Consider the following 115,343-nt stretch of genomic DNA (forward strand, 5'->3'; position numbering starts at 1 on the left):
CGCGCAAAACAGATCGCGATGGGCGTAGAGGGCACTGCGGAAGTCTTCAACGAAGTCCGTCAGGGGCAGCCAATCAGCCTTGGTACCGCCTCCAATGACACGTGGATCACCACGAAAGTCCGTTCCCAACTGCTGGGTTCAGACCAGGTGAAATCATCCAACGTGAAAGTGACGACCGAAAACGGCGAAGTGTTCCTGCTGGGCCTGGTTACCGATCGTGAAGGGAAAGCGGCGGCCGATATCGCCAGCCGGGTGAGCGGCGTGAAACACGTCACCACCGCATTTACTTACATTAAGTAATTCCCACCTGACTGTAAGCCCGGTGCGTGCTCGCGCCACCGGGCTTTTTTCACAGAAGCGCAATCCCCCCCACAATCACCCCACTCAACGCCACCAGTCCTGCAGTGAGCCACAGCGCTTTAGCGGGGAATGACTTACGCAGCATGATAAGCGACGGCAGGCTGATGGCAGGCAAGGTAATGAGCAACGCCAGTGCCGGTGCGGTGCCCATGCCGGCCAACATCATGGTCTGCACAATCGGAATTTCAGCCGCCGTTGGGATCACAAACAGACAACCGGCAACGGCCATCGCAATGACCCACATCAGGGTATTGTCGATGGCGCCGTCGGCATGCGGGAATAGCCAGACGCGTGCGGCCCCGAGCACCAACACCGCCAGGATATACACAGGAATGGTGCTCCAGAAAAGCTGCCACAGAGCATTCCCCCAGCGCGCAAAGAAGCTTCCCTGCGGCTCGCTGACATCAAGCTCAATGGCGGCCGGTTCAACGGCGTTATCTTTCACCCATTTCTGCACCAGCGTTGCCACCACCAGCACCGTCATCAGACCGGCCACCAGGCGGATAAAGGCGAAATGCCAGCCCAGCACAAAGCCCATAAACACCAGCGTTGCCGGGTTTAACAGCGGGTTGCCCATCCAGAACGCCAGCGCACCGCCCATAGAGACTCGCTGACGGCGCATACCGGCAGCAACAGGCGCGGCACAGCACGAACACATCATGCCCGGCAAGGAGAAAATGGTCCCCAGCAGGGTGCCCTGAAAACGTGGCTGCCCCAGGGTTTTCACCAGCCAGTGACGCGGGATAAGCACCTGGATCAACGAGCCCAGAATGACGCCTAATACGGCGGCTTTCCAGACGGCAAGGAAATAGACCATGGCATAATCCCACGCCGCGCGAAGCGGGCTGGAATCAGCGTGAGCGAGAATAGATTTACCGATGCTGTGCGTTTCAGCGGCAGTGAAGGCTTTACCGTAGTACGGCTGCCATTTCACATACCAGAGGCCGATAATGACCACGAGAAAGAAGAGCGCGGGCTTCCACCATTGGACAGGTGTTGCCGCCTGAGATGAAGACTGACCAGTCATAGCATTCCCCGGAGAGTGTTATTTAATTAGCCGGGGGAGTTTACGCCTCGCCCTGCGCGATTTCACGCAGTTTCGCCGAAGGGATGATATTCACTCCCTCCTGCGATGGTGACAGCCCCTCTTTTAACATCGCACGCGCCACATCGCGCGCCTCGATGGATTTCCAGTTACCGGGGAGAATGCGGAACAACGGGGCAAACATCGACTCGTTAAAACGACGCTCGTCGCGATGCCCCAGCAGCATGGAGGGACGGACTATTGTCAACCGCTCCCACTTCTGGGCAATCAGGGCCTCTTCCATCTCGCCCTTCACCTTGCTGTAAAAGAACGGCGAACGGGCGCTGGCGCCCAGCGAGCTGACCACCACAAAATGGGTGGCACCCAGCTTTTTCGCCGTTAGCGCCGTATCAACCACCAGCGTATAGTCAGCATGAACAAACGCCTCTTTACTGCCCGCCTCACGCCGCGTTGTCCCGAGGCAGCAAAAGGCGATATCGATGGGATCCTGCACCTGCGCCAGTGCGTCGGTCAGCTGTGGATCGTGAGGATTAAAAACGCCAGAAATGTCCGCCAGCGGTCGACGTGTCGGGGCCGCAATGTAGTTCACCCTACGATCCTGGATCAGCAGCCGCAGCAGATGATCGCCCACCAGCCCGGTTGCCCCCGTAATCAGTACCTGACTCATTTCATCCCCTTTACAGAATAGTCCGTTTGCGAACTCAGCATGGTCAACCACACTTAGAAGTCTGTTACCGGTAAGTATTTACCACAAACGGGAAAAAAACAGTCTGAAGCGAAAACAACGGAGGAAGCATGGGTAAAAAAATCGCAGTCCTGATTACCGACGAGTTTGAAGATTCAGAATTCACCTCACCTGCTGAGGCGTTCCGCAAGGCGGGACATGAGGTCATCACCATTGAGAAAGAGGCGGGAAAAACGGTGAAAGGCCATAAGGGCGAGGCCAGCGTGACCATCGATGAGACCATCGATAACGTCAGCCCGTCTGATTTTGATGCCCTGCTGTTACCCGGCGGTCATTCACCGGACTCCCTGCGCGGCGACGAGCGCTTCGTAACGTTCACCCGCGATTTTGTCTCCACCGGAAAACCGGTCTTTGCTATCTGCCATGGTCCGCAACTGCTTATCAGCGCGGATGTGGTGCGCGGGCGTAAACTCACTGCCGTGAAACCGATCGTTGTCGATCTGAAAAACGCGGGGGCCGAGTTTTACGATCAGGAGGTGGTCAACGACAAAGACCAGCTGATCACCAGCCGAACCCCGGACGATCTGCCGGCGTTCAACCGCGAAGCGCTACGCCTGCTCGGCGCGTAGCCAGTGCAGCTTTTTGCCAAAGCCCAGCGTGTTGTCGGTAAATTTCAGCTCATCAAGGCGGATTTCCCACACCGGGGCTTTTAAGGCGGCGGCTACCGGAAAGCGGCGCGTGTAGTGCTTACGGCGCGCGTCGCTCTCTTCACCATCCAGACGACGGATCTCCCCTTTAAACTGCACCCCACGGATCAGTGCCACCGTTTTAGGCTGACCGTTAACTGTCCCTGCCACCTTCGCCTGCTGACCGGTCATCTGCGCATGGCGCGTTTTATCTTCGCTCATCACATAAAACGCAACGCGCTCAGGGTCATAATAGTAAAACGCATTCGCGCACCACATTTCACCGTCGTCATACACGCACCAGGTGACAACATGCTGTTTCGCCAGCCAGCGGTTAATGGCAGCCAGAGTTTCCATTTTCGTTCTCTCTCATGCTATGGTGCGTTCACCTTAACATACTGAATCTGTTTACCGTGTGCTGGTTTCTCTATCTTGTCCGTACTGCCGATAACGCTCTCTACACCGGGATCACGACCGATGTGGCGCGGCGTTTTCTTCAGCATCAAACGGGAAAAGGGGCAAAATCGCTGCGGGGGAAAGGAGAATTGACGCTCGCCTTTTCTGCCCCCGTGGGTGACAGATCGCTGGCGTTAAGAGTGGAATACCGCATTAAGCAGTTAACGAAGCGCCAGAAAGAGCGCCTCGTCACCGGAGACGGATCGTTTGAGGCGCTGTGTGAAAGCCTGATTAGAAGCGATTAAAATGGTCGTGATACTCCACGAGGCCATTTACGCCGTTGAGCGCGTCATCCGCCAGACGGTGCACCTGGAAGGCAGTTTCGGTGCCCGGCCAGTGACAGCGGAGATCGTACTGCGCCGCCGGCTCGAAACCCAGGCGACCATAGAAAGCAGGATCGCCCAGCGTCACCACCGCGGCATAGCCAAACTCATTGAGCGAGTCCAGCCCTTCATACACCAGCTGACGTGCCAGCCCTTGTCCACGATAGTGTTCATCTACCGCCAGCGGCGCCATTCCTACCCACTGTAATTCTTCACCCTGAACGGTTACCGGGCTGAAGGCAACATAGCCCACCACCTGACCTTCGTCATCGGTGGCAACCAGCCCCAGCGTGATCAGGCCGTCTTCGCGGAGATCGTGGACCAGTTGGGCTTCTGCGTCGCTCGCAAAAGAGCGGCGTAACAACGCATCGATACCCGGTGCATCAATCCCAATTTCGACTCGAATCAGCATGGCTCACCTACTGAAGTGTGTTTACTGTCAGGCGGGGTTTTCAGCCCGGCCTCAACGAAATCTGCCATTTGCATTAACATCACGCGCAGCGCTTTTGGCATCTGCTCCAGCTCAATGGCATCCATTAAATTTTTGACGTACAGACCCAGTTCCGTATCGCCTTCAATGACCAGACGGCGCTGGAAAAAGAGGGTATCCGGATCCTGCTTACGCGCGGCGATCATCAGCAGATCGCAGGCGTCGGCGCTAAAGCTCACATCCGCGTCGGCGGACTGGCGCACAATCAGCTGGTCATTCTCGACGGAGGTAAACCAGCGCAGACCGATATCACGCACTTCAATGCTTAACCAGCGGCCTTCCAGGAACGCCAGTTCGCCTTCCTGCAGCGCCTGGCGGAACTGCCAGCTCAGGAGCTGCTCCAGCACCTGACGTTTAAGCGCGAACGGCGCCAGTTTTACCGGCACGCTCAGCATTGATGGACCAAATTGTACGAGACGTGAACGCAGTTTATCCAGCACGAGCTTTACTCCCTGATAGCGATAGTCCGGGTATTTTGCCATATCCGGAGGAGAACATAGCGGCGTAAATCAACAAACCGTCGTCCGGTGTACCTCATTATTGGTGCCATCAATACGCCATTAGCTGCCTTAAATCAAAAATTGTCGCGTATGGGTTAATTAAAATCCCAGCTCGTTAACATTTTTGCTCTCGACGACATCAGGATAAATTATGGAGCTGCTCTGCCCTGCCGGAAACCTTCCGGCGCTTAAGGCGGCCATCGAAAATGGGGCCGATGCGGTCTATATCGGGCTGAAAGATGATACTAACGCCCGCCATTTTGCGGGCCTCAACTTTACGGAGAAAAAGCTTCAGGAAGCCGTTAACTTCGTACATCAGCACCGCCGCAAATTGCATATTGCCATCAATACCTTTGCCCATCCTGATGGCTATGCCCGCTGGCAGCGCGCGGTGGATATGGCAGCACAGCTGGGTGCCGATGCGCTGATTCTGGCCGACCTCGCCATGCTAGAGTATGCGGCAGAACGCTATCCTCATATTGAGCGCCATGTCTCTGTTCAGGCCTCTGCCACCAACGAAGAGGCGATACGTTTTTATCATCAAAACTTTGACGTGGCCCGGGTGGTTTTACCGCGCGTGCTCTCTATTCATCAGGTTAAGCAACTCGCGCGCGTCACGCCAGTGCCGCTGGAAGTTTTTGCCTTTGGTAGCCTGTGCATCATGGCTGAAGGCCGCTGCTATCTCTCCTCGTATTTAACCGGTGAATCCCCTAATACCGTTGGTGCGTGCTCGCCTGCCCGCTTTGTTCGCTGGCAGCAAACGCCACAGGGGCTGGAATCTCGCCTGAATGAGGTACTGATTGACCGCTATCAGGAGGGTGAAAACGCTGGCTACCCGACGCTGTGCAAAGGCCGCTATCTGGTTGACGGCGAGCGTTATCACGCGCTGGAAGAACCCACCAGCCTCAACACACTGGAACTGCTGCCGGAACTGCTGGCCGCTAATATTGCCTCGGTGAAGATTGAAGGTCGCCAGCGCAGCCCGGCCTACGTCAGTCAGGTGGCGAAAGTCTGGCGTCAGGCCATTGACCGCTGCATGGCAGACCCGCAGAACTACGCCCCGCAATCGGCCTGGATGGAGACGCTCGGCGCAATGTCTGAAGGCACCCAAACCACGCTTGGCGCGTATCACCGTAAATGGCAGTGAGATAACCATGAAATATTCATTAGGACCGGTGCTTTACTACTGGCCAAAAGAGACGCTGGAAGATTTTTATCAACAGGCCGCGACCTGCAGCGCCGATGTGATTTACCTTGGCGAAGCGGTATGCAGCAAGCGCCGTGCCACCAAAGCAGGCGACTGGCTGGAGATGGCGAAAAGCCTGGCCGGGAGCGGCAAACAGGTGGTGCTCTCTACGCTGGCGCTGGTACAGGCCTCATCTGAACTGGGTGAGCTGAAGCGCTACGTGGAGAACGGCGAGTTTCTGCTGGAGGCCAGCGATCTGGGCGTGGTGAATATGTGCGCCGAACGCAAGCTGCCGTTTGTCGCGGGCCATGCATTGAACTGCTATAACGCCGTGACCCTGCGCCTGCTGCTGAAACAGGGGATGACGCGCTGGTGCATGCCGGTAGAGCTGTCGCGTGACTGGCTGGTAAACCTCCTGAACCAGTGTGACGAGCTGGGTATTCGCAACCAGTTTGAAGTGGAAGTGTTGAGCTATGGCCATCTGCCGCTGGCGTACTCTGCCCGCTGCTTCACTGCCCGCTCTGAAGATCGCCCGAAAGACGAGTGCGAAACCTGCTGTATCAAGTACCCGAACGGACGCAGCATGCTGTCGCAGGAGAATCAGCAGGTGTTTGTCCTGAACGGCATTCAGACCATGAGTGGTTATGTGTATAACCTTGGTAACGAGCTGGCGTCGATGGACGGACTGGTGGACATGGTGCGTCTGTCCCCGCTGGACACCAGCGTGTTTGCCATGCTGGATGCTTTTCGCGCCAATGAAAACGGCGCATCGCCGCTGCCGCTGACGGCAAACAGTGACTGTAACGGATACTGGAAGCGGCTGGCCGGACTGGAGCTGCAGGCCTGAAAAAGGCTCACTTTGTTAACAACGGTTATCATTATTTAATGCAGTATTAAAGATTGACCGTCGACAAAGTGAGCTGTTATGACTGACAAAACCCTTCCGTTTTCGGTGCTGGATCTGGCGCCGATCCCACAAGGCTCCTCGGCAAGAGAAGCCTTTTCGCACTCTCTCGATCTGGCTCAACTGGCCGAAAAGCGTGGCTATCACCGTTACTGGCTGGCGGAACATCACAACATGGTCGGCATCGCCAGCGCTGCCACCTCGGTGCTGATTGGCTATCTGGCCGCGAACACCACCACCCTGCACCTGGGATCCGGTGGCGTGATGCTGCCAAACCATGCGCCGCTGGTGATCGCCGAACAGTTTGGTACGCTGAATACCCTCTACCCGGGCCGTATTGATTTAGGCCTTGGCCGTGCGCCGGGCAGCGACCAGCCCACCATGCGCGCCCTGCGTCGCCATATGAGCGGTGACATCGACAATTTCCCGCGTGATGTGGCTGAACTGGTGGACTGGTTCGATGCGCGTGACCCGAACCCGCACGTGCGCCCGGTGCCGGGCTATGGCGAGAAGATCCCGGTATGGCTGTTAGGCTCAAGTCTTTATAGCGCGCAGCTTGCTGCACAGCTGGGGCTGCCCTTCGCGTTCGCCTCCCACTTCGCACCGGATATGCTGCATCAGGCGCTGCATCTCTACCGCACGAACTTCAAACCTTCTGAAAGGCTGGAGAAACCGTACGCGATGGTGTGTATCAACATCATTGCCGCCGACAGCAATCGCGATGCGGAATTCCTGTTTACCTCCATGCAGCAGGCGTTTGTGAAGCTGCGTCGCGGTGAGACCGGCCAGCTTCCACCGCCGGTGGAGAATATGCATCAGCTGTGGTCAGCTTCCGAGCAGTATGGTGTTCAACAGGCGCTGAACATGTCGCTGGTGGGAGATAAAGCGAAGGTGCGTCACGGGCTTGAGGCGGTGCTGCGCGAAACGCAGGCTGATGAGATTATGGTTAACGGCCAGATTTTCGATCATCAGGCGCGTTTGCACTCGTTTGAGCTGGCGATGCAGGTGAAAGAGGAGTTGGTGGGGTAGTTTTTTGCCCGGTGGCGCTTCGCTTACCGGGCCTACGGGATCGCGTAGGCCGGATAAGGCGTAGCCGCCATCCGGCACAAAAACTTACTGATATACCGGCAACAGATTAAAGCTCGACAGCACGTGGACCAGCGCGTTACCAACACCAAACACCAGAATCAGTGCAATCATCGGTTTACCGCCCCAGACGCGGAATTTCGGGCTACCGAAGCGCTGACGGGATTTACGCGCCAGCAGCGCCGGCACAATTGCCGCCCAGATGGTAGCCGCCAGACCGGCATAACCAATGGCGTACAGGAAGCCGTTCGGCCACAGCAGGCCGCCCACCATCGGTGGCAGGAAGGTCAGCAGTGCGGTTTTGAAGCGCCCCATCGCGGAGTCATCAAAGCCAAACAGGTCCGCCAGATAGTCAAACAGGCCGAGCGTCACGCCGAGGAAAGAGCTCGCAACCGCAAAGTTGGAGAATACCACCAGCAGCAGATCCAGACTGCGGCTGTTCAGTACACCGCTCAGCGCCTGCACCAGCACATCTATATTCCCGCCCTTCTGCGCAATGCCGATAAACTCAGGACGCGGGATGTTGCCCATCGTCCCCAGCAGCCAAATCACATACAGCCCCAGCGCCAGCAGCGTACCGTAAACCAGGCACTTGACGATTGTCCGCGGGTCTTTGCCGTAGTACTTCATCAGGCTCGGTACGTTGCCGTGGTAGCCAAACGACGCCAGACAGAACGGCAGGGTCATCAGCAGATACGGCGTGTACGACGTATTGGTTTCAGCCACGTTAAACAGTGTTGACGGGGTAACGTGCCCCAGCAGGCTACCGAAGGTCAGAAAGAAAGTGATGACCTTTGCGCCCAGAACGATGGCCGTCATCCGGCTCACCGCTTTGGTACTCATCCAGACGATAAACGCGACACCCAGCGCAAAGCACAACCCGGCCAGGCGCGCCGGAACGTGCAGCGACATCTCCGAAAAGGTGTGATGCAGAATCGAGCCGCTTGCTGAGATGTACGCGTAGGTCAGGATGTAGAGCACAAACGCGATGGAAAGGCCGTTCACCAGGTTCCATCCTTTACCCAGCAGATCTTTCGTGATGGTGTCGAAGCTGGAGCCAATGCGGTAGTTCAGGTTGGCTTCAAGGATCATCAGCCCTGAATGGAGCATACAGAACCAGGTGAAGACCAGCGCAGCCAGCGACCAGAAGAACCACGCACCGGACATGACCACTGGCAGGGAGAACATCCCGGCACCAATAATGGTTCCGCCGATGATCACCACGCCGCCAAGCAGCGAAGGTGACGTTTGGGTGGTGGTTAGTGTCGCCATACAGCCATATCTCCAGTCAAAAATGTGGTTTGCATTTTAATGTGCTGCACTGTACCAGTACAAGAGTACAAAGGGAATAAAAAAAGCCCCGATAGTCTTTATCGGGGCTGTATATATTACTTTACGTCAGAAACGAAAGGCTTACGCGTCACCAAAACGACGACGGCTGGTGCCTTCTTCACGACGTGGGCCACGGCTATCACGGCGTTCACCGGAGAAACGACGACCTTCACCACCGCGACCTTCGCTGCGACCGCCTTCACGACGCTCGCCACCGAAACCGCGACCACCGCCACGACGTTCGCCGCCACGGTCAGGACGTGGCTGTGCATCGCCCAGCAGCTGCATGTTCATCGGCTTGTTCAGGATGCGGGTGCGAGTAAAGTGCTGCAGTACTTCGCCCGGCATGCCTTTTGGCAGCTCGATGGTGGAGTGAGATGCGAACAGCTTGATGTTACCGATGTAACGGCTGCTGATGTCGCCTTCGTTCGCGATCGCGCCAACGATATGACGAACTTCAACACCATCATCACGGCCCACTTCAATGCGGTACAGTTCCATTTCGCCAGCGTCACGACGCTCACGACGTGGACGGTCTTCGCCACCACGCTCTGAACGGTCACCACGTGGGCCACGATCGTTACGGTCACCACGGCGTTCGAAGCGATCGTCACGATCGCGGAACTCACGACGAGGACGCATCGGTGCATCTGGTGGCACGATCAGGGTACGTTCGCCCTGTGCCATCTTCAGCAGTGCTGCAGCCAGCGTTTCGATATCCAGCTCTTCGCCTTCAGCGGTTGGCTGAATCTGCGCCAGCAGCGCACGGTACTGATCCAGATCGCTGCTTTCCAGCTGCTGCTGGACTTTCGCGGCGAATTTTTCCAGACGGCGTTTGCCCAGCAGTTCTGCGTTTGGCAGCTCCGCTTCCGGAATGGTCAGCTTCATGGTGCGTTCAATGTTACGCAGCAGACGACGCTCGCGGTTCTCAACGAACAGCAGGGCACGACCCGCACGACCTGCACGACCGGTACGGCCGATACGGTGAACGTAAGACTCAGAGTCCATTGGGATGTCGTAGTTTACAACCAGGCTGATACGCTCAACGTCCAGACCACGTGCTGCCACGTCGGTTGCAATCAGGATATCCAGACGACCGTCTTTCAGACGCTCCAGCGTCTGCTCACGCAGAGCCTGGTTCATGTCGCCATTCAGCGCTGCGCTGTTGTAGCCGTTACGCTCCAGGGCTTCAGCCACTTCCAGGGTCGCGTTTTTGGTACGAACGAAGATAATCGCCGCATCAAAATCTTCCGCTTCCAGGAAACGCACCAGCGCTTCGTTTTTGCGCATGCCGTACACAGACCAGTAGCTCTGGCTGATGTCCGGGCGAGTGGTAACGCTGGACTGAATGCGCACTTCCTGCGGCTCTTTCATGAAGCGGCGGGTAATGCGACGGATTGCTTCTGGCATGGTGGCAGAGAACAGAGCGGTCTGATGACCTTCCGGGATCTGCGCCATGATGGTTTCTACGTCTTCGATGAAGCCCATACGCAGCATTTCGTCGGCTTCATCCAGTACCAGACCGCTCAGTTTAGAGAGATCCAGTGTACCGCGCTTCAGGTGATCCAGCAGACGGCCCGGCGTACCGACAACAATCTGTGGGCCCTGGCGCAGGGCGCGTAACTGCACGTCATAACGCTGGCCGCCGTACAGGGCTACCACGTTTACGCCGCGCATGTGTTTAGAGAATTCCGTCATCGCTTCCGCAACCTGAACCGCCAGTTCACGGGTTGGAGCCAGGACGAGGATCTGCGGTGCACGCAGGTCCGGATCAATGTTGTTCAGAAGCGGCAGCGAGAATGCTGCGGTTTTGCCGCTACCAGTCTGGGCCATGCCCAGCACGTCACGACCAGAGAGCAGATGTGGGATACATTCTGCCTGGATCGGAGATGGTTTTTCGTAACCGAGATCGTTAAGAGCTTCAAGGATAGGAGCCTTCAGGCCCAGATCTGCAAAAGTGGTTTCGAATTCAGCCATGTAGTACGAGTGCCTCAATGTCAATGGCGGCCAGTCTACTTAGCTCATCGTGAAAATGATCTGCAATTTTCATTGAAAAGTGTGAACCGGCTCAAATTAGGTGTATTGACGAACAACAACGCCCTCACCAGTGAAGGTGATGGCAATCAAAAAGATTACGGGCTGATGTTTATGTCGTCAGCTATTGCTGGTCCGATTCTGCCAGGTCATCTTGCTCCTGGCCCAAGAGCGATAATTCCAACAATGCATAACGGTGCTCAACGAAGTTGTGTACGTTGTTAGCAACCGCTAATTTGAACAGTGCCGTAGCGCTGTCCTTATCCCCCAGACTTAGGTAGTACTTACCTAAATAGAAGTTGGTTTCACTGAGATGCTCAGCGAGCGAGGTGTTATCCGTTGCGTCCGCCTTGAGGCGTTCCATCAGCGTTGCTTCGCTAATGTTGCCCAGGTAGAACTCGACAATGTTCCATCCCCACTGTTCCTTGTCCGATTTGTCGAAGCGCTGTTTCAGTGCCTCTTTTGCCTGCTTCTCATCGAGCTTCTGCTCAACGATGTAAAGCCACAGGCTACGGAAAGGATCATTAGGATCGTCTTGATAAAACGCCAGCAGATCATCTTGCGCTAACTTATCACGACCGCCGTAATACAATGCGATACCGCGATTCAAGTGCGCGTAGTTGTAAGTTGGATCAAGCTCAAGTACAGAATCAAACGCTTCATAGGCAGCATCAAAATTGCCTGCCTGCGTTAAATAAATGCCTAAGTAATTGAATACTTCAGGCATATCAGGTCGGATAGCCAGCGCTTGTGAGAAATCATTTCGCGCTAATGCCCTCAGACCGAGACTATCATACAACACTCCGCGCTCATATAAAAGCTGTGCGCGTTCGTCATCGGTTAAAGCCCGACTGGCAAGAATTTGTTCCATGCGTGCCAGAATCACTTCCTGCTGCAAAGTCGGTTGCAATGGCACTGCGAGGACTTCGCTCTTACGCCAGGCAGAGTTGCTGCATCCTGCCAGCGTTAAAGCTGTCGCAACGAAACACCAGCGCAAAAAAGGCTTCATTTCCCACTCCCGAAGACAACTATTGGATGAACGTCCTGTCCCCCGGCGGCTTAACAAGGCGTCCTGCCTGATAATGGCCCTCCGCGATGCGGAGGGCAAATGGCAACCTTACTCGCCTTGCTGTTCTGCTGCCGGTGCTTCTGGCGCAGCAGCTGGCTGAGACTGCTCGGTTGCTTCTTTAATGCTCAGACGGATACGGCCCTGGCGGTCAACTTCCAGAACTTTAACCGGTACTTCCTGACCCATCTGCAGGTAATCGGTCACTTTCTCAACGCGCTTGTCAGCGATTTGAGAGATGTGTACCAGACCTTCTTTACCGCCACCGATGGCAACGAACGCGCCAAAGTCAACGATACGGGTCACTTTACCATTGTAGATACGTCCCACTTCGATTTCTGCAGTGATTTCTTCGATGCGACGAATCGCGAATTTCGCTTTTTCGCCGTCGGTCGCTGCGATCTTCACCGTACCGTCATCTTCGATTTCAATGGTGGTGCCGGTCTCTTCGGTCAGCGCACGGATCACGGAACCGCCCTTACCGATAACATCTTTGATCTTGTCTGGATTGATCTTGATGGTGTGAATACGCGGAGCGAACTCGGAGATATCACCGCGTGGCGCGTTGATAGCCTGTTCCATCACGCCCAGGATGTGCAGACGCGCACCTTTAGCCTGGTTCAGAGCAACCTGCATGATCTCTTTGGTGATACCTTCAATTTTGATATCCATCTGCAGTGCAGAGATACCGTCGCGGGAACCCGCCACTTTGAAGTCCATATCGCCCAGGTGGTCTTCGTCGCCCAGAATGTCAGACAGAACAACAAAGTTGTCGCCCTCTTTCACCAGACCCATTGCGATACCCGCAACGGCGGCTTTGATTGGCACGCCTGCATCCATCAGCGCCAGAGAGGCACCACACACGGAAGCCATGGAAGAAGAACCGTTGGATTCGGTGATTTCAGAAACCACACGAACGGTGTACGGGAATTTGTCTGCGTCTGGCATCACTGCCAGCACGCCGCGCTTCGCCAGACGACCGTGACCAATTTCACGACGCTTAGGCGAACCCACCATACCGGTTTCCCCTACGGAGTACGGAGGGAAGTTATAGTGGAACAGGAAGCTGTCAGTGCGCTCGCCCATCAGTTCGTCGATGATCTGTGCGTCACGTGCAGTACCCAGGGTCGCGGTAACCAGCGCCTGCGTTTCGCCACGGGTGAACAGCGCAGAACCGTGAGTACGTGGCAGTACGCCAGTACGTACGTCCAGACCACGGATCATGTCTTTTTCACGGCCATCGATACGCGGCTCGCCAGCCAGTACGCGGCTACGAACAACGTTTTTCTCGATTGCGTGCAGAATTTCGCTCAGCTCGTTAGCGTCCAGCGTTTCGTCTTCAGCAACCAGCGTGGCGATGGTTTCGTCTTTGATCACGTCAACCTGAGCATAACGCTCCTGCTTGTCGGTGATACGGTACGCATCGCTCAGACGCGCTTCAGCCAGTGCAGCAACGCGTGCGTTCAGCGCGTCGTTAGCGGCTTCAGGCTGCCAGTCCCAACGCGGTTTACCGGCTTCTTTCACCAGCTCGTTGATGTTCTGGATAACAACCTGCTGTTGGTCGTGGCCGAAGACCACAGCGCCCAGCATCTGGTCTTCGCTCAGCAGCTCTGCTTCAGACTCAACCATCAGAACGGCGGCTTCCGTACCGGCAACAACCAGGTCCAGCTTACTTTCTTTCAGCTCTTCCTGAGTCGGGTTCAGCACGTACTGGTCGTTGATGTAACCAACGCGCGCGGCACCGATAGGACCATTGAATGGAATACCGGACAGAGACAGCGCAGCGGAGGCACCGATCATCGCAACGATATCCGGGTTAACCTGTGGGTTAACGGAAACCACGGTCGCGATAACCTGCACTTCGTTTACAAAGCCTTCCGGGAACAGCGGACGAACCGGGCGGTCAATCAGACGCGCGATCAGGGTTTCGCCTTCGCTTGGGCGGCCTTCACGACGGAAGAAGCCACCCGGGATTTTACCGGCAGCGTAAGTACGCTCCTGGTAGTTAACGGTCAGTGGGAAGAAGTCCTGACCTGGTTTAGCTTTTTTCTGGCCAACAACGGTCACGAATACCGCGGTGTCATCCATGCTTACCATAACGGCAGCAGTAGCCTGACGTGCCATCATGCCGGTTTCCAGCGTGACGGTATGCTGACCATACTGGAATTTACGAACGATCGGATTCAGCAAAATTCTGTCCTTTCTTAAATGTTTGACAGCACACCACCGGTGTGCTGACGATTTAACCCGACCTTCTTCGCATCCTCGCGACTAATGACAACCAACACCCCCATGGGTGAAGCCTCTCATTAGCCGCGCGAACCTCTGCAAGGAAGATCATTTATAGCAACAATACAATAGTTTCCAGTGAATTGCTGCGGTCCGGTTGAAAAAAGGGGCCATCAGGCCCCCTTTTCTGAAACTCGCAAGACTTAGCGACGCAGACCCAGACGCTCGATCAGCGCGGAGTAACGTGCAACATCTTTACGTTTCAGGTAGTCGAGCAGTTTACGACGCTGAGAAACCATACGCAGCAGACCACGACGGCTGTGGTGATCTTTTTTGTGCTCTGCAAAGTGACCCTGCAGGTGGTTAATCTGTGCAGTCAGCAGTGCAACCTGAACTTCGGTAGAACCGCTGTCGTTAGTACCACGACCAAACTCAGAAACGATTTTAGCTTTAGCTTCAACGCTTAGAGACATTTTCAAACTCCAAAGTATAAAGAATGTAAGGATGCCGATCTCTAATTCAGCGATCCCCGTATACGCCCCGCAAAATTGTTAAACAATTTGCCGGACGTTAAGCCGCGATATTCTACTCGCCTCACCGGTTTACCGCAAGGTGAGCTGATATCGCCGTCAGCCTTCGACCGGGTATTCCACCACCAGACGGCGGGGCGCAACGCGTCCTTCACCGTCCATTTCACCCATGCCGATAAACTTACCGTCATCCCCTTCGGTCACGCGTACCAGGCCTTCCAGCGGTGCATTCGTGGTCCGAACCGGGTTTCCGTTCTTAAAGTAAACGGACGATGTTAAAGGAAGATTAACAACCGGGAAGTCGGCCGCCGGGCTATCCATCGGCATCAGCAGCGGGTCAAGCAAATCTGCCGCGGCAACACCCTGCGCTTGCGCCTGTTCAACCAGAGCGTGCAGATGCTCAAGGGTCACCATCCGCTCAACCGGATATTTACTGACGGCCAGGCGACGCAGGTAGATAACATGCGCACCGCAACCCAGCTTCTCGCCCAGGTCGTCGATAATGGTGCGAATATAGGTACCTTTCGAACAGTGCACTTCCAGCTCCAGTTCGTCACCCTCGTGGCGAATAAAGAGCAGTTCATACACGGTGATCGGGCGGGCTTCACGCGGCACTTCAATACCCTGGCGCGCATATTCGTAGAGCTTTTTACCCTGATATTTCAGTGCAGAATACATCGACGGCACCTGCAGCGTATCGCCACGGAAGCTCTCCAGCGCCGCATCCAGTTGCTCTGCGCTAAACGTCACAGGACGCTCTTCCACCACCTGACCATCGGCATCGGAGGTGTCCGTGCGCTGGCCCAGCCTGGCGATAACGCGATAACGCTTATCGGAATCCAGCAGGTACTGAGAAAACTTTGTTGCCTCCCCCAGGCAGATGGGCAGCATGCCCGTCGCCAGGGGGTCCAGCGCGCCTGTATGGCCCGCACGGTTGGCATTATAAATACGCTTCACTTTTTGCAGCACGTCGTTGCTGGATGCGCCCTGGGGTTTATCAAGCAGCAGCACACCATGCACGTCGCGGCCACGACGACGAGGACGACTCATCAGTCCTCCTTGCTGTCGTCCGCCGGGTTAACACGACGTTCGTCGTCATGTTTCACCACGCTGGTCACCAGGTTGGACATACGCATACCTTCGACCAGGGAGTTGTCGTAGAAGAAGGTCAGCTCAGGCACGATACGCAGGCGCATCGCTTTGCCGAGCAGAGAGCGGATGAAACCAGAGGCTTCCTGCAACGCTTTAATGCCATTTTTCACTGCTGCTTCGTCCTGATCGTTCAGGAACGTCACGAACACTTTGGCATACGCGAGGTCACGGGACATTTCCACGCCGGACACGGTGGTCATCATGCCCACACGCGGATCTTTAATTTCGCGTTGCAGAATGAGCGCGATCTCTTTCTGCATTTCCTGCGCTACGCGCTGCGGGCGACCAAATTCTTTCGCCATAATAAATTCTCCAGACAAAAAAGGGGCTAAAGCCCCTTTTTAAAATTATTGCCGGGTGGCACGAGGCGATCCCGGCCGACATATGGACCTATCCCAACAGGATTAGTCGATGCTGCGTTGGATCTCGATGATTTCGAACACTTCGATCATATCGCCAACGCGAACGTCGTTGTAGTTCTTCACGCCGATACCACATTCCATGCCGTTACGGACTTCGTTAACGTCATCTTTGAAGCGGCGCAGGGATTCCAGCTCGCCTTCGTAGATAACCACGTTGTCACGCAGTACGCGGATTGGGTTGTGACGCTTGATGGTACCTTCGGTAACCATACAGCCCGCGATCGCACCGAATTTCGGCGATTTGAACACATCGCGCACTTCAGCCAGACCGATGATCTGCTGTTTCAGCTCTGGAGACAGCATACCGCTCATCGCTGCTTTCACTTCGTCGATCAGGTTATAGATGACGGAGTAGTAACGCAGATCCAGGCTTTCTGCTTCGATCACGCGGCGAGCAGACGCATCAGCACGCACGTTGAAGCCAACCAGAATGGCGTTAGAGGCAGCCGCCAGGGTTGCGTCGGTTTCGGTGATACCACCTACGCCAGAACCGATGATCTTCACTTTAACTTCGTCAGTAGACAGTTTCAGCAAGGAGTCGGAAATCGCTTCCACAGAACCCTGAACGTCAGCTTTCAGTACGACGTTCACTTCGTGAACTTCGCCTTCAGCCATGTTCGCGAACATGTTCTCGAGTTTAGATTTCTGCTGACGAGCCAGTTTAACTTCACGGAATTTGCCCTGACGGTACAGTGCAACTTCACGCGCTTTCTTCTCGTCACGCACAACGGTCACTTCGTCACCGGCAGCCGGCACACCGGACAGACCGAGGATTTCCACTGGAATGGACGGACCTGCTTCCAGCACTTCCTGACCCAGTTCGTTACGCATCGCACGAACACGACCGTATTCGAAACCACACAGGACGATATCGCCTTTATGCAGTGTACCTTCGCGAACCAGAACGGTAGCCACCGGGCCACGGCCTTTATCCAGGAAGGATTCGATAACCGCGCCGCTCGCCATACCGTTACGGATCGCTTTCAGCTCCAGAACTTCAGCCTGCAGCAGGATCGCGTCCAGCAGCTCGTCGATACCAGTACCTGCTTTCGCAGACACGTGTACAAACTGGCTTTCACCGCCCCACTCTTCTGGCAGGATGCCGTACTGGGACAGTTCGTTTTTAACACGATCTGGATCCGCTTCTGGCTTATCGATCTTGTTCACTGCAACCACAACCGGCACACCCGCCGCTTTCGCGTGCTGGATAGCTTCGATGGTCTGTGGCATCACGCCATCGTCTGCAGCAACAACCAGAACAACGATATCTGTCGCCTGAGCACCACGAGCACGCATTGAGGTAAACGCGGCGTGGCCTGGGGTATCCAGGAAGGTGATCATACCGTTGTCGGTTTCTACGTGATATGCACCGATGTGCTGGGTAATACCACCCGCTTCACCGGAAGCCACTTTCGTAGAACGAATGTAGTCGAGCAGAGAGGTTTTACCGTGGTCAACGTGACCCATGATGGTCACAACTGGCGCACGCGGTTCTGCCGCAGCACCGGTATCACGGTCGCTCATTACTGCTTCTTCCAGCTCGTTTTCACGACGCAGGATAACTTTGTGGCCCATCTCTTCGGCAACCAGCTGTGCGGTTTCCTGGTCGATCACCTGGTTGATGGTCGCCATTGCGCCCAGTTTCATCATCGCTTTGATGACCTGAGAGCCTTTAACCGCCATTTTGTTCGCCAGATCGCCAACGGTGATGGTTTCGCCGATCACAACGTCACGGTTAACGGCCTGAGCTGGCTTCTGGAAGCCCTGCTGCAGGGAAGAACCTTTACGCTGTTTGCCGCCTTTACCGCCACGCACGGCTGCACGCGCTTCTTCACGGTCAGCTTTAGACTCGGCGTGTTTGTTGCCTTTTTTCGCCGGACGCGCTGCTTTCGCATTGCGACCACGGCCACGGCCGCCTTCTACTTCACGGTCGTTATCATCTTCAGCCTGACGCGCGTGCTGAGAAGTGGTCACGTGATAGTCGCTGGTATCTTCAGACTGCTCAGCGGTATCAATACCGTTCTTCTCGTTTTCTTCTGCCATACGGCGCGCTTCTTCAGCCACACGACGCGCTTCTTCTTCAAGCTTGCGGCGTGCTTCTTCTTCGGCTTTACGCTTCAGTTCGGCAGCTTCATTTTCACGACGGGCTTTTTCAGCCTGGGCGGTTTTGGTCATTTCGTCTGTCTGTTGATTGCTCACTTTGTCTTTTTCCGCAGCTTCACGCTTCACTTTTTCACTTGCGTCGCGTTTCGCTTTTTCTGCGGCCTCACGTTCAGCTTTTAATTCTGCCTCACGTTTGGCAGTTGCTTCTGCCTCACGCTGAGCTTGTTCTTCCGCTTCACGCTGTGCCTGCTCTTCCGCGGCAAGGCGCTCTGCCTCTTGCGGATCACGTTTTACAAAGGTGCGCGTCTTGCGGACTTCAATTTGTACCGATTTACTTTTGCCACCGGTACCTGGAATATTCAACGTGCTGCGCGTTTTGCGCTGCAGCGTCAGCTTGTCAGGCGCAGAGCCGTGTTCACGGTTGAGGTGCGCTAACAAGGTTTGTTTTTCGTTTGCCGTCACTGAGTCATCAGCGGTCTTCGGGATCCCTGCATCAGCAAATTGCTGTACCAGGCGGTCCACGGAGGTCTGAATCTCAGCAGCCAGCGATTTTACAGTTACATCAGTCATGCTGTTCCTTCCTGCTACAGTTTATTACGCTTCGTCGCCGAACCAGCAAATATTACGTGCGGCCATGATGAGTTCGCCGGCTTTCTCGTCGGTTAAACCTTCGATATCAGCCAGGTCATCAACGCCTTGCTCAGCGAGATCTTCCAGCGTACAAACACCACGGGCAGCCAGCTTGAACGCAATCGCACGATCAAGACCTTCCAGATTCAGCAGGTCATCAGCCGGCTTTTTATCGCCAAGGCTTTCTTCCTGAGCCAGTGCCAGGGTGGTCAGTGCGTTTTTAGCGCGTTCACGCAGGGCTTCAACGGTTGGTTCATCCAGACCGTCAATTTCCAGCAGCTCTTTCATTGGCACATAGGCCAGTTCTTCCAGCGTAGAGAAACCTTCTTCTACCAGAACCGTGGCGAACTCTTCGTCAATGTCCAGGTATTTCGTGAAGGTATCGATCGCCGCATGGGCTTCAGCCTGATGCTTGGCCTGCAGGTCATCAACGGTCATCACGTTGAGTTCCCAGCCGCTCAGCTGTGACGCCAAGCGTACGTTCTGACCGTTACGGCCGATTGCCTGCGCCAGGTTACCCGCTTCAACAGCGATATCCATGGTGTGTTTGTCTTCGTCAACAACGATAGACGCCACATCCGCCGGAGCCATTGCGTTGATCACGAACTGCGCCGGGTTGTCATCCCACAGAACGATATCGATACGTTCGCCGCCCAGCTCGGTAGAGACCGCCTGAACACGCGCACCACGCATACCGACGCAAGCACCGACCGGGTCGATACGCTTGTCGTTTGTTTTCACCGCAATTTTCGCACGGGAGCCCGGATCGCGAGCCGCCGCTTTAATTTCGATAACTTCTTCGCCGATTTCCGGCACTTCGATACGGAACAGTTCAACCAGCATTTCTGGTTTAGAACGGGTCACGAACAGCTGTGCACCACGCGCTTCAGGGCGAACGGCATACAGCACACCACGGATACGGTCGCCAGGGCGGAAGTTTTCACGCGGCAGCATGTCTTCACGGAGAATCACAGCTTCAGCGTTGCCCGGCATCCCTTCGGATTTGATCTCCAGAGAGATGTTGTCGCGGTTCACTTTCTTCACCACGCCAGTGATGATTTCGCCTTCCTGATCGCGGAACTGATCGACAACCAGCGCACGCTCGGCTTCGCGAACTTTCTGCACGATAACCTGTTTTGCGGTCTGGGTGGTGATACGGTCGAAGGTCACAGATTCAATCTGATCTTCAACATAGTCACCAACGTTCAGGCTTTCGTCTTCAAAACGCGCTGCTTCCAGGGTGATCTCTTTAGTTGGCTGGGTCACTTCTTCAACGATTACCCAACGACGGAATGTATCGAAGTCACCGCTTTTACGATCGATTTCTACGCGAACATCGATCTCTTGTTCGTATTTTTTCTTGGTTGCTGTAGCCAGTGCACTTTCCAGCGCTTCGAAAATCTTTTCACGCGGCAGTGATTTCTCGTTGGAGACGGCTTCAACAACAGCCAAAATTTCTTTGTTCATCGCGGGCTTTTCACCTCAATCCAGACTGTTAAAAGTGGGGAACCAGGTTCGCCTTCTGGATATTACTCAGCGCGAACACTTCATCTTTGCCTTCGACTGTTACCGTGATCATTTCACCATCAACGGCTTTGATAATTCCCTGCCATTTACGGCGGTTCTGTACGGCCATACGCAGAACGAGAGCCACTTCTTCACCGGTAAAGCGCACATAGTGCTCGGCCGTGAACATCGGGCGATCGAGGCCAGGTGAGGAAACTTCCAGGTTGTACGCAACGGTAATTGGGTCTTCAACATCAAGAACCGCACTCACCTGGTGGCTAACATCAGCACAATCATCAACATTGATGCCATCTTCACTATCAATATAGATGCGCAGCGTCGATGTGCGGCCGCGAACGAATTCGATGCCGACCAGTTCGTAGCCCAGTGCTTCGACCGGTGCAGTAATCATCTCTGTTAATTTTTGCTCTAATGTGGACAAGCCCACCCCCAAGACATAAAAAAAGGGCGTAAAGCCCAGTTATTCTGTAGTCAGATAACAAAAAACCCCGATAAATCGGGGCTTTAGATAACTGAACCCTATAGCCACAACTGTGGCCTGGAGCACTCTCCGAAAGAATTTTTTCAAATCCAGCTACGAAGGCTCTGAGTCTTCACAGTATATTTGAAAAATGACTTTATGGGAAAGTGGTTGCGGGGGCCGGATTTGAACCGACGACCTTCGGGTTATGAGCCCGACGAGCTACCAGGCTGCTCCACCCCGCGCCTGAAACGTGGCAAATTCTACGCGTTTTGGACAGAATTTGCAAATAATGCTGGGATTTGGTACCGAAGACGGGACGTAAAACCGGCGTTTAGTATATTGATAGTGAGCCCCATCTGTCAACTCAGTTTCCGCCAGGGCATACGGAGGGAAATTTTTACAAAAAACGCACGAGTCTCTTCCGGTCATCGACAAAAGATGATTAAATGAATACTCACTTATTTTGCATAAACATGCATCGAGAGCGAAAGCGGTCTCTAATCAGTCAATCACGCAGGGTTTTATTTTATGACGACGATTCTCAAGCATCTTCCGGTAGGACAACGTATTGGCATCGCTTTTTCAGGCGGCCTGGATACCAGCGCTGCACTGCTGTGGATGCGCCAAAAGGGAGCGGTTCCGTATGCATATACTGCGAACCTGGGTCAGCCGGATGAGGACGACTATGATGCCATTCCTCGTCGTGCTAAAGAGTATGGCGCAGAGAACGCACGTCTGATTGATTGTCGTAAGCAGCTGGTCGCCGAAGGTATTGCCGCTATCCAGTGTGGCGCGTTCCATAATACCACTGGCGGTCTGACCTATTTCAACACCACCCCACTGGGCCGTGCCGTGACCGGCACCATGCTGGTTGCCGCCATGAAAGAAGATGGCGTGAACATCTGGGGTGACGGCAGTACCTATAAAGGCAACGACATTGAACGTTTCTATCGTTATGGCCTGCTGACCAACGCCGAGCTGCAGATTTACAAACCGTGGCTGGACACCGATTTTATCGATGAGCTGGGCGGCCGTCATGAAATGTCTGAATTTATGATCGCCTGCGGCTTCGACTATAAAATGTCCGTCGAAAAAGCCTACTCCACTGACTCCAACATGCTGGGCGCAACGCACGAAGCAAAAGATCTGGAGTTCCTGAACTCCAGCGTGAAAATCGTTAACCCAATCATGGGCGTGAAATTCTGGGATGAAAGCGTCACAATCCCGGCAGAAGAAGTAACCGTGCGTTTCGAGCGTGGCCACCCGGTAGCCCTGAACGGCAAGACCTTCTCTGATGATGTGGAACTGATGCTGGAAGCGAACCGCATCGGCGGTCGTCACGGCCTGGGTATGAGCGATCAGATCGAAAACCGTATCATCGAAGCGAAAAGCCGTGGCATCTATGAAGCCCCGGGGATGGCGCTGCTGCACATTGCCTATGAGCGTCTGCTGACCGGCATTCACAACGAAGATACCATCGAGCAGTATCACTCCCATGGCCGTCAGTTGGGTAAACTGCTGTATCAGGGCCGCTGGTTCGATCCACAGGCACTGATGCTGCGTGATGCCCTGCAGCGTTGGGTGGCAAGCGCTATCACTGGCGAAGTCACTCTTGAACTGCGTCGCGGGAATGATTACTCCATTCTGAACACTGTGTCTGACAACCTGACCTACAAAGCAGAACGTCTGACCATGGAAAAAGGTGAATCCGTATTCTCGCCTGATGACCGTATCGGTCAGTTGACCATGCGTAATCTGGATATCACCGATACACGTGAGAAGCTGTTCAACTACGTTGAGAATGGCCTGCTGTCAGCCAGTTCCGGCAACGGCCTGCCGCAGGTTGAAAACTTGGAGCACAGCGATAAGAAGTAATCGCTGATGTGAAGTGTAAAAGGCGTCCGATGGACGCCTTTTTTGTGGCCTTTTGTAGGGCGGGTAAGCGCAGCGCCACCCGCCATTTTGCCCGGTGGCGCTGCGCTTACCGGGCCTACGATCGATAAAAAATACAAACAAAAAAAGACGTCTTTCGACGTCTTTTTTCTGGAATATTGGTACCGAGGATGGGACTCGAACCCACAAGCCCGTTAGGGCACTACCACCTCAAGGTAGCGTGTCTACCAATTCCACCACCTCGGTACGGAATACTTACTGCGGGATATCGCTGGTTGGCTTAGCCGGTGCAGCTGGCTGAGTCTGCTCAGTTTTCGCTGGCGCGCTCAGGTTTTCCCACTCGCTTCCTTTGCTGGTCTTGTTGCTGTTGATATTGCCAAGCACCAGGCTGATGATGAAGAACAGCGTAGCCAGAATCGCTGTAGTACGGGTCATGAAGTTCGCAGAACCACTTGAACCGAACAGCGTACCGGAAGCGCCTGCTCCGAAGGAGGCTCCCATATCAGCGCCTTTACCTTGCTGCAGCATAATCAGCGCTACGAGAGCGATGGCTACAATAAGGAAAATAACTAAAAGAGCTTCGTACATAATCAACCTGTTCCTTGCGGATTTGCCGCATACCAATGCTTCGACCAATTAGCAGGATTTTTGTTTCCCACTGAAGCGGGTGTGAATACTAACCAAAGCGAATGACCTTCGCAAGGGCAATTTTGACGCATTGTATCAACTGCAGAAAAAAACAGCAAAAAGCCATTAAATGCTTAAAACTAAGGCGGCAAGCGCCGCCTTTTTAAACACTTACTGTGAAAAGTTATGCAGCTTTTACAGCATCTGCAATACGGTGCGCAAATTCAGTCACCTGCGCTTCGTCTTCGCCTTCCACCATCACGCGGATCAGCGGTTCAGTACCTGACTTACGCAGCAGGACACGCCCACGGTTGCCAAGCGCAGCTTCAACGTCTGCCATCACCGCTTTGACGTTATCATTTTCCAGCGGATCGCCTTTGCCTGCGGTGAAGCGCACGTTCACAAGGATCTGCGGGAACATTTTCATGCCGCTGCACAGATCGTGCAGGCTCATATGGTTGCGTGCCATCGCGGCAACAACCTGAAGCGCTGCCACAATGCCGTCACCGGTGGTGGTTTTATCGAGCAGGATCACATGGCCGGAGTTTTCAGCGCCAATACGCCAGCCTTTCTCCTGCAGTTTTTCCAGCACGTAGCGGTCACCCACCTTCGCGCGAACAAACGGGATCCCCAGCTGTTTCAATGCCAGCTCCAGACCCATGTTGCTCATCAGCGTGCCAACCGCACCGCCGCGCAGCTGTCCCTGACGCAGACCTTCACGCGCAATAATGTAGAGGATCTGGTCGCCATCGACCTTGTTCCCTTCGTGGTCAACCATGATCACACGGTCGCCGTCGCCGTCCAGGGCAATACCCAGGTCCGCTTTTTCTGCCAGCACGCGTGCCTGCAGGGCACGAACATCCGTCGCACCAACCTGTTCGTTAATGTTCAGACCATCAGGCTCACAGCCAATGGTGATCACCTTCGCCCCCAGCTCGCGGAAAACATTCGGCGCAATGTGATACGTCGCGCCGTTTGCACAGTCCACCACAATTTTGAGGTGAGCCAGGCTTAGCTCGTTCGGGAAGGTCCCTTTGCAGAATTCAATGTAACGGCCAGCCGCATCAACAATACGGTTTGCTTTGCCCAGCTCAGCGGAATCAACACAGGTGATCTCTTTTTCCATTTCGGCTTCGATCGCCTCTTCCACATCATCCGGCAGCTTGGTGCCATCGATGGAGAAGAACTTGATACCGTTATCATAGAACGGGTTATGTGAGGCTGAAATCACGATGCCGGCTTCCGCGCGGAAGGTACGCGTCAGATAGGCGACAGCAGGTGTTGGCATTGGGCCAGTAAAGGATGCTGAAAGCCCGGCAGCGGCGAGACCGGCTTCCAGCGCAGACTCCAGCATATAGCCGGAAATACGGGTATCTTTACCAATGATGATCTTACGCGAGCCATGACGTGCCAGAACCTTGCCAGCAGCCCAGCCAAGCTTAAGCACAAAATCAGGGGTGATTGGAGCATCGCCTACGCGCCCACGGATACCATCGGTACCAAAATATTTACGATTACTCATAGCGTTTCTTTTCCTTCGCTGCCAGTGTGGCTTCCACCACACGCATGGCTTCTACTGTTTCTTTAACATCATGGACACGGATAATATGCGCGCCTTGCATTGCTGCAATCACCGCGCAGGCCAGACTGCCGCTCAGGCGTTCACTCGGCCCGACATTCAGCAACTGCCCAATCATCGACTTTCTCGACATGCCAACCAGCAACGGCAGGCCGAAATGATGAAACTCTGACAGGCGCGCAAGCAACGCATAATTGTGGGAGAGATTTTTACCGAAACCGAACCCCGGGTCGAGCAGCAATTTCTCTTTTGCGATACCTGCACGCTCACAGCCTGCAATATGCTCAATAAAGAAGCGATTCACATCTGCAAAGACATCCTCATACTTAGGCGCATCCTGCATCGTTTTCGGTTTTCCCTGCATATGCATCAGACAAACCGGCAGCCCGGTTTCCGCGGCCGCTTCAATCGCCCCCGGCTCGGTCAGAGAGCGGATATCATTGATGATGTGAGCACCCACTCGCGCCACTTCACGAATCACCTCTGGCTTAGACGTGTCCACGGATATCCACACCTCAAAACGTTGTGCGATGGCTTCAACCACCGGGACCACACGCGCCAGTTCTTCCTCCACTGAAACCTCTGCCGCCCCCGGACGCGTCGACTCACCGCCAACGTCAATGATGGTAGCCCCCGCGTTGATCATCAGATTGGCGTGCTTAACCGCCTCAATAAGCGTGTTATGCGTTCCGCCATCTGAGAAGGAGTCAGGGGTAACATTCAGGATCCCCATCACATGCGGATGTGAGAGATCGAGATGCGAGTCCTGGGCGATAAGTTTCATGGCTAAATCCCTGGTATTAATGTGGTTAAACAGAAAAGAAAAACCCCGGAGCAAGCTCCAGGGTTTGAGGTACAGACATACTCGCCAACAGCAGTGACTTACTTGTCGCCCAACTGTTCTGACATGGTGTTACCCGGGTTCGGCGTACGCGGTTCATCAACCGGACGCGGCGCACGCGGGGTGCCATTGTTGTCAGAATTGTTGGAAGCGCCTGGGTCTTCCCAGCCTGCTGGCGGACGCACTTCGCGGCGAGCCATCAGGTCGTCAATTTGCGGAGCATCGATGGTCTCATATTTCATGAGCGCATCTTTCATCGAATGCAGGATGTCCATATTGTCGTTCAGGATCTGACGTGCGCGACCGTAGTTACGTTCAATCAGCGCTTTCACTTCCTGGTCGATGATACGAGCCGTTTCATCAGACATATGTTTCGCTTTCGCCACAGAACGGCCCAGGAATACTTCGCCCTCTTCCTCTGCATAGAGCAGTGGACCGAGTTTGTCGGAGAAGCCCCACTGAGTCACCATGTTACGCGCCAGGTTTGTCGCCACTTTAATATCGTTGGACGCACCAGTAGAAACATGTTCCGGACCGTAGATAATCTCTTCCGCCAGACGACCGCCGTACAGGGTTGAAATCTGGCTTTCCAGCTTCTGACGGCTGGCGCTGATCGCGTCGCCTTCAGGCAGGAAGAAGGTCACACCCAGCGCACGACCGCGCGGAATGATCGTCACTTTATGCACCGGATCGTGTTCCGGCACCAGGCGACCGATAATCGCGTGGCCCGCTTCGTGGTATGCTGTGGACTCTTTTTGCGCTTCCGTCATCACCATGGAGCGACGTTCCGCACCCATCATGATTTTGTCTTTCGCTTTTTCGAATTCCACCATCGACACTACACGTTTGTTACCGCGAGCGGCAAACAGTGCAGCTTCGTTGACCAGGTTAGCCAGGTCCGCACCGGAGAAGCCCGGAGTACCGCGCGCAATGATTGCCGCGTCGATATCTGGCGCCAGCGGTACGCGACGCATGTGCACTTTCAGAATCTGTTCACGACCACGAACATCCGGCAGACCGACCACAACCTGACGGTCGAAACGGCCTGGACGCAGCAGCGCAGGGTCAAGAACGTCCGGACGGTTAGTTGCCGCGATAACGATAATACCCTCGTTACCTTCGAAGCCGTCCATCTCAACCAGCATCTGGTTCAGGGTCTGCTCACGTTCATCGTGACCACCGCCCAGACCAGCGCCACGCTGGCGGCCCACGGCGTCGATTTCATCGATGAAGATAATGCACGGTGCTGCCTTTTTAGCCTGCTCGAACATGTCACGCACACGAGATGCACCGACACCCACGAACATTTCTACGAAGTCAGAACCTGAAATAGTAAAGAACGGTACCTTCGCTTCACCCGCGATGGCTTTCGCCAGCAGGGTCTTACCGGTACCCGGAGGGCCGACCATCAGGACGCCTTTCGGGATCTTACCGCCCAGCTTCTGGAAACGGCTCGGCTCGCGCAGGTATTCAACCAGTTCACCTACCTCTTCTTTTGCTTCGTCACAACCGGCGACGTCTGCAAACGTGGTTTTGATCTGATCTTCCGTCAACATACGCGCCTTGCTCTTACCGAACGACATGGCACCTTTGCCACCGCCGCCCTGCATCTGGCGCATAAAGAAGATCCAGACGCCGATAAGAAGCAGCATCGGGAACCAGGAGATGAAGATAGAAGCCAGCAGGCTCGGTTCTTCTGGCGGCTCACCTACCACCTTGACGTTTTTAGTCAGAAGGTTATCAAGCAGCTTAGGATCGTTCACCGGGATGTAAGTCGTGTAACGGTTACTATCTTTCTTGGTAACGTTGATCTCACGTCCGTTGATACGCGCTTCGCGAACCTGGTCCTGATTGACCTCCTGCAGGAAGGTAGAATAATCCACCTTGCGGCCATTCGACTCGCTGGGCCCAAAGCTCTGGAATACTGACATCAGCACAACGGCAATGACCAGCCAGAGTATTAGGTTTTTCGCCATGTCACTCAAGGGATTAACCTCATATTACAACTGTGTTAAAAACAGCGTCAGGATACTCTATATCCAGTGTCATTCAAACTTTCGTCTGAAATCTACCGGTTATCATTTTCGCCCGGTCGCTACAATATACACTTCACGGGAACGGGCCCGGGAAGAGTCCGGCTTACGAACTTTAACCTTCGCAAACAGGGAGCGAATTTCCTTAAGATACTCCTCGAAACCTTCGCCCTGAAACACCTTCACAACAAAACTACCACCAGGCGCTAGTACATCACGACACATTTCTAACGCTAGCTCCACCAGATACATGGCGCGGGGGATATCCACCGCCGGTGTTCCACACATATTTGGTGCCATATCCGACATGACAACCTGGACCTTACTGTCACCAACACGATCAAGTAACGCTTTCAGCACTAATTCATCACGAAAGTCGCCCTGAAGGAAGTCGACACCAACGATGGGATCCATTGGTAAAAGATCGCATGCGATGATGCGGCCCGTGCCGCCAATCTGCGTTACCGCATACTGCGACCATCCGCCAGGTGCCGCACCGAGGTCAACCACCGTCATCCCCGGCTTAAAAAGTTTGTCACTTTGCTGTATTTCATCAAGTTTAAACCAGGCACGGGAACGCAACCCCTTTTTCTGTGCCTGTTGAACATATTTATCGCTAAAGTGTTCCTGAAGCCAGCGGCTGGAGCTGGCAGAACGCTTTTTACCTGTCATTTAACATTTCCGTCCTGGTTCATCGTTGCTTGCCTGTGACGTAAATTTCTACGCAGCTATTTGGCGATATAAGGGAGATGGCGGTAGAATGAACCGTTTTCAATCCCAACGTAAGCAAAAATATACGATGAATCTGAGTACTAAACAAAAACAGCACCTTAAAGGTCTGGCACATCCGCTCAAGCCTGTAGTCATGCTTGGCAACAATGGTTTGACCGAAGGGGTGCTTGCCGAGATTGAACAAGCGCTGGAACACCACGAGCTGATCAAGGTGAAAATTGCCTCTGAAGACAGAGACACGAAGAACTTGATCGTGGAAGCCATCGTGCGCGAAACCGGTGCCTGTAACGTGCAGGTCATCGGTAAAACGCTGGTGCTCTATCGCCCAACTAAAGAGCGTAAAATCTCGCTGCCACGCTAAGGATATCCTGAATTAAACACATTTTCTGTGTAAAACGAGGGATTTCTGTCAGCAGGTGAGCAAAATGCCATGCTCCTTGAGTTGATAAAAGGCCGCTATGCGGCCTTTTTCCTTTCTTTACAATGTATCAACATCTTCGTGGAGAGGCGAATTACAGGTACTCAACCTTAATAATTTCGTATTCCACTTCGCCACCCGGGGTACGGATGGTCACGACATCGTCCTGCTCTTTGCCAATCAGGCCGCGAGCAATCGGTGAGTTCACTGAAATCAGGTTCTGTTTGAAGTCTGCTTCATCGTCACCCACGATGCGGTAAGTCTGCTCTTCGTCAGTGTCCAGGTTCAGCACGCTAACGGTTGAACCAAAGATCACACGCCCATTGTTTGGCATTTTGGTGATATCGATAACCTGCGCATTGGACAGCTTAGCTTCGATATCTTTAATACGCCCTTCACAGAAACCCTGCTGCTCACGGGCCGCGTGGTATTCAGCGTTCTCTTTCAGGTCGCCATGCTCACGCGCTTCCGCGATAGCGGCGATGATTTCAGGGCGACGAACAGATTTCAGGAAATCCAGCTCTTCGCGCAGTTTTTCGGCACCACGTAAGGTCATCGGAATAGCTTGCATTTGTTATACCTCTTAAACATTCCTGTTGGGAGCAGTGTTCCCTGCCCCGGCCCTCATGAGCGGGCCAGAAGCAAAAAGAAAACCGACCCGGGAGCAACGCCCCAGGTCAGCAGCAATTTTCAATTTGATACGTATTTTACCGCGAAGTTCACTATGGGTCATCGTTTACTTTGCAGTGCCATGCACCGTAGTATGACGGTTTGTTTTCGGGTTGTTAGCGCGAGATTATGCGATTTTCCAGATTTATCATCGGATTGACTACCAGTATAACGTTCAGCGTTCAGGCCGCGAATGTTGATGAATATATTAATCAGCTCCCTGCCGGGGCCAACCTTGCTCTGATGGTGCAGAAGGTCGGCGCGCAGGCACCTGAGATTGACTACCACAGTCAACAAATGGCGCTGCCTGCCAGTACTCAGAAGGTGATCACTGCGCTCGCTGCCCTGCTTCAGCTTGGTCCTGACTTCCGTTTTACCACGACTCTTGAGACCAAAGGAGAGGTTAAAGACGGTGAGCTGAAAGGCGATCTTATTGCCCGTTTTGGCGGTGACCCCACCTTCAAACGTCAGGATATCCGCAACATGGTAGCGGTGCTGAAAAAATCTGGCGTGCAGAAGATCAATGGCAACGTGTTGATCGACACCTCCATCTTTGCCAGCCACGATAAAGCGCCGGGCTGGCCGTGGAACGACATGACGCAGTGCTTTAGCGCACCGCCATCGGCAGCGATTGTTGATCGTAACTGCTTCTCGATTTCGCTTTACAGCGCGCCGAAACCGGACGATTTAGCGTTTATTCGCGTGGCGTCTTACTACCCGGTCACCATGTTTAGCCAGGTCCGAACGCTGGCAAAAGGCTCCCCGGATGCGCAATATTGCGAACTGGATGTGGTGCCCGGCGACCTTAACCGCTTCACGCTTACCGGTTGCCTGACGCAACGCGCCGATCCCCTCCCGCTGGCCTTCGCCATCCAGGATGGCGCAAGCTACGCGGGCGCAATTCTCAAGGACGAACTGAAACAGGCTGGGATCACCTATACCGGTACCCTGCTCCGCCAGACGCAGGTTAATCAACCCGGCACGGTTATCGCCAGCAAACAGTCTGCACCGTTGCACGATTTGCTAAGGATCATGCTGAAGAAGTCTGACAATATGATCGCCGACACCGTGTTCCGCATGATTGGTCACGCGCGTTTTGGCGTTCCGGGAACCTGGCGTGCGGGTTCCGACGCTGTGCGTCAGATCCTTCGTCAGCAGGCGGGGATCGATTTGGGCAACACCATCGCTGTCGATGGTTCCGGGTTATCACGTCACAATTTGATCTCCCCGGCGACCATGATGCAAGTGCTTCAGTACATTGCACAACATGACACTGAGCTAAACTTTATTTCGATGCTGCCACTTGCCGGGCATGACGGTTCACTTCAGTACCGGGCCGGTCTTCACGCCGCCGGTGTGGACGGTAAGGTATCAGCCAAAACAGGTTCACTGCAGGGTGTTTACAACCTTGCAGGCTTCATCACCACCGCCAGCGGGCAGCGTCTGGCATTCGTGCAGTATCTTTCCGGCTATGCCGTCGAACCGGCCGACCAGCGCAATCGCCGTATCCCGCTGGTGCGCTTCGAAAGCAGGCTTTATAAGGACATCTACCAGAATAACTAGCGATGAAACTACTTATAGTTGAAGACGATCTGTTATTACAGGAAGGGCTGGCGCTGGCGCTGTCCAATGAAGGCTATGCCCTCGACTGCGCCGCCACGGCGGCAGAGGCGGATGCCCTGATCCAGAGCGGTGAATACAGTCTGGTGATCCTCGATCTGGGCCTCCCGGATAAAGACGGGGCCACGTTGTTAAGCCAGTGGCGGCGTCGCGGTGTTGACAACCCGGTGTTGATCCTGACGGCGCGCGATGCCATCGAAGATCGTATCAACGGCCTGGATTCCGGCGCGGATGATTATCTGGTGAAGCCGTTTGCCCTTGCAGAGCTACAGGCGCGCGTGCGGGCGTTAATTCGCCGCTATCAGGGGCACAGTGATAACTTACTGACCGACGGTGATATTACCCTGAATCTGCAAACTCAGCAGGTGCTGTGCCAGTCTCTGCCTGTTGAGGTCACACCGAAAGAGTTCGCCCTGCTTACGCGTCTGATCATGCGTAGCGGGCAGACGGTACACCGTGAAACCCTCCAGCAGGATATCTACTCCTGGCAGGACGATCCGGGGTCGAATACCCTTGAAGTCCACATTCACAATTTGCGACGCAAACTTGGCAAAGACCGGATAAAAACCGTTCGTGGCGTGGGTTATCGTCTGGAGAGACAGAAATGAACAGTATGCGTCGGCGATTAATGGTTTTGCTGGCGGTGATCCTGTTATTTTTCCAGTTGATAAGCGTGATTTGGCTGTGGCATGAAAGCCGCGAACAGATTGGCTTTCTGGTCAATGAAACGCTGTCTGCAAAGGCACGTAACAACCATGTCGAAAAAGAGATCCGCGAAGCGATTGCCTCGCTGCTGGTCCCTTCCCTGGTGATGGTCGGTTTTACCCTGCTCTTCTCCTTCTGGGCAGTCACCTGGATAACTCGTCCGCTGAATCAATTGCGGGCCAGTCTGGCGAATCGTTCGGCGGACAACCTCACTCCGCTGCCCATGTATTCAGATATGGAAGAGATTGGCGCCGTCACAACCTCTCTGAACCAATTGCTCGCCAGGCTTGATCACACCATACAACAGGAAAGGCTCTTTACCGCCGATGCTGCGCATGAACTGCGAACCCCACTCGCCGGGATCAGGTTGCATCTGGAACTGATGGCACAGTCAGGTTCGCCACAGGCTTCAGCATTAATCAGCCGTATCGATCAACTCATGCATACCATTGAACAGCTGCTGATGCTGGCGCGGGCCGGGCAGGCAATGGCGAGCGGCCACTACGAGACGGTAAACTGGACAGACAATATCATCACCCCGCTTGGCCTTGAGCATGAAGCCAAAGAACATACGGTGATATGGCCGGCCAAAAGTCCGCTAACGGTGCAGGGGGACGCGGTGCTTCTGCGACTCATGCTGCGTAACCTGCTGGAGAATGCCGGGCGCTACAGCCCCGCAGGGACCACCATCACAGTGACATTGACCGCACAGGACGGCGGTACGCGGGTCAGCGTAATCGATCAGGGTCCCGGTATTGATGAAGCACACCGGCAGTCGATTATCGAGCCGTTCCGTCGTCTCGATCAGCGCTACGGTGGCAGTGGCCTGGGTCTGAGCATTGTGCAACGCATTGTGCAGCTTCACCACGGAAAGCTGACGCTGGAGAATGCCGCAGAAGGCGGTCTCATTGCCAGTTGCTGGCTGCCTTCAACGTTAGAATAAAAAAAGCCCCTGTATCAACAGGGGCCTTATCAGGTCATTAGTGCTTGTAGATGAACTCGACGCCTTCTTCGTCGTCTTCATCCCAGTCGTCGTCCCAGTCGTCTTCCTCTTCCGCTTCCAGCTCTTCAAGCTGTTGACGGTGGTAGTCATCCCACATGAATTCGACTTTTTCAGGCTGCTTCGCTTCTTCCGCCTGAACAACCGGGTTCTCGATGATAAAGGTCATCACATCCCAGCAGAGATCTTTCACGCCAACCTGGCTTGCCGCGGAGATCAGGTAGTATTTATCTTCCCATCCCATCGCTTCAGCAATGGCTTTCGCTTTTGCTTCCGCTTCGGCTTTATCCATCAGGTCAATCTTGTTAAAGACCAGCCAGCGCGGTTTGTTCGCCAGTTTCTCGCTGTATTTCTCCAGCTCGCCGACGATGATACGGGCATTTTCTACCGGATCGGACCCGTCGATCGGATCGATATCGATGAGGTGCAGCAGTACGCGGCAGCGCTCAAGGTGTTTCAGGAAGCGGATCCCCAGACCGGCACCTTCCGCTGCGCCTTCAATCAGACCCGGGATATCGGCAACCACAAAGCTCTTCTCGTTATCCATACGGACAACGCCCAGGCTTGGCACCAGCGTGGTAAACGGATAGTCCGCCACTTTTGGCTTAGCGGCAGAGACGGCGCGAATAAACGTGGATTTACCAGCGTTTGGCATCCCCAGCATCCCCACATCGGCCAGCAGCATCAGCTCCAGCTGCAGGTCGCGCTTATCGCCCGGCGTACCCATTGTTTTCTGACGCGGCGTACGGTTGACGGAAGATTTGAAACGGCTGTTGCCCAGACCGTGCCAACCCCCTTTTGCAACCATCAGACGCTGACCGTGTTTGGTCATATCGCCCATGGTCTCACCGGTACCCTGATCGATCACACGCGTACCCACTGGTACCTTAATGGTGACGTCTTTACCACGTTTACCGGTACAGTCACGGCTCTGGCCGTTCTGGCCACGCTCAGCGCGGAAAGATTTTTCGAAACGGTAGTCGATCAGCGTGTTGAGGTTCTCATCCGCCTCCAGCCATACGTCACCGCCGTCGCCGCCGTCGCCGCCGTCAGGGCCACCACGAGGAATATATTTTTCACGGCGGAAGCTTACGCAACCGTTGCCGCCATCACCTGCCACGACCAGGATCGTCGCTTCATCAACAAACTTCATTTTACTCTCCGTAAATCATTCGCCTGAGCGGGGACCGCTTCATTTTTGCGCCAACGCCCCCAGAGACGATGACCAATGGCGGAATACATCGCGCCCGCAACCACGACAAACGCACCGAGATAGCCCAACAGGTTGAGCATCGGTCTGACGAAGACATCGGGCCAGGCCATTGATAACAAATCTGAAAATAACAGCGTAAACAGCGGAGTGAGCGTAATCAATGCACTCACCTGTGCTGCCTGCCAGCGCGCCATTGCTTCGGCCAGCGCGCCATAACCGACCAGCGTATTCAGCCCACAAAATATGAGGCACGCCAGCTGCCAGTCGCTAAGCTGAGTGATCACCCCCGGCTTCGCTAACGGCAATAATGCTATTGTACACAAAGTGTACAGCAAAAAGAGGATCTGCTGTGAGGCAAGACGACGCAATAACACCTTTTGCGCGACGCCATAGCTCACCCAAACCGTCGCTGCCCCCACACCGAAGATTACACCCCAGGTGTAATCGGTCAGGCGGGTAAAAATCTCTATCAGGCTGGTATTGAAGAACATTACCAGGCCACATAGCAGCATGCTCGCCCCGACGATCTGCGTACCGCGCATCTTCTCCTTGAGGATAACGACGCTGGCAACCATCATGCCAACCGGTGAAAGTTGACCAATCACTTGCGACGCCGTCGGGCTGAGATATTGCAGGGAAGAACTGAACAGAATGAAGTTGCCAAACAGTCCCCCCGTCGCGATAGCCAGTAATACCAGCCAGCGCGGTTTACGGAAGAGACGCAGGGGCGGAAGCTTGCCTTTAACAGCAAGGATGGCCCCCAGGCCGATACTTGCCATCAGAAAGCGATAAAACACCACCGTAGGCGGTTCCATCACTTCCAGTACCTGCTTCATTGCAATTGGCAACGCACCCCAGCACATTGCGGTTGTGAGCGCCAAAAGAATTCCAATGCCGGCCTGCTGCTTCATGCCCGTTTTCCCTACAGAAAAAATTACCGGGTTTCCAATGTAAAAAGCCCCGCAACAGGTTGCGGGGCTTTAATCCGTTACCGGACCGAGAAAACCTTACTCAGCAACGATGCTGATGTATTTACGGTTGTTCGGGCCTTTAACTTCAAATTTCACTTTACCGTCTGCTTTAGCAAACAGAGTGTGGTCACGACCGCAACCTACGTTGTTGCCAGCGTGGAATTTGGTACCACGTTGACGAACGATGATGCTACCCGCCAGAACGGATTCGCCACCGAAACGCTTAACGCCCAGGCGTTTAGCTTCTGAATCGCGACCGTTACGTGTGGAGCCGCCAGCCTTTTTATGTGCCATTTAAATCTCTCCTCAGGTCTTAGGCGCTGATGCCAGTAATTTTCACATCAGTGAACCACTGACGGTGGCCCTGCTGCTTACGGTAGTGTTTACGACGACGAAACTTAACGATTTTAACTTTCTCGCCACGACCGTGAGCAACAACTTCAGCTTTGATAACGCCGCCATCAACGAAAGGAACGCCGATTTTGACTTCTTCACCGTTTGCGATCATCAGAACTTCTGCGAACTCAACAGATTCGCCAGTTGCGATGTCCAGCTTTTCCAGGCGAACGGTCTGACCTTCGCTTACTCGGTGTTGTTTACCACCACTTTGGAAAACCGCGTACATATAAACTCCGCTTCCGCGCACATCCTCGTATGAATCAGAGTGCGCTATAAATATTCACAATAGGGCGCGAATATTACGCAAAACGCGAGCCTTTGACAAGTGCTACCATCAATACATGAAGAAAAAAAACACAACACGTACGGTAGCGTTTATCTGAGCCGTTTTTTCAGTACAATCAGCAATACTATTGATAAACCGAAACCCTTCGTTACCCCATTAAAGATGGGATAAACAGGATAAAAAGCCCGGCTTTTGCGATGAATTTAGAAAAAATCAACGAGTTAACCGCGCAAGATATGGCGGGTGTGAATGCAGCAATCCTGGAACAACTCAACTCTGATGTTCAGCTAATCAATCAGTTGGGCTATTACATCGTCAGCGGCGGCGGTAAACGTATTCGCCCGATGATTGCCATACTGGCCGCCAGAGCCGTGGGTTATCAGGGAAAGGCTCATGTCACTATCGCAGCACTGATCGAATTTATTCACACTGCGACGCTTCTGCATGATGATGTTGTGGATGAATCAGACATGCGTCGTGGCAAAGCCACGGCAAACGCCGCCTTCGGCAACGCAGCCAGCGTTCTGGTCGGTGATTTTATCTATACCCGTGCCTTCCAGATGATGACCAGCCTCGGCTCTCTGAAAGTGCTGGAAGTGATGTCTGAAGCCGTTAACGTGATCGCGGAAGGCGAAGTGCTGCAGCTGATGAACGTCAACGATCCTGACATCACCGAAGAAAATTACATGCGCGTAATCTACAGCAAAACCGCGCGCCTGTTTGAAGCCGCGGCGCAATGTTCCGGCATTCTGGCTGGCTGTACCGCTGCGCAGGAAAAAGGGCTGCAGGACTACGGCCGTTATCTGGGGACCGCATTCCAGTTGATTGACGATTTGCTAGACTACAGTGCTGATGGCGAAACGCTCGGCAAAAACGTCGGCGATGACCTCAACGAAGGTAAACCGACCCTGCCGCTGCTCCATGCCATGCACAACGGATCCGCTGACCAGGCGAAAATGATCCGTGAAGCGATTGAGCAGGGAAATGGTCGCCATCTACTGGAACCGGTACTGGAAACAATGGCCATCTGCGGCTCGCTGGAGTGGACGCGTCAGCGCGCTGAAGAAGAGGCGGATAAAGCCATCGCGGCACTGCAGGTCATTCCAGACAGCCCATGGCGCGATGCGTTAATCGGCCTTGCCCACATCGCCGTACAGCGCGATCGTTAACCTCTCGCTTCTCCCCGCGGCCTTCGCGGGGAGATTTCAATAAGTTCTTATAAATTCCATATTCACGTAAAATCATCGGCTTACAGACCGCATGAATAAAGCCATGTCTTATTCTGAATATTCCTTCAAGTAACGCGAACTTTTTAGAGCCTGTGTTCAAAATGAGTATAGTAACCCCGTCGTTTCGGTAGAAATGACGTGGGTGATTACGAACACAAGGACAGCTTTATGGATATGAAATTTATCGACTGGCACTCAGCAGATATTATTGCTGCGCTGCGCAAAAAAGGAACATCGCTCGCCGCTGAATCACGTCGCAATGGATTGAGCTCATCAACGCTGGCAAATGCCCTGACTCGCCCCTGGCCAAAGGGTGAATTGATTATTGCATCGGCGCTGGAGACGCACCCGTGGGTCATTTGGCCCTCGCGTTACCACGATCCCATTACCCATGAGTTTATTGACAGAACACGCATGATTCGCCAGAAAAAAACCAGGAAAGAGCAACCGGCCTGACGCGCTTTTTTTGACAGGAACAGCACCCCCCCGGCCATCTCTGGCAGGGGGCTGCCGGAACGATTACTCGCCCTTCACACGCTCGATATTGGCACCCAGCGCGCGCAGTTTGTCTTCAATACGCTCGTAACCACGATCGATGTGGTAGATACGATCCACAACCGTCGTTCCTTCCGCGATACAACCCGCTAATACCAGGCTCGCAGACGCACGCAGATCGGTTGCCATAACCTGCGCACCGGAGAGCTTCTCAACACCGTGGCAAATCACCGTGTTACTTTCGATCTCTGCATGTGCGCCCATACGGATCAGCTCCGGTACGTGCATGAAGCGGTTCTCGAAGATAGTCTCGGTGATCACACCGGTACCTTCTGCCACCAGGTTCAGCAGCGTGAACTGAGCCTGCATATCGGTCGGGAATGCCGGATGCGGCGCCGTGCGAACGGTTACCGCTTTTGGACGTTTACCGTGCATATCAAGGCTGATCCAGTCTTCACCGGTTTCGATATCCGCACCCGCTTCACGCAGCTTCGCCAGCACCGCATCCAGGGTGTCAGGCTGCGCATTACGGCAAACAATCTTGCCGCCAGAAATGGCCGCAGCCACCAGGAAAGTCCCGGTTTCAATACGGTCTGGCAGAACGCGATACACACCGCCCCCCAGACGCTCAACGCCTTCAATGGTGATGCGATCGGTACCCTGGCCAGAGATTTTTGCACCCAGCGCCACGAGGAAGTTGGCAGTATCCACAATTTCCGGCTCGCGCGCGGCGTTTTCGATAATGGTGGTACCTTCTGCCAGCGTTGCCGCGGACATAATGGTGACGGTTGCGCCAACGCTCACTTTATCCATGACAATGTGTGCGCCTTTCAGGCGGCCATTAACGGACGCTTTAACGTAACCTTCTTCCAGTTTGATCTCCGCGCCCAGCTTCTCCAGACCGAAGATATGCAGGTCAACAGGACGCGCGCCAATGGCGCAACCACCAGGCAGTGACACCTGTCCCTGACCAAAACGCGCTACCAGCGGGCCAAGCGCCCAGATGGATGCACGCATGGTTTTCACCAGGTCGTACGGTGCTGAGAAGTTGTTCACGTTGCTGGCATCGATCCAGACGGAGCCATTACGCTCGACTTTCGTCCCCAACTGGGTGAGCAGCTTCATGGTGGTGTCGATATCTTTCAGCTTCGGTACGTTCTGAATTTCTACCGGCTCTTCCGCGAGCAGCGCAGCAAAGAGGATCGGCAGCGCGGCGTTTTTCGCGCCAGAAATTGTGACTTCGCCCTGGAGGCGCGTCGGCCCCTGTACACGAAATTTATCCATGGTGTGCTCTCTTATAAATTCAACCGTGCTGCGGGCGCATCGCCCTCAGCTCAAAAACCGTTTAGTTTGCGATCGCGTGCCCACTCTTGCGGGGTGAACGCTTTAATCGACAGGGCGTGTATGCGGTTATCCGCAATATATTCCATCAGCGGCGCGTACACAGCCTGCTGTTTCTTCACACGGCTCATACCGTCGAACATCTCACCCACAGCAATAACCTGGAAGTGACTGCCATCGCCTGTGACGTGGGCTTCCTGAAGTGAGAGTGCATTCATCAGCACTGTCTGGATTTCATGATTTTCCATGGGTTCTTAATCATCTGATAGTGAAAACAAGCCCAACATCTTAGAGCAAAGTGGCGTCGTCTTAAACAAGCAAAAAGCCCCGACGATGAAACTGTCAGGGCTTTCAGAAGTAACGCACTGAAAATATTAATGCGGCAGTACGTCCTGAGGAAGATTGTAGAGCTGCGCCAGGGTGACGACATTATCGCTGGCCCCGTGAAGCGTCACAGTTGCCCCCTGCTTTTTCCCCACGGCAATGAGGTGGGCAAGCAGCGCCACCCCAGCCGTATCTACCCGCGTGACACCGCTCAAATCGATCAGCGTAACGCCCTGCATGGCGTCATGGCGTTTATCCCATAACGGGTTGAGCAGATCCTGATCGAGTTCACCGGACAGCTTTAATGTTTCGCCCTCACGCGACCAGCTCAGTTGCTGCGACATTACTTCTTCTCATCCAGGGTGATTTTCTGGCGAGAGATAGACTGCAGCTGGGCGGTCAGGCCATCAATGCCTTTAGTACGCAGCAGGTCGCTCCACTCATTCTGTTTAGTCGTGATCATGCTCACCCCTTCGGCGATCATGTCATACGCCTGCCAGTTGCCGGTCTGGCTGTTTTTACGCCACTGGAAATCCAGGCGAACCGGTGGACGACCGTTAGGATCGATGATCGTGACGCGAATAGGCACTATGGTGGCATCACCCAGCGGCTGTTCCGGTGCAATCTGGTAGGTCTGGCCGTGGTACATCGCCAGCGCCTGGCCGTAAGCCTGTTTCAGGTATTCGCGGAAGGCAGCAAAGTAGGCTTCACGCTGCGCAGGGGTAGCGTCTTTGTAATAACGCCCCAGCACCAGCGCACCGGCATATTTGATCTGCACATACGGCAGCAGCTCCTGATCGACCACGTCACGCAGATAATCAGGATTAGAACGAATTTTAGGCTGTTCGTTTTTAAGACGATCGAAGGTTTTCTTCGCGGCTTCGTCCATCAGTTTGTACGGGTTGCTCTGATCCGCGGCGTGTGCTGCCGTGAGAGGGGCAATAACCAGCATGGCAACCATTAACAGTCGTTTAAACATGAATGACTTCTCCTGATATTAATTCGTCGTGCCAGGTGTCGGTGCGACGTTGGTATGATCTTCAGTCTGCGCAGGGGCAGCATCGGACTTTTTATCATCTCCCTTACTGTTGTAAAGGAACTGACCAATCATGTCCTCCAGCACCATCGCGGACTTGGTATCCTGGATCACGCTACCGTCTTTAAGGATAGTCGTTCCAAGCTCAGGATCTTCAAAGCCCACGTTCAGTGCCAGATATTGTTCGCCCAGCAGGCCGGAGGTGCGGATAGAAAGCGAGCTGGTATCCGGGATATGGTTGTAACGCTCTTCAATATCCATCGCCACGCGCGGCAGATAGGTTTTTTCATCAAGCGTAATGTCTGCCACACGGCCAATAACCACACCGCCAATACGCACAGGAGAGCGCGCCTTCAGCCCTCCGATATTGTCGAAAGTGGCATAGATGCGATAAGTCGGTTCGGTACGCACTGAGGTGATATCCGCCGCTCTCAGGCAGATAAACAGTGCGGCAAGCAGTGCCAGCAACAGGAACACGCCGACCCAAATTTCATTTTTTCTCGTTTGCATGAACTCAATTCCCAAACATCAGTGCGGTGAGCACAAAATCCAGACCCAGTACGGCCAGCGACGAATGTACGACAGTACGTGTAGTTGCACGGCTAATGCCCGCCGACGTCGGGATGGCATCGTAACCATTAAATAACGCAATCCAGGTGACCGTAATGGCAAATACCACGCTTTTAATCAAACAGTTAACCAGATCCATTCGCAGATCGATGGCGTCCTGCATGGCAGACCAGAAGAAACCGGCATCAATGCCTTTCCAGTGAACGCCCACCAGCGAACCGCCCCAGATACCGACGGCCACAAACAGGATAGTCAGCAACGGTAAGGAGATAACCCCTGCCCAGAAACGGGGGGAGATAACACGCCGCAACGGATCGACCGCCATCATTTCCATACTGGAAAGCTGCTCGGTGGCACGCATCAGACCAATCTCTGCGGTGAGTGCCGACCCCGCGCGTCCGGCAAACAGCAGTGCCGCCACCACCGGCCCCAGTTCACGCAGCAGCGAAAGCGCCACCAGCATGCCGAGGCTGGTTTCCGCGCTGTAGGTCGTCAGAACAAGGTAGCCCTGCAGCCCCAGCACCATGCCGATAAACAGACCGGACACAATGATGATGAGCATCGACAGCACGCCGACGTTATAGAGTTGCCGTACCAGTAAAGGCGCGTGCTTGCGGAACTCCGGCTTGCCGACCAGCGCGTTGAACAACATCAATCCGGCGCGCCCGAACGTCCTGATGGTTTTTATGCCACGGTGTCCAAGAGCGGCCAACGCATTTAACAGCATGAGTGGCTTAACTCCCTATTCCCAATAAATCGTCACGATAGTCGCCCGCAGGGTAGCGGAACGGCACAGGCCCATCCGCAATACCGTCGAGGAACTGCCGTACTCGCGGATCGCAGTTTTCCTGCAACGCCTGGGCGCTGCCGTGCGCGACGATCCTTTTGTCTGCCACAATGTAGGCATAGTCGGCAATACTCAACACTTCCGGCACATCGTGAGACACCACAATGCAGGTGACGCCGAGCGCGCTGTTCAATTCAGAGATGAGCTTCACCAGCACGCCCATCGTAATTGGATCCTGTCCGACAAACGGTTCGTCGAACATGATTAAATCGGGTTCCAGCGCAATGGCTCTCGCCAGCGCGGCACGGCGCGCCATACCACCAGACAGCTCTGACGGCATCAGCTTTGCGGCGCCACGCAGCCCTACCGCCTCCAGCTTCATCATTACCGTGCTTTTCAGCAGCTCTGGCGGAAGCTGCGTATGCTCGCGCAGCGGATAGGCGACATTATCAAAGACGTTCATGTCGGTGAACAAGGCCCCCGACTGAAAGAGCATGCTCATCCGCTTGCGCACAGTATACAGGCGCGACCGCGACATCTCCGGTACGTTTTCGCCGTCGAAGAGGATTTCACCGCTATCGGGTGGGATCTGCCCACCGATAAGTCGCAGCAGGGTCGTTTTACCGATCCCGGACGGTCCCATGATGGCTGTGATTTTGCCATGCGGCACGGTCAACGAAATATCATCAAATATCAATCTGTTGCCGCGAGAAAAGCTCACCCCACGGACATCGACTAAATTCGCCATCGTTTGGCTCATTTACGGTTCCTTTCTTACCCTGCTTCATGCGAAGCGTGAAGCTTAAATCAGCCCTAAACCCCACATTTTTACAGAATATTAGCCGTAGAGGTTAGCGAAAGCTGGCATTTGTTTTACTTTTCCGGCGCATAAAGTCAAAATTAGGAATTCGTTACGTCTTAGGCTGTATGCAGCGCTAACAATTCCCGCGCGGTGGACCGGCGAGTATACCTGAAGAAAGGACTTTTGATGCTTTTAGCAACAGCACTGTTAATAATTGGTTTACTTTTGGTGGTCTACAGTGCTGACCGTTTGGTGTTTGCTGCATCGATCCTGTGCCGCCTCACTGGCGTCCCACCTGTTGTCATCGGGATGACCGTGGTCAGTGTTGGAACCTCCCTGCCTGAAATCATCGTCTCTGTGACGGCATCGCTGCATGGTCAGATAGACCTTGCTGTTGGCACCGCGATTGGCTCTAACATCGTCAATATTCTGCTTATTCTGGGCCTGGCCGCGTTGCTCCATCCATTTCGCGTGCATTCTGATGTTCTGCGCCGGGAATTGCCGCTAATGTTGATCGTAAGCCTGTTGGCAGGATGCGTATTTTACGATGGCGTTCTGAGCTACAGTGACGGCATTTTCTTGCTGGCGCTGGCGGTCATCTGGCTGCTCTATAGTGTTAACATTGCCCGCCTGGCGGAAAAACAGGGTCAGGACAGCCTGACGCGTGAGCAGGTCGCCGAGCTACCGCGTGAAGGTACGCTGCCTGTGGCACTGCTCTGGCTGGGTGTCGCGTTGATCATTATGCCCATGGCAACACGGATGGTCGTGGATAACGCGACGGTACTGGCGAATTATTTCGCCATGAGCGAACTGACCATTGGCCTGACCGTGATCGCCATCGGCACCAGCCTGCCGGAGCTGGCCACGGCCATTGCCGGGGCACGTAAAGGTGAAGATGACATCGCCATCGGCAATATTATCGGCTCGAACATCTTCAATATTGCCATCGTCATGGGCCTGCCAGCCCTGATAACGCCCGGGCCGTTTAACCCGCTGGCCTTCTCACGTGATTACGGGGTGATGTTGCTGGTGAGCGTTATCTTTGCCCTGCTCTGCTGGCGGCGGCAACGACAGATCGGCAAAGGCGCAGGCGCGCTGCTGACGGGTGGATTTATCGTATGGATGGCGATGCTGTACTGGCTTTCGCCTCTTCTCTCTGGGTAAACGGAAACGCATTATGTCGCAAATAGAATTGCAGCCGGGTTTTGACTTTCAGAAAGCAGGCAAAGACGTTCTGGAGATTGAACGTGAAGGTCTGGCGCAGTTAGATCAGTACATTAATCAGGATTTCAGTCTGGCCTGTGAGAAGATGTTCTACTGTGTCGGTAAAGTCGTGGTAATGGGGATGGGCAAGTCCGGCCACATTGGCCGCAAAATGGCCGCCACTTTCGCCAGCACCGGCACCTCCTCCTTCTTTGTACATCCAGGAGAAGCGGCACACGGCGATCTGGGCATGGTGACGCCGCAGGATGTCGTCATTGCGCTGTCAAACTCCGGGGAGTCCAACGAGATCCTGGCGCTGATACCGGTTCTGAAGCGGCTGCAGGTCCCGCTCATTTGCATGACCAGCCGCCCGGAAAGCAGCATGGCACGTGCGGCGGATATTCACCTGTGCGTGAAAGTGCCGAAAGAGGCCTGCCCACTGGGTCTCGCGCCAACATCCAGCACCACCGCAGCGCTGGTAATGGGCGACGCGCTTGCCGTTGCGCTCCTTGAAGCCCGCGGTTTTACCCCTGAAGATTTCGCGCTTTCCCATCCTGGCGGTGCGCTGGGTCGGAAACTGCTGCTGCGGGTTAACGATATTATGCATACTGGCGATGAAATCCCTCACGTCAGTAAAGAGGCCTCCCTGCGTGATGCGCTGCTGGAAATCACCCGTAAAAACCTGGGCATGACGGTGGTGTGTGACGATCTGATGAAGATCGAGGGGATTTTCACCGACGGTGACCTGCGTCGCGTGTTCGACATGGGCGTGGATGTTCGCACGCTGGGTATTGCCGATGTGATGACGCCCGGCGGGATTCGCGTTCGCCCGGGCACGCTGGCGGTGGATGTACTGAACCTGATGCAGTCCCGACATATCACCTCAGTGATGGTTGCCGATGGCGACCAATTGCTGGGTGTGGTACATATGCATGATCTGCTGCGCGCAGGCGTAGTGTAATGAAGGATAAGACAATGAGTAATGCGGGTGCATCCCTTGCAACCTGTTATGGTCCGGTCAGTGCCCACGTGATGGTAAAGGCAGAAAATATTCGCCTGCTGATTCTGGATGTGGACGGCGTACTGTCCGATGGCCTGATTTACATGGGCAATAATGGTGAAGAGCTAAAAGCGTTCAACGTTCGCGATGGCTACGGTATTCGTTGTGCGCTCACATCGGGTATCGAGGTTGCCATCATCACCGGGCGAAAAGCTAAACTGGTAGAAGATCGCTGTGAAACGTTGGGCATTACCCATCTGTATCAGGGACAGTCCGATAAGATGGCTGCTTTCAATGATTTACTGGGTAAACTGTCTATCGCGCCAGAACATGTGGCCTATGTCGGTGACGACCTGATCGACTGGCCGGTAATGGCTGAGATTGGCCTGAGTGTCGCGGTTGCGGATGCGCATCCGCTGCTGATCCCGCGGGCTGATTATGTTACCCACATCAACGGTGGCCGTGGTGCCGTACGTGAAGTCTGCGATCTGCTTCTGCTGGCGCAGGGCAAGCTTGATGAGGCCAAAGGGCAATCGATATGAGTAAAACCAGACGTTGGGTTATCATTCTGCTTTCGCTTGTCGCACTGATACTGATTGGCGTGAACCTTGCCGATCGTGACGATACGCAAACGGAAGTGATCAACAATAACGATCCAACCTATAAAAGCGATCACAGTGATACCGTAGTCTATAGCCCGGAAGGTGCGCTGAACTATCGCCTGATTGCCCAGCACGTTGAATATTTTTCAGATGACGGTATTTCGTGGTTTACCCAGCCGGTCATGACGACGTTTGATAAGGACAAAGTGCCGACGTGGTCGATTAAGTCCGACCGGGCAAAACTGACGAATGACCGTATGCTTTATCTTTATGGCCATGTTGAAGTCAACGCCCTGACCGCTGACTCACAACTGCGCAAAATTACGACAGATAATGCCCAGATCAACCTGGTTACTCAGGATGTGACGTCGCAGGATCTGGTCACTCTGTACGGCACAACATTTAATTCCAGCGGTTTAAGAATGCGCGGGAACTTACGCAGCAAAAACGCCGAGCTGATTGAAAAGGTTAGAACCTCCTATGAAATTCAAAACAAACAAACTCAGCCTTAAAGTAATTATCGCCAGCGCGATGCTGGCGGCCAGTCTTCCCGCGCTTGCTGTTACTGGCGATACCGAACAGCCGATCCATATCGAGTCCGATACGCAGTCTCTTGATATGCAAGGTAATGTCGTTACCTTTACCGGCAACGTGGTTATGACCCAGGGCACCATCAAGATTAACGCCGATAAGGTGGTCGTTACCCGTCCAGGTGGCGAACAGGGCAAAGAGATCATTGATGGCTACGGCAACCCGGCCACGTTCTACCAGATGCAGGACAACGGCAAGCCAGTGAAGGGCCATGCCAGCCACATGCATTATGAACTGGCGAAAGATCTGGTCATCCTTACCGGTAACGCCTATCTGGAACAGCTCGATAGCAATATCACCGGCGATAAAATCACCTATCTGGTGAAAGAGCAAAAAATGCAGGCCTCCAGCGAGAAAGGCAAACGCGTCACCACCGTGTTAGTGCCGTCTCAGCTGCAGGACAAAGGCAAGGGCCAGGCCCCGGCACAGAAGAAGAGTAACTAATTCGTTATGGCAACATTAACTGCAAAAAATCTCGCGAAGGCCTATAAGGGCCGCCGTGTCGTGGAAGATGTCAGTCTGACCGTCAACTCCGGCGAAATTGTTGGCCTGCTTGGTCCAAACGGTGCAGGTAAAACCACGACCTTCTACATGGTCGTGGGTATTGTCCCACGCGATGCCGGTAACATCATCATTGATGATGAAGACATCAGCCTTCTGCCACTGCACGCGCGCGCGCGCCGGGGTATTGGCTACCTGCCGCAGGAAGCCTCCATTTTCCGTCGCCTTAGCGTCTTCGATAACCTGATGGCCGTTCTGCAAATTCGTGACGACCTGACCAGCGAACAGCGTCAGGATCGCGCCAACGAGCTGATGGAAGAGTTTCACATTGAGCACCTGCGCGATAGCCTTGGGCAGGCGCTGTCCGGGGGGGAACGCCGCCGTGTTGAAATTGCACGCGCGTTGGCAGCAAACCCGAAGTTCATCCTGCTGGATGAACCATTTGCAGGCGTTGACCCCATCTCCGTTATCGACATTAAACGTATTATTGAGCATCTGCGCGACAGCGGTCTTGGCGTGTTGATTACTGACCACAACGTCCGTGAAACACTGGCCGTATGTGAACGTGCGTATATCGTGAGCCAGGGCAACCTGATCGCCCACGGTACGCCACAGCAGATCCTCGAAGATGATCATGTTAAGCGCGTCTATCTTGGGGAAGACTTCAGACTCTGATAGGGTAGAGGTAACGTAACGCCGAACCGGAGAAAAATGCTCTGAACATGAAGCAAGGTTTGCAATTAAGGCTCAGCCAACAACTGGCGATGACGCCGCAGTTACAGCAGGCGATTCGCCTGTTGCAACTGTCCACATTAGAACTCCAGCAGGAGCTCCAGCAAGCGCTGGACAGCAATCCGCTGCTGGAGCAAGCCGATCTTCATGACGAGGTAGACACTCAGCAATCACAGGACACTGAAGCCCTCGATACCGCCGATGCACTCGAACAAAAAGAGATGCCGGACGAGCTTCCGCTGGATGCCAGCTGGGATGAAATCTACACCGCCGGAACCCCTTCCGGCACGCGTGCAGACTACCAGGACGATGAGCTACCGGTCTATCAGGGTGAAACCACCCAGTCACTACAGGATTATCTGATGTGGCAGGTGGAGCTGACCCCTTTCTCCGATACCGATCGCGCGATTGCTACATCGATTGTCGATGCCGTTGACGACACCGGCTATCTGACCGTCACGCTGGACGATATTCTGGAAAGCATGGGCGATGACGAGATTGAACTTGAAGAGATAGAAGCCGTTCTGAAGCGCATTCAGCGTTTCGACCCGGTGGGCGTAGCAGCGAAAGACCTGCGCGACTGTCTGCTGATCCAGCTTTCGCAGTTCAGCAAAGAGACGCCCTGGATCGATGAAGCCCGCTTAATCATCAGCGATCATCTGGATCTGCTGGCTAACCATGATTTCCGTACCCTGATGCGCGTTACGCGTCTGAAAGAAGAGGTGCTGAAAGAGGCGGTTAATCTGATTCAGTCGCTCGATCCTCGCCCCGGCCAGTCGATCCAGACCAGTGAGCCTGAATATGTCATACCTGACGTGCTGGTCAGAAAACACAACGGCCGCTGGGTCGTTGAACTCAATTCAGACAGCATTCCTCGCCTGCAAATCAATCAGCAATATGCCTCCATGTGCACCAGCGCGCGTAACGACGCCGACAACCAGTATATTCGTAGCAATCTGCAGGAAGCGCGTTGGTTAATCAAAAGCCTGGAGAGCCGCAATGATACGCTGTTGCGTGTGAGCCGCTGTATCGTCGAACAACAGCAGGCTTTCTTTGAGCAGGGCGAAGAGTATATGAAACCGATGGTGCTGGCGGATATCGCCCAGGCCGTCGAGATGCATGAATCAACGATTTCCCGCGTGACCACGCAGAAGTATCTGCACAGTCCTCGCGGTATATTTGAGCTTAAGTATTTCTTCTCCAGCCATGTGAATACCGAAGGCGGTGGCGAAGCCTCGTCAACGGCGATTCGTGCACTGGTGAAGAAGTTGATCGCCGCGGAGAACCCCGCGAAGCCACTGAGCGACAGTAAGTTAACCACCATGCTGTCCGACCAGGGTATTATGGTGGCACGTCGTACTGTTGCGAAGTATCGAGAGTCTTTATCCATTCCGCCGTCTAACCAGCGTAAACAGCTGGTCTGACACAACCGATAAGGAAGACACTATGCAGCTCAACATCACTGGACAAAACGTCGAAATTACTGAAGCCTTACGCGACTTTGTGAACACGAAATTCGCAAAACTCGAGCAGTATTTCGAAAGGATCAATCAGGTCTATATTGTGTTGAAAGTGGAGAAAGTGACTCATATCTCGGATGCAACCCTGCATGTCAATGGGGGCGAACTCCACGCCAGTGCGGAAGGGCAAGACATGTACGCTGCTATCGACGGCTTGATTGATAAGCTTGCAAGACAGCTCAATAAACATAAAGATAAACTGAAACAACACTAATTGTCCGGGCAGTTAACGGGTGCAGGAAGGCCTGTTGTGGAGCACAACAGGCCATTTGTACAGTTAGCGCTTAGGTGAAATTATGATGAACAACGATTCCGCTCTTCAATTGAGCAATGTCCTTAACCAGGAATGTACCCGCAGTGGCGTTCACTGCCAGAGCAAAAAACGTGCGCTGGAGATTATCAGTGAACTGGCCGCAAAACAGCTGGGCCTGCCACCGCAGGTCGTATTCGAAGCCATCCTGACCCGTGAAAAAATGGGCAGTACCGGTATCGGCAACGGCATTGCGATCCCGCATGGCAAACTGGAAGAGGACACCCTGCGTGCCGTCGGTGTGTTTGTGCAACTGGAAACGCCTATTGCCTTTGATGCCATCGATAACCAGCCCGTTGATCTCCTCTTCGCGCTGCTGGTTCCTGCCGATCAGACGAAAACCCATCTGCATACGCTTTCACTGGTCGCTAAACGCCTGGCCGATAAAACCATCTGCCGTCGACTGCGCTCAGCGCAAAGTGATGAAGAGCTTTATGAAATTATCACTGAAGCAGAAGGCAGTCAGGATGAGGCATAACCAGGAGATGGCCTTCACATCTGTTGTCCTGAGGAGAAACGGAACATGGTGCTGATGATTGTCAGTGGCCGTTCAGGGTCGGGGAAATCCGTCGCCCTGCGCGCGCTGGAAGACATGGGTTTTTACTGCGTAGATAACCTGCCGGTGGTACTGCTGCCCGAGCTGGCGCGCACCCTTGCAGACAGACAAATCTCTGCCGCCGTCAGCATCGACGTCCGTAACATGCCTGAATCGCCAGAAATCTTTGAACAGGCGATGAGCAACCTGCCGGACACCTTTTCACCTCAGCTGTTGTTCCTTGATGCGGACCGCAACACGCTGATCCGTCGCTACAGCGATACCCGTCGTTTGCACCCGCTTTCCAGCAAGAACCTCTCTCTGGAGAGCGCAATCGACGAAGAGAGCGACCTGCTGGAGCCCCTGCGCTCACGTGCCGATTTGATTGTCGACACCTCCGAAATGTCCGTTCACGAGCTGGCAGAAATGCTGCGTACCCGTTTACTGGGCAAACGCGAGCGTGAACTGACAATGGTGTTTGAGTCATTCGGCTTTAAGCACGGCATACCTATCGATGCGGATTATGTTTTCGACGTGCGCTTCCTGCCAAACCCACACTGGGATCCGAAACTGCGTCCAATGACCGGTCTGGATAAACCCGTCGCGGCGTTCCTCGACAGGCACACAGAAGTTCACAATTTTATCTACCAGACGCGAAGCTACCTTGAGCTATGGTTACCTATGCTGGAGACAAACAATCGTAGCTATCTGACGGTGGCGATTGGCTGTACCGGCGGTAAACATCGTTCGGTCTATATCGCCGAACAGCTGGCCGACTATTTCCGTTCACGCGGAAAGAACGTTCAGTCCCGTCATCGCACGCTGGAAAAACGTAAAACATGACCGTAAAACAAACCGTTGAGATCACCAATAAGCTGGGCATGCACGCACGCCCGGCAATGAAGCTGTTTGAACTGATGCAGGGTTTCGATGCGGAAGTTCTGCTGCGAAATGATGAAGGGACCGAAGCGGAAGCAAACAGCGTCATTGCGCTGCTGATGCTGGACTCCGCCAAAGGTCGCCAGATTGAAGTCGAAGCCACCGGCCCACAGGAAGAGGAAGCGCTGGCGGCGGTGATTGCGCTGTTTAACGCCGGCTTTGACGAGGATTAATTTCAGCCCCGCTGGCGGGTGGCGCTGCGCTTGCCCGCTACATTAGCTTATTACGCTGCATAAACCCTTCCCCGCCTAACTGACGCATCTGGCGCATGATCCATGCCTGACGGCTTCGCACGTACCCTGAAGGGGCATTAGCCTTAAAGCGGATGGGATTAGGCAAGACGGCAGCCAGGAGCGCCGCTTCGGACATACTCAGTCGGCTGGCCGGTTTATTGAAATAGCGCTGCGCGGCGGCCTCAACACCAAACACGCCATCGCCAAACTCAGCAATATTGAGATAGACGGTCAGAATGCGTTTTTTGCTCCAGACCGTTTCCATCCCCAGCGTCAACCCCGCTTCAAGCCCTTTTCGTACCCAGCTGCGACCGTCCCACAGGAACAGATTCTTTGCGGTTTGCTGCGATAATGTCGATGCCCCACGGACGCGGTTTTCGTGGCGTTCATTGTGCGCCAGCGCTTTCTCGATTGCCGCCACGTCAAACCCCCAGTGTTCCGGGAATTTCTGATCCTCTGCCGCAATGACCGCCAGCCCCATAAACGGTGAGATCTCATCCATACTTACCCAGTCCGAGTGGGCCACATAGCTGAAATCACCACTGAGCCATGCCCCAAGCTGACGCTCGACCATCACGGCCGAAAACGGGACCGGCATAATGCTGAATAAGGCGAGTCCGCCCCCCCAGAATACCGCGAGCACGAGAACGATGCGCAACAGGGCGCGTTTCACCCACGCGCCTGCGCCGAATTTACGACTCATTCAGTCAACACCAGCACTCTGGCCACCAGTTTTTCGATGCCTGCAGCAGCCTCGGCAATATTCTGCGCCAGCATCCAGGCAGGTGTGGTAACGACCTTGTTGTCTTCATCCACCACAATGTCATCCACCGGACAAGGTACGTGCTCGCCGCCCATCTCCTCGATGATTTCTGCGGTATCAATATCGGTGCCGATTGTCAGCCGCAGCGGGAAATCAAAAATTTTAGGCAGCATTGCCGGCGCGATACAGATAAAGCCCTGCGGTTTACCTGCCGCATGCATTGCTTGCGACAGCACTTTTAAATGGGGATCGATCTGACACGCCGCCCCTTCTGAAGCAAAGGTACTGAGATTTTTGGCCGCCCCAAACCCGCCCGGCACGATTAACGCATCGAGCTCAGCGGCGTCCGCCTGAATAAGGGGGTGGACATCGCCACGCGCAATACGCGCCGCTTCAATCAGTACGTTACGGGTTTCCGCCATGGCCTCTCCGGTCAGATGATTAATCACATCTGCCTGCTTTTTGTCTGGCGCGAAACAGATCGCTTCCGCCCCCTGCCTTGCCAGGGCCAGCAGCGTGATGACGGCTTCATGAATTTCTGAACCATCGTAAACACCGCATCCGCTCAGTACGACACCAACCTTTTTCATCCTGACGTTCCTTCTTTGCAACTTGCTGAAGCACATAATTAATTTTGATTAAAACGCTATGCTTCACACATTTCACTGATTCATGTAACAAACCATTTAAGATTTGCTATCTTATCTGCGTGCGGCCTAAATTTTCAGGCGGCGCCCATGCGAAAACAACACGAAAAATCAGGCGCAGCCACGATTTCCCTGGTGTTGGCGCAGTATTCGCGCACCCCGGTTAAGCCGGGGTCATTTTTTTCTGGCATCCACCCAGGCTTTTAGCACCGCCACATCGTTCTGCCACTCTTGTTTCATCTCTTCGACCCAATCACCCACGTTATCTTCCCATGCCGGTAAATCAGGTGACTGAATCTGTTGTCCCAACTGCTGTAAGTGGCGTAACCCGACAGAGCCAGCAGCGCCTTTGATCTTATGCCCTTCTTCCACAATGCCTTTCTGATCGCGTGCGGTCAGGTTGGACTCCAGCACGCTCAGGTAGCCAGGCATCATTTTTTCGAACACGGCCAGACCATCGGTAATCAGTTTTGGGCCAACCAGGTCGATGTACTGCTCCAGCATCGCAGTATCCAGAATCGTTTGGGCCTTCGCGCTATCAACAGACGTCATGGTGCTCTCCTCTTCATCATGGGTATCCCAGAACTTCTTGATCATGGCGGTCAGAGCAGGCACCGCCAGCGGCTTGCTGAGCACATCATCCATACCGGCATCGAGGTACTCTTTTTTATCTTTCAGGACGTTGGCCGTCAGCGCGACCAGCGGCGGCAGTTCATCGGCAGCATACTGCGTTGTCAGCGCACGGGAGATATCCAGCCCGGTCATGTCCGGCAGTTGAATATCCAGCAGGACGAGGTCATATTCGCCCGGTTTAAACATCTCCAGCGCGGCTTTACCGGTCATCGCCACGTCCACGCTGTTACCCAGTTTTTCCAACACCGAGCGCGCCACAATCACGTTCAGCTCGATGTCTTCGACCAGCAGAACATGCAGCGCCGGGAGCGGCATATCGTCTTGTTCAAAGGTATCCTCAACCTCTTCTGCCACCGCCGGGGCATGCACCGTCAGCGTAAAGGTAGAGCCTTTGCCCGCCTGGCTGGCCACGGTGATATCACCGCCCATGCTCTTCGCGAGCCGTTTCGATACCGCAAGGCCAATGCCCGTGCCGGTAGCAGGCTTACCACCGTTGCTGTCCTTCACCTGATAATACATGGCAAAGATTTTGTCCTGCTCTTCCTGCGGAATGCCAATGCCTGAGTCTTCCACCTCAAAGTGCAGCATGTCTCCTTCGTCATAGCGGATACGCACCGCCACCTGCCCCTGCTGGGTAAATTTCACCGCGTTACTGATCAGGTTCCAGAGGATTTGGCGCAGACGCGTGCCGTCCGTGACCACTTTGTGCGGCAGCGGCAGGGTTGGCTCCATGACAAAGCTCAGCCCCTTCTGCTGCGCCTGCAGGCCGGACAGGTTTTCCAGATCGGCAAGGAAGCTGGTGAAATCAACCGGCTGGTTATCAAGCTGGACTTTACGGCGCTCCATCTTATCCATGTCGATAATATCGTTGAAGATATTCCCCAGCGTGACCGCCGAGACATGGATCGTTTTGAGGTATTTTTCCTGTTCCGCCGTCAGGTCGGTGTCCAGCAGAATACGGCTTAAGCCGACGATGCCGTTCAACGGGGTACGCAGTTCATGGCTTATGGTGGAGATGAAGGTCGTCTTATCGCGGCTGGCGCGCTCAAGGGCATCCTGATAACGCTTACGCTCGGTGATATCGCGGCCAAAGCCCATCAGGCCGTGGCGTTTCCCGACGCGGTCGTAGTACGGCACTTTACGGATCTCAAAGCAGGCTTTACGCCCGTCCGGGTAATCCAGCCACTGTTCATAGGTCAGCGAGACGTTGTGGCGGAAGACTTTTTCGTCCGTCTCCATGACCTTGGCGGCCGCCTCTTCGGAGTACACATCCTGGGGTTTCAGGTGGATCAGCTGCTTTTCGCTTTTGCCGGTCAGCAGCTCCATCGCCCGGTTACAGCCGGAGAACTCTTTGTCTTCGTTACGGTAGAAAACCAGATCCGGAGAAGCATCAAGGAATGAACGCAGGAAAGAGGATTGCTGCTCAAGCTGGATCTGCGTCACCTCACGCTCTTTCATTTCGATTTTCAGCTGCTCAAGCGTCGCCTGACGCTCGGCTTCCGCCTTCTCACGATCTGAAATCTCCTGGTTAAGCTGGGCAATGTTGTCTTTCAGTTGGACGTTGAGCTTTAAATCGCGCTCGCGCATCTCTTCCAGCTTATCAACCAGTTTTGACAGGCGCTGACGGGACTCTTCCAGTTGTTCAACGACGACGGAAAGAAAATAGACCGCCCAGGGGGTGATCAGCAAACCGAAGAAGATAGAGCGGATGACGTCGATACTCTCGACCTGACCATGCAACACCATGGTCACGGCCATTTGCACGACAATGGCCAGAACAACCAGCGCCAGCGCCAGCAGCATGGAGAAACGCACCAGCCCGAGCTTCATCATCAGGTCGACGTAGTACTGGGCAAGCATTCGAATTTGCTTCATAGAGGATCCCTTCACGACTTTATCGCTCAATAATACTCAAATTCGCGGCGGGACGTTGAAGGTTGTGAGAAAAAGTGCGGGGTGAAACAGGAGATTAGCCTCGCTTCCGGCTAACCGGAAGCGAGGAGAGGACAATCAGGAGCGTTTCAGCAGCAGCCAGAGGCTGATCAGCAGGAAGCTGGCGCTCGGCAGCAGCGCACCAATAATTGGCGGAATGCCGTAAACCAGCGTCAGCGGGCCAAAGATCTGATCGAGGACGTAGAATACAAAGCCGAAGCTGATCCCGGTGACCACTCGAACACCCATCGGCACGCTACGCAGCGGGCCAAAGATAAACGACAGGGCCATCAGCATCATCACCGCCACGGACATCGGCTGGAAGATTTTGCTCCACATATTGAGTTGATAGCGCCCGGCATCCTGCCCGCTCGACTTCAGGTATTTGACGTAGTTGTGCAACCCGCTGATGGAGAGCGCGTCCGGATCCAGCGCCACCACCCCGAGTTTGTCCGGCGTGAGGTTGGTTTTCCACGTCCCTGACACCGTCTGAGAGCCGGTGATCTGTTTTGGGTTCGTCAGGTCAGACTCGTCAACCTGGGATAACCGCCACTGCTTGTGTTCGGGGTCAAACTTCGCTGACGATGCGTGACGTACAGACTGTAAACGACGCTCATCATTGAAGGCGTAAATACTCACGCCGCCCAGTTCATCATCCCCTTTCACGCGTTCGATATAGACGAAGTTCTGGCCATCTTTCGCCCATAACCCTTGCTGTGTAGAGAGCAGTGAACCGCCGTACATCGCCTGGGCACGATAGTTACGCGCCATCTGTTCGCCCTGCGGTGCCACCCACTCGCCAATCGCCATGGTCAGCAGCACCAGTGGGATCGCGGTTTTCATGACCGACAGCGCCACCTGCAAACGGGTAAAGCCCGATGCCTGCATCACAACCAGTTCGCTGCGCTGTGCCAGCATCCCCAGCCCCAGCAGCGCGCCCAGCAGGGCCGCCATCGGGAAGAAGATCTGCACATCTTTTGGCACGCTGAGCAGGGTATACATCCCTGCACCCAGCGCGTCGTAGCTCCCTTGCCCGGCTTTTTTCAGCTGATCGACAAATTTGATAATGCCGGAGAGCGACACCAGCATGAACAACGTCATCATGATGGTGGTGAATATGGTTTTACCGATATAGCGATCAAGAACGCCAAACGCCTGCATTAGATGGCTCCTTTACGCGAAAATCGGGCACGTATGCGGCGCACTGGCACCGTATCCCACAGGTTTAATCCCAGCGCCAGTAAGATGTACAGGCTGTTGACGAACCACGTCCAGACCATCGGGTCCAGCTTACCCTTCGCGCCGTTAGAACGAATCGAGGTTTGCAGCAGGAAGTAGATCAGGTACAGCAGCATCGCCGGCAGCATTGAGAGCACGCGCCCCTGACGCGGGTTCACCACGCTCAGCGGCACGACAATCAATGCCATCATAAACACGGTGAAGACGAGCGTAATACGCCAGTGGAACTCCGCACGCGCTCTGTCAGTATCGGTGTTCCACAGCGTACGCATATCCATTTGCTCGGTATCCGTTGGATCGAGCGCCACCGCCTGATGACCAATAATGGCCTGATAGTTCTGGAAATCCGTAATACGGAAGTCACGAAGCATCGCGGTGCCTTCAAAGCGGGTGCCTTTATTCAGCGTCACGACCTGGGAACCATCTTTGCGCTGCGCAAGCTGACCGGAGTCTGCCACCACCACCGATGGACGGGCGTTTCCTTTGGTCCGCAGCTGCGCCAGGAAGACGTCGTTGAATTTACTGCCGTCGACGCTCTCAATAAACAGCACTGAGTTTCCGTCGGTCGCCTGCTGGAACTGCCCCTGCGCTAATGCCGCCATACCGGGGTTCGCTTTTGCTTCAGCCAGCACTTCATCCTGATGACGAGAGGACATTGGGCCCGCCCACATCACATTCACCGCGGCGACGATACCCGTGAACAGCGCCAGTATCATGGCGGCTTTCACCAGAACAGCCTTGCTCAAACCACAGGCATGCATCACCGTGATTTCACTCTCGGTATAAAGCTTACCGAGCGTCATGAGCAGACCGAGGAAAAGACTTAGCGGCAGAATAAGCTGCGCCATTTCCGGGATCCCTAAACCAAGCAGGGAAAGCACCAGATTCGTTGGAATTTCGCCGTCAACGGCCGCACCGAGGATCTTGACCAGCTTCTGACAGAAAAAAATCAGCAGCAGGATGAAGAGGATCGCCAGTTGGCTTTTGAGCGTCTCCCGCACCAGATATCTTATGATTATCACTTTAAATACGCCCGTAAAAACCCGTCTCTTTGCTGGAAAATCGCTTGTTTCATGGCTTAAACGTCATTTATTCTCTTGAGTCGTCGAAATCATCGCTAAGATTAAAACACCCGGCGGATTCACGCTTCAGGACTTTTTCTGACGTGTCGAAACCGTAATAACGTAAGATTAACACGAAGTCACCACAACAGCGGACTTGAGTTACGAAAGGTTTCAATTCTATCCGTAGCAGCCGCTGTTGTCTTTAAGATTCAGGAGCGTAGTGCATGGAGTTCAGTGTAAAAAGCGGTAGCCCGGAGAAACAGCGGAGTGCCTGCATCGTTGTGGGCGTCTTTGAACCACGCCGACTCTCCCCGATCGCCGAGCAACTCGATAAAATAAGTGACGGCTACATTAGCGCCCTGCTGCGCCGTGGCGAACTGGAAGGCAAACCTGGGCAGACGCTGTTACTGCACCATGTTCCGAACGTGCTGTCCGAACGTATTCTGCTGATTGGCTGCGGTAAAGAGCGCGAGCTGGATGAACGTCAGTATAAGCAGGTGATTCAGAAAACAATTAATACCCTGAATGACACCGGCTCAATGGAAGCCGTTTGCTTCCTGACCGAACTGCACGTCAAAGGTCGTAACACCTACTGGAAAGTGCGCCAGGCTGTCGAAACCGCAAAAGAGAGCCTGTACAGCTTCGATCAGCTCAAGACCAACAAAAGCGAGCCGCGCCGTCCGCTGCGTAAAATGGTCTTTAACGTGCCAACCCGTCGCGAACTCACCAGCGGCGAGCGCGCCATCCAGCACGGTCTGGCGATTGCCGCCGGGATTAAAGCCGCAAAAGATCTGGGCAACATGCCGCCTAATATCTGTAACGCCGCCTATCTGGCCTCTCAGGCGCGCCAGCTGGCTGACTCCTACAGCAAGAATGTCATCACCCGCGTTATCGGCGAACAGCAGATGAAAGAGCTGGGTATGCACTCTTACCTGGCGGTGGGCAACGGCTCGCAGAACGAATCCCTGATGTCGGTTATCGAATACAAGGGCAATCCGTCAGAAGACGCGCGTCCTGTTGTGCTGGTTGGTAAAGGCCTGACCTTCGATTCCGGTGGTATCTCCATCAAGCCTTCTGAAGGCATGGATGAGATGAAGTACGACATGTGTGGTGCAGCGGCGGTGTATGGCGTGATGCGTATGGTGGCTGAACTTCAGTTACCGATTAACGTTATCGGCGTGCTGGCGGGCTGCGAAAACATGCCGGGTGGACGCGCTTATCGTCCGGGTGATGTCCTGACCACCATGTCCGGCCAGACCGTTGAGGTGCTGAACACCGATGCCGAGGGCCGTCTGGTGCTGTGCGACGTATTAACCTACGTTGAACGCTTCGAACCTGACGTGGTGATCGACGTGGCCACCCTGACCGGTGCCTGCGTGATCGCGCTGGGCCACCACATCACCGGCCTGATGTCGAACCACAATCCGCTGGCGCACGAGCTTATCGGCGCGTCTGAACAAGCCGGTGACCGCGCATGGCGTCTGCCATTGGGTGACGAATACCAGGAACAGCTGGAATCTAACTTTGCGGACATGGCGAACATCGGCGGCCGTCCTGGTGGTGCCATCACCGCGGGCTGCTTCCTGGCACGCTTCACCCGCAAGTACAACTGGGCACACCTGGATATTGCCGGCACCGCATGGCGCTCCGGAAAAGCAAAAGGCGCGACCGGTCGTCCGGTTGCGTTGCTGTCGCAGTTTCTGCTAAACCGCGCCGGATTTAATGGCGACGAGTAAGTCAAAACGGCAGTAAATCGTAGGCCGGGTAAGGCGAAGCCGCCACCCGGCTTAAGCATTTAAAGTGAGCACAAGAAGCCCCATATATGAAGAATGCAACGTTCTACCTTCTGGACAATGACACCCATCAGGATGGCCTCAGCGCCGTAGAACAGCTGGTGTGTGAAATTGCCGCAGAACGTTGGCGCGCAGGTAAACGGGTTCTGATTGCCTGTGAAGATGAACAGCAGGCGATTCGTCTTGACGAAGCGCTGTGGGCGCGCCCGCCGGAGAGTTTTGTACCGCATAACCTGTCTGGCGAAGGGCCGCGCGGCGGCGCACCGGTCGAGATAGCCTGGCCGCAAAAGCGCAACAGCAGCGCGCGCGATATTCTGATTAGCCTGCGGATAGATTTTGCAGATTTTGCCACCGCTTTCACAGAAGTGGTAGACTTTGTCCCTTACGAAGAATCCTTGAAACAACTGGCGCGCGAACGCTACAAAGCGTACCGCCTGGCTGGTTTTAACCTGAATACGGCAACCTGGAAATAATGGAAAAGACATATAACCCACGCGATATCGAACAGCCGCTTTACGAGCACTGGGAACAGCAGGGCTATTTCAAGCCTAACGGCGATGAAAGCAAAGAGTCCTTCTGCATCATGATCCCGCCGCCGAACGTCACCGGCAGTTTGCATATGGGTCATGCCTTCCAGCAGACCATCATGGATACCATGATCCGCTACCAGCGCATGCAGGGCAAAAACACCCTGTGGCAGGCGGGGACTGACCACGCGGGTATCGCGACCCAAATGGTGGTTGAGCGTAAGATTGCCGCTGAAGAGGGTAAAACCCGTCACGATTACGGTCGCGACGCCTTTATCGACAAAATCTGGCAGTGGAAAGCAGAATCTGGCGGCACCATTACCCGTCAGATGCGCCGTCTCGGTAACTCCGTAGACTGGGAGCGCGAGCGTTTCACCATGGACGAAGGTCTTTCCAACGCCGTAAAAGAAGTGTTCGTCCGTCTGTACAAAGAAGACCTGATTTACCGTGGCAAACGCCTGGTTAACTGGGACCCGAAACTGCGCACCGCGATTTCTGACCTGGAAGTGGAAAACCGCGAGTCTAAAGGTTCCATGTGGCACATCCGCTATCCGCTGGCAGACGGCGCGAAAACCGCAGACGGTAAAGATTACTTAGTGGTGGCGACCACCCGTCCGGAAACCCTGCTGGGCGATACCGGCGTGGCCGTTAACCCGGAAGATCCGCGTTATAAAGATCTGATTGGCAAATTCGTGGTGCTGCCGCTGGTGAACCGCCGCATTCCGATAGTGGGCGACGAACACGCCGACATGGAAAAAGGCACCGGCTGCGTGAAAATCACCCCGGCGCACGACTTCAACGACTACGAAGTGGGTCGTCGTCACGCCCTGCCGATGATCAACATTCTGACCTTCGACGGTGACATCCGTGAAAGCGCAGAAGTGTATGACACCAAAGGCAACGAATCCGACGTTTACTCAAGCGACATTCCGGCTGAGTTCCAGAAGCTGGAACGCTTTGCCGCGCGTAAAGCGATTGTGGCTGCCGTTGACGCACTCGGCCTGCTGGAAGAGATTAAACCTCACGATCTGACCGTGCCGTACGGCGACCGTGGTGGCGTGGTTATCGAGCCAATGCTGACCGACCAGTGGTATGTGCGTGCCGACGTGCTGGCAAAACCTGCTGTTGAAGCGGTTGAAAACGGCAGCATTCAGTTCGTGCCGAAGCAGTACGAAAACATGTACTTCTCCTGGATGCGCGATATTCAGGACTGGTGTATCTCCCGTCAGCTGTGGTGGGGTCACCGTATCCCGGCATGGTACGACAACGAAGGCAACGTATACGTTGGCCGCAGTGAAGATGAAGTGCGTCAGGAAAACAACCTGAGCGCAGACGTTGCCCTGCGTCAGGACGAAGACGTGCTGGATACCTGGTTCTCCTCCGCGCTGTGGACCTTCTCCACCCTCGGCTGGCCAGAGAACACCGACGCGCTGCGTCAGTTCCACCCAACCAGCGTGATGGTCTCCGGCTTCGATATCATCTTCTTCTGGATTGCCCGCATGATCATGATGACCATGCACTTCATTAAAGATGAAAACGGCAAGCCGCAGGTTCCGTTCCATACCGTCTATATGACCGGTCTTATCCGTGACGATGAAGGCCAGAAGATGTCCAAATCCAAGGGCAACGTCATTGACCCGCTGGATATGGTGGACGGGATCTCCCTGGAAGAGCTGCTGGAAAAACGCACCGGCAACATGATGCAGCCGCAGCTGGCAGAGAAGATCCGCAAGCGCACCGAGAAGCAGTTCCCGAACGGGATTGAATCTCACGGTACTGACGCCCTGCGTTTCACCCTGGCGGCGCTGGCCTCCACCGGTCGCGACATCAACTGGGACATGAAGCGTCTGGAAGGTTACCGTAACTTCTGTAACAAACTGTGGAACGCCAGCCGCTTCGTGCTGATGAACACTGAAGATCAGGATTGCGGCTTCAACGGCGGCGAGATGATCCTCTCTCTGGCCGACCGCTGGATCCTGGCGGAATTCAACCAGACGGTGAAAGCGTTCCGCGAGGCGCTGGACAGCTACCGCTTCGACATCGCGGCGGGCATTCTGTATGAATTCACCTGGAACCAGTTCTGTGACTGGTACCTGGAGCTGGCGAAGCCGGTCATGAACGGCGGAACGGAGGCAGAACTGCGCGGTACGCGTAATACGCTGATTACCGTGCTGGAAGGCCTGCTGCGTCTGGCGCACCCGATCATTCCATTTATCACCGAAACCATCTGGCAGCGTGTGAAAGCGATCGCGGGCATCAACGCCGACACCATCATGCTGCAGCCGTTCCCGGAATTCGATGCCGCTAAAGTGGATGAAGCTGCCTCAGCGGATACCGAGTGGCTGAAGCAGGCGATCGTCGCTGTACGTAACATCCGTGCAGAAATGAACATCGCTCCGGGCAAACCGCTGGAACTGCTCCTGCGCGGTTGCAGCGACGCGGCTGTTCGTCGTGTCACCGAGAACAATACCTTCCTGAAAACCATGGCGCGTCTGGAAAGCATCACCGTGCTGCCAGCCGATGACAAAGGTCCGGTCTCCGTGACGAAAATCATCGACGGCGCTGAGCTGCTGATCCCAATGGCGGGTCTCGTCGACAAAGACGCAGAGCTGGCACGCCTGGCGAAAGAAGTGGCAAAAGTCGACGTGGAAATTGGCAAAATCGAAAGCAAACTGGCGAACGAAGGCTTTGTCGCCCGAGCGCCGGAAGCGGTCATCGCCAAAGAGCGTGAACGCCTGGTTGCTTTCGCCGATGCGAAGACCAAGCTGATTGAGCAGCAGGCGGTGATTGCGGCCCTGTAATGCTTTTACCCCTTACGCTTCAGGGCGTAAGGGGTATTCTTCCTGAAAACTCCTCGCTTGCACTCCCCTTTCTGCGGTGCTATTAACAGCAGTTGTGTGTCAATTTTTGTAATGAGTAATGCTATGAGCGTGATTACCCCCGTCGCGACGACGATGCGTCGGATCGCTGTGCAGGACAACCCGGCTATCGCCGCCGTTATCCGTACGGTTTCTGCCGAATATGGCCTGACGGCTGATAAAGGCTATACGGTTGCTGATCCAAATCTGGACGAGCTGTTCCAGCTTTACAGCCAGCCGGGCCATGCCTACTGGGTTATTGAGCAGAATGGCCAGGTGGTGGGCGGCGGCGGCGTTGCTCCGCTCAGCTGCAGCGAGCCGGATATCTGCGAGCTGCAGAAAATGTATTTCCTGCCATCTGTTCGCGGACAAGGCCTGGCGAAGAGACTGGCGCTGGTCGCACTCGACTATGCCCGCAATCAGGGATTTACACGCTGTTACCTCGAAACAACCGCCTTCCTCAAAGAGGCCATCGGCCTGTATGAACATCTGGGCTTTGAGCATATTGATGCACCGCTGGGCTGCACCGGCCACGTCGATTGCGAAGTCAGGATGCTGAAAACGTTGTAAATACTTTTGCTGCCCTCTTCTGTTAAGCGGTGGTTAACTGAATGCTCTACACTCTCAGTTCACACCATAACAGGGGAAACACGATGTCGAAGATAAAAAGCTACGCCGCACCGCAGGCGGGTGCAGAACTTGAACTGTACGAGTACGATGCGGGCGAACTAAAAGCGGAAGACGTCGAAGTACAGGTTGATTACTGTGGGATCTGCCACTCGGATCTCTCCATGATCGACAACGAATGGGGCTTTTCAAGCTATCCACTGGTCGCCGGACACGAAGTGATTGGCCGCGTCGTGGCGCTCGGCAGCGCTGCGCAGGACAAAGGCCTGAAAGTGGGCCAGCGCGTGGGTATTGGCTGGACGGCACGCAGCTGCGGTCATTGCGACGCCTGTATCAGCGGCAACCAGATCAACTGCCTTGAAGGCGCCGTTCCAACCATCCTCAACAAGGGCGGTTTTGCCGATAAACTGCGCGCCGACTGGCAGTGGGTCATTCCGCTGCCGGACAGCATTGATATCGAATCCGCAGGCCCGCTGCTGTGCGGCGGCATTACCGTCTTTAAACCGCTGCTGATGCACCATATCACCGCCACCAGCCGTGTGGGTGTGATTGGTATCGGGGGTCTCGGTCATATTGCCATCAAACTGTTGCACGCGATGGGCTGCGAAGTGACGGCATTCAGTTCTAACCCGGCGAAAGAACAAGAAGTGCTGGCGATGGGAGCGGATAAAGTGGTGAACAGCCGCGATCCAGACGCGCTGAAAGCACTGGCGGGTCAATTCGATCTGATCATCAACACCGTTAATGTCGATCTCGACTGGCAGCCGTACTTTGAAGCACTGGCCTACGGCGGTAACTTCCATACGGTGGGTGCCGTGCTGAAGCCGCTGCCGGTTCCGGCGTTTACCCTGATCGGCGGGGATCGCAGCGTGTCCGGCTCTGCAACCGGCACGCCGTTCGAGTTGCGCAAACTGATGAAGTTCGCCGGGCGCACGAAAGTATCGCCAACCACCGAACTCTATCCGATGTCGAAAATCAACGAAGCGATCCAGCACGTGCGTGACGGCAAAGCCCGTTACCGTGTGGTGTTGAAAGCAGATTTTTAATGTGACACACCCCTCTCCCACAGGGCTGAGGGTTCCCCACAAAATAATACCTGCACGGAGGACTCCCTCTCCCTTGAGGGAGAGGGCTGGGGTGAGGGGGAACATATGGCTGTAGAGGTAATTCCGTTCACTTTACGTTCCTTGCTGCTCTGTAACAACATGACCCGTGAACGTGCCAGGGTGGCTCAGTCGCCACCACCCTGGCAACCCGGGCTCCCGGCGGTAAATCGCCGCTTCGCGGTGCCTTCGGCTTATTCCTTCCGGCTTATCGGGGACGGGCGGATGTAACGTCCCTGTAAAGCCGCCCTCTCGGCGCATCCATGCGCCTCGCCCCCGGCCTGCAGGAAACGCCTCAGCGATTTACAGCCGGACCAGGGCGTCGCTGTAAATCATTCATTTTCCTGAAAAAACTTTCGTCGCTTTCGGTAAAAAAATTACTGGGGATCCCTCAGCCCAAAGGGAGAGGGTGCAAACACTAAAAACGGTAACGGTTGTTACCGTTTTGCTTCTACCATGGCCTTAAACACCTCTGCCACCGCAACCGCTCCCGGATCCATTACCCCATCCAGATTCTCTTTATTCACATACGACGAACGTCCCGCGCCCGCTTTGCCCATTCTGGCCGTTGCCTCTGCGCCCTGCTGTGCCGCCTGCGCTGCCGCCTGAAGATCGTTTTTCTGCAACGTCTCCAGCGCCGGCTGTAGCGCATCGATCAGCGTGCGATCGCCGAGATCGGCCCCGCCATACTGCTTCATCTGTGCCAGCCCGCTCAGCAATGCATCCGCAAGCGATTGTCCGTCATGCAGCTTTTGTCCGGCTGCCGTGAAAAAGATCGACATTAATACGCCACTCGATCCGCCCATCACCGTTGCCAGCCGCTCGCCCACCAGCAGAAGTAATGTCGACACGTCGTTAAGAGGAAGGTTATTCTCCTCCAGACGCTGCGCAATCTCCCGCGCCCCTTGCGCAAAGGTGGATCCGGTATCACCATCCCCCACTTTCGCATCCAGCGCGTTCAGACGGTTTTCCAGCTGAATCAACGTCTTTGTCACCACAGAGACATATTCGCCCACCTGCGGATTTGCGGACGGGGTAAACTCCACGCGGTCATGGATCGCGCTATGCTCCTGGGTACGCAGCGGGGCAAACGCCACCGGCTTCTGCCAGCCCAGCGTCTCAACCTCTTCATGAAGGGCTTTTTCGAACAGATCGTTCAGCTTCAGCAGCGTCAGCGAAAAGCCCTTCATATCCAGGGCGCTCACCAGCGGTGCCGGGCCAATCAGGTACGCCAGGTTATCTTTCAGTGCCGAGTGGGCCAGCTCTTTGGTGAGCAGAGCCATCTCAAGCGCTGATACGCCCCCCAGGTTATTGATCAACACTGCGAAGCGCCCGTCATCCGCCTTCGCCTTGAGCGGCGTCACCAGCGTGTCGATAATCGCTTTACTGTTCTGCGTATCCACGACGGAAGCCCCCGGCTCACCATGAATGCCCAGACCCAGCTCGACATGACCTTGCTTTATGCGCCCTTCTTCCTCGTCGCTTCCCGGCAGATTACACGTTTGCATCGCAACGCCCAGGCTCCAGAGGTTATCGCAGGCCTGTTGCGCAATATCACGCACTTCACTCAGCGATTTTCCGTGCTCTGCGGCATAACCCGCGATCTTATGAACCAGCGCCGTACCGGCAATGCCGCGCGGCTGTTTGTTGTCCGGCAGCGCAATATCGTCTGCCACAATGACCATCTCCACCTTCAGGCCGTAGCGTTTCGCCTTTTCTGCCGCCAGACCAAAATTCAGGCGGTCACCGGTGTAGTTTTTAACGATCAGCAGGCAGCCACGGTCACCCGTCACCGCCACTATGGCATTCAGCACCGCATCCACGCTCGGCGAGGCGAACAGATCGCCACACACTGCTGCCGTCAACATACCTTTGCCGACAAACCCGGCGTGTGCAGGCTCGTGGCCGGAACCGCCACCGGAGATCACCGCCACGCGGCTCTTGTCCCAGTCGCTACGGGCCACAATGCGAATGGCAGGATCAACATCAAGCTTGACGAGGTTACCGTGCGGAGCAGAAATCAGAATGCCTTCAATAGCATCGTTGACCAGTTGTTTGCGATTATTAAAAAAGAATCTGGACATACATTCTCAACTTGTTGTGAACCGTATGCAAAAGCATAGTCCGCGCTGGGTAATACGCCGCAAAGTAAGGAATTTTTAACGCCATTTTGCCGTCAGGTTGCCTATACTCCACCCAGGACTAAGAGAGGATGAGTATCATGAGTACACCATTGTTAATTGCCAGGACGCTGGAGAAAGAGCTGTTTTTACTGCCTGCGATGGCGAACCGTCACGGCCTGATCACCGGCGCCACCGGGACGGGGAAAACCGTTACCCTGCAGAAGCTGGCCGAATCGCTCTCTGAGATTGGCGTGCCGGTCTTTATGGCCGATGTAAAAGGCGATTTAACCGGTGTGGCTCAGGAGGGGGCACCCTCAGAAAAACTCCTTGAGCGTCTGAAAAATATCGGCGTCAATGACTGGACGCCGCACAACAACCCGGTAGTTGTCTGGGATATCTTTGGTGAGAAAGGTCATCCGGTACGTGCCACCGTCTCCGATCTTGGCCCGCTGCTGCTGGCCCGTCTTCTGAATCTCAACGATGTCCAGTCCGGGGTGTTGAACATCATCTTCCGTATTGCCGACGATCAGGGGCTGCTGCTGCTCGATTTCAAAGATCTGCGCGCCATTACCCAATACATCGGCGATAACGCTAAATCCTTCCAGAACCAGTACGGCAACATCAGCAGTGCCTCCGTGGGGGCCATTCAGCGCGGGTTACTGACGCTGGAGCAACAGGGTGCAGAGCATTTCTTCGGCGAGCCGATGCTCGATATCAAAGACTGGATGCGCACTGACAGCAACGGCAAAGGCATCATCAACATTCTGAGCTCAGAGAAGCTCTATCAGATGCCGAAACTCTACGCCGCCAGCCTGCTGTGGATGCTCTCTGAACTTTACGAACAGCTGCCGGAGGCGGGCGACCTTGAGAAGCCGAAGCTGGTGTTCTTCTTCGACGAAGCGCACCTGCTGTTCAACGATGCGCCGCAGGTGCTGCTCGACAAGATCGAGCAGGTTATCCGGCTGATCCGCTCCAAAGGCGTCGGCGTGTGGTTTGTTTCGCAAAACCCGTCGGATATCCCCGATAACGTGCTGGGGCAGCTCGGTAATCGCGTCCAGCACGCCCTGCGCGCCTTTACGCCAAAAGATCAGAAAGCCGTCAAAGCTGCCGCACAAACCATGCGCGCGAACCCGGCCTTTGATACCGAAGCGGCGATTCAGGCGCTGGGTACCGGTGAGGCGCTGATCTCCTTCCTGGATGCCAAAGGCAGCCCGTCCATTGTGGAACGCGCCATGGTGATTGCCCCTTGCTCGCGAATGGGGCCGGTAACGGACGATGAGCGCAACGGACTGATTAACCACTCCCCGGTTTACGGGAAATACGAAGATGAAGTGGATCGCGAATCTGCCTTCGAGATGCTGCAAAAAGGGGTACAGGCCACCACCGACTCGCAGGACGCCCCACCCGCCAGGGGGCAGTCAGTCGCGGTGGATGACGGCATTCTGGGTGGGCTGAAAGACATTTTGTTTGGCAGTACCGGGCCGCGCGGCGGCAAGCGCGATGGCGTTGTACAGACGATGGCGAAAAGCGCCGCGCGGCAGGTCACGAATCAGATAGTGCGCGGCATGCTGGGGAGTCTGTTAGGCGGTCGCCGCCGGTAGCGGAGCGACCCACGGCCGTCCCAGCGCCGAGCCCTGCACACCGTGCTCATGCAGATAGCGGTCAATCTCCACCATCCCCGTCCAGCGGTTCTCACACCATAGCGGTGCCAGAAGCGTTGGACGGCGGGCGCTGGCGGAGATACGGTGATAGACAATCTCGGGCGGCGTATGACGGATCATCTCCCCTGCCGTTACCGTATACTCGTCGAGTGCGATGCCGTTTAACCGCCCGGCTTGCCAGGCTTTGGCCATAATGCTGCCCTGCACAATATGCAGCGGGTGCAGCTTGATCCCGTCCACGCCTGTCTCAACGACTTTTTCCAGCGTCTCCAGGCCATGCTGCTGCCCTTCTCCCGGCAGGCCGACAATCAGATGCGTGCAGACTTTCAGGCCACGTTCGCGGGCCAGGCGGGTGGTGCGCTGATAGCAGGCAAAATCATGGCCGCGATTAATACGGTGCAGGGTTTTGTCATGCGCGCTTTGCAGGCCTAGTTCCAGCCAGATCTCATAGCCCTGCTCTTTATACTCGCTGAGTAAATCCAGCACCGCGTCGGGCACGCAGTCCGGACGCGTACCGACACACAGCCCGACAATGTTCGCCTGAGCGACCGCCTGTTGATACATCGAACGCAGCACCTGCACTTCCGCCCATGTGCTGGTGTAGGCCTGGAAATAGGCCAGATACTGCTTTGCCCGGTTCACAAGACGGGCCTGATGCGCGAGCTGTTCCGCGATAGATTTATGCTGCTGCGCCTCGTCCGCAAAGGAGGCCACGTTACAGAAGGTGCAGCCGCCGCGCCCGAGCGTACCATCGCGATTCGGGCAGCTAAAACCGCCATGCAGCGTCAGCTTGTGAACCTTTTGCCCGTAGCGCTGCAAAAGATCCCCACCAAACATATTGACTAATTTCTGTAACTGCATAATCTGATAGACCGTCCCGAAGAAAGGGGACAAGCCTGCCATTTTTAGCCACCATCGGCGATGACCTGGATCAATCGCCCTGGCTGGCCTTTATCTATTTGAATAACTACTCAAGATTACTGCAATTTCATTCACGCCAAATGTGATTACTTTTCCTTATGTTCTGATTGTTTTTTTTATTTATAACGCCAGCACTGAAAAACAGTGACTTTATGCGGGTTTAAACCGCACAGCAGTTTATTATCCTGTAAAAAAACCGGCATTCAGCACGCTGCATCAATAATACCGCTTTCATATAGTGAGTCAGATCACACTCCGCTGCGACTTCGCAGGGCGCTTAGTGGTTGTAAAAATAGTTAAATATCTTTTAAATACAATGCATTATCTTCTCTATAGCACATTTTTGTATAAATAAGATTGCCATTTGACCTGTGTACCAATTCCCGATAAGTTGGAAATCCGCTGGAAGCTTTCTGGATGAGCGGCCTGCTCATCATATTTATGCAGTAATTGAGATTCCCTCTGAAGCAAGTCCTCAAACTTGTTTACCTGCGCGAAAGGATGAAAAGAGGGCGAATGCGAGGTCCGCGTATGAAACGCAAACCCCGTCGCCATGCTCTTTCTGTGCCTGTGCGCCACGGTTCAGTGGGAAGCCCGACGAGCCTGGGGAGGTTCACTGATATGTTGTACGATAAATCCCTTGAGAAGGATAACTGTGGTTTCGGCCTGATCGCCCACATAGAAGGCGAACCTAGCCACAAGGTAGTGCGTACTGCTATTCACGCACTGGCCCGTATGCAGCACCGTGGTGCCATCCTTGCCGATGGTAAAACCGGCGACGGTTGCGGCCTGCTGCTGCAAAAACCGGATCGTTTCTTCCGTATCGTGGCGGAAGAGCGCGGCTGGCGTTTAGCCAAAAACTACGCTGTCGGTATGCTGTTCCTGAATCAGGATCCTGAAAAAGCTGCCGCCTCACGCCGCATCGTTGAAGAAGAACTTCAGCGTGAAACCCTGTCTATTGTCGGCTGGCGCGATGTGCCAACCAACGAAGGGGTGCTCGGTGAAATCGCCCTCTCCTCGCTGCCTCGTATTGAACAGATTTTTGTTAATGCGCCTGCGGGCTGGCGTCCACGTGATATGGAACGCCGTCTGTTTATTGCCCGCCGCCGCATTGAAAAACGTCTCCAGGACGACAAAGAGTTCTATGTCTGTAGCCTCTCGAACCTGGTGAACATCTATAAAGGTCTGTGTATGCCGGCTGACCTGCCGCGCTTCTACCTGGACCTGGCGGACCTGCGTCTGGAATCGGCCATTTGCCTGTTCCACCAGCGCTTCTCCACCAACACCGTTCCACGCTGGCCACTGGCACAACCGTTCCGCTATCTGGCGCACAACGGCGAGATCAACACCATCACCGGTAACCGCCAGTGGGCGCGCGCCCGTACCTATAAGTTCCAGACCCCACTGATCCCGGACCTGCATGATGCTGCGCCGTTCGTTAACGAAACCGGCTCTGACTCCAGCTCCATGGATAACATGCTGGAGCTGCTGCTGGCAGGCGGCATGGATATCGTGCGTGCCATGCGTCTGCTCGTGCCACCGGCCTGGCAGAACAATCCGGATATGGATCCGGAGCTGCGTGCATTCTTTGACTTTAACTCCATGCACATGGAGCCATGGGATGGCCCGGCGGGCATCGTCATGTCCGACGGTCGTTTTGCCGCCTGTAACCTGGACCGTAACGGTCTGCGTCCGGCGCGCTACGTCATCACCAAAGACAAGCTCATCACCTGCGCCTCAGAAGTCGGTATCTGGGATTACCAGCCTGACGAAGTGGTTGAGAAAGGCCGTGTTGGGCCGGGCGAGCTGATGGTTATCGATACCCGCGGTGGGCGTATTCTGCACTCCGCTGAAACAGACAACGATCTGAAGAGCCGCCATCCCTATAAAGAGTGGATGGAGAAAAACGTGCGCCGTCTGGTACCGTTCGAAGATCTGCCGGACGAAGAAGTGGGCAGCCGCGAGCTGGACGACGATACGCTGGCAAGCTTCCAGAAGCAGTTTAACTACAGTGCGGAAGAGCTGGATTCCGTCATCCGCGTGCTTGGTGAAAACGGCCAGGAGGCTGTCGGCTCCATGGGTGACGATACCCCGTTTGCCGTGCTCTCCAGTCAGCCACGTGTAATTTATGACTACTTCCGTCAACAGTTTGCACAGGTGACCAACCCGCCAATCGACCCGCTGCGTGAAGCCCACGTCATGTCATTGGCAACAAGCATTGGTCGCGAGATGAACGTCTTCTGCGAGGCAGAAGGCCAGGCTCACCGCCTGACCTTTAAATCTCCGATCCTGCTTTACTCCGATTTCAAACAGCTCACCACGCTGAAAGAGGATCACTACCGCGCTGACACGCTCGATATCACCTTCGACGTGACCGAAGCGACCCTCGAAGAGACGGTGAACGCGCTGTGTGACAAAGCGGAACAGATGGTGCGTAACGGCACCGTTCTGCTGGTGCTGTCTGACCGTAATATTGCGAAGAACCGCCTGCCGGTACCTGCGCCAATGGCGGTGGGGGCTATCCAGACGCGTCTGGTCGATAAGAGCCTGCGCTGCGACGCCAACATCATTGTTGAAACCGCAAGCGCACGCGATCCGCACCACTTTGCCGTGCTGTTAGGCTTTGGTGCGACGGCGATCTATCCATACCTGGCCTACGAAACGCTGGCTCGTCTGGTGGACACCCGCGCGATCGACAAAGATTACCGTACCGTGATGCTGAACTACCGTAACGGCATCAACAAAGGCCTTTACAAGATCATGTCCAAAATGGGCATCTCGACCATCGCCTCTTACCGCTGCTCGAAGCTGTTTGAAGCGGTTGGCCTGCATAACGACGTGGCAAACCTCTGCTTCCAGGGCGTGGTCAGCCGCATCGGTGGAGCCGGTTTTGCCGACTTCCAGCAGGATCTGGTGAACCTGTCTAAGCGCGCCTGGCTGGCACGTAAGCCGCTGGAGCAAGGTGGTCTGCTGAAGTACGTTCACGGTGGCGAATATCACGCCTACAACCCGGACGTGGTGCGCACGCTGCAGCAGGCCGTCCAGAGCGGCGAGTACAGCGATTATCAGCAGTATGCTGAGCTGGTGAACAACCGCCCGGCAGCCACGCTGCGCGATCTGCTGGCGCTGAACCCAGGTGATGAAGCGGTCAGCATCGACGACGTAGAGCCTGCGTCTGAGCTGTTCAAACGCTTCGACACCGCTGCGATGTCCATCGGCGCATTAAGCCCGGAAGCCCACGAGGCGCTGGCCGAAGCGATGAACAGCATCGGCGGTAACTCTAACTCCGGTGAAGGCGGTGAAGATCCTGCCCGCTACGGCACCAATAAAGTGTCCCGTATCAAGCAGGTGGCATCCGGTCGCTTTGGCGTAACGCCTGCGTACCTGGTTAACGCCGACGTCATTCAGATTAAAGTCGCTCAGGGGGCAAAACCGGGCGAAGGCGGTCAGTTACCGGGTGATAAAGTCACCCCGTACATCGCTAAACTGCGTTACTCGGTACCGGGCGTGACGCTGATCTCCCCGCCGCCGCACCACGATATCTACTCTATCGAGGATCTGGCGCAGCTGATTTTCGACCTGAAACAGGTAAACCCGAAAGCGATGATCTCCGTGAAGCTGGTTTCCGAACCGGGCGTCGGCACCATCGCGACCGGTGTGGCGAAAGCCTATGCGGATCTCATCACCATCGCCGGTTATGACGGTGGTACTGGTGCAAGCCCGCTCTCTTCCGTGAAATACGCGGGTTGTCCGTGGGAGCTGGGCCTGGTGGAAACCCAACAGGCACTGGTGGCAAACGGTCTGCGTCATAAGATCCGTCTGCAGGTGGACGGCGGCCTGAAAACCGGCCTCGACATCATCAAAGCGGCGATTCTGGGTGCGGAAAGCTTCGGCTTTGGTACCGGCCCGATGGTTGCGCTGGGCTGTAAATACCTGCGTATTTGCCACCTGAACAACTGTGCGACCGGCGTTGCAACCCAGGACGAGAAGCTGCGTAAGAACCACTATCACGGCCTGCCGTTCAAAGTGACAAACTACTTTGACTTCATCGCCCGTGAAACCCGCGAGCTGATGGCGCAACTGGGTGTAAAACGTCTGGTGGATCTGATTGGCCGTACCGACCTGCTGAAAGAGCTGGACGGTTTCACTGCCAAACAGCAGAAACTGGATCTGGGCAAGCTGCTGGAAACGGCCGAGCCGCATCCGGGTAAAGCGGTCTACTGCACCGAGAACAACCCGCCGTTCGACAATGGCGTGCTGAACGCGCAGCTGCTGCAGCAGGCGAAGCCATATGTGGATGAGAAGCAGAGTAAAACGTTCTGGTTTGATATCCGCAACACCGACCGCTCTGTGGGTGCGTCGCTCTCTGGTTACATCGCGCAAACGCACGGCGATCAGGGGCTGGCAGCGGATCCGATCACCGCGCACTTCAGCGGTACGGCGGGTCAGAGCTTCGGCGTGTGGAATGCCGGCGGCGTTGAGCTGTACCTGACTGGCGATGCTAACGACTACGTCGGTAAAGGCATGGCGGGTGGTCTGCTGGCGGTGCGTCCTCCGGTGGGCTCTGCCTTCCGCAGTCACGAAGCCAGCATCATCGGTAACACCTGTCTTTACGGCGCGACCGGTGGCCGTCTGTTTGCCGCGGGCCGTGCGGGTGAGCGTTTTGCGGTGCGTAACTCCGGTGCTATCACCGTGGTGGAAGGCATTGGTGATAACGGCTGTGAATACATGACGGGCGGGATTGTTTGCGTGCTGGGGAAAACCGGCGTGAACTTTGGCGCAGGCATGACGGGCGGTTTTGCATACGTCCTGGATGAAGATGGTGAGTTCCGCAAACGCGTGAACCCAGAGCTGGTGGAAGTGCTGGACGTTGATACGCTGGCGATCCACGAAGAACACCTGCGCGGTTTGATTACCGAACACGTGCAGCATACCGGTTCTTCGCGCGGCGAAGAGATCCTGGCGAACTGGCCAGCGTTCTCTGCGAAATTCGCGCTGGTTAAACCGAAGTCCAGCGATGTTAAAGCCCTGTTGGGTCACCGTAGTCGTAGCGCAGCAGAGCTGCGTGTGCAGGCGCAGTAAGGAATTCAGATGAGCCAGAACGTATACCAGTTTATCGACCTGCAGCGTGTTGATCCGCCAAAGAAACCGCTGAAGATCCGTAAAATTGAATTTGTAGAAATCTATGAGCCGTTTTCAGAAGGCCAGGCCAAAGCACAGGCAGACCGTTGCCTGTCCTGCGGTAACCCTTACTGTGAGTGGAAATGTCCGGTCCATAACTACATCCCTAACTGGCTGAAGCTGGCCAACGAAGGGCGTATTTTTGAAGCCGCCGAGCTTTCTCACCAGACCAACACCCTGCCAGAAGTGTGCGGCCGCGTGTGTCCGCAGGACCGTCTGTGTGAAGGCTCCTGTACGCTGAACGACGAGTTTGGCGCGGTGACCATCGGTAACATTGAGCGTTACATCAACGATAAAGCGTTTGAGATGGGCTGGCGTCCGGATATGACCGGCGTGAAGCAAACCGATAAGCGCGTGGCGATCATCGGCGCGGGTCCGGCGGGCCTGGCCTGTGCGGATGTCCTGACCCGTAACGGCGTGAAGGCGGTGGTCTTTGACCGTCATCCGGAGATCGGCGGCCTGCTGACCTTCGGTATCCCGGCCTTCAAGCTGGAGAAAGAGGTTATGACCCGTCGCCGTGAAATCTTCACCGGCATGGGCATTGAGTTCAAACTGAATGTAGAAGTGGGCCGCGACGTGCAGCTCGACGATCTGCTGAAGGATTACGACGCCGTGTTCCTGGGCGTGGGTACCTATCAGTCCATGCGTGGCGGGCTCGAGAACGAAGACGCGCCAGGGGTGTACGACGCGCTGCCGTTCCTGATTGCCAACACCAAGCAGATCATGGGATATGGCGAAACGGCCGATGAGCCTTACGTCAGCATGGAAGGCAAACGCGTGGTGGTGCTGGGCGGTGGTGACACCGCGATGGACTGCGTGCGTACCTCCATTCGTCAGAACGCGGCGCACGTAATCTGTGCTTACCGTCGTGACGAAGAGAACATGCCGGGCTCAAAACGCGAAGTGAAAAACGCGCGTGAAGAGGGCGTGGAGTTCCAGTTCAACATCCAGCCTCTGGGTATTGAAGTGAATGCCAACGGTAAAGTGAGCGGCGTGAAGATGGCGCGCACCGAGATGGGTGCCCCGGATGCCAAAGGCCGTCGTCGCGCGGAGATCGTGGCTGGTTCTGAGCACGTGATCCCGGCTGACGCGGTCGTCATGGCGTTCGGTTTCCGTCCTCACAGCATGGAGTGGCTGGCGAAGCACAGCGTTGAGCTGGATTCGCAGGGTCGTATTATCGCGCCAGAAGGCAGCGACAATGCGTTCCAGACCAGCAACCCGAAAATCTTCGCTGGTGGTGATATCGTTCGTGGTTCTGACCTGGTGGTGACGGCAATTGCCGAAGGCCGTAAGGCGGCAGACGGTATACTGAACTACTTGGAAGTGTAAAAAATGGCCCGGCGATTGCCGGGCCAACTTTTATTTTTTAAGCAGTTGCCAGGTTAAATCGGTCTCCAGGGCGGTTTGATCCGAAATATGGTTAAACGCGCTGTCATTGAGCACCGGGAAAATGGTGACGGTAAAGTTCATCTGCTGGCCGCTGGGTACCCTGCCGTTTTCAACCGCCACGACAGCCTCGTTATTGCGGATATAGAGCGATGACCCGTTATCAGTATCCGGCGTAAAATTCACCTGATCCGTTGTTTTCCCTACGTTGTAGCTTTTACCATCCAGCGTCAGGTTGCTGACCTTTATCGCCACACCGCCGTTCTGACCAAACTGAAAACGCCCTTTCTGACCAGAAGCCCCCTGTAACAGCGTCGCCATCTGCTGTTTTTCCGGGCAATAGACGCTGACATTTATGTCTTTTTCCGGCATTTTGTTCCAGCTCTGCTGGCTGGTGACAATGCTGTCACGCCGCATCTGGTGATAATCCACAACCGGCTGAGAGAGCGTTAGCTGACAATCGTCAGCATAAGAAAGGCACGGCAAAGCAAGCAGCAATAGCGCAGCCAGACGTTGAATGTTCATCGACATACTCCGTTAACTTCTTCGTAAAACGCGTCTTCGTCGTGCTTTTCAGGAAGCGTAAAATCAAGTTTGCACAGACGGTTATTGTCATCATCAACGGCATAAAGCGCGCTAATCTGATCGGCATCGTTCAGGAAGACATGTCCGTCATCAACCACCGTCACCACGTAGTTATTTTTATCATCCACCACCGACAGACCTTTCGTCAGCGGCTTCCCGTCGGCCTGCTTAATACGTAACATCACGCGGCGGCTGTTCAATACTTTAAAGCTCACTTCGCTTACCGAGCCATGTGCAGCAGCAATATATTTGGTCCCGTTCGCCAGGGTCATGCTCTGCGGTAGCTTGTTCGCATCCACTTCGATACGTGAGTTACGCCATTCAGTCAGGCCGGGAATGACAGCCTGGCCCCAGCGGTCGGTCCAGACGGTGCCCTGCGGCGTAGTGATCTCAACGCCCGCTTTCGGTTCGCTGAGTCTGGCGATGGCAAACGTGTCCTTGATGGAATACGGCGAGAAGGTCACACCGTCTTTGTGCATCGCAATGCCGCCAGACAGGGTCGCATTGTAGTTACGCTGATGATCGCCGCTGGTACCGCCCCCGACGCTAAGCTGGGTGTAGTGAAGATTAGTGTTGATGTTGCCGTTGAAGCTGTTTTCCTGTGATTCGTCATCACGATCGGCAGAAATATAGTAGTTGGTGTTCTCCCCCAGCGACCCGCTGTTCGCCAGACCATAGCTGGTGCTGTCGCCCTGCTTACGCATATACGAACTCAGGCTCTGCGAACCGCCTAACGGAATGCTGAGGTTGATATAGAGCAGATCGTCGTCCTGGTCGTCATCCGTGCTGCCCACTGCGCTTTGCCAGTTCACGTTGATTGAAGCGTATTTGAAGGTTTTCCCCCACGACAGAAGCAAGTAGCGGGAATCTTCGCCGTCTCCTGCGGCCTGGTTGTAGCTCAGGCCCGCACTAAATGCCCCGGCCAATTCTGTGGACCAACGTACGTTGGCCGAATAACTGTTGTCATAGCCCTGATAATCATCATCCATGGCATCTGCGAGTTCGCGATAATCACCGCTGTAATGCGCCACGCTGGCAGACAGGCCGACATTCTCAGTCAACGAGTAATCGCTCTGGAGTTCGTTTTTGATACCGTTATCACTGTCGCCAAATTGCGCATTGCTGGCGGCCATACTGGTTGAGACGTTCCAGCCATCGGTAACCATAAATTCTGTGCGCGCCCCCGCAGCCTGGTAATCTTCGGCCACCACGCCGGAGGCAAGCAGGTTCATCCAGGGGAAAATTCGCCAGCCATCGGATACGTTGAACACCAGCGGATCGCTGTAGTCACTGTCTATACCACGTACCTGGCCCGCCGAAACGGTCAGGCCGTTTGGTTTTGAAAGATTTCGGGCTTTTACGGATGCGGCGGGAACAATGTAGCGGTTGGTCGAACCGTCGGACTCCACAACGGTGACGTCAAGATCGACGTTGTTACGGACCATCGGGACGTCATCCAGCGTGAACGGGCCCGCCGGTACTAACGTGTTAAAAATGAGTCTTCCGTTTTGACGCACTTCAACGCGCGCCTGCGAGGTTCGGGCAATACCGGATACGCTCACCCCCGAACTGTCTTTCTGCAGACCACTGGTCGGCATTAACTGCACACCGGTAATCGGGACGCCGCTTAACACATCTGACATGGCGTTAATTTCCCCCACCTGCATGGTCAGGCGTTGAGGAACAAACACATGCTCTGCGTAGGTATAAATACTCTCTGCGTTTCGGTTGCCGTTGTCATCCGTCAGGATATAGCGGCTGCGTAGCGACCAGTCCATCGCGTTGAAGCCCGCCTCCAGGCTTGCCTGTGAGTAACGGTTACTGCTGCTGTCACTTCCGCTGTATTCGTTTTTGGTGCTGAAGAGCGAGTAGTTAAGCATGCCTGCCGTGCCGCCATGCTGGAAATTTTTGACATCAGCGCTCAGGCTGTTAAGTGCTTCCGCTGGCAGATAAAGCTCGACCGCTTCCTGGTTTGGCAAGGGATTGATCACCGCCTGAGCGTAATCGCTACGCAGATCATGGCAGGTCTCATTCGCCTTTATGGGCACCGGCATGAGACCTGCAAATTCCAGGAAGTCGTTATCAACGCACATCGTTCCGTCTTCACTGAAGCGTACGGCCGCTGTTCCGCGATCGTTACCGTTCACTTTGACAGAAACGGAATGCGTCCCCGGTAAAAAGCGCGGCGCTTGTGCAAAATAGCGGTTTAGATCGGCCCCAAGACCACGTGATTTCAGGATATCAGTATCAAATGTCACCTCCCTCGCGTGGAGGGAGGGAGCATCAAGCAACATCAGAGGTATTGCGCTATAAATCACAGCGCGCACAAAAAGTGCAAGTTGGCTTTTTTTACGCACCGCCATAATCCTTTATTTTTTATTGAGATCCGAGATAAAGCTGGGCACTTCGACCCCATAGCGGCTGGCCGGGAAAAACTTCACTTTCGTGTTTCCACTGACGGATTCGCCCATAGAAACCGTCATGGTTTCACCGGGTAAAATGTAGGTTTTGGCAAGCGATCCGCTGATGCCTGAAGGCTGCAGCACCACGTTCTGTGCCAGACGCACAACATATTTGCTTGGGTTTTTTACCGTGACGGACGTGCCTGACGCGGTCCAGTCGAGGAATTTCCACGCATCGGTTACCACGGCCAGCTTCGCAGGGCGAATCAGTACGGGCAGGTCCTGACGAATATTGATGCCAATTTTCACTTTATTGTCATCGCTCTTCGGCGGGATCCCTTCGAAGGTCACACGCTTGTAGTGCTCAACGTCCAGCGGTTTGCTGGTTTGCAGGATGAAGCGCAATTGCTGAGTCTGACCGGGCTCGAGACGTACCACGGGCTGAGTGGTGACAAGTTTCAGGCCTTTATCATCCGGCAGATCCACCACGTCGGTGTACAGTAGCGACGGATGGCTATCGGTATTTTTGACGTTGATGGTGCCACTGTGGGTCGCTTCATCAATCACCAGCAGACTGGTTTCTGGCACCATACCGGCTGCATGTACGCCAAACTGTGCAGAGAATAAAGCTGCGGCAGCGAGTGTTTTAAATAAAACCTTTTTAGAGCATGTCATATGTATATTCCTTGAAAGCACTACTTAACATTCCGTGTTGATGGCGCTTATTTTTGAGAGAAAGGGTGTTCCCTCTGCATTAAATTTAACTCACTTTAAATTTGAAAGAATTACAGATACTTTAGGCTGATCGTCAACTGACCATCCAGCCGGGTATCATCGGTAATGGAAAGCGTTGTGGTATTCTGAATAGCCAGAGACGTTACCAGCGGAAATGTTGCTGTCTGGAAAGCAAGCGGGTCAATACTTCCCGCTAATGCGACGGTAATATTACGATTATTTTCACCCTGACTTGAACCATCAGTACTCTTAGCCCAGGTCATTGAGCCATTCTGCTGATATATTGGATCGACAGATTTTCCGTCTGCAGTAACGCTATTCACCTTCATAAACATGGCATAAGAGCCAATATTTACCGTGCCTGCTTTGCCAACGCCATAGGTCTGGTTAGTCGCACTCTGTGCCCCACCCGTAAATGTACCGGCAGAAACGGTTAATCCTGCGTTAGAGTCGGCGCGATCGTCTATCATATTCCAGGCCACTTTTGTTGCTGCCGTGCAGGTAATGGTGAGATCGATATTCCGTTGCCCTAACTGGTTCACCGCCGTAGAGGACAATTCACCTAAGCGGATATTTCCATAGTCCACCACGCCGCCATTGCTAAATTCAGGAGTACAGGCCGAGGCTGTCAGCGTCCCTTTAATTTTCAATATCGCGGTTTCAGCGGCAAACGTAGAGTTTACGCAAAGGAATAATGCTGTAGCCAATAGAATTTTTTTCACGAGTTAATCCATAACTTATGATTTAAAGAAAATAAAATTCGACTGAGTTCATCCTTGATAGTCGCTATTACCTCCGTTTGCAAAATGCATGGTGCGATAATATAGAAATCATAAATACATGCAACTTAGGTTTATTAACTTTTCTTTTTAGATTTACTCAAATAATAGGCAGGATTTATAAAACAGAGGTTTCCAGTTCTTTTTAGACCATTTATATTCAGAATAATTATTGCTTGCGATGATTTATTTTCGCTGGCTTTGTATTCCAAAATTTCTGTCATATAGAATAAAGCATTGCACTGTCTTAATTTTGTACAAATCTATACATAGAAAAAATATTCGTTCAACAGGCGCTTAATCTTTACATCGACAAAAAAAATCCAGCCGACTGAGGAGGGCTGGATTTTATAATGGATGACGTTTATTTTACCACTCTGAGAGCCGGACGCCCGCCGCGTGGTGGCGGATCGTCATCAGGATCGTTTTCATCCTGGCGGTCAGGTTTGTCGCCGTCAATAACCGACATCACCGTGTCGCTGTCTCGCTCCCCGGTTGCATCGTCTTCATTCAGGCTGGCAACGTCTTCATCGTAAGCCGCTTCCGGCTCGAACATCGTACCCGCGCCGTTTTCCCGCGCGTAGATAGCCAGCACCGCGGCCAGCGGCACGGAAACCTGACGCGGTACGCCGCCGAAACGCGCGTTAAAACGCACTTCGTCGTTCGCCAGTTCAAGATTACCCACCGCACGGGGGGCAATGTTCAAAACGATCTGTCCGTCACGCGCGTATTCCATCGGAACCAGCACGCCCGGCAACGTCACATCCACAACCAGGTGCGGCGTGAGCTGGTTATCCAGCAGCCATTCATAGAAGGCGCGCAGCAGATACGGACGGCGTGGTGAAAGTTGTGACATTTCCACAGTCATTAGCCTCGGCCGAGACGCATTTCACGTTCCGGTTCAGTTAAGGATGCCAGGAAGGAGTCGCGTTCAAAGACGCGGGTCATATAGCCTTTCAGCTCTTTTGCGCCCGGGCCGCTGAATTCAACGCCAAGTGTCGGCAGGCGCCACAGCAGCGGTGCCAGGTAGCAGTCCACCAGGCTGAACTCATCGCTCAGGAAGAACGGTTTCTGGCCGAACACAGGGGCAATCGCCAGCAGCTCTTCACGCAGTTGTTTACGTGCAGCGTCTGCTTCTGAAGCAGAACCGTTTTCGATCACGTTCATCAGCGTGTACCAGTCTTTCTCGATACGCTGCATGTACAGGCGGCTTTCGCCACGCGCCACAGGGTAAACAGGCATCAGCGGTGGATGCGGGAAACGCTCATCCAGGTATTCCATAATGATACGGGATTCCCACAGGGTCAGCTCGCGATCCACCAGCGTTGGTACACTTTGGCTCGGGTTGAGATCGATCAGATCCTGAGGTGGGTTATCCTTTTCCACATGCTCGATCTCAAAACTGACACCCTTCTCGGCCAGCACGATACGAACCTGATGGCTATAAATGTCAGTAGGACCAGAAAACAGCGTCATTACCGAACGTTTGTTGGCAGCGACAGCCATGAAAACCTCCAGGTATATTCAGAATTTTTACTGCTACCGGCCCGGTGGGGCCAGCCAGATGATGTAGCGCCCATCCCAGAGAAGACACATTGTTCAAGAATCGAACAAAAATCGAGTATTCACCGATATTTGGGCAGAAAATTGGATGATAGTTTACCAGATTTTGATGGCTTTGTGGTGAGGGGATTCTGGAAATGCGGAAAAAGAGGAGATATATGCATTGATAATGTGGATAACCTGAGCATTACCCATAAAAAAACCCGCCGAAGCGGGTTTTTCGCCAATCGTTCTGCGTGAGCAGAAAATGATTAACGTTTGGAGAACTGTGGACGACGACGTGCTTTACGCAGACCCACTTTCTTACGTTCAACCTGACGAGCGTCACGAGTAACGAAGCCAGCTTTACGCAGTTCAGAACGCAGGGATTCGTCGTACTCCATCAGAGCGCGGGTGATACCGTGACGGATCGCACCTGCCTGACCGGAGATACCACCACCTTTAACGGTGATGTACAGATCCAGTTTTTCTACCATATCAACCAGTTCCAGCGGCTGGCGAACTACCATGCGGGCAGTTTCGCGACCGAAGTACTGTTCCAGAGAACGCTGGTTGATTACGATTTTACCGTTGCCCGGTTTGATGAACACGCGAGCTGCGGAACTTTTGCGGCGACCAGTGCCGTAGTATTGATTTTCAGCCATTGCCTATAATCCCGATTAGATGTCAAGAACTTGCGGTTGCTGTGCCGCGTGGTTGTGCTCGTTACCTGCGTAAACTTTCAGTTTACGGAACATAGCACGACCCAGCGGGCCTTTTGGCAGCATGCCTTTAACCGCGATTTCAATCACACGCTCAGGACGGCGAGCAATCATCTCTTCAAAGGTCGCTTCTTTGATACCACCGATGTGGCCAGTGTGGTGGTAGTACATTTTGTCTTCGCGCTTGTTGCCGGTTACAGCAACTTTTTCTGCGTTCAGAACGATGATGTAGTCACCAGTATCAACGTGCGGAGTGTATTCCGCTTTGTGCTTACCGCGCAGGCGACGAGCCAGTTCAGTAGCCAGACGGCCCAGAGTTTTACCGGTCGCGTCAACAACATACCAGTCGCGTTGTACGGTTTCTGGTTTAGCTGTAAAAGTTTTCATTAAAAGCTTACCCAAATAATAAGTTACACGTTGGTGAACACCCAAACGTTTAGTCAGTTGAGGTTCACACGACAAAGTCCGGCAAACCTACCCCTTCGAATAGCTCATGCCGACACATAGAAAGTTTCGGGAAAAAAACCTTCTCGTAACGTGGGGTCGCAAGATTATAGAGAAGTTGAGGTCAAAGATCGACCCTTAAATGTGATTTGGAATGGGTTTTTCGGGGGGCAAGTTTTTGCGGTCCGGTGCCCTCACCCCCAGCCCCTCTCCCACGGGGAGAGGGTAGCATTTAAGGCATATGCTCCAGCTTCAGATACTCCTCGCTCTGCATCTCCTGCAGGCGCGACAGGCAGCGCTGGAACTCAAACTTCAAACGTTCCCCCTGATACACCTCATATAAAGGCACCTCGGCGCTCACCACCAGCTTGACGTGGCGTTCGTAAAACTCGTCCACCAGCGCAATGAAGCGTCGCGCTTCGCTTTCCATCAGCCGTGTCATGACGGGTACATCCAGCAGCATCACCGTGTGGAACAGGCGCGAAAGGGCGATGTAGTCGTGCTGACTGCGGGCATCCACGCACAGCGTCGCAAAAGAGACCGCCAGCGTTTGGTTTTCAACACCGAGCGTAGGCAACGGACGATGGTTAATCTCCAGCGTCGGGGCGTTTTCGCGCTTTGCTCCCGCCAGCGCCAGCCATAGTTTATCCATCTGGCGGGTGGTCTCGGCATTCAGCGGTGAGAGCCACAGGTGCGCCTGAGTCAGCGTGCGCAAACGGTAATCCACGCCCGCATCAACATTCATAATGTCACAATACTGTTTGATGGCATCAATGGCAGGCAGGAAACGCGCCCGCTGGAGGCCGTTACGATACAGCTCATCCGGCGGAATATTCGAGGTGGCGACCAGCGTGATGCCGCGGGCAAACAGCGCTTTCATCAGGCCGCCCAACAGCATGGCATCGGTGATATCCGAAACAAAAAACTCATCGAAACAGAGGACGTCCGTTTCGGCCTTAAACCTGTCAGCCACAATCTCCAGCGGATCGCTTTTGCCCTGCAGCGCCGTTAACTCTTCATGCACCCGCAGCATAAAGCGGTGGAAATGCAGGCGTTGTTTACGCTCACCCGGCAGGCTCTGATAAAACAGATCCATCAACCAGGTTTTCCCGCGACCGACACCGCCCCACATATATAAACCGCGTGCCGGAGCGTTAGCCTGTGGCTCTTTTTTTCCGAGCAGTCGGCTCAATGCCGCCTTCAGCCCACAGCTCTGCCCTGATTCCGCAGGTTTTGCCGTAAGCTCATGGAAAAGGGTATCCAGACGGTTAACCGCTTCACGTTGAACGTCATCCGGCTGATGTGAGCCCTCGTCCAGGGCCAGTTGATATCGCGATGCGGGGGACAGGTTTTGCATAATCTTGTTGTTATTCCTTCAATTAAACCTCATCAGCAGGCGTGACTGATGAAAAAAAGGCCGTTCTACACTACGCGATGATACGTCAGGATTCCACTTCTGCAGAAATAGCGGTTATAGTGGCAATATCAGGCACAGGCAGGAGCCGAGCCAACACCCTACGGAACAACAAGACAACGGGAGAAGTTCATGACCTGGGAATATGCGCTAATCGGTTTAGTCGTCGGCATCGTGATCGGTGCTGTGGCCATGCGTTTCGGTAATCGCAAATTGCGTCAGCAGCAGTCACTGCAATACGAACTGGAAAAGAACAAAGCCGAGCTGGAAGAGTACCGCGAAGAGCTGGTCAGCCACTTTGCCCGTAGCGCTGAGCTGCTGGACAACATGGCGACCGATTATCGCCAGCTGTATCAGCACATGGCAAAAAGCTCCAGCAGCCTGCTGCCGGAAATGACCGCGGAAACCAACCCGTTCCGCAACCGTCTGGCAGACTCTGAGGCCGGTAACGATCAGGCCCCTGTTCAGATGCCTCGCGACTATTCTGATGGCGCGTCCGGCCTGCTGCGCGGCGGTGTTAAGCGCGATTAATCACACAACCTGAAATTATTTTACGGGCGCAGCGATTGCGCCCGTCCTTTCTTCCTGACCCCAGCTATTATTTAGGTAAACACCTCATTGTTCAGCGGTTTAAAATTCAATAACATCAACGTGTTTTTGGGCCCGTTTTTTCCTTTACTCCAGGTTACGAGAGTCAGCATCGATGAAGAAAAAGAACCAGCTGTTGAGCGCGTTAGCGTTAAGTGTCGGGTTATCTCTCTCGGCGTCCTTCCCTGCCTTTGCCGCCCTTCCCTCGCAGGTGCCGGGCCAGACGGCGATTCCGAGCCTCGCACCCATGCTGGAAAAAGTGTTGCCTGCGGTAGTCAGCGTGCAGGTAGAAGGCACTGCCGTGCAAAGCCAGCGCGTACCTGAAGAACTGAAAAAATATTTTGGCGATGAGTCGCCCGACCAGCAGGCTCAGCCTTTTGAAGGGCTGGGCTCAGGCGTCATCATTGATGCGGCCAAAGGCTATATTCTGACCAACAACCACGTTATCAGCCAGGCCGATAAAATCAGCGTGCAGCTGAATGATGGTCGGGAATTTGATGCCAAATTGATCGGCGGCGATGACCAGAGCGACATCGCGCTGTTGCAGGTGCAAAACCCAAGTAATCTGACCCAGATTGCCATCGCCGACTCCGACAAACTGCGCGTCGGCGACTTTGCTGTTGCCGTGGGCAACCCCTTTGGTTTAGGACAAACGGCGACCTCCGGGATCATTTCCGCGCTGGGGCGCAGCGGCCTGAATCTTGAAGGCCTGGAAAACTTTATCCAGACCGATGCCTCAATTAACCGCGGGAACTCCGGCGGGGCGCTGCTGAACCTTAACGGCGAGCTGATTGGTATTAACACAGCAATCCTCGCGCCAGGTGGCGGCAGTATCGGGATCGGGTTTGCCATTCCCAGCAATATGGCCAAAACGCTGGCACAGCAGCTTATCCAGTTTGGTGAAGTCAAACGCGGCCTGTTGGGCATCAAAGGGATGGAGATGAGCGCCGATATCGCAAAAGCGTTCAACATCAACGTGCAGCGCGGTGCGTTCGTCAGTGAAGTGCTGCCCAATTCCGGCTCGGCAAAAGCGGGCATTAAATCAGGTGATGTGATCGTCAGCCTGAATGATAAGCCGCTGAGCAGCTTTGCAGAGCTGCGCTCACGTATCGCCACCACCGAACCGGGCGCCAAAGTGAAGCTGGGCCTGATTCGTGACGGCAAACCGCTGAATGTGGAAGTGACGCTGGACAAGAGCACCTCTTCCTCCGCCAGTGCGGAGCTTATCGCCCCTGCACTGCAGGGCGCGACCCTCAGCGACGGGCAGCTTAAAGACGGCACCAAAGGCATCAGCATCGATACCGTAGAGAAGAGCAGCCCTGCCGCGCAGGCGGGATTGCATCAGGATGATGTGATCATCGGCGTGAATCGCACCCGCGTGCAGTCTATCGCTGAGCTGCGCAAGGTGCTGGAAAGTAAACCAACGGTCATTGCCCTGCAAATTATGCGCGGCAACGAATCTATCTATATTCTGTTGCGCTAAGCATTTGCTATCCCGGGTATCACCGCCGCGTGTGATGTCCGGGATAACTCATGTTATGCTGCAAACCGTTCCTTTTTTAACGACACGCGCATCATGCTTTTAAAGCTCTTTCGTTCCATTGCCATCGGTTTGATTGTTGCGGGCCTGCTGTTAGCGGCCATGCCGTCTTTACGCCAGTTCAACAAGCTGTCGGCTCCCCAGTTTGACAGCGCGGATGAAACGCCTGCCACCTATAATCAGGCCGTTCGCCGTGCCGCACCCGCAGTGGTGAACGTCTACAACCGTGGTCTTAACAGTTCAGCCCATAACCAGCTGGAGATCCGTACCCTCGGCTCCGGCGTGATTATGGACGATCGCGGATACATCATTACCAACAAGCACGTGATCAACGATGCTGACCAGATCATCGTCGCACTTCAGGATGGCCGCGTGTTTGAGGCCTTACTTGTCGGCTCTGACAGCCTGACCGATCTGGCCGTGCTGAAAATCAACGCCACCGGCGGGCTGCCCGTGATTCCGATCAACCGTAAACGCACTCCGCACATTGGCGATGTGGTTCTGGCTATCGGTAACCCATACAACCTGGGGCAGACCATCACCCAGGGGATCATCAGCGCCACGGGTCGCATCGGTCTGAACCCATCGGGACGGCAGAACTTCCTGCAAACCGATGCCTCCATCAACCACGGGAACTCCGGCGGTGCGCTGGTCAACTCGCTGGGCGAGCTTATGGGTATCAACACCCTCTCCTTCGATAAAAGCAACGATGGCGAGACGCCGGAAGGGATCGGCTTTGCCATTCCGTTCCAGCTGGCAACCAAAATTATGGACAAGCTGATCCGGGACGGTCGCGTGATCCGCGGTTACATCGGGATTGGTGGTCGCGAAATTGCTCCTATGCATACGCAGGGTGGCGGGATCGATCAGATTCAGGGGATTGTGGTTAACGAAGTGGCGCCTGGTGGACCGGCTGCCAATGCGGGCATTCAGGTTAATGATGTCATTCTGTCGGTCAACGGCACACCGGCGGTCTCTGCGCTTGAGACGATGGACCAGGTGGCAGAAATTCGCCCGGGTTCCATCATCCCGGTTGAAGTCATGCGCAACGATAAGAAACTGACGCTGCATGTGACCATTCAGGAATACCCGGCCACCAACTGACGGGCATAAAAAACGGAGCGTAGCGCTCCGTTTTTTTTACCGGGACAAGATCACTTGTTAACGAACTCTTCGCCCAGCGTGATATCTTTCTTCAGCGTGTCCAGCATGCCTTCCATCGCGTTTTGTTCAAACGCGCTCAGCGTGCCAATTGGCTTACGCTCTTCGATACCATTTTTACCGAGCAGCAGCGGCTGGGAGAAGAAGCGCGCGTGTTCGCCATCGCCTTCAACATAAGCGCATTCAACCACGCCCTTCTCGCCCTGCAGCGCGCGAACCAGTGACAGACCGAAACGTGCAGCCGCCTGGCCCATAGACAGCGTTGCAGAACCGCCACCCGCCTTCGCTTCCACCACTTCGGTGCCTGCGTTCTGGATACGTTTGGTCAGGTCAACCACTTCCTGCTCGGTGAAGCTCACGCCTGGGATCTGCGACAGCAGAGGCAGAATTGTCACACCAGAGTGACCACCGATGACCGGCACTTCAACTTCCGTAGGCTGCTTGCCTTTCAGCTCAGCCACGAAGGTGTTAGAACGGATGATATCCAGCGTGGTCACGCCGAACAGTTTGTTCTTGTCGTAAACGCCTGCTTTCTTCAGTACTTCTGCCGCAATAGCGACCGTGGTGTTCACCGGGTTAGTGATGATACCGATGCACGCTTTCGGACACACTTCAGCGATCTGCTGCACCAGGTTTTTCACGATGCCTGCGTTGACGTTGAACAGGTCGGAACGATCCATACCTGGCTTACGCGCCACACCAGCGGAGATCAGCACAACGTCAGCACCCTGCAGCGCAGGACGCGCGTCTTCGCCGGAGAAGCCTTTGATGTTAACAGCGGTCGGGATGTGGCTCAGGTCAACCGCCACACCTGGGGTTACCGGAGCAATGTCGTACAGGGAGAGTTCTGAGCCTGAAGGCAGTTGGGTTTTCAGTAGTAGGGCAAGCGCCTGGCCGATACCACCAGCAGCGCCGAGGACTGCGACTTTCATCCTAAACTCCTTATTATGGTTAACTTAAGTATCTGTAAATCCGTTGCGGCGACCTTAATTCAGCAGGTAATTAATTACAATTTTCGTAGCTAAAGAATTTGAGGTCACGCGACTTTCTCTCTTCCCAGAAGACTCTCTGACAACAGACGGCAACGAATTAAGAGGTGGTTACAATACACCCTGCCACGCCACCAAAACAACATCATTTTGATAACATTTAATTTACTTTTAAGCTTATTTGCGTGGCGTGACCCAGGCATGTTTTCCGATAACGAAATCTGATAATATTACTCCCTTTCATAACATTATTTCAGGCTACTGCCTGGTAGATAATTTGCATAAAAATTCATCCACGTGCATAATAATGTTGTTTCTATCGTCATATTCCGGGTGACTTATGCGAAGCTCGTCTAAGCAAGAAGAATTAGTAAAGGCGTTTAAAGCGCTACTCAAAGAAGAGAAATTCAGTTCTCAGGGAGAAATTGTTCAGGCGCTGCAGGAACAAGGCTTCGACAATATCAACCAGTCGAAAGTATCCCGTATGTTGACCAAATTTGGCGCGGTGCGTACCCGTAACGCCAAAATGGAGATGGTCTATTGCCTGCCAGCTGAACTTGGCGTGCCGACAACCTCCAGCCCGCTGAAGAACCTGGTTCTGGATATCGACCACAACGATGCCGTTGTGGTGATCCACACAAGCCCTGGCGCCGCACAGCTGATTGCCCGCATGCTGGACTCTCTGGGTAAAACGGAAGGGATTCTCGGTACCATCGCCGGTGATGACACCATCTTTACCACGCCAGCCAACGGCTTTTCGGTGAAAGATCTCCACGAGGCGATCCTGGTTCTGTTCGAACAGGAGCTGTAATCCTCTCTCCCCGTAGCGTCGCTACGGGGTTCATTCTGCCCCCGCTGCGTTTTCCCCTGTTTTCTCCTGTCCTCAATTTAACAAATAGTGCTTTTTACCACTCATTAACATTCAGCCAGTGAATGATAAATCAAAGAATCGCACAAAATATCAAAATCATTTATCCATATGATTTACTTAGATATAACACGCAAACGTGTACAGAAAATAACCAACATTATGCCATTAGGTTATAAAAATTGCGCTGTTTAACACGTAATAACCCATGAAACAATTAGTCTGATATTAATTTTTACCGTTATTAGTGTATACTTGATTTTGTGATGAGGGTCACGAAACAAAGACCCCACTAAAAAATTCGACGAGGTAAAAATCATGAAAATCAAAACAACTGTAGCGGCGCTGAGCGTCCTGTCTGTCCTGTCATTCGGTGCTTTCGCAGCAGACTCCATTAATGCCGATCAGGCGCAATCCCGTGAGGCTATCGGTACGGTTTCTGTCGGCGCAATCGGCACGTCTCCAATGGACATGCATGAGATGCTGAACAAAAAAGCGGAAGAACAAGGTGCATCATCCTATCGCATCATTGAAGCGCGTTCCGGTGACCACTGGCACGCTACCGCTGAGCTGTATAAATAAGTTTTAGTAATAACAGAAGACGACTATCTCCACTCAACGGCACCAGGCATAAAAATAGCAGTTCAACCCTTCTCGCCGTTGAGCAAAAACCTCTTCAGGAGCAAAGACTATGAAAACCAAATTAATCATCGCAACCCTCGGTCTGGCATCGGTTCTCTCTTTCGGCGCAAGCGCAGCCGTCCAGCAGGTGAATACCGAGCAGGCGCAAAATCTGCAGTCTATGGGTAGTGTTTCCGTAACGTCCGTCACCGGCTCTCCGATGGATATCCGTCAGGAGCTGGCCGCAAAAGCTGAAAAAGCAGGCGCCAGCAGCTACCGCGTCACCGAACTGAATCAGGGTGACCACTGGCACGCTACGGCAGAACTGTATAAATAAACCCTCGTCGTATCTCATCATACGACTTGCCCCTGGCCTCGCTGGTCAGGGGCTTTTTTTCGCGTAATCAATGGCGCGCGTTGAAACGCAACTGCCCTTCCAGCTCTTCTTCTGCTTCATCAAACAATAAAATCAGCGCCCCAAATCGTCTGCGCAGCTTATCGGGCAGATGAATAAACTCTATCTCCAGCGGTAACGGCAGCTGACTGCCGGTCACCACATCCCACAGCATATCCAGATTCGTGACGCTTTCCCGTTCCAGATCAAACGCCCGGATAAATTCACGATAGAAGTCTTCCTGACTGTCGATCTCGTCAAAATCAAAGGTATAGGTTTTCATTGCCAGCCACCCAGTCCAGGCGAGCGGCAGATGCCGCCCTGTCTATTATAATCCCCCGATATGCAGGGTTTTGACTTCCAGATACTCTTCCAGCCCCAGCACGGACCCTTCTCGACCCAGGCCAGACTCTTTTACCCCACCAAAAGGTCCAAGCTCCGTGGAAACGGCGCACTCATTAATCCCAATCATCCCGCTTTCGATTGCCTGCGAGACGCGGAAAACGCGCGACAGATTCTGAGTATAAAAGTAAGCCGCCAGACCATAAGGCGTGTTGTTGGCGCGCTGGATGACTTCATCTTCAGAAGTGAAACGGAAGCAGGCGGCAACGGGACCAAACGTCTCTTCTTCCGCCAGTTTCATGCCTTCATGACAGTCGCCAAGCACGGTGGGCATCCAGAAATTGCCCCCAAGCGGATGTGGTTTACCGCCCGCCAGGACAGTCGCCCCCCGGGCAACAGCGTCTTCCACATGCTCGCGCACTTTGTTCACCGCGGAGGGTTCAATCAGCGGGCCTACGACCACACCGTCTTCCAGACCATTTCCCACCTTCAGCGCGTTCACCGCATCGGCCAGTTTGTTCACAAACTTGTCGTAGACGGTTTCCTGAATATAGAAGCGGTTAACGCTGACGCAGACCTGTCCGGCATTACGGAATTTGTTGGCGATCGCCCCTTTGACGGCAGCATCGATGTCCGCATCTTCAAACACGATATACGGGGCATTCCCCCCCAGCTCCATCGAAACTTTTTTCATGGTGTCCGCGGCGTTACGCACCAGCGTTTTGCCGACGGAAGTGGAGCCGGTAAACGAGATTTTCCGCACCTCGTGGCTCGCCATAATCGCGTCGCTGATCTCATGCGTATTACCGGCCACGGCGTTGAGGACGCCATCCGGCACACCGGCCTGTTTCGCCAGCGTGAGCAGCGCAAACGCGCTGAGCGGGGTGTTGTTTGCCGGTTTGATGACCCCGGTACACCCCGCGGCCAGCGCCGGACCAAGCTTACGGGTGAGCATCGCCATCGGGAAGTTCCACGGTGTAATTGCCGCCACCACTCCCACAGGCTCACGGGTAGCCAGAATGCGGGAGCCCGGTTTGATCGGCGGAATAATTTCACCGTTAGCACGCTTGGCCTCTTCGGCAAACCACTGAATAAAACTGGCGGCGTACTCCACCTCGCCTTCAGCTTCTTTCAGGGGTTTGCCCTGTTCGGTGGTCATTAACCGACCAAGCCAGCTTTTATTCTCAATAATCAGTTCATACCAGCGATAGAGAATGGTCGAGCGCTCTTTCGCGGTTTTGGCCCGCCAGGCCGGGAAGGCTTTCGCGGCGGCGGCAATCGCCTCTTCGGTTTCTGCTTTACCGGCTTTCGCCACTTTGGCGATAACATCACCGGTAGCCGGGTTCAACACATCAAACGTCGTGTCCAGCGGTTTCCATATGCCGTTAACCAGATAACCGGTCTGAAAAAGAATGTGGTCCTGAAGCGCCTGGGTAGTCATGTGTCCTCCCTTTCTGAATGTAAGAGCCTGCAGAAATAAGTATAGCCACAAAAAAACCGACGCTTTTGGCGTCGGTTTTTTACTTCAGTCAGTTATCCGTCAGGACATTCTGGTAGCGGTGCAGCATAAACACCAGCCGCGCTACCGGCTCGGTCACCTGAGGAGGTGCTTCCCAGACCCTGAGCTTCTCCTGGTAGACATCCAACTCTTCCAGCAACTGCTTAAAGTAACGGCGTCGTTTGTCATCACTGGAGGCGGAAAGCACATGGTCCGCGGTACGGCGCAACTGGCGGTGGAATGCCGACAGATCGTCGTTGATGGGCACCGGTGCGTTACGCAGACGCTGATGCGCAATGATCATGGTTAACGCCAGACGAAAGCGGGCAATGTCGCCAGGGAACTTATTTAACAGTAAAAACAGCTGCTGATAGAGCGCAGGCAGATGGTTCTCTTTACGGCGCGCAGTGTTGGTGGTCATGGAAGAGACCGCCGCCGAAACGAACTGGTTCAACAGCACGCGACCTGTTCGCGCCTGCGAATTGTCGCGCACCAGCAGAATCACCATCATCGCCAGGAAACAGCCCACCAGCTGACCCAGGGCGCTGTCGAGGAACTGGCTGAAATGGAACGTCATGGGGTTATCCAGCACCAGAATGTTAATAGTACTGGCGAGGGCACCGAGCGATCCCAGACGGCGCTTCTGCACTTCTATCCCGATAAAGAATGCCATCACCGCAAGACTGATACAGAGCAGCAACATGCTCTGCTGCGTGGACGGGAGGATCACCAGGAAATAGAGCGCGCCAAGCGGTAACGCGGCAATCGTGCCGTACAGGAAATCGATAGCGACCATACGCGGGTTGGGCAGACGCATTGCCAGCGCCGTGACGACGGCAATCATGACCATCGCGCCGCTGCCGGAGGTCCAGCCAGTCCACAGCCAGAACAGCGTGCCGAGCATACAGGCAAGCGTGGTACGCCAGAAGTTGACCATCGCGTGGTGGCGCTCAGCCGATTCCGCCTTGATCACCACTTCGCCCTGCAGGACTTCCTCTTCCGCCGCGCTGATTTTCGTATTGCCGATCACGCCCCGTTTCAGCAGCAGGTAGCGCGTCGCGGCGCCAACCCACGTATAAATGGTCACCGGTGTGTCGCGCTCTCCGGTCCAGGCAATGACCCGCCGCATGCGTTTGAGCTGCTTATGTACGTCCTGCACCGTTTCCACCGGCTCGGCAAACAGTTCGCGAAAGGTATCGGTAACCGATTCCGGGCGGGTGTTCTGAATAAGGTAGGTTTCGCACGCCTGGGTAATCAGCGTTAAGGAGACGGTATTGATCGCTTTAAGACGACGGTTGGCGCGCGCCCAGCGCGAGGACTCCATATTAAGGTTACTGCGCATCCCTTCCAGCGCCTGCGTGCGGCGAACCAGTCCACTCCAGGCTTTGTCCACCTCTTCGCTGTCACCGTGCTTGATGCAGAGCTGCATCAGCTGATACTGGGAGACGATCAGCGCATCCAGTTCGCGATCCACCTCCTGTTTGATGGAGCGAGGGGAGAAAAGCAGGTCAGCAACAATTGCGCAGACGATACCAATCACGATCTCACTGCAGCGTTCCACGGCAAACTGCGGCGCGAGCAGCGGTTCGGTTTGAATGGTGATGACAATAATCAGTGCGGTATAACCCGCCAGCCCCCAGGCGTAAGAGTTTTCGACCTTCACCAGAGAGGAGAGCCAGGTGCAGAAGCCCGCCCAGATACAGCACACCAATACCATCAACAGTGGCGTGCGGATCATCAAAATGATAATGGTGAGCGCGGCGATACAGCCGATAAACGTCCCGATGATACGCAGCATCCCGCGATAGCGGATCGCCCCGGAGTAAGGCTCCCCACCTGCCGCGAATGCCGGGCCAGCCGCGACAATCGCCGCCGTTAACACCGCCCAGCGGGGGGTTTCCAGCTGGAAGTGAAAGCCGACAAACAGCGCCAGCACAATGGCACTCGCCAGCTTCACGGCGAAGCGAATGTGCTGGCTGGCGATAGTAAAGATCCCCATAGCGATTAACCAAACTCGCGCAGACGATGGGCGATTTTACGGAAAATAGAGTCCTGGCTGGCGTCCCGGTCTTTCTCACCGGTGATCACCACCGTCGCGGTTGTGCCCGCAGGCCACAGGTTGCCCTGCTGTTCGTCCAGATGAATACGTACCGGCACACGCTGGGCCAGGCGCACCCATTCCAGGTTGGAATCAACCGTCGCCATCCCTTTAGCATCATTGGAGCTGCTGGAGTTGGTGACGCCAGCCGCAACGCTATCTACGGTACCTTTAAAGACGCGGTTGCTGCCAAGCGGCGTGATCTCTGCGCGGTAGCCCGGACGAACGCCTTCCAGTTTGGTCTCTTCCATATAGGCAAGCACATAGAATGAGTTTTGTTTCACCAGCGCCACGGCGGTTGAACCGCGGGTGATAAACTCCCCGGCATAGACATTCAGGTTGGTGACCCAGCCATCGGCAGGTGCGCGGATCACGGTACGCTCCAGATCGAGCTTCGCCAGGTCGCGCGTCGCCTGCGCCTTTGCCAGCTGATGCAGCACGGTTTGCAGCACGTTGTTAGACTGATCGATCTCTTCCCGGGACATCGCCTGAACCCCCAGCTGGTTACGGCGGCCCGCCTCACGGCGTTTCTCCGCAGCCAGCGCCTGGTAATAGGCGACATCCGCTTCCGCTTCTTCCAGTGCTTTCTGGTAACGCGGCTGGTCAATGGTGAACAGCACCTGGTCTTTCTTCACCAGCTGGTTATCGTGGACGTTAACCGCCGTGATAAGACCGGCCACGTCGGGGGCGATCGCCACGACATCGGCGCTAAAACGCGCGTCACGCGTCCACGGTGATTCGGTGTAATAGACCCAGGCGCGAAAAATAGCGATGAACGCGAGGATAACCAGCGCCATGGTGATGGCGGTGCGGGAGATTTTTCTTGTTAGCGTTTTCACATCAACCTCAGACAAACATGCGCGATATCAGGTAGAACAGGCAGCAATACAGCGCGGTATTGAACAATGCAGGGTGCCAGACGAAATCGTAGATCCCGGTAGGAACCAGCACCTTGCGCACCAGCCAGAAGATCGCCAGTGATAAAAGAAGCTCGAAAAATATCGGTGGGAACGACAGACCGAACACCACGATAACGGGAAACAGACTCATGTTGACCTTGATAAGAGAGAGTGCAGGCTTCAGAATTTTTAGCGCACGCCACCGCGGGAGAGCAAGAAACGCCGGGCGAGAATGGCGCAGCCGTTATGTAATTAATAATATATTAACGTAACTGTTATGCTGTTATCTATAATATGTGATCTAAATCACTTTTAAGCCAGAGTGAACAATGGAACGTTTAAAACGCATGTCGGTCTTCGCCAAAGTGGTTGAACTTGGCTCATTTACTGCTGCTGCCCGGCAGTTGCAGATGAGCGTCTCCTCCATCAGTCAGACGGTGTCAAAACTGGAAGATGAACTGCAGGTGAAGCTGCTCAACCGCAGCACCCGCAGTATTGGTCTGACGGAGGCGGGTAAAATTTACTATCAGGGCTGTCGCCGCATGATGCATGAAGTGCAGGATGTTCACGAGCAGCTCTATGCCTTTAACAACACGCCCATCGGGACACTGCGGATTGGCTGTTCTTCAACTATGGCACAAAATGTTCTCGCCGCCATGACCGCAGAGATGCTGAAAGAATATCCGGGATTAACCGTGAATCTGGTTACCGGTATTCCCGCTCCGGACCTGATCGCAGACGGGCTGGATGTGGTGATCCGGGTTGGCGCGCTGCAGGACTCCAGCCTCTTCTCCCGTCGACTCGGGAGTATGCCGATGGTGGTCTGTGCCTCGAAGAGCTATCTGGCGCAGTACGGCGTGCCGGAGAAACCAGCCGATCTCGCCAACCACTCCTGGCTGGAGTACAGCGTCCGCCCCGATAATGAGTTTGAACTGATTGCCCCGGAAGGCATTTCTACCCGACTGCTGCCGGAAGGACGGTTTGTCACCAACGACCCGATGACCATCTCGCGCTGGCTGGTGGCGGGCGCCGGGATCGCTTACGTCCCGTTAATGTGGGTGATCAATGAGATCAACAGCGGAGTGCTGGAGATCCTGTTCCCTCGCTACCAGTCCGATCCGCGTCCGGTGTATGCCCTGTATACCGAAAAAGACAAACTGCCGCTTAAGGTGCAGGTGTGCATTAACTATCTGACCGAGTATTTTGTGGAGGTTGCGGAACTGTTTCAGGGCATGCGGGGAAGAAGGAAAGAGTAGGTATTTCCCCTCTCCCCGTTGGGGAGAGGGTTAGGGTGAGGGGAGAAAATTACGCCGTGCCGCCCACCGTGAGGTTATCGACCTTCAGTGTCGGCTGGCCCACGCCCACTGGCAGGCTCTGGCCCTCTTTACCGCAGACGCCCACGCCGTTGTCCAGCTTGAGATCGTTACCGACCATGGAGATCTGCTGCATGGCTTCGATACCGGAACCAATCAGCGTCGCGCCTTTCACCGCTTTGGTCACTTTGCCTTTTTCGATCAGATACGCTTCTGACGTAGAGAAGACGAATTTACCGGAGGTGATGTCCACCTGACCACCGCCAAAGTTTGGGGCGAAGATCCCGTAATCAACAGACTCAATGATCTCCTGCGGCGTGGACTGGCCTGGCAGCATGTAGGTGTTGGTCATACGCGGCATCGGCAGATGTGCATAAGATTCACGACGGCCGTTACCCGTTGGCGCCACGCCCATCAGGCGCGCGTTCAGTTTGTCCTGCATGTAGCCTTTCAGCACACCGTTTTCGATCAGCACGTTGTACTGACCCGGCGTACCTTCATCATCGATGGAGATAGAGCCACGGCGATCAACCATGGTACCGTCATCCACCACCGTGCACAGTTCAGAGGAGACAAGCTGCCCTATCTGACCGCTAAATACGGAGGTGCCGCGGCGGTTAAAGTCCCCTTCCAGACCATGCCCCACGGCTTCATGCAGCAGCACGCCCGGCCAGCCAGCGCCCAGTACCACCGGGAATGTCCCCGCAGGTGCCGCCACGGCAGAAAGATTGACCATCGCCATACGCACGGCTTCTTTTGCCCACGCGTCCGCACGGGCTTCACCGTCGACGTCACCCAGGAACCAGTCATAACCAAAACGACCACCGCCGCCGCTTGAGCCACGCTCGCGCTTGCCGTCCTCTTCCACCTGCACGCTGATCGAGAGACGCACCAGCGGACGGACATCCGCCGCCAGGGTGCCGTCCGTCGCCGCGACCAGAATCAGTTCATAGACACCGCTCAGGCTGGCAGACACTTCCTGCACGCGTTTATCGGCAGCACGGGCCACTTTGTCCACGCGGCGCAGGATATCCAGCTTCTCTTCACGGCTCATGCTCTGCAGCGGGTCGATGCTGGTGTAGAGCGCAGCATGCTGCACCTCACCCAGCGTTTTAACACGGCCATCGCCAGCGTCACGCACGATGGTACGTGCTGCCTGCGCGCTCTGCTCCAGCGCAGCCAGGCTTATCTGGTCCGCATAGGCAAAACCGGTTTTCTCGCCGCTGATGGCGCGCACGCCAACGCCCTGGTCAATGTTGTAAGAACCATCTTTGATGATGCTGTCTTCTAAAACCCAGGATTCGTGATAGCTCGACTGGAAATAGAGATCGCCGTAGTCGAGACGGCGTTCGGTCAGTTGACCAAGAATGGAGAACAGGTCCTGATGGCTCAGGCCGTTCGCTGCGAGCAAATGTTCACTTACCAGGTTCAGACTCATCGTATTGCTACTCGTTCGTTGCCGCCTGTGGCGGTATAAAGATCGTATTTATTGAGAGTGAGGCAATTACCTGCCCACGTCAAATCATTGCTGTGCATCTTTGCGCGGCTGGCGCAGCACTTCATTAATCTGCGGTTTATCCACCGGACCGGTGATGCGGTAGCGCAGAATAGAGACTTTGCTCCACAGCGGCCCCAGCACTTTACTGGCAGCAAACACCGCAGCACCAACAATCGGGTTCACCACAAAGGCGGCTGCCACCCCCACGCTCGCGGAGATTTCCGGCGCCACCACGGCTTCCATATCCAGCTCGCGACGTACAAGGTTAACCGAGCCCTTCATGGCGATATCCGCTTCCAGACCGTCCACCAGCGTGTCGTCCGTATGCATAACGCCGTCCTTGATCCACGCCGTACTGCGGATGGAATCGTAGTAGAACCCTTCGCTGAAGGTATCGCTGAAATCAAAACGCAGCTTACGCAGCAGCGCATCAAAGCTCAGAAGACGCAGGATCTGCCCGGCGCGTCCCGTGCTCACATCGGCAATTTCACCTTTTCCGAAGCGGGTTTTCAGTATGCCGTTAAGCGAGGCCTCATCCGGCTTCCACGGCGCGTCACGCCAGTGAAGATCGTAATCGACGTCAAATGACGAGCCGCGCAACGGCGTGCTGATACCAAAGAAATTGGCTGCTGCATCCAGTTTGTTACCCTTAATGTCGCCTTTCAGCGAGGTGCGCTGTTCGCCTGGGTTATTCACCCACTCGCCCGCGGCCGTCAGACGACCAAAGCCGGTATCCACCAGCCCACCCGTGAGGCTCAGCGTGTTGCCCTGAATCGCGAAGTCACCGTCAATTCGGCCATATTTTTGTCCCCACAGCCAGCACTCAGCACAGCGCAGTTGCAGATCCGGCCAGCCGCTGAAGTCCACGCGGGAAGTGTTACTCAACGGCGATGTCGGAGTCGATTGATCTTTCCCGCCCGCCGTTGCCGGGTTGTAGTAGAGATAGCGGATTGCCGCCTGCCACGGGGCGTTATCGCGCATGGTCAGGGTGGCGTTGATCTCCCTGCCCTGAGCCTCTACTTTCGAGCCGTTAGCCGTCGGCTGAGAGACGATACTCAGGTTGTTCCACTGTTGCCCACCCAGCGTGAGCGACGGTGTGCGCACGGTGACGGTTTGCGGGAACTGCGCCGCCTCATCCACGTTTTGCCCGACGCCTTTCTGGAACAGCGCCAGCCACTGCGCGCCATCCATCGGCGGGAGATTCAGCTCAATGCCCTGGTGATCCGGGAGCGGAGGCGTGGTTCGGCTGTCCGTCGTCCAGATGGCTTTGTCCAGCGTCAGCTTACGGTTGAGCAGCCAGCGGCTGTTGAAATGGTTCGTGCCACCCGCGCTGCCGGTCAGTTCGAAGCTGTTCAGGTTGCCCACGACGTTAAGCGTCACGGGCAGCGCCTGTCCGGCCTGTTTATCCAGCGGTGCAGGCAACTGGCTGCTGAGATTTTTCAGATCGCCAGTAAGATCGACCTTATACTTCGTACCGGCGTGGTAGGGCAGTTCAATATCCACCTTCCCCTTCCAGGCGGCTGCACCATCAACCGACTCCTGAATGGGTTTCGGCAGTACATCCATCCGCGAGGGTTGCCAGTTACCGTCCAGATTGACAGCCACCTGGTAGGCCTTCTCCCCCTCGGTGGTCGTGAAGTCGATGTTGACGGGCTGATTGAACCAGTTGGCTGTGAGCGGCTCACTCTTCAGGTTGCCGTTCACAAAGCTGAACTGTCCGCTGAGGTTCTTCAGCGTACTTTCCAGCGGTTTGATATACAGGCTGTTGTTGTTCAGGCGGACATCACCTTTGGCGGTGGTCATTTCGCCGTCCAGCGGGATATCCAGATGTAAGCGAGCATTCACATCGCCATCAAGCTGGAGTTGCTCAAGCGTGGCAGCCAGCGAAGCTTTCAGCGGCGTCTCTTCAAAATAGGGACCGACCGCCTTGCCCGGCCCGTTGATATCGGCATCAATCAGCAGTTTCTCTTTTGAGTAATCGGGGATATTTGCCGTCAGGTTGGTGGCCGTCACGCCGCCCAGCGCGACGCTGTCTGACTTCATCCACAACCCGTCATTGAGAAAATTAAGCTCGATATCGAGGTTTTTCAGTGCAGGCCAGCCCGGCTGGAACGCAAAGGTAGCGTTGTGCAACGGCACCAGCACCTGGAACTGACCTTCGTTATGTTTGTATGGGAAAAGATGCGGATTACCGCCATAGGCCAGGGTGGCGTTATCCGCCTGACCGCCCTGGATCGCCCCGCTCAGGTAGTCCACGAGCGCTTTACCCATCAGGTTTTCCGGGAAGTAACGCCAGGCCTGAGAACCGTCGCTGGTGCTGATCCCCGCCAGAATACCCAGCCACGGCTCTTCACCTTCAGGCTTTAAATAGCGGAAATCCCCGCGGGCATGAACCGCTTTGGCTTTCACATCGATATGGCGGCCATCAAGCTGGAAGCCTTTATCATTGCGCAGCCAGTTAAGCACCGCGTTGCCTTTTTCAATTTCCAGAGGTGCCCTGAAGACCGTTTCATAAGGCATTTTGGCGTCATGCATCTCAACGGTCAGCCTGCCGTTCTCAACGCTGCCCTCCAGCTTGCCACTGAAGTTCTCAGCCCCCGGCAGCAGTTTCCATTGTTTCCAGGCCAGATCTTTCCACGTCGCCTGGAAGCGGGTTTTCTCCGTTGCCTGCAGCGGGATATCCAGCGCGAGGGCGTCAATTTCCCCACTTGGCTGCGTTGCCAGCCAAACGTCACCCAAATCAGGAGAGAGCTTCGCTGCCATGGAGCGCAGCCCTTCAATGGCCGCCAAATCGAGATGCGTGGCGCGGATACGCAGCTCATCGCTACGCTTATTATTCGTGCCGCCGACATCCTGCTCAGGCATCCATGCCAGCGTCAGCGCGCCGCGCGGCCAGGGTTTGCCGTCCATGGTGATGCGCGTATCCGGGATGGCAAACTGCCAGCCCCCTTTCTCTTTCGTCACATGTGCGGTGAGGTTATCTACAGAGAGTTGATGCTGCTTGCTTTCGCCTTGCCAGCTTGCACCGCCCTGCTTCAGCCAGATATCGCCGCTGGCGAACACGCCTTTCGTCAGGGTCATCCAGCCTTCCAGGCTAAAACGGGCCGTTTCCAGCTGCATATTTTGCTGCAGCCAGTCGCCGAGCCACGGCTTCACATCCACGTCGTCAGCCTGCAGCCACACCTTGCCGTTGTTGAGCAAGCCGTCGTCGTCACGCAGATCCATACGGACCTGCATGACCCCATGCTGGCCGTTCAGGCTGGAGAGGTTCACCTGCCCCTCGGCACGGTGACGCTCTTTGCCGTTAAGCCAGGTCAGTTGCGGGATCTTCAGTTCGGCGCGCTGGCCGGAAAGGGTAATAAAGCTCACTTCGCTGTCGCGCAGATCGAAATGATCGAACTGACGCAGAAAGAGATCGCTCAGGCGGTTGGCTTCAAGGCTCTGCGTGTTATCCCCGCCGGAGAGCGGCGTGTTGGTCAAAAACTGAAGCTGATAAAAGGTGAGATCGCGGAACTGCCAGCGCATGTGCAGCAGGCTTTGCCAGACATCCAGTGCCAGGGTCACGCGTTTGATTTTCAGATAGCCGCCATCTTTCAGGCTGGCACTGATGTCCCGGGCATCCAGCGTCGGGCCAAAATTTTGCCAGCTGGCGCTGACCTGGCTCACGTCAACCGGCACACCGGTGGCGGATTCGATCTTCGCCAGCACCTGCGGACGCCAGCTGTCCAGATGCGGTAAAACGAGGCGCAGCCCGCTCACGAGCAGCGCGACAATCACGACAAGCGTTGCCCCTGTAAGCAGTAAAATCCCCGGCAATCGCCTCACGCATCTCTCCTTGTCAGCTTTTTCACGCAGCGAACTGCGTCTTACATCATGACGACGTCAAATTGCTCCTGGTTATAGAGCGGCTCAATTTGTACTTTTACCTGTTTGCCGACAAAGATTTCCACTTCCGCCAGCGCGTGCGACTCTTCACCTTTCAGCGCTTCAGCCACCGCAGGGGAAGCATAGACCAGAAAACGATCGGAGTCGTAGGCATGATGAACGCGGACAATTTCACGCATGATCTCATAGCAGACGGTCTCCACCGTCTTTACGGTGCCGCGTCCGTGGCAGGTTGGACACTCGTTACACAGCACATGTTCCACACTTTCACGGGTCCGTTTACGCGTCATTTCCACCAGCCCCAGCTGTGAGAAGCCGTTAATGCTGGTTTTCACGCGATCTTTACTCAGCGCCTGCTCAAGCGAGTGCAGCACACGACGGCGATGGTCTTCATTATTCATATCGATAAAGTCGATGATGATAATGCCACCCAGGTTGCGCAGACGAAGCTGGCGCGCAATGGCCTGTGTCGCTTCAATGTTGGTATTGAAGATAGTGTCATCCAGGTTGCGATGGCCGACAAACGCACCGGTGTTGATGTCCACGGTGGTCATTGCTTCGGTCTGATCGATGATCAGATAACCGCCGGACTTCAGTTCAACCTTGCGCTCCAGCGCACGCTGGATCTCATTTTCGACATCATAGAGATCGAAGATTGGCTGACGCCCGGTGTAATGTTCCAGCAGGCCAGGCATTTCCGGGATGTACTCAGCGGTAAATTCGAGCAGCGCTTCGTAGGTGAGGCGCGAGTCCACGCGGATTCGGTCGAGCTGAGCATCAGCAAAATCACGCAGTACGCGCTGGGCAAGCGCCAGCTCACCGTACAGCTGATAGCGGGTCTGGTTGCGTTTTTTTACGCTCCATCACCTTAGTCCAGACGCGCTTCAGGTAAGCCGCATCGGATGCCAGATCCTCTTCGCTAACCCCTTCGGCGGCGGTTCGGATGATAAACCCGCCCTGTTCGTCGCAGTAGGCGCTGACCACTTTCTTAAGGCGCTCGCGCTCGCTTTCACTTTCAATACGCTGGGAAACCCCCACGTGCGACGCGCCCGGCATAAAGACCAGGTAACGGGAAGGTAACGTGATGTCGGTTGTCAGACGGGCGCCTTTGGTGCCAAGGGGGTCTTTCACCACCTGCACCATCAGATCCTGCCCCTGACGCACCAGCTCTGAAATGTCGCGTACGGCAAACTGCTTTTGCTCTTCGCCTGCGACACACTCGGTATGCGGCATGATGTCGGAGGCATGTAAAAATGCCGCCTTATCCAGTCCAATATCTACAAAAGCCGCCTGCATACCCGGCAGTACGCGGCTGACACGACCTTTGTAGATATTGCCTACTATTCCGCGTCGCGCTTCACGCTCAATATGAATTTCCTGAAGAATGCCACCATCAATGTAGGCCACACGGGTTTCCGATGGCGTTACGTTTACCAACAATTCAGCCGTCATAATTATCCCTTCCCTCACGCAGTGAGTTAAAATTGCTCAGCAACTCATACGTTTCCACCAGCGGTAAGCCGACTACGGCGTGATAGCTGCCATTTATCTTCCTGACAAAACAGCCACCCAGCCCTTGAATACCGTATGCACCTGCTTTATCCATCGGTTCACCGCTGGCAATATACGCGGCGATCTCGTCGTTGGTCAGTACTCTGAAGGTCACGTCCGTCACCACCAGACAATCCAGCACGTGCTTGCTGTCCGCCAGCGCCACCGCGGTCATCACCTGATGCGTTTGCCCGGACATTTTGTGCAGCATATGTGCTGCATGCTCAGCGTCTCGCGGTTTCTCAAGCACTTCACCGTTAATGATAACGATGGTATCCGCCCCCAGCACCGGCAGGTCGCGTGGCACGCACGCAACGCCAGCCTGCGCTTTCTCACGCGCCAGGCGAGAAACATACTGCTGAGCACTTTCGCCCTCAGCACGTTTTTCTTCGATGCCGGTAACGATACGTTCAAAAGCGATGCCCAACTGCGTGAGCAACTCCTGACGACGTGGAGAACCGGAGGCAAGATAGATAGACGTCATAGAAACCTTTTACTGCACAGCAAACTGCTGGCGAACCTTACGCATCAGCAGGAACAGCCACGGCCAGAGCACACCGTTGACTACACTACTCCAGAATACTTCGGGTCGGAAAGAGACGTTGATCACTAAAAACTCTGCCCAGAAAACAACGATATCCGCGGCAAGCGACAACAACATCACGACCAGCGCCTGTTGCCAGAGCGCGAGGTTACGAAAGAGCTGGAATTTGAGTGCAACGAGATATGCAATGATGCTCATGGATAACGCACGAACACCCAGCGTTGAGCCACTAATGAGATCCAGTATGGCACCCATTACAAAGCCTGTGCCAACATTTACGCGGTGCGGCAGGGCAAGGATCCAGTAGAGCAAAATGAGCAATACCCAGTTTGGCCGGTAAACAAGAATGTCGTCCGGCCAGGGCATTATCTGCAGCAACAGCGCGATGAGAAACGAGAGCCAGATAACCCAGCGTCCCTGGCTACGATAACTGGCCACTACTGCCCTCCGGATGAGAGTTTAGGCGGTGGCGGCGCATCCGTTATCCCGGTGGCCGGCGCGGGTACTGGCGCAGGTGGCCCCATCGCATCCGGAGCAGGAAGAACCTGCGGCATCATCTGCATCAGGCGCTCATTGGCAACGCGATGCACCTCTTCAGGCGTCATTGGGTTGGCACCGTTACGATCGGCTCCCCACAGCAGCAGCAGGTAGCGAAGACGCTGTAAACCCGCCGTTGGACGCGCCTGAATCACGGTGTAGGCACGCTGCGTATCAAGCTTCACAGAAGAGACAACCGCAACCGGATACCCTTCAGGGAAACGTCCGCCCAGACCGGAGGTGACCAGCACGTCGCCCACACGGATATCCGTGTTGGCTGGCAGGTGCTCCAGCTGCAGATCGTCCGTGCAGCCGTTACCCGCCGCAATGACGCGAATATCGTTACGCAGAACCTGAATAGGCAGCGCATGGGTGGCATCACAGATCAGCAGTACACGGCTGGTCAGTTTGGCGACGGCGACCACCTGGCCCACCACACCTTTATCACTGATAACAGGCTGACCTTCATACACACCATTCACGCTACCTTTGTCGATCACCACCTGATCGCTGTAAGGATCATTTACGGTGGAGATCACCTGCGTCACCATCTTCTGCTCATCCTGACGCAGCGGCGATCCAAGCAGCTCACGCAGACGCGCGTTTTCCTGCTTGTATTGCCCTAACATCAGCAGTTCGCTGTTTTTCAGCAGCAGTTCCTGGCGCAATGCCCGGTTTTCAAGTTCGAGTTGGTCACGTGAGGACAGCGTTTGAGAAACGGAGTCGAGCAGTTCACGGGGACCATTGGATATAAAGTAGAAAGGACTGACGGCGGTATCCATGTACGTTCTGATCTGGCTGAACGTACCGAGGCGGCTATCGGCAATAATGACACCAAGCGCAACCAGAACCGCCAGGATCAGGCGAAACTGTAGCGAGGGGCCACGGCTAAAAATTGGCTTCATAGGCTATGCGTATTCTCGTGTCAGAGAGAAAGGGTAGCGATTCGCTACCCTTTCACCATGACTACTCTTCGCTGAACAAGTCGCCGCCGTGCATGTCGATCATTTCCAGCGCCTTGCCACCACCACGGGCGACGCAAGTCAGTGGATCTTCAGCAACTACGACAGGAATACCTGTCTCTTCCATTAACAGGCGGTCGAGGTTACGCAGCAGCGCACCACCACCGGTCAGAACCATACCGCGCTCAGAGATATCGGACGCCAGTTCAGGCGGGCACTGTTCCAGCGCAACCATCACCGCGCTCACGATACCGGTCAGCGGCTCTTGCAGCGCTTCCAGAATTTCGTTGGAGTTCAGGGTAAAGCCACGTGGCACACCTTCCGCCAGGTTACGGCCGCGCACTTCGATTTCGCGAACTTCATCACCCGGATAAGCAGAACCGATCTCGTGCTTGATGCGCTCAGCGGTCGCTTCACCGATCAGGGAGCCATAGTTACGGCGCACGTAGTTAATGATCGCTTCGTCGAAACGGTCACCACCGATACGCACGGAAGAGGAGTAAACCACGCCGTTCAGGGAAATAACGGCCACTTCAGTAGTACCACCACCGATATCAACCACCATCGAACCGGTAGCTTCAGAAACAGGCAGGCCTGCACCGATAGCCGCAGCCATTGGCTCTTCAATCAGGAACACTTCACGCGCGCCTGCACCCTGAGCAGATTCGCGAATTGCGCGACGTTCTACCTGGGTCGCACCGACCGGCACACAAACCAGCACACGTGGGCTTGGACGCATGAAGCTGTTGCTGTGAACCTGCTTGATGAAGTGCTGAAGCATTTTTTCAGTCACGAAGAAGTCAGCGATAACGCCGTCTTTCATTGGGCGGATCGCGGCGATGTTACCTGGGGTACGACCCAGCATCTGCTTCGCGTCATGACCCACTGCGGCTACGCTTTTCGGCGAGCCGGCACGATCCTGACGAATGGCCACAACAGAAGGCTCATTCAATACGATGCCTTGTCCTTTTACGTAAATAAGGGTATTCGCGGTACCCAGGTCAATGGACAGGTCATTGGAAAACATGCCACGAAATTTTTTCAACATACTAAGGGATAATCCTGAAAGCTGGGGCGGAAAACAAAATCCGCTTACTTTACCAACCACACGCAGCAGCGACAAGGCGCAAAAATCACCTGCTGCGGTGAAAATTTGTGCAGTACGTTTCCTTCTGTTACAAATTCATCCCCTGACTCCCTCAGGGCTGAGTACACAGTAGCGTTCCTCACTTTCATTTGTAACCCGCTAAAGGTCGTTCACTGGCTTTTTGCTCGTCATACTCAAAGCTACAGGCGCGATATTCTACGTGAAAACAGCGTAAACGGCAGGTCAAACAGAGTATCTTTGCAAATATTTTTTCACATTGGTGTCAAGCGGCTGAGAGGCGGCAAAAAAATCCCCCTGACCACCCATCACACCACGCTCTGTCAACATCTGCCATTCGCCTCTGGAGCGCACGCCCGTGGCAAATACTTGTGTTCGCGTTCCCTTACACGCTTCCACCAGACTCTGCACCAGCAGCTGGTTTTCCGTGCGCTTTTCAATATTCCTGACCAGCCCCGGATGTAGCTTTAATAATTCCACATCCAGCTCCTTGATCCAGCTGGTACTGACCAGCGTCAGGCCCGCCTGTGTCACCGCCACACGCGCACCCAGCGCATTGATCAAACGTACCACCGGACGTAACCGGCTGATGTGTTGACCAACATCCGCCTCTGCAAGTTCAAAAATAATGTGTTTGCGTTGCGATTTTTCGCATTGCATTAATGTATCGCGCAGCCAGCGTTGAAAACGCGGGCGAATTAACGACTCGACGGTCACCTGTAATGCCAGACTTTCTTCAGGCCAAAAAGATAAAAATGGAATCAGTCGACTAATTTGCTGACGGTCATACTCTTCGGAGAGTCCAAATTGCAGGACCATCGGCAGATATTCCGCCGAAATAACCTCTTCCGTGCCGTCGAAAATGCGACACATTAATTCACGGTGGTGAACATGGCCGTTTTTCATCACCGCCGGTTTTTGATAAAGGCGGGGGCCACCGCGGCTCAACATTTGTTCAATCAGGGTACGCCAGCGCACATTGCCACGCCCTTTCTCAGGCAGGGAATCGTCATATACCGCCCAACCGTTCGCCCCTTGCAGCACCGCGTTACGGGTTGCCGCTTCCGCATGCTCCATCACCTGTTCAGTTGACTGCCCGCCGCGCCAGGCGCAGATCCCCATATGCACCATATCATCCCGGTCAAGCATTTTGCTCTGCGGCAGCGCATCCACCGCCTTCAGCAACTGGCTGGCGATGCTCTCCGACTCCTTAAGTGTGCGATGGGGTAACAACACCGCAAAGTCGCTGCGGTGATAGCGCGCCAGCAGCGCGCCGGGATAGCGCATAATAAAAGTCGACAGCAAGTTGATGAGCGTAAAGAGGTTCTCTTCCGCCACGCGGCGTCCCCAGGTATCGCGCAGGAGATCGAAATCCGGCAGACGAACCATCATGACGACCCCGTGCGTTCCTACCTTTTCCGGGTCGTCCAGCAGCGTGGCCAGTTGATTATCAAAGAACAGGCGGTTATTCAGACCGGTTTTGTTATCCTGCGCGGCATAGGAACGGATCAGCGTATCCATGCGGCTGCGCTGATCGCTGGCGAACTGAATTTCTGAAAGCAGCGTATCCAGCGCGCTGCTGGTGCTGGACGGCCACTCATAGACCGACCCCCGCACCTGCGGGCCGCGCTCCCCGTTGAGTATTCGCACGGAGCGGTTTTCCAGCAGCTCCTGACCGGAGAGCTGACGGCGTAGCCAGCGTACCGCAAGAAAAATCAGCAGGACAATAAAGGCGACGGCAACGGTGAGTGGCGCGGTGGTCATCATCGAGCGGAAATAGCTGGCCATGGGATCGAGGTAGACCAGGCGTATTGTCATCCCCGGATTTTTAAGGGAATGGACATTCACTTCCCGATACTGGCTCACAACGCCCGCAGGCCGATAGCTGCCCTGACGCTGATGGCTTAACACCGGATGCTTTCCCTGGGTGATGTCGACCTGCACAATATCAACCGGTACCATCAACTCATCCAGCTCGCGGGAGAGTTCCGGTAGCGGAGTGGTAATCAGACGCGTATCAATAACTGACGCAACAGACTCAACCCGGTTGACCAGCTTGTCCTGAATGGCGTTATAAAAGCTCAGGGAGCAGCCAAGGAGCGTGACAAAAATGGTTAACCCCGTCAGCAACGTGATAAAAGCTGAGAACTTCGTCGTTAATCGCATCCTTGAGATTACTCCGTGGGTTGATGGGTAGCGAGTAAGCGCTAACTTGCATTTCAAATGCGCCATACTACCAAACCTGGTGTATCTGGCAATTTATTGCGTTAAATCGGCATAGCGTTTCATTGAGCGAGTATAGTCTTCTGAACGAATTTTCCAATCATCAGAATAGTGAGGATCCTGTATGCAGGCTTTGATCTTAGAACAGCAGGACGGCAATACCGTTGCCTCGGTGCAAGCCCTTGATGAGAGCCGTCTGCCCGAAGGCGACGTCACCGTCGACATCGACTGGTCCAGTCTGAATTACAAGGATGCCCTGGCCATCACCGGCAAAGGTAAAATCATCCGAAATTTCCCGATGGTGCCGGGGATTGATTTTGCAGGCCACGTTCATTCCAGCGAAGATCCGCGGTTTCATGCCGGCCAGCAGGTGCTACTCACCGGTTGGGGCGTCGGCGAAAATCACTGGGGCGGGCTGGCAACGCAGGCGCGGGTGAAAGGCGAGTGGCTGGTGCCCATGCCTGCTGGGCTGGATGGCCGCAAAGCGATGATTATCGGCACCGCAGGCTTTACCGCCATGCTGTGCGTCATGGCCCTTGAAGATGCCGGTATCCGCCCTGAGTCAAGCGAGATAGTCGTGACCGGGGCCAGCGGTGGCGTTGGCAGCACGGCGGTGGCTTTACTGCACAAACTGGGGTATCAGGTCGTCGCGGTCTCAGGCCGTGAAAGCACCCATGACTACCTGCGTCAGCTTGGTGCCAGCCGCATTCTTGGCCGCGACGAATTTGCCGAAACCCGTCCGCTGGAAAAACAGCTCTGGGCCGGAGCGGTGGATACCGTCGGAAATAACGTGCTGGCAAAAGTGCTGGCGCAGATGAACTACGGCGGCTGCGTGGCGGCCTGCGGTCTGGCGGGCGGTTTTGCCCTGCCTACCACCGTTATGCCCTTTATCCTGCGTAACGTGCGCCTGCAGGGTGTGGATTCCGTCATGACTCCGGCGGCCCGTCGTGCAGAAGCCTGGGAGCGTCTGGTGCGCGACCTGCCTGAGTCCTTCTTCACGCAGAGTGCAACCGAAATCGCCCTCAGCCAGGCGCCGGAATATGCCGGTAAGATCATGGATAATCAGTTCCATGGCCGCGCGCTGGTGAAAATTGCCTAATCTTCAAATTTTCGTGACATATTCGCGCTAATCCTTCTCCTCCGTCATGCTTAGAAAAACGCATGACGGAGGATGCCATGAAAACCCGAAAACTGACGGAAGCCGACGTAACGTCCGAATCTGTCTTTATGTTACAGCGCCGCCAGATCCTGAAAATGCTTGGCATCAGTGCCACCGCGTTGTCGCTCACACCTGCGGCTCACGCTGATTTGCTCGACTGGTTTAAAGGCAACGATCGGCCAAAAGCCCCTTCCGGTGCCCCGCTCACCTTTACGAAACCTGCCGAGTGGCAAAACAAACTGACGCTCACGCCAGAAGATAAAGTCACCGGTTATAACAACTTCTACGAATTCGGGCTTGATAAAGCCGATCCTGCGGCCAATGCAGGCAGCATGAAAACCGATCCGTGGACGTTGAAAATTGACGGCGAAGTGGCAAAACCCTTAACGCTGGATCATCACGATCTCACCACCCGTTTCCCGTTAGAGGAACGCATTTATCGTATGCGCTGCGTGGAAGCCTGGTCGATGGTGGTACCGTGGGTAGGTTTTCCGCTGCATAAGCTGCTGGCAATGGTTGAACCCACCAGCAATGCGAAATATGTCGCATTCCAGACGCGTTACGCCCCGGACGAGATGCCAGGCCAGAAGGACCGGTTCATCGGCGGTGGGCTTGCATATCCTTATGTAGAAGGATTACGCCTTGACGAAGCCATGCATCCTCTTACCCTTCTGACCGTCGGCGTTTACGGTAAAGCGCTCCCGCCGCAGAACGGCGCCCCCATCCGGCTGACAGTACCGTGGAAATATGGCTTCAAGGGCATTAAATCGATCGTCAGTATTAAGCTCACCCGTGAGCGTCCGCCCACAACATGGAATCTCGCCGCGCCGGACGAATACGGTTTCTTCGCCAACGTGAACCCACATGTCGATCACCCACGCTGGTCGCAGGCGACGGAACGGTTTATCGGTTCCGGCGGGGCGCTGGATGTGAAGCGTCAGCCCACGCTGCTTTTTAACGGCTATGCGGATGAAGTGGCGTCGCTCTACCGTGGCCTCAATTTACGGGAGAACTTCTGAGTGCGTTTAACGGCAAAACAGGTAACCTGGCTGAAAGTGCTGCTGCATTTAGCCGGGTTGCTCCCGTTTATCTGGTTGTTCTGGGCCGCCAGCCAGGGGCTCTTTAGTGCCGATCCGGCTAAAGATATCCAGCATTTTACTGGTCGGATGGCTCTGAAATTTTTACTGGCGACCTTGCTGGTTTCGCCGCTGGCGCGCTACGCTAAACAGCCATTATTGATACGCACACGTCGGCTTTTAGGGCTATGGTGTTTCGCCTGGGCCACGTTGCACCTGACCAGCTACGCGTTGCTGGAACTGGGGATTAACAACCTGGCACTGCTGGGCCGCGAACTGGTCACGCGTCCTTATCTGACGCTGGGCATTGTCAGTTGGCTGGTGTTACTGGCATTAGCGCTGACATCCACGCAATATGCGCAGCGAAAACTGGGTAAGCGCTGGCAGTTGCTGCACAACTTCGTCTATCTTGTCGCGATCCTCGCACCCATCCATTATCTGTGGTCCGTGAAGATCCTCTCGCCTCAGCCCATCCTCTACGCGCTGCTGGCTTTGGCGCTTTTAGCATGGCGTTACAAGAAGTTCCGCCAGTGGTTGCGATAGTTCGCGAAACTGTGCGTTTTCCCGCAGATTACTTATCAACCGCCATTCTTTTTCGGATAGCGGTTGATAATCTTCCCTGACAAGACCAGTATTTAGCTGCCAAATGCTACGAAATCGTTATAATGTGCGACTTTGGTTTTCCTGAATGCATTTTAGGAAAGTCATCAGGTGACTTTCGCGTTTCAAAGGTATATTTTGGTTTTTACCCGAGATTCGCAGGAGATAGCGACACAATGGCAGAAAAATTCCGAATCTTAGTTTTAAACGGACCGAACCTGAACATGCTCGGCACCCGTGAGCCAGAGAAGTATGGCACGCTGACATTGAGTGAAATTGTTAACCGTTTGGGCACGGAAGCAGCGTCACTGAATGTGGATTTGGATCATTTTCAGTCAAACGCGGAGTACGCACTCATCGACCGTATTCATCAGGCTAAAGACACTGTGGACTATATCCTGATCAATCCGGCCGCGTTTACGCACACCAGTGTTGCTATCCGCGACGCACTGCTGGCGGTGAGTATCCCGTTTATCGAGATCCACCTCAGCAACGTGCACGCCCGAGAGCCGTTCCGCCACCATTCGTATCTGTCGGATATCGCCGCTGGCGTTATCTGCGGACTGGGCGCAGACGGTTATTCATACGCTTTACAGACAGCGGTAAAACGCCTGTCACAATCACACTAAACAAGAGTACGGAACCCACTCATGGATATTCGTAAGATTAAAAAACTGATCGAGCTGGTTGAAGAATCAGGCATCTCCGAACTGGAAATTTCTGAAGGCGAAGAGTCTGTACGCATCAGCCGTGCAGCCCCAGCCGCTAGCTTCCCGGTAATGCAGCAAGCTTATGCTGCGCCAGTGCAGCAGCCTGCGCTCTCTGCAGCCGTTGCGCCAGCCGCAACTGAAGCCGCACCTGCCGCTGCAGCAGAAATCAGTGGTCACATCGTACGTTCCCCAATGGTTGGTACTTTCTACCGCACCCCGAGCCCGGACGCGAAGGCGTTCATCGAAGTGGGTCAGAAAGTCAACGTAGGCGATACCCTGTGTATCGTTGAAGCCATGAAAATGATGAACCAGATCGAAGCAGACAAATCAGGTACTGTGAAGGCGATTCTGGTCGAAAGTGGTCAGCCGGTAGAATTTGACGAGCCGCTGGTCGTCATCGAGTAACGAGGCGAACATGCTGGATAAAATTGTTATCGCCAACCGCGGCGAGATCGCACTGCGTATTCTTCGTGCCTGTAAAGAACTGGGCATCAAGACTGTCGCTGTGCACTCAAGCGCGGACCGCGATTTAAAACACGTATTGCTGGCGGATGAGACGGTCTGTATTGGCCCGGCTCCGTCCGTAAAAAGCTATCTGAACATCCCGGCAATCATCAGCGCCGCTGAAATCACTGGCGCGGTGGCAATTCACCCGGGTTATGGCTTCCTCTCCGAGAACGCCAACTTTGCTGAGCAGGTTGAACGCTCTGGCTTTATCTTCATCGGCCCGAAAGCTGACACCATCCGCCTGATGGGTGACAAAGTGTCTGCAATCACCGCGATGAAAAAAGCCGGTGTTCCAACCGTTCCAGGTTCTGACGGCCCGCTGACTGACGACATGGATGCAAACCGTGCACATGCTAAACGCATTGGCTACCCGGTGATCATCAAGGCGTCCGGCGGCGGCGGCGGTCGCGGTATGCGCGTAGTGCGCAGCGACGCTGAACTGGCACAGTCCATCTCCATGACCAAAGCGGAAGCGAAAGCAGCTTTCAGCAATGACATGGTGTACATGGAAAAATACCTGGAAAACCCACGCCACATCGAAATTCAGGTGCTGGCTGACGGTCAGGGTAACGCTATCTATCTGGCAGAACGTGACTGCTCAATGCAGCGTCGTCACCAGAAAGTGGTCGAAGAAGCACCAGCACCGGGCATTACCCCGGAACTGCGTCGCTACATCGGCGAGCGTTGTGCCAAAGCGTGTGTCGACATCGGCTATCGCGGGGCGGGTACCTTCGAATTCCTGTTCGAAAACGGTGAGTTCTACTTCATTGAGATGAACACCCGTATTCAGGTTGAACACCCGGTTACCGAAATGATCACCGGCGTTGACCTGATCAAAGAGCAGCTGCGTATCGCTGCCGGCCAGCCTCTGTCCATCAAACAGGAAGAAGTAGTGGTCAAAGGCCATGCGGTCGAGTGCCGTATCAACGCCGAAGACCCGAATACCTTCCTGCCAAGCCCGGGTAAAATCACGCGTTTCCACGCGCCGGGTGGCTTTGGCGTGCGTTGGGAGTCTCATATTTACGCCGGTTACACCGTACCGCCGTACTATGACTCAATGATCGGTAAGCTTATCTGCTACGGCGAAAACCGTGACGTGGCGATTGCCCGCATGAAGAACGCCCTGCAGGAGCTAATCATCGACGGTATCAAAACCAACGTTGATCTGCAGATGCGCATCATGAGCGACGAGCACTTCCAGAATGGTGGGACGAACATCCACTATCTGGAGAAAAAACTCGGTCTCAACGAGAAGTAAGAAAGCATCTATGCTAAAAGGCCGGTTTAACCGGCCTTTTTTATTTCTGGGGATCGTCAAGGACCATCATGTACAATCCCCGCTTTCTTCATCCACAAGGGACAAAAAATGGACAAACGTTTTGTTCAGGCCCATAAAGAAGCGCGCTGGGCGCTGTGGCTGACCCTTCTCTATCTTGCCGCATGGTTGGTAACCGCTTACTTACCTGATTCTGCAATTGGCATCACCGGCCTGCCTCACTGGTTTGAAATGGCCTGTCTGCTGGTACCGCTGATTTTTATCCTGCTGTGCTGGGCAATGGTGAAATTCATTTATCGCGATATCCCGCTGGAGGACGACGATGCAGCTTGAAGTCATTCTGCCGCTTATCGCGTATTTGTTGGTCGTGTTTGGCGTGTCCGTGTATGCCATGCGCAAAAGGGCAACCGGCACCTTCCTGAACGAATATTTCCTCGGCAGCCGTTCAATGGGCGGCATTGTGTTAGCGATGACGCTCACCGCCACCTATATCAGCGCCAGCTCATTTATTGGCGGTCCCGGGGCAGCCTATAAATATGGGTTAGGCTGGGTGCTGCTGGCGATGATCCAGCTCCCGGCTATCTGGCTTTCGCTGGGTATACTCGGCAAGAAGTTCGCTATTCTGGCGCGTCGCTATAATGCCGTGACGCTGAACGACATGCTGTTTGCCCGCTACCGCAGCCGTTTACTGGTATGGCTGGCAAGTCTAAGCCTGCTGGTCGCCTTTGTGGGTGCGATGACGGTGCAGTTTATTGGCGGTGCACGTCTGCTTGAAACCGCAGCAGGGATCCCTTACGAGACTGGCCTGCTTATCTTTGGGATCAGTATCGCGCTTTATACGGCGTTTGGTGGATTCCGCGCCAGCGTACTGAACGACACCCTGCAGGGCATGGTGATGCTCATCGGAACCATTGTGCTGCTGGTGGGGATTGTCCATGCGGCAGGCGGCCTGAGCCATGCTGTTGAAACCCTGGAAGCGATTGACCCGAAACTGGTCGCTCCAGAGGGCGCAGATGACATTCTTTCACCCACCTTTATGACCTCCTTCTGGGTGCTGGTCTGCTTCGGCGTCATTGGACTGCCGCATACCGCTGTACGGTGTATCTCCTATAAGGACAGTAAAGCGGTTCATCGCGGCATTATTATCGGGACCATTGTGGTGGCGATACTGATGCTGGGAATGCATCTGGCGGGTGCATTAGGTCGTGCAGTGATCCCAGATCTTACCGTGCCCGACCTGGTGATCCCTACCCTGATGGTTAAAGTCCTGCCACCCTTTGCTGCCGGGATTTTCCTAGCCGCACCGATGGCCGCCATTATGTCGACGATCAACGCTCAGTTGCTGCAAAGTTCCGCTACGATTATCAAAGATC

Annotated in this window: 109 protein-coding genes, 2 tRNA genes and 1 pseudogene (2 of these 112 running past the window's edge); 47 read left to right on the forward strand and 65 right to left on the reverse strand. The window is 54.7% G+C overall.

The genetic code is table 11. The features are described from left to right. Positions 1–300: the 3' portion of a division/outer membrane stress-associated lipid-binding lipoprotein gene (gene dolP / locus ECL_RS22595; RefSeq protein WP_013098899.1), read on the forward strand. 276 nt of this gene lie to the left of the window's left edge; the window shows 300 of its 576 coding nt (coding positions 277–576); the start codon falls outside the window, past its left edge; its stop codon occupies positions 298–300. 49 nt (positions 301–349) lie between these two features. Here dolP and ECL_RS22600 read toward each other — a convergent pair whose 3' ends face one another. Next, a complete protein-coding gene (locus tag ECL_RS22600) occupies positions 350–1,387 on the reverse strand; it encodes a permease (protein WP_044157663.1) in 1,038 nt (345 codons plus the stop codon). A gap of 40 nt (positions 1,388–1,427) precedes the next feature. After that, the gene (locus ECL_RS22605; protein ID WP_013098901.1) at positions 1,428–2,072 is read right to left on the reverse strand and encodes an NAD(P)H-binding protein; all 645 of its coding nucleotides are present in this window, start codon (positions 2,070–2,072) and stop codon (positions 1,428–1,430) included. Positions 2,073–2,200: 128 nt separating this feature from the next. On the opposite strand from ECL_RS22605, the gene ECL_RS22610 reads away from it, so the two are divergent. Next, positions 2,201–2,719, forward strand: coding sequence for a type 1 glutamine amidotransferase domain-containing protein (locus tag ECL_RS22610; RefSeq protein WP_013098902.1), 519 nt, complete (start codon positions 2,201–2,203; stop codon positions 2,717–2,719). Here ECL_RS22610 and ECL_RS22615 read toward each other — a convergent pair. Continuing rightward, positions 2,699–3,133 (reverse strand): YhbP family protein, encoded by a 435-nt coding sequence (locus ECL_RS22615; protein ID WP_013098903.1) that lies wholly within the window; start codon positions 3,131–3,133, stop codon positions 2,699–2,701. The two genes, ECL_RS22610 and ECL_RS22615, sit on opposite strands and share 21 nt — an antisense overlap. A gap of 14 nt (positions 3,134–3,147) precedes the next feature. On the opposite strand from ECL_RS22615, the gene ECL_RS22620 reads away from it, so the two are divergent. Next, on the forward strand, positions 3,148–3,477 hold the full coding sequence (locus ECL_RS22620; RefSeq protein WP_013098904.1) for a GIY-YIG nuclease family protein: 330 nt from the start codon (positions 3,148–3,150) through the stop codon (positions 3,475–3,477). Here ECL_RS22620 and ECL_RS22625 read toward each other — a convergent pair. After that, positions 3,464–3,967 carry a GNAT family N-acetyltransferase gene (locus ECL_RS22625; RefSeq protein WP_013098905.1) on the reverse strand — a complete coding sequence of 168 codons (504 nt, stop codon included), beginning with the start codon at positions 3,965–3,967 and terminating at the stop codon, positions 3,464–3,466. The genes ECL_RS22620 and ECL_RS22625 overlap by 14 nt on opposite strands. Next, complete coding sequence (gene ubiT, locus ECL_RS22630; RefSeq protein ID WP_038420959.1) at positions 3,961–4,485, reverse strand: ubiquinone anaerobic biosynthesis accessory factor UbiT; 525 nt, start codon at positions 4,483–4,485, stop codon at positions 3,961–3,963. The genes ECL_RS22625 and ubiT overlap by 7 nt, the downstream gene beginning before the upstream one ends. Before the next feature lie 211 nt (positions 4,486–4,696). Between ubiT and ubiU the strand changes: the two genes are divergently transcribed. The 3 genes from ubiU (at position 4,697) to ECL_RS22645 (ending at position 7,664) form a co-directional block, all read left to right on the forward strand. Next, entirely contained in the window at positions 4,697–5,692 is a 996-nt protein-coding gene (ubiU, locus tag ECL_RS22635; protein WP_013098907.1) for a ubiquinone anaerobic biosynthesis protein UbiU, read from the forward strand. Positions 5,693–5,699: 7 nt separating this feature from the next. Then, a complete protein-coding gene (locus ECL_RS22640) occupies positions 5,700–6,578 on the forward strand; it encodes a U32 family peptidase (RefSeq protein WP_013098908.1) in 879 nt (292 codons plus the stop codon). A gap of 78 nt (positions 6,579–6,656) precedes the next feature. Continuing rightward, complete coding sequence (locus ECL_RS22645; protein WP_013098909.1) at positions 6,657–7,664, forward strand: luciferase-like monooxygenase; 1,008 nt, start codon at positions 6,657–6,659, stop codon at positions 7,662–7,664. An 84-nt stretch (positions 7,665–7,748) separates the two neighbouring features. Here the strand turns inward: ECL_RS22645 and mtr are convergent, their stop codons facing one another. From mtr to ECL_RS22705, 12 genes are all read right to left on the reverse strand, one after another. Further along, positions 7,749–8,993 carry a tryptophan permease gene (gene mtr / locus ECL_RS22650; RefSeq protein ID WP_013098910.1) on the reverse strand — a complete coding sequence of 415 codons (1,245 nt, stop codon included), beginning with the start codon at positions 8,991–8,993 and terminating at the stop codon, positions 7,749–7,751. A gap of 141 nt (positions 8,994–9,134) precedes the next feature. Next, positions 9,135–11,030, reverse strand: coding sequence for a DEAD/DEAH family ATP-dependent RNA helicase (locus tag ECL_RS22655; protein WP_013098911.1), 1,896 nt, complete (start codon positions 11,028–11,030; stop codon positions 9,135–9,137). Beyond that, a complete protein-coding gene (yrbN, locus tag ECL_RS22660; RefSeq protein ID WP_097533792.1) occupies positions 11,023–11,103 on the reverse strand; it encodes a protein YrbN in 81 nt (26 codons plus the stop codon). The genes ECL_RS22655 and yrbN overlap by 8 nt, the downstream gene beginning before the upstream one ends. Positions 11,104–11,211: 108 nt before the next feature. After that, on the reverse strand, positions 11,212–12,096 hold the full coding sequence (gene nlpI, locus ECL_RS22665) for a lipoprotein NlpI (RefSeq protein WP_013098912.1): 885 nt from the start codon (positions 12,094–12,096) through the stop codon (positions 11,212–11,214). Between the two features lie 108 nt (positions 12,097–12,204). Next, entirely contained in the window at positions 12,205–14,343 is a 2,139-nt protein-coding gene (gene pnp, locus ECL_RS22670) for a polyribonucleotide nucleotidyltransferase (RefSeq protein WP_013098913.1), read from the reverse strand. Positions 14,344–14,585: 242 nt separating this feature from the next. Beyond that, positions 14,586–14,855, reverse strand: a complete 270-nt coding sequence (gene rpsO, locus ECL_RS22675) for a 30S ribosomal protein S15 (protein WP_013098914.1) — start codon at positions 14,853–14,855, stop codon at positions 14,586–14,588. Positions 14,856–15,011: 156 nt separating this feature from the next. Further along, positions 15,012–15,962, reverse strand: coding sequence for a tRNA pseudouridine(55) synthase TruB (gene truB / locus ECL_RS22680; protein ID WP_013098915.1), 951 nt, complete (start codon positions 15,960–15,962; stop codon positions 15,012–15,014). Continuing rightward, positions 15,962–16,366 carry a 30S ribosome-binding factor RbfA gene (gene rbfA / locus ECL_RS22685; RefSeq protein ID WP_003024988.1) on the reverse strand — a complete coding sequence of 135 codons (405 nt, stop codon included), beginning with the start codon at positions 16,364–16,366 and terminating at the stop codon, positions 15,962–15,964. Before rbfA ends, truB begins: the two co-directional genes overlap by 1 nt. A 102-nt stretch (positions 16,367–16,468) precedes the next feature. Further along, complete coding sequence (gene infB / locus ECL_RS22690) at positions 16,469–19,159, reverse strand: translation initiation factor IF-2 (protein WP_013098916.1); 2,691 nt, start codon at positions 19,157–19,159, stop codon at positions 16,469–16,471. Between the two features lie 24 nt (positions 19,160–19,183). Continuing rightward, positions 19,184–20,686 carry a transcription termination factor NusA gene (nusA, locus tag ECL_RS22695; protein WP_013098917.1) on the reverse strand — a complete coding sequence of 501 codons (1,503 nt, stop codon included), beginning with the start codon at positions 20,684–20,686 and terminating at the stop codon, positions 19,184–19,186. Between the two features lie 28 nt (positions 20,687–20,714). Continuing rightward, entirely contained in the window at positions 20,715–21,167 is a 453-nt protein-coding gene (gene rimP, locus ECL_RS22700) for a ribosome maturation factor RimP (protein WP_014833432.1), read from the reverse strand. A gap of 207 nt (positions 21,168–21,374) precedes the next feature. Continuing rightward, a tRNA-Met gene (locus ECL_RS22705) sits at positions 21,375–21,451 on the reverse strand. Positions 21,452–21,737: 286 nt separating this feature from the next. On the opposite strand from ECL_RS22705, the gene argG reads away from it, so the two are divergent. Continuing rightward, positions 21,738–23,084, forward strand: a complete 1,347-nt coding sequence (argG, locus tag ECL_RS22710; RefSeq protein WP_013098918.1) for an argininosuccinate synthase — start codon at positions 21,738–21,740, stop codon at positions 23,082–23,084. 177 nt (positions 23,085–23,261) lie between these two features. On the opposite strand, the gene ECL_RS22715 is transcribed toward argG, so the two are convergent. The 6 genes from ECL_RS22715 to rlmE form a co-directional block, all read right to left on the reverse strand. Then, positions 23,262–23,348, reverse strand: a tRNA-Leu gene (locus tag ECL_RS22715). 9 nt (positions 23,349–23,357) lie between these two features. Further along, on the reverse strand, positions 23,358–23,690 hold the full coding sequence (gene secG, locus ECL_RS22720; RefSeq protein WP_003861803.1) for a preprotein translocase subunit SecG: 333 nt from the start codon (positions 23,688–23,690) through the stop codon (positions 23,358–23,360). Between the two features lie 223 nt (positions 23,691–23,913). Beyond that, entirely contained in the window at positions 23,914–25,251 is a 1,338-nt protein-coding gene (glmM, locus tag ECL_RS22725) for a phosphoglucosamine mutase (protein ID WP_013098919.1), read from the reverse strand. Continuing rightward, positions 25,244–26,092, reverse strand: coding sequence for a dihydropteroate synthase (folP, locus tag ECL_RS22730; RefSeq protein ID WP_013098920.1), 849 nt, complete (start codon positions 26,090–26,092; stop codon positions 25,244–25,246). The genes glmM and folP overlap by 8 nt, the downstream gene beginning before the upstream one ends. 98 nt (positions 26,093–26,190) lie before the next feature. Then, on the reverse strand, positions 26,191–28,125 hold the full coding sequence (gene ftsH / locus ECL_RS22735) for an ATP-dependent zinc metalloprotease FtsH (protein WP_013098921.1): 1,935 nt from the start codon (positions 28,123–28,125) through the stop codon (positions 26,191–26,193). Positions 28,126–28,227: 102 nt separating this feature from the next. Further along, the gene (rlmE, locus tag ECL_RS22740) at positions 28,228–28,854 is read right to left on the reverse strand and encodes a 23S rRNA (uridine(2552)-2'-O)-methyltransferase RlmE (protein WP_003861812.1); all 627 of its coding nucleotides are present in this window, start codon (positions 28,852–28,854) and stop codon (positions 28,228–28,230) included. A gap of 127 nt (positions 28,855–28,981) precedes the next feature. Between rlmE and yhbY the strand changes: the two genes are divergently transcribed. Beyond that, positions 28,982–29,275, forward strand: coding sequence for a ribosome assembly RNA-binding protein YhbY (yhbY, locus tag ECL_RS22745; protein WP_014833438.1), 294 nt, complete (start codon positions 28,982–28,984; stop codon positions 29,273–29,275). Between the two features lie 151 nt (positions 29,276–29,426). On the opposite strand, the gene greA is transcribed toward yhbY, so the two are convergent. Then, a complete protein-coding gene (gene greA / locus ECL_RS22750) occupies positions 29,427–29,903 on the reverse strand; it encodes a transcription elongation factor GreA (protein ID WP_013098923.1) in 477 nt (158 codons plus the stop codon). A gap of 227 nt (positions 29,904–30,130) precedes the next feature. On the opposite strand from greA, the gene dacB reads away from it, so the two are divergent. From dacB to pmrB, 3 genes are read left to right on the forward strand one after another with little or no spacing between them, the layout of a single operon-like run. Then, complete coding sequence (dacB, locus tag ECL_RS22755; protein WP_044157668.1) at positions 30,131–31,564, forward strand: serine-type D-Ala-D-Ala carboxypeptidase; 1,434 nt, start codon at positions 30,131–30,133, stop codon at positions 31,562–31,564. 2 nt (positions 31,565–31,566) lie between these two features. Next, a complete protein-coding gene (gene pmrA, locus ECL_RS22760) occupies positions 31,567–32,229 on the forward strand; it encodes a two-component system response regulator PmrA (protein WP_013098925.1) in 663 nt (220 codons plus the stop codon). Further along, entirely contained in the window at positions 32,226–33,269 is a 1,044-nt protein-coding gene (gene pmrB, locus ECL_RS22765; RefSeq protein ID WP_013098926.1) for a two-component system sensor histidine kinase PmrB, read from the forward strand. The genes pmrA and pmrB overlap by 4 nt, the downstream gene beginning before the upstream one ends. Before the next feature lie 37 nt (positions 33,270–33,306). Here pmrB and cgtA read toward each other — a convergent pair whose 3' ends face one another. The 4 genes from cgtA to rplU all read right to left on the reverse strand — a co-directional run bounded on the left by cgtA (position 33,307) and on the right by rplU (position 36,135). Continuing rightward, positions 33,307–34,479, reverse strand: coding sequence for an Obg family GTPase CgtA (cgtA, locus tag ECL_RS22770; protein WP_013098927.1), 1,173 nt, complete (start codon positions 34,477–34,479; stop codon positions 33,307–33,309). Next, positions 34,476–35,450: a DMT family transporter gene (locus ECL_RS22775; RefSeq protein WP_013098928.1), complete on the reverse strand. Its 975-nt coding sequence runs from the start codon at positions 35,448–35,450 to the stop codon at positions 34,476–34,478. The genes cgtA and ECL_RS22775 overlap by 4 nt, the downstream gene beginning before the upstream one ends. Before the next feature lie 96 nt (positions 35,451–35,546). Further along, on the reverse strand, positions 35,547–35,804 hold the full coding sequence (gene rpmA / locus ECL_RS22780; protein WP_004385076.1) for a 50S ribosomal protein L27: 258 nt from the start codon (positions 35,802–35,804) through the stop codon (positions 35,547–35,549). 19 nt (positions 35,805–35,823) lie between these two features. Beyond that, positions 35,824–36,135: a 50S ribosomal protein L21 gene (gene rplU, locus ECL_RS22785; protein WP_003025032.1), complete on the reverse strand. Its 312-nt coding sequence runs from the start codon at positions 36,133–36,135 to the stop codon at positions 35,824–35,826. A 257-nt stretch (positions 36,136–36,392) separates the two neighbouring features. Between rplU and ispB the strand changes: the two genes are divergently transcribed. Both ispB and sfsB read left to right on the forward strand, forming a co-directional pair. Beyond that, a complete protein-coding gene (gene ispB, locus ECL_RS22790; RefSeq protein ID WP_013098929.1) occupies positions 36,393–37,364 on the forward strand; it encodes an octaprenyl diphosphate synthase in 972 nt (323 codons plus the stop codon). Positions 37,365–37,592: 228 nt separating this feature from the next. Further along, positions 37,593–37,880: a DNA-binding transcriptional regulator SfsB gene (gene sfsB, locus ECL_RS22795; RefSeq protein WP_013098930.1), complete on the forward strand. Its 288-nt coding sequence runs from the start codon at positions 37,593–37,595 to the stop codon at positions 37,878–37,880. A gap of 63 nt (positions 37,881–37,943) precedes the next feature. Here the strand turns inward: sfsB and murA are convergent, their stop codons facing one another. From murA to mlaF, 7 genes are all read right to left on the reverse strand, one after another. Continuing rightward, positions 37,944–39,203 carry a UDP-N-acetylglucosamine 1-carboxyvinyltransferase gene (murA, locus tag ECL_RS22800; protein ID WP_013098931.1) on the reverse strand — a complete coding sequence of 420 codons (1,260 nt, stop codon included), beginning with the start codon at positions 39,201–39,203 and terminating at the stop codon, positions 37,944–37,946. A 50-nt stretch (positions 39,204–39,253) separates the two neighbouring features. Further along, complete coding sequence (ibaG, locus tag ECL_RS22805) at positions 39,254–39,508, reverse strand: BolA family iron metabolism protein IbaG (RefSeq protein ID WP_008501458.1); 255 nt, start codon at positions 39,506–39,508, stop codon at positions 39,254–39,256. 126 nt (positions 39,509–39,634) lie between these two features. After that, the gene (gene mlaB, locus ECL_RS22810; RefSeq protein ID WP_013098932.1) at positions 39,635–39,928 is read right to left on the reverse strand and encodes a lipid asymmetry maintenance protein MlaB; all 294 of its coding nucleotides are present in this window, start codon (positions 39,926–39,928) and stop codon (positions 39,635–39,637) included. Beyond that, the gene (gene mlaC, locus ECL_RS22815; RefSeq protein ID WP_013098933.1) at positions 39,928–40,563 is read right to left on the reverse strand and encodes a phospholipid-binding protein MlaC; all 636 of its coding nucleotides are present in this window, start codon (positions 40,561–40,563) and stop codon (positions 39,928–39,930) included. Before mlaC ends, mlaB begins: the two co-directional genes overlap by 1 nt. Before the next feature lie 18 nt (positions 40,564–40,581). Next, positions 40,582–41,130: an outer membrane lipid asymmetry maintenance protein MlaD gene (gene mlaD / locus ECL_RS22820; protein ID WP_013098934.1), complete on the reverse strand. Its 549-nt coding sequence runs from the start codon at positions 41,128–41,130 to the stop codon at positions 40,582–40,584. A gap of 4 nt (positions 41,131–41,134) precedes the next feature. Next, on the reverse strand, positions 41,135–41,917 hold the full coding sequence (mlaE, locus tag ECL_RS22825) for a lipid asymmetry maintenance ABC transporter permease subunit MlaE (protein ID WP_010436044.1): 783 nt from the start codon (positions 41,915–41,917) through the stop codon (positions 41,135–41,137). A 7-nt stretch (positions 41,918–41,924) separates the two neighbouring features. Then, positions 41,925–42,737, reverse strand: a complete 813-nt coding sequence (gene mlaF, locus ECL_RS22830) for a phospholipid ABC transporter ATP-binding protein MlaF (RefSeq protein ID WP_013098935.1) — start codon at positions 42,735–42,737, stop codon at positions 41,925–41,927. A 228-nt stretch (positions 42,738–42,965) separates the two neighbouring features. Here mlaF and ECL_RS22835 point away from each other — a divergent pair, with 228 nt between their 5' ends. The 11 genes from ECL_RS22835 to npr all read left to right on the forward strand — a co-directional run bounded on the left by ECL_RS22835 (position 42,966) and on the right by npr (position 50,885). Then, a complete protein-coding gene (locus ECL_RS22835; RefSeq protein ID WP_013098936.1) occupies positions 42,966–43,943 on the forward strand; it encodes a calcium/sodium antiporter in 978 nt (325 codons plus the stop codon). 13 nt (positions 43,944–43,956) lie between these two features. Further along, positions 43,957–44,943 carry an arabinose-5-phosphate isomerase KdsD gene (kdsD, locus tag ECL_RS22840; RefSeq protein ID WP_013098937.1) on the forward strand — a complete coding sequence of 329 codons (987 nt, stop codon included), beginning with the start codon at positions 43,957–43,959 and terminating at the stop codon, positions 44,941–44,943. A gap of 14 nt (positions 44,944–44,957) precedes the next feature. Next, positions 44,958–45,524 carry a 3-deoxy-manno-octulosonate-8-phosphatase KdsC gene (kdsC, locus tag ECL_RS22845; protein ID WP_013098938.1) on the forward strand — a complete coding sequence of 189 codons (567 nt, stop codon included), beginning with the start codon at positions 44,958–44,960 and terminating at the stop codon, positions 45,522–45,524. After that, positions 45,521–46,096 carry an LPS export ABC transporter periplasmic protein LptC gene (gene lptC / locus ECL_RS22850; RefSeq protein ID WP_013098939.1) on the forward strand — a complete coding sequence of 192 codons (576 nt, stop codon included), beginning with the start codon at positions 45,521–45,523 and terminating at the stop codon, positions 46,094–46,096. The genes kdsC and lptC overlap by 4 nt, the downstream gene beginning before the upstream one ends. Next, complete coding sequence (gene lptA / locus ECL_RS22855) at positions 46,065–46,619, forward strand: lipopolysaccharide ABC transporter substrate-binding protein LptA (RefSeq protein WP_013098940.1); 555 nt, start codon at positions 46,065–46,067, stop codon at positions 46,617–46,619. Before lptC ends, lptA begins: the two co-directional genes overlap by 32 nt. A 6-nt stretch (positions 46,620–46,625) precedes the next feature. Further along, on the forward strand, positions 46,626–47,351 hold the full coding sequence (lptB, locus tag ECL_RS22860; RefSeq protein WP_013098941.1) for an LPS export ABC transporter ATP-binding protein: 726 nt from the start codon (positions 46,626–46,628) through the stop codon (positions 47,349–47,351). A gap of 47 nt (positions 47,352–47,398) precedes the next feature. Then, a complete protein-coding gene (gene rpoN / locus ECL_RS22865) occupies positions 47,399–48,832 on the forward strand; it encodes an RNA polymerase factor sigma-54 (protein WP_013098942.1) in 1,434 nt (477 codons plus the stop codon). A 22-nt stretch (positions 48,833–48,854) separates the two neighbouring features. Continuing rightward, positions 48,855–49,142 carry a ribosome hibernation promoting factor gene (hpf, locus tag ECL_RS22870; protein WP_013098943.1) on the forward strand — a complete coding sequence of 96 codons (288 nt, stop codon included), beginning with the start codon at positions 48,855–48,857 and terminating at the stop codon, positions 49,140–49,142. 82 nt (positions 49,143–49,224) lie between these two features. After that, positions 49,225–49,716, forward strand: a complete 492-nt coding sequence (gene ptsN / locus ECL_RS22875) for a PTS IIA-like nitrogen regulatory protein PtsN (RefSeq protein WP_013098944.1) — start codon at positions 49,225–49,227, stop codon at positions 49,714–49,716. A 45-nt stretch (positions 49,717–49,761) separates the two neighbouring features. After that, a complete protein-coding gene (gene rapZ, locus ECL_RS22880) occupies positions 49,762–50,616 on the forward strand; it encodes an RNase adapter RapZ (protein ID WP_013098945.1) in 855 nt (284 codons plus the stop codon). Next, positions 50,613–50,885 carry a PTS phosphocarrier protein NPr gene (npr, locus tag ECL_RS22885; RefSeq protein WP_003861872.1) on the forward strand — a complete coding sequence of 91 codons (273 nt, stop codon included), beginning with the start codon at positions 50,613–50,615 and terminating at the stop codon, positions 50,883–50,885. Before rapZ ends, npr begins: the two co-directional genes overlap by 4 nt. Before the next feature lie 37 nt (positions 50,886–50,922). Here npr and mtgA read toward each other — a convergent pair whose 3' ends face one another. The 5 genes from mtgA to lptF form a co-directional block, all read right to left on the reverse strand. After that, a complete protein-coding gene (gene mtgA, locus ECL_RS22890; RefSeq protein WP_013098946.1) occupies positions 50,923–51,648 on the reverse strand; it encodes a monofunctional biosynthetic peptidoglycan transglycosylase in 726 nt (241 codons plus the stop codon). Then, the gene (gene elbB, locus ECL_RS22895) at positions 51,645–52,298 is read right to left on the reverse strand and encodes an isoprenoid biosynthesis glyoxalase ElbB (RefSeq protein ID WP_013098947.1); all 654 of its coding nucleotides are present in this window, start codon (positions 52,296–52,298) and stop codon (positions 51,645–51,647) included. The genes mtgA and elbB overlap by 4 nt, the downstream gene beginning before the upstream one ends. A 231-nt stretch (positions 52,299–52,529) precedes the next feature. Next, positions 52,530–54,863 (reverse strand): aerobic respiration two-component sensor histidine kinase ArcB, encoded by a 2,334-nt coding sequence (gene arcB, locus ECL_RS22900; protein ID WP_013098948.1) that lies wholly within the window; start codon positions 54,861–54,863, stop codon positions 52,530–52,532. 135 nt (positions 54,864–54,998) lie between these two features. Continuing rightward, positions 54,999–56,081, reverse strand: coding sequence for an LPS export ABC transporter permease LptG (gene lptG / locus ECL_RS22905; protein ID WP_013098949.1), 1,083 nt, complete (start codon positions 56,079–56,081; stop codon positions 54,999–55,001). Next, the gene (gene lptF, locus ECL_RS22910; protein WP_029883394.1) at positions 56,081–57,181 is read right to left on the reverse strand and encodes an LPS export ABC transporter permease LptF; all 1,101 of its coding nucleotides are present in this window, start codon (positions 57,179–57,181) and stop codon (positions 56,081–56,083) included. Before lptF ends, lptG begins: the two co-directional genes overlap by 1 nt. A gap of 266 nt (positions 57,182–57,447) precedes the next feature. Between lptF and pepA the strand changes: the two genes are divergently transcribed. The 5 genes from pepA (at position 57,448) to ahr (ending at position 64,074) form a co-directional block, all read left to right on the forward strand. Next, on the forward strand, positions 57,448–58,959 hold the full coding sequence (gene pepA / locus ECL_RS22915) for a leucyl aminopeptidase (protein WP_013098951.1): 1,512 nt from the start codon (positions 57,448–57,450) through the stop codon (positions 58,957–58,959). 86 nt (positions 58,960–59,045) lie between these two features. Next, positions 59,046–59,489 (forward strand): DNA polymerase III subunit chi, encoded by a 444-nt coding sequence (gene holC / locus ECL_RS22920; protein ID WP_008502815.1) that lies wholly within the window; start codon positions 59,046–59,048, stop codon positions 59,487–59,489. Further along, positions 59,489–62,344, forward strand: coding sequence for a valine--tRNA ligase (locus tag ECL_RS22925; RefSeq protein ID WP_013098952.1), 2,856 nt, complete (start codon positions 59,489–59,491; stop codon positions 62,342–62,344). Before holC ends, ECL_RS22925 begins: the two co-directional genes overlap by 1 nt. Positions 62,345–62,467: 123 nt before the next feature. After that, positions 62,468–62,971 (forward strand): GNAT family N-acetyltransferase, encoded by a 504-nt coding sequence (locus tag ECL_RS22930; RefSeq protein ID WP_013098953.1) that lies wholly within the window; start codon positions 62,468–62,470, stop codon positions 62,969–62,971. An 83-nt stretch (positions 62,972–63,054) separates the two neighbouring features. Further along, a complete protein-coding gene (gene ahr, locus ECL_RS22935; protein ID WP_013098954.1) occupies positions 63,055–64,074 on the forward strand; it encodes an NADPH-dependent aldehyde reductase Ahr in 1,020 nt (339 codons plus the stop codon). Between the two features lie 494 nt (positions 64,075–64,568). Here ahr and ECL_RS22940 read toward each other — a convergent pair whose 3' ends face one another. Next, positions 64,569–66,215: a glycerone kinase gene (locus ECL_RS22940; protein WP_013098955.1), complete on the reverse strand. Its 1,647-nt coding sequence runs from the start codon at positions 66,213–66,215 to the stop codon at positions 64,569–64,571. Positions 66,216–66,352: 137 nt separating this feature from the next. Between ECL_RS22940 and ECL_RS22945 the strand changes: the two genes are divergently transcribed. Continuing rightward, on the forward strand, positions 66,353–67,855 hold the full coding sequence (locus tag ECL_RS22945; RefSeq protein ID WP_013098956.1) for a helicase HerA-like C-terminal domain-containing protein: 1,503 nt from the start codon (positions 66,353–66,355) through the stop codon (positions 67,853–67,855). On the opposite strand, the gene mnmL is transcribed toward ECL_RS22945, so the two are convergent. Further along, positions 67,835–68,776, reverse strand: a complete 942-nt coding sequence (gene mnmL, locus ECL_RS22950) for a tRNA modification radical SAM protein MnmL/YtqA (RefSeq protein ID WP_095908469.1) — start codon at positions 68,774–68,776, stop codon at positions 67,835–67,837. The two genes, ECL_RS22945 and mnmL, sit on opposite strands and share 21 nt — an antisense overlap. Before the next feature lie 681 nt (positions 68,777–69,457). On the opposite strand from mnmL, the gene gltB reads away from it, so the two are divergent. Continuing rightward, a complete protein-coding gene (gltB, locus tag ECL_RS22955; RefSeq protein WP_013098958.1) occupies positions 69,458–73,918 on the forward strand; it encodes a glutamate synthase large subunit in 4,461 nt (1,486 codons plus the stop codon). A gap of 9 nt (positions 73,919–73,927) precedes the next feature. Next, a complete protein-coding gene (gene gltD / locus ECL_RS22960; protein WP_013098959.1) occupies positions 73,928–75,346 on the forward strand; it encodes a glutamate synthase subunit GltD in 1,419 nt (472 codons plus the stop codon). 30 nt (positions 75,347–75,376) lie between these two features. Here the strand turns inward: gltD and ECL_RS22965 are convergent, their stop codons facing one another. From ECL_RS22965 to zapE, 9 genes are all read right to left on the reverse strand, one after another. Beyond that, positions 75,377–75,928, reverse strand: a complete 552-nt coding sequence (locus ECL_RS22965; protein ID WP_013098960.1) for a DUF1120 domain-containing protein — start codon at positions 75,926–75,928, stop codon at positions 75,377–75,379. Beyond that, the gene (locus ECL_RS22970) at positions 75,925–78,351 is read right to left on the reverse strand and encodes a fimbrial biogenesis outer membrane usher protein (protein WP_013098961.1); all 2,427 of its coding nucleotides are present in this window, start codon (positions 78,349–78,351) and stop codon (positions 75,925–75,927) included. Before ECL_RS22970 ends, ECL_RS22965 begins: the two co-directional genes overlap by 4 nt. Positions 78,352–78,357: 6 nt before the next feature. Next, positions 78,358–79,065, reverse strand: a complete 708-nt coding sequence (locus ECL_RS22975; protein ID WP_013098962.1) for a fimbria/pilus chaperone family protein — start codon at positions 79,063–79,065, stop codon at positions 78,358–78,360. 110 nt (positions 79,066–79,175) lie between these two features. Beyond that, positions 79,176–79,847, reverse strand: a complete 672-nt coding sequence (locus ECL_RS22980; RefSeq protein ID WP_013098963.1) for a DUF1120 domain-containing protein — start codon at positions 79,845–79,847, stop codon at positions 79,176–79,178. A 421-nt stretch (positions 79,848–80,268) separates the two neighbouring features. After that, the gene (gene sspB, locus ECL_RS22985; protein ID WP_013098964.1) at positions 80,269–80,766 is read right to left on the reverse strand and encodes a ClpXP protease specificity-enhancing factor; all 498 of its coding nucleotides are present in this window, start codon (positions 80,764–80,766) and stop codon (positions 80,269–80,271) included. A gap of 5 nt (positions 80,767–80,771) precedes the next feature. Beyond that, positions 80,772–81,410 (reverse strand): stringent starvation protein SspA, encoded by a 639-nt coding sequence (sspA, locus tag ECL_RS22990; RefSeq protein WP_013098965.1) that lies wholly within the window; start codon positions 81,408–81,410, stop codon positions 80,772–80,774. A 308-nt stretch (positions 81,411–81,718) separates the two neighbouring features. Beyond that, positions 81,719–82,111, reverse strand: a complete 393-nt coding sequence (gene rpsI / locus ECL_RS22995; protein ID WP_000829818.1) for a 30S ribosomal protein S9 — start codon at positions 82,109–82,111, stop codon at positions 81,719–81,721. A gap of 15 nt (positions 82,112–82,126) precedes the next feature. Next, the gene (gene rplM / locus ECL_RS23000) at positions 82,127–82,555 is read right to left on the reverse strand and encodes a 50S ribosomal protein L13 (RefSeq protein WP_013098967.1); all 429 of its coding nucleotides are present in this window, start codon (positions 82,553–82,555) and stop codon (positions 82,127–82,129) included. A 289-nt stretch (positions 82,556–82,844) separates the two neighbouring features. Continuing rightward, on the reverse strand, positions 82,845–83,969 hold the full coding sequence (gene zapE, locus ECL_RS23005) for a cell division protein ZapE (RefSeq protein WP_013098968.1): 1,125 nt from the start codon (positions 83,967–83,969) through the stop codon (positions 82,845–82,847). Between the two features lie 189 nt (positions 83,970–84,158). Here zapE and zapG point away from each other — a divergent pair, with 189 nt between their 5' ends. From zapG to degS, 3 genes are all read left to right on the forward strand, one after another. Then, positions 84,159–84,557 carry a Z-ring associated protein ZapG gene (zapG, locus tag ECL_RS23010; protein WP_008502832.1) on the forward strand — a complete coding sequence of 133 codons (399 nt, stop codon included), beginning with the start codon at positions 84,159–84,161 and terminating at the stop codon, positions 84,555–84,557. A 172-nt stretch (positions 84,558–84,729) separates the two neighbouring features. Next, a complete protein-coding gene (gene degQ / locus ECL_RS23015) occupies positions 84,730–86,097 on the forward strand; it encodes a serine endoprotease DegQ (protein WP_013098969.1) in 1,368 nt (455 codons plus the stop codon). Positions 86,098–86,190: 93 nt separating this feature from the next. After that, positions 86,191–87,258, forward strand: a complete 1,068-nt coding sequence (gene degS, locus ECL_RS23020; RefSeq protein WP_013098970.1) for an outer membrane-stress sensor serine endopeptidase DegS — start codon at positions 86,191–86,193, stop codon at positions 87,256–87,258. Between the two features lie 50 nt (positions 87,259–87,308). Here the strand turns inward: degS and mdh are convergent, their stop codons facing one another. Next, positions 87,309–88,247, reverse strand: a complete 939-nt coding sequence (gene mdh, locus ECL_RS23025) for a malate dehydrogenase (RefSeq protein WP_013098971.1) — start codon at positions 88,245–88,247, stop codon at positions 87,309–87,311. A 397-nt stretch (positions 88,248–88,644) separates the two neighbouring features. Here mdh and argR point away from each other — a divergent pair, with 397 nt between their 5' ends. The 3 genes from argR to yhcN (ECL_RS23040) all read left to right on the forward strand — a co-directional run bounded on the left by argR (position 88,645) and on the right by yhcN (ECL_RS23040) (position 90,130). Then, positions 88,645–89,115: a transcriptional regulator ArgR gene (argR, locus tag ECL_RS23030; RefSeq protein WP_013098972.1), complete on the forward strand. Its 471-nt coding sequence runs from the start codon at positions 88,645–88,647 to the stop codon at positions 89,113–89,115. Between the two features lie 375 nt (positions 89,116–89,490). Continuing rightward, complete coding sequence (yhcN, locus tag ECL_RS23035) at positions 89,491–89,754, forward strand: peroxide/acid stress response protein YhcN (RefSeq protein ID WP_013098973.1); 264 nt, start codon at positions 89,491–89,493, stop codon at positions 89,752–89,754. 109 nt (positions 89,755–89,863) lie between these two features. Continuing rightward, positions 89,864–90,130, forward strand: a complete 267-nt coding sequence (gene yhcN / locus ECL_RS23040) for a peroxide/acid stress response protein YhcN (protein WP_013098974.1) — start codon at positions 89,864–89,866, stop codon at positions 90,128–90,130. Positions 90,131–90,197: 67 nt separating this feature from the next. Here the strand turns inward: yhcN (ECL_RS23040) and ECL_RS23045 are convergent, their stop codons facing one another. The 5 genes from ECL_RS23045 to aaeX all read right to left on the reverse strand — a co-directional run bounded on the left by ECL_RS23045 (position 90,198) and on the right by aaeX (position 95,175). Then, positions 90,198–90,470: a barstar family protein gene (locus tag ECL_RS23045; protein WP_013098975.1), complete on the reverse strand. Its 273-nt coding sequence runs from the start codon at positions 90,468–90,470 to the stop codon at positions 90,198–90,200. 45 nt (positions 90,471–90,515) lie between these two features. After that, on the reverse strand, positions 90,516–91,970 hold the full coding sequence (locus ECL_RS23050) for an NAD-dependent succinate-semialdehyde dehydrogenase (protein WP_013098976.1): 1,455 nt from the start codon (positions 91,968–91,970) through the stop codon (positions 90,516–90,518). Between the two features lie 88 nt (positions 91,971–92,058). Further along, complete coding sequence (gene aaeB / locus ECL_RS23055) at positions 92,059–94,026, reverse strand: p-hydroxybenzoic acid efflux pump subunit AaeB (RefSeq protein WP_013098977.1); 1,968 nt, start codon at positions 94,024–94,026, stop codon at positions 92,059–92,061. A gap of 5 nt (positions 94,027–94,031) precedes the next feature. Then, a complete protein-coding gene (gene aaeA / locus ECL_RS23060; RefSeq protein ID WP_013098978.1) occupies positions 94,032–94,964 on the reverse strand; it encodes a p-hydroxybenzoic acid efflux pump subunit AaeA in 933 nt (310 codons plus the stop codon). Between the two features lie 7 nt (positions 94,965–94,971). After that, on the reverse strand, positions 94,972–95,175 hold the full coding sequence (gene aaeX / locus ECL_RS23065; protein WP_003860416.1) for a p-hydroxybenzoic acid efflux pump operon protein AaeX: 204 nt from the start codon (positions 95,173–95,175) through the stop codon (positions 94,972–94,974). Between the two features lie 178 nt (positions 95,176–95,353). Here aaeX and aaeR point away from each other — a divergent pair, with 178 nt between their 5' ends. Beyond that, on the forward strand, positions 95,354–96,280 hold the full coding sequence (aaeR, locus tag ECL_RS23070; RefSeq protein ID WP_013098979.1) for an HTH-type transcriptional activator AaeR: 927 nt from the start codon (positions 95,354–95,356) through the stop codon (positions 96,278–96,280). Between the two features lie 49 nt (positions 96,281–96,329). Here aaeR and tldD read toward each other — a convergent pair whose 3' ends face one another. The 8 genes and pseudogenes from tldD to csrD all read right to left on the reverse strand — a co-directional run bounded on the left by tldD (position 96,330) and on the right by csrD (position 108,585). Beyond that, positions 96,330–97,775, reverse strand: a complete 1,446-nt coding sequence (tldD, locus tag ECL_RS23075) for a metalloprotease TldD (protein ID WP_013098980.1) — start codon at positions 97,773–97,775, stop codon at positions 96,330–96,332. An 84-nt stretch (positions 97,776–97,859) separates the two neighbouring features. Beyond that, positions 97,860–101,660, reverse strand: coding sequence for an AsmA2 domain-containing protein YhdP (gene yhdP, locus ECL_RS23080; protein WP_013098981.1), 3,801 nt, complete (start codon positions 101,658–101,660; stop codon positions 97,860–97,862). Between the two features lie 41 nt (positions 101,661–101,701). Then, positions 101,702–103,172: pseudogene (rng, locus tag ECL_RS23085) on the reverse strand (ribonuclease G). After that, a complete protein-coding gene (locus tag ECL_RS23090) occupies positions 103,162–103,755 on the reverse strand; it encodes a Maf family protein (protein ID WP_013098984.1) in 594 nt (197 codons plus the stop codon). Before ECL_RS23090 ends, rng begins: the two are co-directional and overlap by 11 nt. A gap of 9 nt (positions 103,756–103,764) precedes the next feature. Then, positions 103,765–104,253, reverse strand: a complete 489-nt coding sequence (gene mreD / locus ECL_RS23095) for a rod shape-determining protein MreD (RefSeq protein WP_013098985.1) — start codon at positions 104,251–104,253, stop codon at positions 103,765–103,767. Further along, on the reverse strand, positions 104,253–105,257 hold the full coding sequence (gene mreC, locus ECL_RS23100; RefSeq protein ID WP_013098986.1) for a rod shape-determining protein MreC: 1,005 nt from the start codon (positions 105,255–105,257) through the stop codon (positions 104,253–104,255). The genes mreD and mreC overlap by 1 nt, the downstream gene beginning before the upstream one ends. Before the next feature lie 61 nt (positions 105,258–105,318). Continuing rightward, on the reverse strand, positions 105,319–106,362 hold the full coding sequence (gene mreB / locus ECL_RS23105; protein ID WP_000913396.1) for a rod shape-determining protein MreB: 1,044 nt from the start codon (positions 106,360–106,362) through the stop codon (positions 105,319–105,321). A 282-nt stretch (positions 106,363–106,644) separates the two neighbouring features. After that, the gene (gene csrD / locus ECL_RS23110; protein WP_013098987.1) at positions 106,645–108,585 is read right to left on the reverse strand and encodes an RNase E specificity factor CsrD; all 1,941 of its coding nucleotides are present in this window, start codon (positions 108,583–108,585) and stop codon (positions 106,645–106,647) included. Between the two features lie 181 nt (positions 108,586–108,766). Between csrD and acuI the strand changes: the two genes are divergently transcribed. From acuI to panF, 8 genes are all read left to right on the forward strand, one after another. Then, complete coding sequence (acuI, locus tag ECL_RS23115) at positions 108,767–109,741, forward strand: acrylyl-CoA reductase (NADPH) (protein ID WP_013098988.1); 975 nt, start codon at positions 108,767–108,769, stop codon at positions 109,739–109,741. Positions 109,742–109,818: 77 nt separating this feature from the next. After that, entirely contained in the window at positions 109,819–110,820 is a 1,002-nt protein-coding gene (msrP, locus tag ECL_RS23120; protein WP_013098989.1) for a protein-methionine-sulfoxide reductase catalytic subunit MsrP, read from the forward strand. Further along, positions 110,821–111,420: a protein-methionine-sulfoxide reductase heme-binding subunit MsrQ gene (gene msrQ / locus ECL_RS23125; RefSeq protein WP_013098990.1), complete on the forward strand. Its 600-nt coding sequence runs from the start codon at positions 110,821–110,823 to the stop codon at positions 111,418–111,420. It abuts the gene before it with no gap. A gap of 233 nt (positions 111,421–111,653) precedes the next feature. Further along, positions 111,654–112,106: a type II 3-dehydroquinate dehydratase gene (gene aroQ, locus ECL_RS23130; RefSeq protein WP_013098991.1), complete on the forward strand. Its 453-nt coding sequence runs from the start codon at positions 111,654–111,656 to the stop codon at positions 112,104–112,106. A gap of 21 nt (positions 112,107–112,127) precedes the next feature. Continuing rightward, positions 112,128–112,592 (forward strand): acetyl-CoA carboxylase biotin carboxyl carrier protein, encoded by a 465-nt coding sequence (gene accB, locus ECL_RS23135; RefSeq protein ID WP_013098992.1) that lies wholly within the window; start codon positions 112,128–112,130, stop codon positions 112,590–112,592. A 10-nt stretch (positions 112,593–112,602) separates the two neighbouring features. Next, a complete protein-coding gene (accC, locus tag ECL_RS23140; RefSeq protein ID WP_003860388.1) occupies positions 112,603–113,952 on the forward strand; it encodes an acetyl-CoA carboxylase biotin carboxylase subunit in 1,350 nt (449 codons plus the stop codon). Positions 113,953–114,060: 108 nt separating this feature from the next. Beyond that, positions 114,061–114,303 (forward strand): YhdT family protein, encoded by a 243-nt coding sequence (locus ECL_RS23145; RefSeq protein ID WP_013098993.1) that lies wholly within the window; start codon positions 114,061–114,063, stop codon positions 114,301–114,303. After that, positions 114,293–115,343: the 5' portion of a sodium/pantothenate symporter gene (gene panF, locus ECL_RS23150; protein ID WP_013098994.1), read on the forward strand. It continues 401 nt past the right edge of the window; only the first 1,051 of its 1,452 coding nucleotides appear in the window; its start codon is at positions 114,293–114,295; its stop codon lies off the right edge, out of view. Before ECL_RS23145 ends, panF begins: the two co-directional genes overlap by 11 nt.

It is taken from the genome of Enterobacter cloacae subsp. cloacae ATCC 13047 (assembly GCF_000025565.1).
Taxonomy (GTDB): Bacteria; Pseudomonadota; Gammaproteobacteria; order Enterobacterales; family Enterobacteriaceae; genus Enterobacter; species Enterobacter cloacae.

Coding starts and splice junctions, on each gene's coding strand:
- ECL_RS22600 (WP_044157663.1), bottom strand. CDS start 1,387: ATGACTGGTCAGTCTTCATCTCAGGCGGCAACACCTGTCCAATGGTGG.
- ECL_RS22605 (WP_013098901.1), bottom strand. CDS start 2,072: ATGAGTCAGGTACTGATTACGGGGGCAACCGGGCTGGTGGGCGATCAT.
- ECL_RS22610 (WP_013098902.1), top strand. CDS start 2,201: ATGGGTAAAAAAATCGCAGTCCTGATTACCGACGAGTTTGAAGATTCA.
- ECL_RS22615 (WP_013098903.1), bottom strand. CDS start 3,133: ATGGAAACTCTGGCTGCCATTAACCGCTGGCTGGCGAAACAGCATGTT.
- ECL_RS22620 (WP_013098904.1), top strand. CDS start 3,148: ATGCTATGGTGCGTTCACCTTAACATACTGAATCTGTTTACCGTGTGC.
- ECL_RS22625 (WP_013098905.1), bottom strand. CDS start 3,967: ATGCTGATTCGAGTCGAAATTGGGATTGATGCACCGGGTATCGATGCG.
- ubiU (WP_013098907.1), top strand. CDS start 4,697: ATGGAGCTGCTCTGCCCTGCCGGAAACCTTCCGGCGCTTAAGGCGGCC.
- ECL_RS22640 (WP_013098908.1), top strand. CDS start 5,700: ATGAAATATTCATTAGGACCGGTGCTTTACTACTGGCCAAAAGAGACG.
- ECL_RS22645 (WP_013098909.1), top strand. CDS start 6,657: ATGACTGACAAAACCCTTCCGTTTTCGGTGCTGGATCTGGCGCCGATC.
- mtr (WP_013098910.1), bottom strand. CDS start 8,993: ATGGCGACACTAACCACCACCCAAACGTCACCTTCGCTGCTTGGCGGC.
- ECL_RS22655 (WP_013098911.1), bottom strand. CDS start 11,030: ATGGCTGAATTCGAAACCACTTTTGCAGATCTGGGCCTGAAGGCTCCT.
- yrbN (WP_097533792.1), bottom strand. CDS start 11,103: ATGAAAATTGCAGATCATTTTCACGATGAGCTAAGTAGACTGGCCGCC.
- nlpI (WP_013098912.1), bottom strand. CDS start 12,096: ATGAAGCCTTTTTTGCGCTGGTGTTTCGTTGCGACAGCTTTAACGCTG.
- rpsO (WP_013098914.1), bottom strand. CDS start 14,855: ATGTCTCTAAGCGTTGAAGCTAAAGCTAAAATCGTTTCTGAGTTTGGT.
- truB (WP_013098915.1), bottom strand. CDS start 15,962: ATGAGTCGTCCTCGTCGTCGTGGCCGCGACGTGCATGGTGTGCTGCTG.
- rbfA (WP_003024988.1), bottom strand. CDS start 16,366: ATGGCGAAAGAATTTGGTCGCCCGCAGCGCGTAGCGCAGGAAATGCAG.
- infB (WP_013098916.1), bottom strand. CDS start 19,159: ATGACTGATGTAACTGTAAAATCGCTGGCTGCTGAGATTCAGACCTCC.
- nusA (WP_013098917.1), bottom strand. CDS start 20,686: ATGAACAAAGAAATTTTGGCTGTTGTTGAAGCCGTCTCCAACGAGAAA.
- argG (WP_013098918.1), top strand. CDS start 21,738: ATGACGACGATTCTCAAGCATCTTCCGGTAGGACAACGTATTGGCATC.
- secG (WP_003861803.1), bottom strand. CDS start 23,690: ATGTACGAAGCTCTTTTAGTTATTTTCCTTATTGTAGCCATCGCTCTC.
- glmM (WP_013098919.1), bottom strand. CDS start 25,251: ATGAGTAATCGTAAATATTTTGGTACCGATGGTATCCGTGGGCGCGTA.
- folP (WP_013098920.1), bottom strand. CDS start 26,092: ATGAAACTTATCGCCCAGGACTCGCATCTCGATCTCTCACATCCGCAT.
- ftsH (WP_013098921.1), bottom strand. CDS start 28,125: ATGGCGAAAAACCTAATACTCTGGCTGGTCATTGCCGTTGTGCTGATG.
- rlmE (WP_003861812.1), bottom strand. CDS start 28,854: ATGACAGGTAAAAAGCGTTCTGCCAGCTCCAGCCGCTGGCTTCAGGAA.
- yhbY (WP_014833438.1), top strand. CDS start 28,982: ATGAATCTGAGTACTAAACAAAAACAGCACCTTAAAGGTCTGGCACAT.
- greA (WP_013098923.1), bottom strand. CDS start 29,903: ATGCAAGCTATTCCGATGACCTTACGTGGTGCCGAAAAACTGCGCGAA.
- dacB (WP_044157668.1), top strand. CDS start 30,131: ATGCGATTTTCCAGATTTATCATCGGATTGACTACCAGTATAACGTTC.
- pmrA (WP_013098925.1), top strand. CDS start 31,567: ATGAAACTACTTATAGTTGAAGACGATCTGTTATTACAGGAAGGGCTG.
- pmrB (WP_013098926.1), top strand. CDS start 32,226: ATGAACAGTATGCGTCGGCGATTAATGGTTTTGCTGGCGGTGATCCTG.
- cgtA (WP_013098927.1), bottom strand. CDS start 34,479: ATGAAGTTTGTTGATGAAGCGACGATCCTGGTCGTGGCAGGTGATGGC.
- ECL_RS22775 (WP_013098928.1), bottom strand. CDS start 35,450: ATGAAGCAGCAGGCCGGCATTGGAATTCTTTTGGCGCTCACAACCGCA.
- rpmA (WP_004385076.1), bottom strand. CDS start 35,804: ATGGCACATAAAAAGGCTGGCGGCTCCACACGTAACGGTCGCGATTCA.
- rplU (WP_003025032.1), bottom strand. CDS start 36,135: ATGTACGCGGTTTTCCAAAGTGGTGGTAAACAACACCGAGTAAGCGAA.
- ispB (WP_013098929.1), top strand. CDS start 36,393: ATGAATTTAGAAAAAATCAACGAGTTAACCGCGCAAGATATGGCGGGT.
- sfsB (WP_013098930.1), top strand. CDS start 37,593: ATGGATATGAAATTTATCGACTGGCACTCAGCAGATATTATTGCTGCG.
- murA (WP_013098931.1), bottom strand. CDS start 39,203: ATGGATAAATTTCGTGTACAGGGGCCGACGCGCCTCCAGGGCGAAGTC.
- ibaG (WP_008501458.1), bottom strand. CDS start 39,508: ATGGAAAATCATGAAATCCAGACAGTGCTGATGAATGCACTCTCACTT.
- mlaB (WP_013098932.1), bottom strand. CDS start 39,928: ATGTCGCAGCAACTGAGCTGGTCGCGTGAGGGCGAAACATTAAAGCTG.
- mlaC (WP_013098933.1), bottom strand. CDS start 40,563: ATGTTTAAACGACTGTTAATGGTTGCCATGCTGGTTATTGCCCCTCTC.
- mlaD (WP_013098934.1), bottom strand. CDS start 41,130: ATGCAAACGAGAAAAAATGAAATTTGGGTCGGCGTGTTCCTGTTGCTG.
- mlaE (WP_010436044.1), bottom strand. CDS start 41,917: ATGCTGTTAAATGCGTTGGCCGCTCTTGGACACCGTGGCATAAAAACC.
- mlaF (WP_013098935.1), bottom strand. CDS start 42,737: ATGAGCCAAACGATGGCGAATTTAGTCGATGTCCGTGGGGTGAGCTTT.
- ECL_RS22835 (WP_013098936.1), top strand. CDS start 42,966: ATGCTTTTAGCAACAGCACTGTTAATAATTGGTTTACTTTTGGTGGTC.
- kdsD (WP_013098937.1), top strand. CDS start 43,957: ATGTCGCAAATAGAATTGCAGCCGGGTTTTGACTTTCAGAAAGCAGGC.
- kdsC (WP_013098938.1), top strand. CDS start 44,958: ATGAGTAATGCGGGTGCATCCCTTGCAACCTGTTATGGTCCGGTCAGT.
- lptC (WP_013098939.1), top strand. CDS start 45,521: ATGAGTAAAACCAGACGTTGGGTTATCATTCTGCTTTCGCTTGTCGCA.
- lptA (WP_013098940.1), top strand. CDS start 46,065: ATGAAATTCAAAACAAACAAACTCAGCCTTAAAGTAATTATCGCCAGC.
- lptB (WP_013098941.1), top strand. CDS start 46,626: ATGGCAACATTAACTGCAAAAAATCTCGCGAAGGCCTATAAGGGCCGC.
- rpoN (WP_013098942.1), top strand. CDS start 47,399: ATGAAGCAAGGTTTGCAATTAAGGCTCAGCCAACAACTGGCGATGACG.
- hpf (WP_013098943.1), top strand. CDS start 48,855: ATGCAGCTCAACATCACTGGACAAAACGTCGAAATTACTGAAGCCTTA.
- ptsN (WP_013098944.1), top strand. CDS start 49,225: ATGATGAACAACGATTCCGCTCTTCAATTGAGCAATGTCCTTAACCAG.
- rapZ (WP_013098945.1), top strand. CDS start 49,762: ATGGTGCTGATGATTGTCAGTGGCCGTTCAGGGTCGGGGAAATCCGTC.
- npr (WP_003861872.1), top strand. CDS start 50,613: ATGACCGTAAAACAAACCGTTGAGATCACCAATAAGCTGGGCATGCAC.
- mtgA (WP_013098946.1), bottom strand. CDS start 51,648: ATGAGTCGTAAATTCGGCGCAGGCGCGTGGGTGAAACGCGCCCTGTTG.
- elbB (WP_013098947.1), bottom strand. CDS start 52,298: ATGAAAAAGGTTGGTGTCGTACTGAGCGGATGCGGTGTTTACGATGGT.
- arcB (WP_013098948.1), bottom strand. CDS start 54,863: ATGAAGCAAATTCGAATGCTTGCCCAGTACTACGTCGACCTGATGATG.
- lptG (WP_013098949.1), bottom strand. CDS start 56,081: ATGCAGGCGTTTGGCGTTCTTGATCGCTATATCGGTAAAACCATATTC.
- pepA (WP_013098951.1), top strand. CDS start 57,448: ATGGAGTTCAGTGTAAAAAGCGGTAGCCCGGAGAAACAGCGGAGTGCC.
- holC (WP_008502815.1), top strand. CDS start 59,046: ATGAAGAATGCAACGTTCTACCTTCTGGACAATGACACCCATCAGGAT.
- ECL_RS22925 (WP_013098952.1), top strand. CDS start 59,489: ATGGAAAAGACATATAACCCACGCGATATCGAACAGCCGCTTTACGAG.
- ECL_RS22930 (WP_013098953.1), top strand. CDS start 62,468: ATGAGCGTGATTACCCCCGTCGCGACGACGATGCGTCGGATCGCTGTG.
- ahr (WP_013098954.1), top strand. CDS start 63,055: ATGTCGAAGATAAAAAGCTACGCCGCACCGCAGGCGGGTGCAGAACTT.
- ECL_RS22940 (WP_013098955.1), bottom strand. CDS start 66,215: ATGTCCAGATTCTTTTTTAATAATCGCAAACAACTGGTCAACGATGCT.
- ECL_RS22945 (WP_013098956.1), top strand. CDS start 66,353: ATGAGTACACCATTGTTAATTGCCAGGACGCTGGAGAAAGAGCTGTTT.
- mnmL (WP_095908469.1), bottom strand. CDS start 68,776: ATGCAGTTACAGAAATTAGTCAATATGTTTGGTGGGGATCTTTTGCAG.
- gltB (WP_013098958.1), top strand. CDS start 69,458: ATGTTGTACGATAAATCCCTTGAGAAGGATAACTGTGGTTTCGGCCTG.
- gltD (WP_013098959.1), top strand. CDS start 73,928: ATGAGCCAGAACGTATACCAGTTTATCGACCTGCAGCGTGTTGATCCG.
- ECL_RS22965 (WP_013098960.1), bottom strand. CDS start 75,928: ATGAACATTCAACGTCTGGCTGCGCTATTGCTGCTTGCTTTGCCGTGC.
- ECL_RS22970 (WP_013098961.1), bottom strand. CDS start 78,351: ATGGCGGTGCGTAAAAAAAGCCAACTTGCACTTTTTGTGCGCGCTGTG.
- ECL_RS22975 (WP_013098962.1), bottom strand. CDS start 79,065: ATGACATGCTCTAAAAAGGTTTTATTTAAAACACTCGCTGCCGCAGCT.
- sspA (WP_013098965.1), bottom strand. CDS start 81,410: ATGGCTGTCGCTGCCAACAAACGTTCGGTAATGACGCTGTTTTCTGGT.
- rpsI (WP_000829818.1), bottom strand. CDS start 82,111: ATGGCTGAAAATCAATACTACGGCACTGGTCGCCGCAAAAGTTCCGCA.
- rplM (WP_013098967.1), bottom strand. CDS start 82,555: ATGAAAACTTTTACAGCTAAACCAGAAACCGTACAACGCGACTGGTAT.
- zapE (WP_013098968.1), bottom strand. CDS start 83,969: ATGCAAAACCTGTCCCCCGCATCGCGATATCAACTGGCCCTGGACGAG.
- zapG (WP_008502832.1), top strand. CDS start 84,159: ATGACCTGGGAATATGCGCTAATCGGTTTAGTCGTCGGCATCGTGATC.
- degQ (WP_013098969.1), top strand. CDS start 84,730: ATGAAGAAAAAGAACCAGCTGTTGAGCGCGTTAGCGTTAAGTGTCGGG.
- degS (WP_013098970.1), top strand. CDS start 86,191: ATGCTTTTAAAGCTCTTTCGTTCCATTGCCATCGGTTTGATTGTTGCG.
- mdh (WP_013098971.1), bottom strand. CDS start 88,247: ATGAAAGTCGCAGTCCTCGGCGCTGCTGGTGGTATCGGCCAGGCGCTT.
- argR (WP_013098972.1), top strand. CDS start 88,645: ATGCGAAGCTCGTCTAAGCAAGAAGAATTAGTAAAGGCGTTTAAAGCG.
- yhcN (WP_013098973.1), top strand. CDS start 89,491: ATGAAAATCAAAACAACTGTAGCGGCGCTGAGCGTCCTGTCTGTCCTG.
- yhcN (WP_013098974.1), top strand. CDS start 89,864: ATGAAAACCAAATTAATCATCGCAACCCTCGGTCTGGCATCGGTTCTC.
- ECL_RS23045 (WP_013098975.1), bottom strand. CDS start 90,470: ATGAAAACCTATACCTTTGATTTTGACGAGATCGACAGTCAGGAAGAC.
- ECL_RS23050 (WP_013098976.1), bottom strand. CDS start 91,970: ATGACTACCCAGGCGCTTCAGGACCACATTCTTTTTCAGACCGGTTAT.
- aaeB (WP_013098977.1), bottom strand. CDS start 94,026: ATGGGGATCTTTACTATCGCCAGCCAGCACATTCGCTTCGCCGTGAAG.
- aaeX (WP_003860416.1), bottom strand. CDS start 95,175: ATGAGTCTGTTTCCCGTTATCGTGGTGTTCGGTCTGTCGTTCCCACCG.
- aaeR (WP_013098979.1), top strand. CDS start 95,354: ATGGAACGTTTAAAACGCATGTCGGTCTTCGCCAAAGTGGTTGAACTT.
- tldD (WP_013098980.1), bottom strand. CDS start 97,775: ATGAGTCTGAACCTGGTAAGTGAACATTTGCTCGCAGCGAACGGCCTG.
- ECL_RS23090 (WP_013098984.1), bottom strand. CDS start 103,755: ATGACGTCTATCTATCTTGCCTCCGGTTCTCCACGTCGTCAGGAGTTG.
- mreC (WP_013098986.1), bottom strand. CDS start 105,257: ATGAAGCCAATTTTTAGCCGTGGCCCCTCGCTACAGTTTCGCCTGATC.
- mreB (WP_000913396.1), bottom strand. CDS start 106,362: ATGTTGAAAAAATTTCGTGGCATGTTTTCCAATGACCTGTCCATTGAC.
- csrD (WP_013098987.1), bottom strand. CDS start 108,585: ATGCGATTAACGACGAAGTTCTCAGCTTTTATCACGTTGCTGACGGGG.
- acuI (WP_013098988.1), top strand. CDS start 108,767: ATGCAGGCTTTGATCTTAGAACAGCAGGACGGCAATACCGTTGCCTCG.
- msrP (WP_013098989.1), top strand. CDS start 109,819: ATGAAAACCCGAAAACTGACGGAAGCCGACGTAACGTCCGAATCTGTC.
- aroQ (WP_013098991.1), top strand. CDS start 111,654: ATGGCAGAAAAATTCCGAATCTTAGTTTTAAACGGACCGAACCTGAAC.
- accB (WP_013098992.1), top strand. CDS start 112,128: ATGGATATTCGTAAGATTAAAAAACTGATCGAGCTGGTTGAAGAATCA.
- accC (WP_003860388.1), top strand. CDS start 112,603: ATGCTGGATAAAATTGTTATCGCCAACCGCGGCGAGATCGCACTGCGT.
- ECL_RS23145 (WP_013098993.1), top strand. CDS start 114,061: ATGGACAAACGTTTTGTTCAGGCCCATAAAGAAGCGCGCTGGGCGCTG.